Origin of the sequence: Thermocrinis jamiesonii, from assembly GCF_000702425.1 — a bacterium.
GTDB lineage: Bacteria > Aquificota > Aquificia > Aquificales > Aquificaceae > Thermocrinis > Thermocrinis jamiesonii.
In genome coordinates this window covers 1-96,312 of record NZ_JNIE01000006.1, presented here as the reverse complement: position 1 = coordinate 96,312, position 96,312 = coordinate 1, and the positions used below count along the sequence as shown (strand labels likewise).

Here is a 96,312-nt window from a genome sequence, read left to right as displayed (position 1 = left end):
TGGGAGCCTTAGCTTTGGCAGGCATTTTCCCCTTTTCAGGCTTTTGGAGCAAGGACCTAATAATAGGTAGTGCGTATGAGGTGTCTTTTGGTTTAGGAGTTTTTGTAAGCTTTGTGAGTTTTTTAACAGCGTATTACATATTTAGGGAAGGGTTTGTAATGTTTTATGGGGAGGAGAGGCACAGAGAGCACTTTGAGGAAGAGCCAAAAGAGAGTCCATCAATCATGCTAATTCCCATGGTCATACTGGCTATAGGTTCTTTGGTGGTAGGATTTTTTGAGGGGTGGTATGTAGGTGTATTGGGGGACAAGAAGGAGATCCATTTGGATATAGCCATAAGTTCTGTGGTTATAGCTTTAGCTGGTATAGGATTAGCTTATTTGGTGTTTGTGAAGAGAGTGTTAGATCCAGAAAAGCTCTATCAGTCTTTAAAGCCCATGCACACAACTTTTAAAGAACAGTTCTTCACAGAAAAACTCTACCACAAAATACTGGCAGGAGGATATATGCTTTATTCTAAGGTGCTTTACACCGTAGGAGAAAGACAGCTTATTGATGGGTTGGTAAATGGTTCTTACCTGATGGCTGGTTTTCTTGGTAGGGTTTTCCGCAATTTACAACAAGGTAGGGTAAATCTCTACCTTCTTTTCTTATCTGTAGGTTTGTCTGGACTTGTCCTATTAACCCTTTTGTGGAGGTGAAAGATGGGTGGTCTTCTTGCTTTTGCTATATTCCTGCCTCTTGTAGCAAGCTTGCTGGTTTTTGCCCTTAGGAACGACAAACTATCCAGGTTTATATCTTTATCCACTTCAGTGGTAGTTTTCCTAATCTCCCTTTATCTTCTTGCAAACTTTGATTGGAACAACCCAAACTTTCAGCATACTCTCAAGCTAAGCTGGATAGAGCCTTTGGGCATATCCTTCAGCATAGGACTTGATGGTATGGGTATTGCCCTTTTTGTGCTAACCGCCCTGATGTTCGTGGTTGCCTTTGTTTGGTCCGTCAAGATTGAAGATAAGCCTAACCTTTACCACGGACTGTTTTTGATGCTTGAAACCGCCTGTCTTGGTGTTTTTTCCGCCTTGGACCTTTTCCTTTTTTATCTCTTCTGGGAAGCCATGCTCATTCCAATGTACTTCATCATAGGCTTTTGGGGACACGACAGAAAGGTCTATGCGGCCAACAAGTTCTTTGTTTATACATTCTTTGGCAGTATTTTCTTACTTTTGGGTATTGCATCTGTGGTTATATACGGTTATGTAGTCTCCGGAAGTATAAGCTTTGACTACTTTTTCCTGAAGAACCTTAATTATGCATTTTGGTTTGAGGCTATAGTTTTTATGCTCTTTGGTCTTGGCTTTGCGGTAAAGGTGCCTATGTGGCCCTTTCACACATGGCTTCCCGATGCTCACGTAGAGGCACCAACTGCAGGTTCAGTGATCCTTGCCGCAGTTCTTCTTAAGATGGGGACTTACGGTTTTGTCAGATACTCTCTTCCTATGTTCCCGGAGGCAAGCAAATACTATGTGCCTTTGATATTCTTTTTAAGTGTGGTGGCGGTGATATACGCTGCCATGATGGCCATAGCTCAAACTCATATAAAGAGACTAATAGCTTACTCTTCTATAAGCCACATGGGGCTTGTGACCCTTGGCACCTTTGCCTCCGACATAAACGCCCTAAACGGAGCAATTTACATGATGGTTGCCCACGGACTTTCCTCTGCAGCTCTGTTTATGTCCGCAGGGTTTATCTACGACAGAATTCACTCCTATCACATGGATGACCTTGGAGGCCTTGCCAGATACATTCCAAACTTAGCCATTGTCTTCATGCTGAGTGGTTTGGTAGGTATAGGCTTTCCTGGCCTTGCGGGTTTTGTAGCGGAGTTTTTAATACTCCTTGGCACGTACAAAAGCTATCCTGTTTGGGCTTTTATAGCGGGCGTTGGTATGGTCTTGGGAGCAGCATACTTCCTCTACATGTATAAAAGAGTTATGCTGGAAGAGGAGACTATATCTGACTATAGGCGGGAAAAGTGGAGTCGTCTAAAAGACCTGGAGCCCCATCACTGGATAGCTTTTGTCTTAATAATTGTTTCTTCAGTCATTTTGGGCATCTATCCTTTACCTTTTGTCAAGATAATGGAGCATACCACAAAGATGGTGTTTGGAGGATAGAATGAACTGGAATGCCCTTCTTCCCGAAATTGTTCTTTCCTTTGGTATTCTTCTTCTCTTCTTTTTGGATCTTGTTTTGGAAAAAAAGCACTTTAAGTTTTTGAGCCTTCTTGGTAGTTTGACTGCCCTAACCGCCTTTTTTTCCATTTTCTTTGTGGAATATCCTGCCTATACCTTCTTTGATACCTTCTATGTAAGTCAGTTAGAACTTTTTGGAAAGGGCATACTTTACATACTCAGCGGGCTTTCAATATTAGCTCTTTACGACTATCTTCTAAAGAAGGACTCTGTCTATGGAGAAATGCCCTATCTTGTGCTTATTTCTACCTTAGGTCTTTCCTTTTTCTTATCGTCAAACAGTCTTATCACTCTGTTTGTGTCCTTAGAGCTTTCCTCTATAACCATATACATCCTCAGCGCTATGCTTAGAAAGGACTACAGCTCAAAGGAGGGGGCCTTTAAGTATCTTCTGATGGGGTCTGTGGGAACTGCCCTCTTTGGCATGGGCTCTTCCTTTTACTACGGTGCTACCGGAACCTTCTTTCTCACTCCCTACGCAGACAGCAATACTGTATTTTCTCTGTTTATCCTTTTCTTTCTGTCCGCCTTGGCTCTAAAGGTATCCGCAGTTCCGTTCCACTTTTGGACCCCAGACGCTTATGAAGGTGCGCCCACTCCTGTGGTTGGTTATTTAGCGACCGCTCCAAAGCTGGCTATCTACTTTTTGTTGGTTAAACTTTCTATGCTCTTTTCTCACCTAAGGCTTTGGCTTATTCTGATAGGTGTGCTTGCCTTGCTTTCCATGTTTTACGCCAACCTTACCGCCTACGCCCAAAGGTCCGTAAAAAGACTTTTGGCTTACTCTTCTATTGCCCATGCAGGATACTTTCTGCTTGGCATATCTACCTCTGACAATCTTTTGCAGTCTGGCTTAATCTTTTACGTAGTGGTTTACACCTTTGCAACCCTTGGGTCCTTTGTAGTTCTTTCGTCCATTGAAAAAAGCCAGGGATTTACCCATCACATCTTAGATTACAGAGGCTTGGGAAAGGAAAACCTTTTACTTGGCACTTCGTTTTCTCTCTTCCTTTTGGCTTTCATAGGTATTCCCCCTATGGCCCTTTTTGTGGGTAAGTTGAACCTATTTTTGGGCTTAGTGCATGCTAATTTATCCCTATTGGCCTTTGCCTTTGTGATAGCCAGCATTATCTCCGCAGGATATTACCTTAAGGTAGTAAGCTATATGTTCTTGGAGGAAGGGGAAAGGAAATACGAGAATGTTTCTGTTTCCGCAGGCGAATCGTTAGTTATCTTAGTTTGTTCAATTTTGGTAGTCCTCTTTGGCCTTTTCCCCCACCTTTTATTAAACTTTATCAAGCTGTAGATGTGGGTACTTGGACAGCACGACGAACCTTACAGGAGGATAAGAAACTCCATACTGAATCTTGTGGGCAACACGCCCATTGTTAGAATAAAAAAGGTCATCCCAAAAGACGTTTCCCCTAAGGTGGAGATCTACGCCAAATTGGAAAGCTTTAATCCGGGCGGTTCTGTAAAGGATAGGCCTGCCCTCTCTATGTTTTTGGATGCCATAAGCAAAGGCTTAATAAAGGAAGGTAAAACAGTAATAGATGCGACTTCTGGCAACACGGGTATAGCTTTGGCTATGGTAGGTGCTGCGTTGGGAGTTCCGGTGGAGCTGGCTATGCCCGCAAACGTCAGTGAAGAAAGAAAGAGAATAATAAAAGCTTACGGTGCAAAGGTTTATTTGACCGATCCTTTGGAAGGAACGGATGGAGCCATTCTTTTTGTGAGAGAGCTTGTCAGCAAAAATCCAGAAAAATACGTCTACTTGGACCAATACAACAACCCAGCCAACTGGAAGGCTCACTTTTACTCAACCGGCATAGAAATATGGCATCAGACAGGAGGCAGAATAACCCACCTTGTAGCGGGCATAGGAACAGGTGGGACCATAATGGGAACGGGCAGACGCCTAAGGGTCTTTAATCCGGACATTCAAATAGTAGGAGTGCAACCTGCTTACCCTTTTCACGGTATAGAAGGACTAAAGCACATAGAAAGTTCCATAAAACCCGGCATTTTTGACGAGAGTTTTCTGGACAGAACCATATTCGTGGAGACTGAACCCGCTTACGAAATGACAAAAAGGCTGGCTTTGGAGGAAGCCATCTTTGTAGGGCAATCTTCCGGCGCAGCGCTTTTTGCAGCAATACAGCTGGCTAAGGAGTTAGAAGAGGGGGTTATAGTGGTGGTGTTTCCCGACGGTGGTAGTAAGTATTTAACCACAGCTCCTTTTAACAATCCGTAGGAGGTATAAGATGAAGCTCACAGTTGTAGGTGCAGGATACGTAGGATTAACCACCGCAGTTTGTTTTGCCCACTTAGGACATGAGGTTATGGTGGTGGAAAAGCTTCCTAACAAGGTAGAGCTTTTGAAAGAAGGGAAGGTGCCCTTTTATGAGCCAGGGTTGGAGGAGCTACTTAAAGAGAACTTAAGCTTGGGAAGGTTGTCCTTTACCACAGAGCTAAAGCAAGGGCTGAATTTTTCCGAGGTGATCTTTATATGCGTGGGAACGCCCCAGAACCCCGACGGTTCAGCGGACCTCTCGCAGGTGGAGGAGGTAGCAAGGGAGACCGCCAAGATTATGGAAAGCTACAAGCTTTTTGTAGAAAAATCAACTGTCCCTGTCAATACCCACAAGCTCATAAAAAGGACCGTGGAGAGATACTTACAAAGGAGGGGAAAGCAAATAGAGTTTGATGTGGTATCAAACCCGGAGTTTCTAAGGGAAGGAAGTGCAATAAAGGACTTTTTGGAACCAGACAGGATAGTGGTGGGTGTGGAAAGTCAAAGGGCACGCCAAATAATGGAGGAACTCTACAGAGACTTTAAGTGTCCCATAATCTTTACGGACCCTGCCACTTCCGAGCTTATAAAACACGCCTCTAACTCCTTTTTGGCTATGAAGATCTCATACATAAACATGGTGGCGGACCTGTGCGAAAAGGTTGGTGCGGATGTTAGGCTTGTGGCAGAGGGAATGGGTTATGACAAAAGGATCGGTAGAGAGTTTCTCAGGGCAGGCATAGGTTGGGGTGGCAGTTGCTTTCCTAAGGACATAAAGGCTTTCATAAAGATGGCAAAGGATCACGGAGTGGACTTTTCCCTTTTGGAGGAGGTGGATAAGATCAATCAGAGGAGGGCTGTTCAGTTTGTGGAAAAGGTAAAAAATGTGCTGTGGAGTCTAAAGGGCAAAACCTTAGCGGTTTGGGGTTTGTCCTTCAAGCCAAACACCGATGACATTAGGGAAGCGCCCTCTCTCAGGATCATACCCTTGCTTTTAAAGGAAGGCGCCTTTTTAAAACTCTACGACCCTAAGGCTATGGAAAACTTTAAAGCTCTTTATCCTCCTGGGAAGGATCTAACCTATGAAAAGGATATTTATAAGACCGTAGAAGGTGCGAGCGCTCTTCTTATACTGACCGAGTGGGAAGAGTTTGAAAAAGCAGACCTTGAAAGGGTAAAAGAACTTATGGAGCTTCCTATAATTGTGGATGGAAGGAACATGTATGATCCCAAAAGGGTTAGAGAACTCGGTTTTGAATATTACGGCGTTGGTGTGCCTTAAAGCACTTCCAACTTAGCCTTTAGCGCACCCGCCGCTTTTATAGCCTGAAGTATGGATATGATTTCTCTGGGAGTAGCTCCTATTCTGTTTAGGCTCTCCACAAGCTGAGAAACAGTAGCGCCATTCAATCTTACCAATCTTCTTTCTTTCTCTTCTACTTTAATCTCCGTTCTTGGGACAACTACAGTCTCACCTGGAGATAGAGGTGGTGGCTGAACAACCTCGGGAGTTTCTTTTATAGTTACGGTGAGGGTGCCAATAGCCACAGACACAGGATTTATGGTTACCTCTCCCCCAAGCAGTACTGTCCCGGAACGGCTGTCTATAACCACCTTTGCGGTGGATGGCACGTCAAGCTCTATGTCCTCCACCCTCGCTAAAAAATCCACCATCCTAAGCCCTTTTGGAACTTTAAGTTTTATCGTTGAGCTATCCAAAGCCAAAGCTGTTTCCTCGCCAAACTCCGCATTTATTCTGTCTTGAACAAGCTTTGCCAAAGAAAAGCTCGGATTTTCAAGGTATAGGTGAATTTCTTCTGTTTCTGGATATTCAGGTAGAGGTCTCTCTATGATGGCTCCATTTGGGATTCTGCCTACGGTGGGAATATTTTGCACCTGCCTTGCCGCCTGCCCTCTAACCTCATAACCGCTGACTATCACCTGCCCCTGCGCCAAGGCGTAAATTTCCCCATCTGGACCCCTCAAAGGTGTTAGCAAAAGGGTACCTCCTTCTAAACTTTTTGCATCTCCAATGGATGCCACTTCCACATCCACGCTCATACCTGGCTTGGCATAAGGTGGAAGCTTTGCAGTTACAACAACCGCAGCGACGTTTTTGACCGTTATTCTCCTTGGATCCACCACAATACCCATACGGTTTAGCATATTGGCTATACTTCTTACGGTAAAGATCGTAGCTTTTCCATCTCCGGTACCTTTTAGACCTACCACAAGTCCATAGCCTATCAGATAATTGCTTCTCTGCCCTTCTATGGTAGCTATATCCCTTATTTTTGTTGCGTAAGATAGACTAAACAGTAAAATCAGAAGGGCAAGACCTTTGCCAATATACGTGCCAACCATCCCGGACTACCTCCATCCGCAAGAAAACCTTTACCATCTATGAAAACCTCCAAGTTGGCTATCTTATCGCTGGTTATGGTGTTAGATGAATCCACATCCTCGGGTCTTATTACGCCCCTTAAAAATACTTCCCTCTGTGCGTTGTTCATGTAAAAGGACTTTTTTGCTTCTATTAGCATAGTGCGATTAGGATAGACTTTTACCACTCTGCCCGCCAGTTTTGTGGTCAAAACACCTGTTTGTTGAACTTTACCTCCTGCTTGAGTATTAAACTGTCCTGAGCCTTGAGCGGACAACTCATCCAATGTGAATTTACTTATCCCAAATAAAGAGGCAACCGATTCTTTAAAACTGGCAGATCTTCCAGTTTGGCTTGCCACGCTCTCTATGGCGTTTATAGATTCCACTATTTGGACGTAGATCACATCTCCAACCTTTGAAGCTCTGTATTCTGAATACAGGTCGCTAAAACCTTCCCTTGGCATAAGGCTTCCTTTGGACGCATATTCTACGCTCTGCTCTTTGCCGGGATAAGGGTTTTGCCTTTCGTATTCTTCCAGCGTTGTAGGTTTTTTAGCACAAGAGAATAAAAGCAGTAAAACTAAAAATAACCAGCTCATTCCTTTTCCCATCTCTCTTTTATTGCAACCTCCACTTCTACGGGCACCTTTTTTAATATAATCCCACCTGCCCTTTTCATAGCCCTCTCTAAAAGCTCGGCTACCTTTATACCATCCTCTTCCTTGCATTCTACTACTATCTCATCATGGACTAAATTTACCACATTTGCCTTTATGTTTTCCCTTCTAAGCTCCGCATCAAAAACAAGAACAGACAGCTTCAGAAGATCTGCACCACTGCCCTGTATAGGATAATTTACCGCATCTGGGAACGTGTGGGCTACATACCTTCTGCCGAGCAGTGTGTATCCTCTTGATTCGCCCCTTTCCCTTAATTCCTTTTTAACCCTTTCGTGCCAGTCCTTAAAAGCCCTAAAGTGTTCAAAAAATCTCTTTCTTATTTCCTCGGCCTTTTCTACGGAAAGATTTACTCCGTAGGAAGAATACGCATATTCAGCCAAACCTTTGGCAGATATTCCGTAAATCAATCCAAAGTTTACTGCCTTTGCCAGTTGCCTCTCCTCTTTGGAAACTTCCTCTTCCTTTTTCCCCAAAAGAACACTTGCGGTGTATTTGTGCATATCCCTTCCTTCGTTAAAGACTTTTATCATACTTTCGTCCCCTACATACTCCGCAGCAATCCTGAGCTCTATTTGGGAAAAATCTGCTATCACAAACACGTTACCATCTTCTGCCTTAAAGATCCTCCTTAGATGCCTTGGTATGTTCTGCACGTTAGGGTTCATAGAAGACATCCTTCCGGTAACTGCCCCGATCTGTTTAAATTCAGGATATACTCTTTTTCCCTTCAAACCAGCCTTTATTTCTTCAAGCTTATCCAGGCTTTTCTTTACGTTCCTGATGTAAAGGATATCCCTTACTATCGGATGCTCTATGTATTCCGCTAAGGCTTTATCGTCAGTTGAGATGTTTCCCTTTTCTGTTTTTGGCAGATCAAGTCCATACTTTTTGACGAGAACCTCTCCCAACTGTTTGGGAGACATAGGATCCACTCTATACTTTATTAAAAACTCCATAGCCTTCTTCTGAAGGTCCTTTGTTAGATCCCTTAAGAGTTTTTCCAATTCTTCCACATCCACAGGAAGTCCATTAAGTTCTAACTTTGCCACTTCCTGAACAAAGGCCATCTCCACTATGGCTACTGGATTTTTCAGGCCAAACACCTTGGCAGTTTTGGTTTTTAGCAAGTTATCTTCAATTATTGGAGTCGCTTCATTTAGCTTTTTTAGAAGAATAGGAAATAGGTCTCTTACCACCTTTACGTCCAAAGCGGCGTATTCTAACTGCTCTCTTGAAAGCCTTAGGGAACCCCAATTGGAAAGTTGAAGGCTTTTATCCAAAACCTCTCCCAAATAATGAATGGCTAACTTTTGCAAAGAGTGTCTGTCTGAATCTCCAATAAGTTGGCTTGCGATCATTGTATCAAACACCGCATAAGGTTCTATTCCATAGCTTAGCATATACCTTAGATCAAACTTAAGGTTATGGCCCACAATACCCTTTTTAGATAGTAGGTCTTTTAAAAAGCTTACGCCTACCTCTCCCAATTCGTAGAGGTCCAACAGGAATATGTCTTCCTCCGAAGCGATTTGAACCAGTCTTATGGTTTTATCTCCAACTGTTTCTGTATCAACGTAAACGAAGGGAACATTTTTAACTTTTTCGTAAAGTTTGCCCAAGCTATGGACTGATGTTAAATACTCAAAGTGTATTTTCATATTCTTCCACCAAGCTTAGTTTTTCAACTTCCATCTGCATTGCTACTTCGTCGCAGGAAGGGAACTTTATGCAGTTTATACACTCACCCCAAACTTTGTGAGGAAGGCTTTCCTTCTGGATAGTATAAAAACCAAACCTTTCAAAGAAACCCACCGCATAAGTAAGGACAAAAACCCGCTTTACTCCAAGGTCTTTGGCCTCTTTTAAGCACGCCTGAACCAAACTTGTGCCCACACCTTTTCCCTTTAGGTCTTCCCTTACAGCCAAACTCTTTATCTCAGCCAAATCTTCCCAAACCACGTGCAAAGCACAGCAACCAACAATCTGTCCATCCTTCTCGTATACCCAAAAGTCCCTTATATTCTCATAAATGGAGTTAAGACTTCTTGGAAGCAAAATCCCTCCCTTGGCATAAGCGTTTATCAGTGAGTATATAAAGACTGCATCTCTTAAAGTAGCTTTTCTCAGGCCCATATTTTAATTTTAGTTATAATTTTGGAAAAAAGGAGGTAAATTATGGACTTTTTGGGAAAAGATCAATCACCGCTTACAGCAGAAGAGTGGGAAACCTTAGAGAAAGCAATAATAAATGTAGCGAAGAATAGCTTAGTATGCAGAAGGTTTATGCCCGTGGTTGGACCCATAGGTGCGGGACATCAGGTGATCTCATACGATGTTTTCCTTGGGGTAGAACCGGGTAGCTGTGAGGTAAGACCAGGAGAAGAGGCTCAAACATGTGAGCCTGTCAGAACTGGTCAGCGCAAACATATAGTATTACCCACCATTTATAAGCCCTTTTCCATAAGCTGGAGGGACCTTGAATACTGGAGGCAGTTTAATCTCCCAATTGATACATCCGCCGCTTCCACTGCATCCTTTGCGACCGCTGTGGCAGAAGACACGCTGATTATACACGGTAATAAGAAGTTGGGTATTGACGGATTGCTTACAGTGGAAGGAAGACAAACAATATCCATGAGTGACTGGGATGTTATGGGGAATGCTTTCAACGACGTTTCCTTGGGTATAGCAAAGCTAACAGAGAGCGGTTTCTTTGGTCCCTACCATCTTATCCTAAATCCAAAGGATTACTTTAAACTAAACCGCGTTTATCACAACACCGGTCTTCTTGAGATAGAACAGATAAAAAAGATCGTTAGCGAAGTTCATCATACCCCCATAGTGCCAGAAGGAAAAGCAATATTGGTATCCGCAGGACCTCAGAACATGGACTTAGTGATAGCTCTTGATATATCCCTTGCCTATGTAGAAACAAGCAACATGGTCCATCAATTCAGAGTTATGGAAATAGTCGCACCAAGAATAAAGCGTCCGGGAGCTATTTTGGTTATTGGGAAGTAAAACAGAGGGCTTTCCAAAGGACTGCTGCTAATTCCTCTTCCATGCCCTCCTCCCTTTTTATCACTCCACCATCCACCAAAAGAAAGGTCCTTTCTAAAGTGCCAACAAAAACAGCCAAAGCCAACTCTCTTCTTACCTTTATGATACCCTCCCTTATACCTTCATCTATAAGTTTTAGCACCGCATCCTTAGGCAGGTTTTGAAAGTTTCTCACCTCCTGAGCCCTTAGGTAGTGAAAGAGATTGATAAACTTGAATGCTTGGGGATTTTCAAAGCAAAAGTTTAAAAACGCCCGCACTAACTTAAAGAACCTATCTTTTATACTTTCTTCGCTTTCAACCACAGAAATAAGTTCACTGTAAAAGTTCTGAGAGTAAGTTGAGAAGATGGTATTTACCAGCTCATCCTTACTGGTAAAGTGTCTGTAGATGGCACCTTCGGTTATCCCCACCTCTTTGGCAATATCCTTTACGGTTGTTTCTTTTATACCCCTTTCCGAAAAGAGCTTTAAAGCCACTTCCAGAATTCTCTTTTTTGTATCCTGCAAACGCGGCATGACTTTATCATTATCTCATACTTTTTCTCGTTTTGCAAGTGGTTACTTACCTTGTCTTTTTGAGCTTACAAACCTCTTTATCTCTTCCAATGATATGGTGTTTAAGATATCTTCCTTTTTTGTCCAATTGATAAGCTTCTATCAAAGACTTTCAAGCTCTTCCATAGCTTCAGCGGCGTAAGAGTATCCTAAGTGAGGTTTTCTGACACCTTTTCTTGTGAAAAGGACAGTATCAATGTCAAGAACAAGATCAAAAGCTTAGCCCACAGCCACCGATAACCTTTCCAACCACTGCCTTTTGTATTGCTCAAACTTCCCCTCCTCTATAGCCCTTCTTGCCCCTTCCGTTAGTTTGTGGTAAAAGTAAAGGTTGTGGATTGTGCTAAGAATGTAAGCTGAAATCTCATCGGCGTTAAACAAGTGTCTAAGATAGGCTCTGGAGAAGTTCTTGCAAGTATAACAGTTGCATTCTGGGTCAGGCGTAGAGAAGTCTTTTTTATACTTTTCACTTCTTATGTTTATTTTACCCTGTGAGGTAAAAAGTGTGCCTGTGCGAGCCATTCTGGTGGGTGCTACGCAGTCAAACATATCCACCCCAACCCCTATCGCCATCAGAATATCCTCTGGCATACCTACTCCCATCAAATACCTTGGTCTATCAAAGGGCAAATATTCACAAACAAGATGAGCCATCTCCACCATAACTTCCTTTGGCTCACCCACCGAAAGTCCCCCTATGGCGTATCCAAAAAGGTCCCTTTCTACTGTCCTAAGGGCAGATTCCTTCCGTAGGTCTTCAAAAAAGGCACCTTGAACAATGCCAAAAAGCACCTGATCTTCTCTTCTTTTTGCCTTTATGGACCTGTCCAACCACTCTATGGTCCTCTCTAATGCTTCTTTTGCGTAAGCGTAGGTGGTAGGATACTCTACGCACTCGTCAAGGGGCATGATGATTTCTGAGCCAAAGATTTCTTGTATCTGCACCACCTTTTCTGGCGTAAAGAGATGATAATCTCCCGCCAGATGGTCTCTGAAGTATACCCCCTCTTGAGTGATCTTCACCTTGGATTTACCACCTTTCAGCCTATCTCTGGAAAGGGAAAAAACCTGAAAGCCCCCGCTGTCCGTAAGTATGGGACCTTTCCAACCTATAAAGGAGTGAAGCCCGCCTGCTTGTTGGATTACTTCTACCCCCGGCCTTAGGTAAAGATGGTAGGTGTTGCTTAGGATGATCTGGGTTCCTATTTCCTCTAAAAGTTTGTGGATCATTGCCTTTACTGTCCCCTGCGTGCCTACAGGCATAAAAACTGGAGTTTCTATTACACCTCTCGGAGTGTATAGCCTACCCCTCCTTGCCCTTCCGTCGCTTTTGATGACCTCAAACTTGAACATAACTTAGAACATACCGCCGTTTATGTGGATTATCTCCCCAGTTATGTAGTCCGCCATAGGTGAGCAAAGGAAGGCAACCATTCCCGCTATATCCTCAGGAGTGCCAAACCTTTGAAGGGGTATGTTTCTTAGGTATTCTTTCTTTATCTCTTCCGACAAAGAGGCGGTCATGTCTGTTTCTATAAAACCTGGAGCTATGGCATTTACGGTTATGTTCCTGCTTGCCAGTTCCTTTGCCAGACTTTTGGTAAAACCAATTAGAGCAGACTTTGTGGAAGAGTAATTTACCTGTCCCACGTTTCCAATAAAACCTACAACAGAGGATATGTTTATGATCCTTCCCCAGCGCTTTTTTAACATACCCTTTACAGCCAAAGAGGTTATAAGATAAGTCCCAGTTAAATTTACTCTTAGAACTTCTTCCCAATCCTCCAAGGTCATTCTCAAGAATAGCTTGTCCTTTGTAATGCCTGCATTGTTTACCAATATATCCACCGAACCAACCTCCTTTTCCACAGCCTCATATCCAGCGCGTATGGACTGGAGATCAGAAAGGTCCATGCCTATTCCTATTGCATTAGAAGATATAGACTTTGCAACCTCTTGAGCCCTTTTCTCATCCCTGCCAGTTATTACAACCTGCGCCCCAGCCTTTGCTAAAAATTCAGCGATAGCTCTTCCTATGCCCCTTGTGGAACCAGTAACAAGAGCTTTCTTTCCAGACAGGTCTATACAAAGCATGAAAATATTATAGTTCCTTTAGATCATCCTTTGTGATGTATTTTTGGATCCTTTGGATGCTTAAACACTTTCCAGAGCTTTCGTCAATATTCACCAAAATGGCGTTAAAAACCACATCCTCTTTCTCTTCCACTTCATACCTCTGAGGAATCCCTGTTAGAAACTTGTTGATAATTTGCTCAGGCTTCATCCCTATGACTGAATACCAACATCCAGACATACCCACATCACTAACAAAGCCTGTGCCATTCCTTAGGACAATCTGGTCTGCGGTAGGAACGTGAGTGTGTGTGCCAAAAACCACGCTTGCCCTTCCGTCCACATACATCCCAAAGGCGTATTTTTCGGAGGTTGCTTCTGCGTGAAAGTCTACCAGTATGATTGGAGTTTGTTTGCTTAATTCCTCGTATAGGCGGTCAAAGGTGTAGAAGGGATTTTCCAGGTGAGGATCCAAGAAAACCCTACCCATCAGGTTTATGACTGCAAACTTTATACCGTTCTTTTGATAAACTCCGTAACCTTTGCCGGGCACATTTGGAGGATAGTTTGCAGGTCTAAGAAGGTCCTCCACATCTATAAACTCCAACACTTCCTTTTTATCCCATATGTGATTGCCAGAAGTCATTACATCCACTCCCAAGGACTTTAGCTCCTCATAAACCTTCCTGTTTATGCCAAAACCTCCTGCGGAGTTTTCCACATTTACGATCAGCACATCAAAGCTGTTGGGGTGGGATATGGTGTAATGTTTGAGTGCTTTCCTTCCGGGTTTGCCTATGATATCACCAACTATTAAGAACCTCATGCTTAAACATTATAATGCGGGTGGAGGGACTTGAACCCTCACGGGCAAATGCCCACGGGATCCTGAGTCCCGCGCGTCTGCCAATTCCGCCACACCCGCTGGAGTTTGTATTATATTTTATACTTGAGGAGGTAGAAATGATACCTATGGAGAAAAACGAAAGCGTGCAAGATGAGTTTATTGAAGAGCTAAAAAGAAAGAATGCGACAGTTACGGTATTTTTAACCAGGGGAAACAGAATAACGGGCAAGATTTTAAACCACGACAAATACACCGTGCTTTTGGAAGTAGAGGGAGAGCCAAACCTTATATACAAGCATGCCATAAGCACCATAGTGCTTGGTGGATGAATGAAAGCAATTTTAGCGTGCGTCCTTTCTTCAGAAACAAAGCAGGAGTTTAGAGAATCCTTAGAGGAGTTAAAAGAACTCCTTAGGGCGGTAGGGGGCAAAAGCTTAGGGTATGTCTATCAAAAAAGACAGGCACCGGATCCGAGATATTACATAGGTGCTGGGAAAGCCCAAGAGTTGAAAGAGGTAGTTCAAGGTACTGGTGCGGACTGCGTAGTTTTTGACGCTTTTTTAAGTCCTTCTCAGGTTTCCAACTTGGAAGACCTGTTGGGGGTTAGTGTTTTAGATAGGGCAGACTTAGTGCTTGAAATATTTTCAAGAAGGGTAAGAAGTAAAACCGCCAAGCTTCAGGTAGAGCTTGCCAAGCTTACCCATCAACTGCCAAGACTGTATGGAAAAGGTAAGGAGCTTTCCCGTTTGGGCGGTGGAGTAGGCACAAGAGGTCCGGGAGAGCAAGAGCTAGAGATTAAGAGGCGTGCTATAAAGAAAAGGATACAACAGATAAAGGAGGAGCTTGAGGAGATAAAAAGACAAAGAAGACAGCAGAGAAAGAAGAGAGAGAGGGAATACGGGGATATAAAGGTGGTTAAGGTGGCGCTCGTTGGATACACAAACGTGGGCAAGTCCAGTCTGATGCAAGTCCTCACAGGTAGAGAAACCTTTGTGGAAGATATGCTTTTTGCTACGTTGGACACAAAAACTTCAGCCAAGTTCCTATTTCCAGACATAAAGATCCTTGTTACAGATACGGTGGGGTTCATAAGAAAACTTCCTCCGGAGCTGATAGAGTCTTTCAAGGCTACTTTGGAGGAGGTCCAAGAGGCAGACATTCTTCTTCATGTAATAGACATTTCAGACCCTAAGTGGCTGGAGAAGGTAAAAGTAGTTCAAGAAATACTCAAAGAGCTTAACGCAGATGAAAAGCCCACCATATACGTGTTTAACAAAGCGGACAAACTGGTAGAAAAGGAAGAGGATATAAAACTTTTGACAGAACCAGCCTTCTTAAAAGGCAGGTCTGTGGTAGTTTCCAGTAAATACAGGTGGGGGATAAGGGAACTTTTAAATGCCATAAGGGAAAAGGTTGAAGAACTTATGGAGGCAAAAATATGAACTTGGTAATCTTGGGTGCGCAGTGGGGTGACGAAGGCAAGGGGAAAATAGTGGATCTTTTGTCTTCTGAATACGAGGTGGTAGTGCGCTATCAAGGCGGTAGCAATGCGGGCCATACTGTCATGGTAAATGGACAAAAGTTTATCCTTCACCTTTTGCCCACGGGCATACTTCACAGCCACACCATTGGAGTGATAGCCCAGGGGATGGTGGTAGATTTAGAGCTCTTAGTGGAAGAGATAAAGCAGATAGAAGGCAAAGGTATAAGCGTTAGAGACAGGCTTTTGATAAGCGACAGAGCCCACTTGGTTCTTCCTTATCATAAAACCTTAGATGCCCTTTTGGAGAAAAAGGGCAAAATAGGCACCACCTTGAGGGGTATAGGTCCCGCCTATATGCTAAAGTATGCAAGGAAGGGCATAAGGGTTTGTGACCTTTGGGACAAAGACAGGTTCTACAGCTTAGTAAGGGACAATTTGGAGTTTGTGGAAGAGCTTTGCAAGAAGGTTTACTGTGAAGCCTTTGAGATGAAGGTAGATGAGGTGGTGGATAGGGCTTTGGAGAATTTTGAAGAGATAAAGCACTGCGTTACAGACACGTCAAGTTACCTTTTAAACACAAAAAAGAGCATACTCTTTGAAGGGGCCCAAGGAACCCTTTTGGACGTAGATATTGGCACATATCCTTACGTGACCTCTTCCAACTCTTCGGCCCTTGGGCTATCTGCAGGCACGGGCCTTCCACCAAAGTTTTTCTCGGGAGCAAAATTCCTCGGCGTTTCTAAGGCATACACTACAAGGGTAGGAGAGGGGCCCTTTCCCACAGAGCTAAAGGATGAGGTAGGCGATCTTATAAGAGAGAAGGGTAAAGAATACGGAGCAACCACAGGAAGACCAAGAAGGTGTGGATGGTTGGATTTGGTCGCTCTAAGGCACGCAGTAAAGTTAAACGGTTTGGACGGTATAGTTCTTACCAAATTGGACGTTTTGGACGGTTTTGAAGAAATAAAGGTATGCACCGCTTACAAAATAGGAAATGAGACTTTTGAAAACTTTCCTGCAAGCCTTTTCCTCTTAGAAAAGGCACAGCCAATATACAAAAGTTTTGAGGGTTGGAAGGAAAGCACCTACGGTATAACAAGCGCCGAAGACATACCAGAAAAAGCGATGAATTACATAAACTTCATAGAAAGGTTCGTAGGCGTGCCTGTTGTTATGCTCTCCACAAGCCCAGAAAGGGACAAATATATTTGGCTTTCTGAGGTATTTCATGGAAAAAGGGTGGGAAGTTCAAATATTTGTTAATGGTCGGGAGGTAAAGCTTAAGGATTTTCCTAAGAGGGTTATCTACAGCATCTTACTTGGATTTGCTAAAAGTCTAAAGCTCGACGAAAACCCAAAGGAGATAGAGATAAGGGTAAAGGTTGGAGAAGAGGAGAATACAGGAAGTAGTTGAGTTTGAAGTAAAAGAGCCTGCACGCTTGGATAAGTTTTTAACAAAAGCATACCCAGAATTTTCAAGGTCTTACTTTCAAAAGCTAATAGAAGAAGGCTATGTGCTTATAGATGATGAGTTGGTACTCAAACCCTCCAAAAAGCTAAAAGAAGGCCAAAGGGTCGTTCTGCTTATACCAGAGCCCGAAAAGTTGGAGGTCCTTCCAGAAAACATACCCTTAGACATCATCTACGAAGACGAAAGTTTGCTGGTTATTGTAAAGCCTTGCGGTATGGTGGTTCATCCTTCACCGGGGCACACATCAGGCACTTTGGTGAATGCCCTTTTGTATCACATAAAGGACCTTTCCTCCGTAGGTGGTGTAGAAAGGCCGGGTATAGTTCATAGGTTGGACAAAGATACCATGGGGCTTATGGTGGTCGCAAAAAGGGACGATGTGCACAAAAGCTTGTCTGAACAGTTCAAAGAAAGAAGAGTGCTAAAGCTCTACAGAGCTATAGTGCAAGGTGTGGTAAGTTGGAACTACAAACTGGTAGAAACAAACTTAGGAAGACATCCTATAGACAGAAAAAGATTCACCGTAGTTGAAGAGGGAGGCAAGTATGCCAAAAGTGAGTTTTTTGTAAAAGAAAGGTTTCCAAGACACAACGCCACGTTACTGGAGGTAAAGATCCACACAGGAAGAACCCATCAGATAAGAGTGCATGCAAGCAGTTTAGGGCATCCAATTTTAGGAGACAAAACCTACGGCTTTAAAAGTCAAAGCTTTCCAAAAAAACTCGTTGAAATGTTAAAAAACTGTCACATGCTTTTGAGCTACAAACTCGGCTTTGTGCATCCAAGAAAGGGAAAATGGCTTGAGTTTGAAGTGCAAAACGTAGAGCCCTTTACAAGCGTGCTTAACTACCTAAGAGAATCTCCCTAAGCTTAGCCCTTAGTCTTTCTATACTCCCCTCGCCACCTAATCTTTCTCTGAGCCTCAAGAAAGCTCTTTTTTGCGCTTCAAAGTCCATGTTCATAAATGCTTCCACAAGGTCCTGCCACGGTCTTTGCACTACCTCTGGAATGACACTTTCTTCCAATATTAAATTAGTGAGGGCTATGTTCTTTACCTTTACGAGCCTCTTGCCTATGCAGTAGGTTATGGGATTTACTCTGTAAAAGACAACGTGGGGCACACCCAAAAGACTCAGCTCCAGCTCTGCGGTTCCACTTGCTACTAATCCAAACTTTGCGTAGGCGGACAGATTGTAGTTTGGTTGTTCCAAATCCAAGGCGGTAAAGACCCTAACCGGAAGGTCTTCAAACATGTCCTCCAGTTTTCTTCTGAAGCTTTCAAAGGTGGGAATAACCGCAGGAAGCTTGGTTTTTTCGTATATGGCTTGATATGCCCTTCTTAGATATCTGGCGTGGTTTTTTATCTCACTCCACCTGCTTCCGGGAAGGATCACAATGTATTCGTCCCAATCTATAAGACTCTTGACCTTTTCCTCAGGTAAGGTGGGTTTAGCCAGATCTACCAAGGGATGTCCAACAAATATGGCTTCTTTTCCATACCTTTTGTAAAACTCTACCTCAAAGGGAAGGATAACTATGAGGTAGTCTGCAAGCTTGGATATAAGCTTGGCCCTTTCCTCTTTCCAAGCCCACACCTGAGGAGAGATAAAGTAGATAATCTTTTTTGCCTTTTCCCTTATCCTCTTTAGCAGTAGTAGGTTGAAAGCGGGAGCATCGCACAAGATTACCGCATCCATCTCGCCAGCCAACTTCTCTATGCGCCTGAGTAGTTTTATCACCGTAGGTATTTTTGGTATAGCTTCCCAAAGACCAACCACCGACAGTTCATCAAGCCTTCCCACACTCTTAAACCCTATGCTTTCCAAATTTTCATCCGTTATTCCCCAAAATTCTACAGAATTAAAGTCCTTCATTATGATGTATATGTAGTTGCTGGAAGACCTATCCACCACCGACACAAAAACTTTCATTTAGCTTTAACAAACACTTTAAAACTACCGTCTGGTTCTTTCTCCATTCTTACAATCGTTTCTTTTGTTTCCAAGAAAAAGGCATGGGATATTTCTATCCTGCCAGAGCTTCTTATGCTGATGTATCTTTCTGCGGTGTATGGACCTTTTGAGTTTTTGAAAGTAGCCTTCAAATAGGCACCGTCGTGATGTTCCATTACTTCCATAAAGCTAACTTCCATATAGTTGTTGTTTTCTATGCAATCTTGCCACAGTTTGAAAAGCTCCCCGTCCTGCAAACTAAGGCTCAAACCAAACTCTAAGTCTTCTTGATCCAACTGGGATAACTTATCCTTTAGCTTCTCCTCCGCTAACTTTCCAAAATCTTCCAATTTGCCAAGCGCTAAGTTTCTATAACTATCTTCTATAGGCATTGATCATATTTTAAAGGAGGAGGGCTCCAAAGGAGCCCAAATTTTTAGACCGTAACCTTCTTTGGTGGTGGTGGCAAGAAAGGTTCAAGCCCCTGTTCCTGAGCCCACCTTTGAGCCATCTCGTAAGCAGCCTTTGCGGTATCTAAGTTTTTCTGGATTAGCTCCAACTTCTTTTTGAACTTTCTTTCCAAAGCTGAGTCCAAAGATGCGGTTCCTCCAGATGCTACAAACTTTTTGAGGAACCTGGACTTTATACCTTCCTCTATGGCTTCTATGCTTACCCTGCCTATGATTCCAAAGAGAGCACCGATCATTGCCATGTTTGTGGAAAGCTCTGTGCCCGCTATGTCTATGGCAAACTTGGTGGCGTTGAAGTTAAAAACCTTTACTTCCAAGCTTTCCAAGTATTCTTTGTCTTCCTCCGTAAGAAGGTCTTCTTCTGAGTTTATTATAATCAGTCCTTGCCTTTTTATTCCTGAGTAAAAGGGCATGGTGTAAGATTTGCCCATGGTTATAACCTGTGGATGGAAGACCATTATAACGTCCGGATAGACAACCTCTCCCCTATCAAAGATGGGTTCTATGCCAATACGAGCGTAGCTCTCTGCAGGTGCCATCCTCTTTTCTGCACCAAAGAAAGGATTTGAAATTGCATAGTATCCTTCGTAGTCCGCTGCGGTTGCTATTATGTGGGCGGCGGTAACCGCACCCTGTCCGCCGAGCGCCGGCATTCTTATATTAACTCTTCTTCTTGTCATATCAAACCCTCCTCTTTCTTACGGTTTATCACCTCTTCCGCTTGAGGTGTAGCATACTCAAAGAAGGCAAACCTTTCTTTGTCCCTTGCCCTCATCTCTTCCAATCCATCGTCTGAGTTTAGTCCTATCTCAAGTATGCATGGAGTGTAAAGATGCACGTAGGTTGGTCCCACTTCCCTTGCTACGTATATGGCTTTCTTTATCACCTGTTCCACCCTTTTGGGAGAGGAAACCGTTAGCCTTGCTACATAATGACACCCCGAATCTATCGCTAACTGCCACATGGGAACTTTTTCCCACTGCTTGCCCTTTGGTGCCATCTTAAAGACGTGTCCCTTTACTGTAGAACCGCTTTCCTGACCTCCGGTGTTTGCATACACTTCGTTGTCAAAGCATATGGTGGTTATCTTTTCCTGTCTGAAGAAGGATTGAAGGGTGCAATCCAATCCTATGTCTATGGTAGCCCCATCCCCTGCAATGACCACCACATCTTTGACCTTGTCTGGAAACCTCCACTCAAGCACCCTTTTTATGCCAGAAGCTACTGCGTTTTGATTACCGAAGAGAGAATGAACAGTATGAAGGGCTATGTGAGGAAAGACCAAAGAAGTGCATCCAGTGGAATTTACTATTATGGTATCCTCTGGGTTTGGCAAGGATGCCAGGATGTATCTGAGGGCCATAGATTCTGGACATCCCGCACACAGCGAGTGCTCCTCTATGAGTTCCTTTGCGTAAGGCAGGTCCATTACGCCCCTTTTTGGATTGCCCCATGTAGCCCTCTCTTCAAGGTCTATTATCTCCTTGGGCATAAACTCCTTTAACTCTTCGTTAATATCGTATATCTTATATGACATACTTAACCTCCTTTCCAAGAGTTTTTAAAACTTCTTTTACTATTACCTCTGGTGGCATGGTCATACCACCAGCAACCCTTGGAGTGCCTATGATATCTGCCTCAGATTGTTTGTATAAGTATCTTCTTACTTCCCTCTCCAACCAGCCTACAACGTTGAACTCTGGAACAAAGATAATTTTTGCGTTTTTTGTTGCGTCTATTAGCTCTTGTATTGGGAAAGGTCTTATGGTCTTTAGTTTTACCACCTTTGCCTTTATTCCTTCGTCTTCGAGGAGCCTAACTGCCTCTTTTGACTGTGCCGCAGCTGTTCCACAGGCAACAAAGACAATCTCCGCTTCTGGATCCCCAAACTCTTCAATCAGCCCCCTTAGGTAATGCTTAGCATAAGGTCTTGACCTTTCTATAGCGGCTCTTACTTCCCACTGCCAGCTGGCGTGGGTTGCATAAGAAATGTAGTTGGACTTCATCACAAATGGGTCCCTCAAAAACCTTCCCGGTGGAACTTCTGCGTCTATCACTGGCATGGGAGCCTTGTATGGGTTGTAAGGTGGCAAGGCTATATCATCTGGAGGAAGCATTATGGCTTCTCTGGTGTGGGACACAAAAAAGCCATCCACCACAGTTACTACAGGCACATGAACATCCGGCTGTTCTGCAACCACAAAACCTGCCAGTATCATGTCAAAGAGGTCTTGGGCATTTTCCGCATACCATATCATACATCCCGTATCTAAAAGAAACGAAACTTCTAAGTTATCAGGCTGTATAGAAAGGGGCGAATTTATTCCTCTTGCCATAAGAACAAGCTGGACAGGTATCCTTGTTCCAGCCCACATGGGGAAGTTCTCCATAGCCCTGAGCGTTCCAGGACCAGAGGTGGTGGTTATGCATCTTGCTCCAGCCATTGCACATCCTGCCAACGCAGACATGACGCCAAACTCAGACTCTCCTCTAAAGTAGACACCAACATAGCCCTCAACCCAAAGCTCACCTATGAGGTGTGCTGCCTCCGATTGGGGAGTGATGGGATAGGATACGGATGCATCTACCGATGCCCTTTTAACAGCTTCTTTCACCGCCTCAGAACCTGTCATAAAATGCTTGGTTCTTGGGGCTTCAAAAAGCAGATAATCGGGTGAAACCACCCTCTGGCCTGCTCTGTTGTATATGACTTTCTCTGTAGATGTTTGAATCATCTTACACCTCCTTTGATAGAAATTTAAGTTAAATGTATTGAAAAAGCAAATCTATATTATGATTTTACTCAGTTAATCTATGAGTTGGGTAAGAAAATGGCTATAAGCGTATTTTCTTCCTCCAATTGCTCCTGGGTAGCCTCCAATAAGTCCAAGCAGTCTAAGACCTCCTGTCCTTTTGGACTGCCCACAGAAATCAAAAAGCCATCTTTCAACTCGGTTATAGCCAGGTCAAAGCCTTTTGCACTAAAAGGAGAGCCTCCTACAGACGTGCAAAAGCAGGTGTCCGAAGGTTTAACACAGTTTGCCACAATGAATAGATTGCCCTCCCTCAACTTGTTGTAAAAGACATCATCCTTAAAAACTCTGTCCAACACCTTGACCGCATTAAGGTCGCAGTTTCTTATGCCAAAGAAGGCAAACCCACCTTTAAGCTCTGGAAGTTCCTGCTCAAGGTCCTTTGAAATTCTGAGAAAGGTGAGATTTTTAGGATGCAAAAACTCCTTAGGTGAATTCATACCGTGGGTCCATCCATTGAAGATACCCTCCTCCTCCGAGTGGATTCTATAAAAACCCGGCGATTGATATTCCTTTACATTCTCAGGGAAAGTCAGTTCCTCGCCCTTCCACTCCACATAAGTTATTACACCATCTTTCAGCGTCGGGTATATTAATCTGTAAGTTTTTCCTATTCTTTAGAAAAACTTTCTCATTCTCTCCAAAAGTTTATCAAAGGCATGCGCCAATCCGATCCAAAGGCTCTTTTTGATATTTTAGTTCCGATGGGTGCCTGTTTTCTCTTGTATTCTGCCTTTCTCAGCATTTCAAGAACCTTTCTTACGAGTTCTTTATCAAAGCCTTCTCTGACGATCTCCTCAAAGGTATAACCTTCTTCTATATAAAGCTCCAAGATCTTGTCAAGCACCTCATAGGGTGGTAAGGTGTCTTGATCTGTTTGGTTTGGTCTTAGCTCAGCGGTGGGTGGTCTGGTAAATAGTCCTTCTGGAATGTCCGGCTTTATTGAGTTTCTATACTTTGCCAGTTTATAAACCAAAGTTTTATACACGTCCTTTATAGGAGCAAACCCACCCGCCATGTCCCCGTATATGGTAGTGTATCCCACTGCAGATTCGCTTTTGTTGGAAGTAGATAGCACAAGCCAGCCATGTTTGTTGGAAAGGTAAAAAAGTATGTTTGCCCTTATGCGTGCCTGAAGGTTTTCTTCTGCCACCGTTAGCTCTTTACTTCCAAGGCTATCTTTGTAAGATTCAAAGATGTGATCTATCGGATAAGTAAGAAGGTCTATACCTAAGTTTTTTGAAAGCTCCAAAACGTATCTTTTGCTTTCCTCCGAAGTGTATTGAGAAGGCATAAACACACCCGCCACCTTCTCCTTGCCAAGAGCATCTACTGCAAGGCAAGCAGTAAGGGCAGAGTCTATTCCACCAGATAGTCCAAGAACCACCTTTTTAAAACTGTTCTTATAAAAGTAATCCCTAAGACCTAAAAGGAGTGCTTTGTATATCTCTTCTTCTCCCTGTGGGTTTGGTTCCAAAACAGCTTGAAAATACTCCAACTTTCTTTGGTCTAAAACGTTTTCAACAGAAGGACATTCGGTTAGCCTCTCCCTTAGCCTAAGGTCCATCAGTCTTTTTGCTCTTACCTTTGAAAGGGGCAAACTAACAGTTTCTGCGCTCTCTTCAAAGGCTTTAGCCCTGTATATTACTTTCCCCTCTGGGTCTATTATCAAACTCCTTCCGTCAAAAACCAGCTCATCTTGAGCGCCCACTAAATTTACATAAACTATGTAAGCTAAATTGTCCTGGGCCCTTGCCTTCAGAAAGTTTTCTTTAAAACTGTATTTGTTTGCGTAGTATGGAGAAGCGTTTATGTTTATCAGAACTTCTGCACCGCATAGGGCGTAGTATCTTTCCCAACCATCTGGATGCCACACGTCCTCGCATATAGAAAAACCAAGTTTTACCCCGTTTATGGATAACATAAGTGGTTTGTTGCCACTCCTAAAATACCTCTTTTCGTCAAAAACAGAGTAGTTTGGCAAAAAGGTTTTGTGGTATATCCCAAAGACCTTTCCCCTTCCCACAAGAACTAAGGAGTTAAAAAGGTCCTCCTCATAATAGGGCATTCCTACAACTGCTATGGAGCTTAGAGACTTAGAAAATTCCACAATCCTTTCCAACTGCCTTTGGCATTCTTTTAAAAATTCCCTGTTAAAAAGAAGATCCTGAGGGGGATAACCGCTTATAGAAAGCTCTGGAAAAACCACAAGGTGTGCTTCTTTGTCTTTGGAACTCCAAACTTCAAGGATCTTGTCGGTGTTTCCCTTTACATCTCCCACCTTAAGGTTAAGCTGGGCTATACAAACGTTTATAAACTCCATGGATTTAATTTAGCTCCTTTGGATAGGGTTCAAAGATTGTTTGAGTTTGTAGGTATCCCTCTTCAAACCTAAAAGCCCAACTTTTTAGAAGTTCAAAGATGGTCTTTTCATTTACTAAACCTTTTTTGAAGTCCTCCAGCAGTGTAAAAAAGTGGTCCTTTTCCTTTTGGTTTAACCTTCTGGAGAGATGGCCGTACATGTGGGTAAAGGTGTTTATGTACTGACCCTTAGAAGGAGACCTTTTAAATGCCAGTTTGAAAAGCCTTGAGTATTCCTTAATTGTTTGAGCAAAGTCCTTTGAGGATGCTACAAGCTGTCCCATCTGTTTCAGTTTTGTTTGAGAGTGAAGCATAAGAAGGTATTTGTTTATTTTGTGAAACTCCATAAGCTGGCTTATACTTTGCGCTCTGCTTATAAACTCCCTAAGCCTTGCGATGGAAAATATCCTAACTAAAAAGTGTTTTCTTATATTCTCATCCTTTAACCTTTTTTCATCTTCCACGGGTAGCTCTTCAAACCTTTCTAAGACTTTTTTTGCAAACAGTCCCTTTGTGCGATGGGAGAAAATTCTTCCCTCTGGGTCTTTGTAAGAAATGGTGCTGTTGGACACTCCACAAGAAGGAGATTTGCCCTTTAGCAAAAAGCCATCTACTTCTTCCAATCCACTTAAAAAACTTTCTGCAAAGCTGAGCATATCTTCGGTTAGGTCTTTTCCAGAAGAAGGTTGAACAAGCCTTAGTTCCTTTTCCCTCCAGTAAAGGATAACTTTGTTTCTTGGCACACCCAATCCTATGGATACTTCTGGACAAACTGGTATAACCTGACAGTAGCTTAGAAGTTTTTCCACAAAAGTATCTTTTACAGTCCCTCCGTCGTATCTTACAAACTCTCCTGCCAAACACGCGCTTACCACAAGCTTGGGAGTTGGATGTTTCATAGTTTTAAATCTCTTGCAAGAGTTTTTCCACGTGTCCTTTTGCCTTTACGTTATAGTAAGCTTTTTTAATAGTTCCATCCGGATTTATGACGAAGGTGCTTCTGATTATACCCTTCGTTTCTTTTCCATACATCTTTTTTACCCCATAAGCGCCATAAAGCTCTGCGATCTTACAGTCTGGGTCGCTCAGCAGAGGAAAAGGAAGATTGTACTTTTCCTTAAATTTTTTGTGGGAAGAGACAGAATCTGGGCTAACTCCAACTACCTTATAACCTTTGGCAAGGATTTGGCTTATGTTATCCCTAAAGTCGCAGGCTTCTTGGGTGCATCCGGGTGTGTTATCCTTTGGGTAGAAGTAAAGGATAAGAGGTCTGTCTAAAAGGTCTTTAAGGCAGAGCTTTATTTCTCTTCCTTCTTCGTCTATGCCCTCCAAACAAAAATCTGGAGCTTTGTCTCCTTCTTTAAGCATAGAATTAATTATAATGCCTTCTTTTTATACTTCGGGTGAGAAATTAATAAAAAGGCAAGTTTTCTTGTTAGAAAGCCCTTTGGAGGGCAGGGACTTGTAATATCCTTTTCAATTACATCACCAGGTGGAGGAAAGGTATAACGCTTTTGGCTTACCTTTATGGGTATGCCATTGGCTATAGCTTCTTCAGAAAAAGCTATGTGCTTGGTTAATTTCTCACCCGAACGATTTATAGATATCATGGGGAACCTCCTTTGGAGAAGTTCTCTGAAGGAGGTTTTAAGTATAAGCCTGCCGAAAAAGAAGCTCCTCTCATAATAGACCTTGTAGTATCCTCCGTGCTTATATCCATAGGTATTCTCATGATTCCGCCCCAGATCATATCCTTACCCTTTAAGCTCATGCTTTTTGTCCTGGCCAATGGTTGGGAACTTGTTATACTTTCTCTAGTAAGGAGCTACCAATTAGCCCTGAGCTTATTCTGTCTATGGCACAAAGAATGTTAGAAATGGCTTTTATGCTGGCTGCTGCCCAAATACAGAAGATGACCCTTAGTTATATTCCAAAGCTAGTAGCAGCTTACGTTACAATTTTTGTTTTTGGTGCATGGATGTTGAATAAGCTTTTAGCTTTTACCAAGGAGCTTATTATAAACATCTCCGTTTGGCTGAAATGATAATCTTTGATCTGAATAGCCTTTTAACTCTTTTTTTGCTACATGTAAGGATCCTATCTTTCCTTTTAGTCGTCCCTTTTTTTGGCAAAGAATTCCTTCCCAATACGTTCAAAGTTTTTTTAGCCACAGCCCTTTCCCTAACGCTTTTTATGTATGCGGATATAAAACCTCTAGATTTTCCAACTATAGGACATTTTTATTTTTCTGTGTTGAAGGAGTTTCTGTTTGGATTTTTCAGTGGCCTCTTCCTCAGGTTCGTTTTTGACGCAGTAATGATAGCAGGGGAGGTAATAAGCGCAAACATGGGTATAGCTATAGCCACACTTTTTTTACCACAACAGCCTCAAACCTCTGTTATGTCTGTCTTTTTCATGCTGCTCTTTACTTCCCTTTTTCTTGCCATTGGTGGTCCAGAGATGGTGTTTTTAGCTTTGGCCAACAGTCTAAAAAAGGTGCCCTTAGGTGGGTTTGACCTTTACTCTTTGGATTTGGCAGCTTTTTTAATCTTGTTTTACGAAAGCTTTAACTTAGGAGTGTTGTTGTCCATTCCTATAGTTTTAAGCATGCTTTTGCTTAATCTGGTCCTTGCGGTAGTCAACAGGTTTATACCTCAAGTGAATGTATTCATAGTGGGCTTGCCACTACAGGTCTTTTTGGGCTTTTTATTACTTGTAGTTCTTTTCCCTCTCTTATCCTACCTCTTGTCCAGCCATCTAAAGGAGTATATGATAGAGTTTATTAGGGTGGTGGGAGGCTAACTATGCCGGAAGAGAATAAGACGGAAAGAGCAACGCCGTATCGAAGAAAGAAGTTAAGAGAAGAGGGTAATGTAGCCAAGAGTATAGAAATAGCTACCGCAAGCACTATCTTATTGGGAACTATAATCATTTTCTTTTTAGGTTACACTCTTTTTGAAAGAATCTTGCGGTTGTTCTGGAACGTATCCCTCAACCCATTTGTGGATGCTTCCACAGTATTTGCTCAATTTAGGGATTCCCTTCTCCCTCTTATATTACCCTTTTTTGTCTTAACTATCTTAGTAGTTATTCTAACCTATATAGCCCAATTTGGCTTTATTTTTACCCTAAAACCTATCCAACCAAAGCTTGAAAGACTAAATCCTTTTGAAGGTTTTAAAAGAATCTTTTCTCTCACTACACTTTTTGAACTTTTGAAAAACAGCTTAAAGGTCTTTCTACTAATCGTAGTTGCTTACCTTTTCCTTAGGTCAGAGTTGGGCGAACTCACGGAAATCTATTCAAGCAGTTTGTACCTCAGCGTAAAGAATTTTCTTATCTTTACTTTTAAATTAATAATTTTTATAGGTATGATTGCTCTTCTTATAGCCTTCTTGGACTATGCATATAAGCGTTGGGATTACGAGAGAAAGATCAGAATGAGTAAGGAAGAGGTCAAAGAAGAGTATAAACAGCATGAGGGTAATCCTATAATAAAAAGTGCTATAAGGAAGAGAATGAGGCAACTATCCAAAGGTAGAATGTTGCAGGAGGTGCCAAAGGCAAGTGTGGTGATAACAAACCCAACGCACACAGCTGTAGCTCTGCGTTATGATCCAGGAAGAGGAGACAAAGCACCCGTAGTAGTTGCCAAAGGCAAAGGAAGGGTAGCGGAAAAAATAATAGAAGTTGCTATAATAAACGGTGTAGCTGTGGTAAGAAGGGAAGCCTTAGCAAGAGCTCTTTACACTGCTGTGGATGTTGGTGAAGAAATTCCGCCTAAGTTCTACAGAGCTGTAGCGGAAATAATAGCTTTCGTTATGGCTCGTAGAAAAAGAATAGTGGCATGATGGATGTGGGAAAGCTCTTTATTTTGTTGGGAACATTGTTGATAATCTTTGGACTGATTTTCATCCTATTTGAAAAGGCACCCTTTGGCTTTGGAAAGCTACCGGGAGATATAGTGTTTAAGAAGGATGGCTTTACATTTTACTTTCCTATCATTACATCACTGTTGATAAGTCTTATTCTTACCCTTATCCTCAACCTTGTGTTTTGGTTGTTTAGAAAGTAAGTGGCGGAGCCGACGGGACTTGAACCCGCGACCTCCGGCTTGACAGGCCGGCGTTCTGACCTGGCTGAACTACGGCTCCTCAAGTTTATATTATAACACAGATGGAAGTGTTTGACCAATACGCTAAGAACTACGATCTTTGGTATGAAAAACCCTTCGGAAGCAGTGCCTTTAAGCTTGAGCTATCTTGTATTGAAAGAGTTTTAGATCCTTTTTCCTCATCCCTTGAGGTGGGGGTAGGAAGTGGTAGGTTTGCCAAGGCCCTTGGAGTTCCCTATGGCTTGGACCCTTCAATAGAGCTTCTGAGGTTGGCAAAGCGGAGAGGCATTGTTGGGATTCTCGGAAGGGCAGAGGCTTTGCCCTTCAAAAGCTTAAGCTTTGACTTGGTTCTCATGGTAGTTTCTGTATGCTTTTTTCAAAAGCCTTTGCGTGCCTTTGAAGAAGCTTGGAGGGTTTTAAAAAGGGATGGAAGCTTGGTGCTTGGGCTTGTTCTTTCAGAAAGCCCTTGGGCGAACTTTTACAGAGAAAAGGCAAAGAAAGGGCATCCCATTTACTCCCACGCAAGGTTTTACTCCTTTGGAGAACTCTCCTACATGCTAAACCAAACCCACTTCAGAATTGAAAAAATATACACCACCCTCTTTGAGGAACCCCAAGACCAAGAGCCATTAAAAAATAAAGAAATCAGAGAAGGTTTTTGGAAAGAGGGAGGCTTTTTTTGCATAAAAGCTAGAAAGTTAAGCTTATAAGCTTTTCAATCAAGTTTGCAAGTTTAAAGTCCTTTTCTGTGATAGCATCCGCCTCGTGGGTCTTTAGCTTTATTTTTAACCTTTTAAAGCCAAGTTCCACATCAGGGTGGTGCCACAAACTTTCCGCAAGATAGGCTATAGCGTTGAAAAGCATTACAGTTTCCTTCCAGTTTTTGGTGTTTATCTCTCTAACAATGTAACCATCTTTATATGACCATTGTGGAAGTTCTTCTTTTATTCTTTCAAGGACCTCTTCAGGGCTAAAGCTTTTCAATCCTTCTTCTGACATGAAGGACACACTCCGTAAATGTAAAGTGAATGGGAATGCACTTTAAAACCTTCTACCTCTTTGGGCACTTTGCAACCTGCGTCTATTTTCATGTCTGTTATAGACCCACATATAATACAAACAAGGTGATCATGTTCCTGAATGTTTGCATCGTATCTTATCGAATTTCCCCAGTAGGCTACTTTCCTTATAAAGCCCATCTCTTCCAAAGTTTCTACCGTCCTATAAACCGTAGCCAAAGAAACAAAAGGGTAAATTTCTTTAACTTCTTCGTATATCTCTTCCACCGTAGGATGGTCTTTCCTCCTTAGGAGGATCTCATAAACCGCCAACCTTTGGGGAGTTATCTTTAAACCTTTTTCCTTACAAGCTCTAACAAAATCTTCCAACCTTTCTTTATAATCCAACATCATAGTAAGCTAATAATATAAAGCATTTAAGAATAATTCGCAACTATTTTTGGTTTATAATATCCCGATAGGCGAGGTGCCGGAGTGGCCGAACGGGGCGGTCTCGAAAATCGCTGTGGGTTTACAGCCCACCGGGGGTTCGAATCCCTCCCTCGCCGTAAAAGGTTCAATCATGAGCTATTTAACAAGGGAACTAAAACCTTACTTTGAAAAGGGGCTTGCACCACTTATAGACACAATAGCAAAGCTTAAGGTCCATCCCAACCTATTAACCGTTTTAGGTTTAGTCTTTGTATGCGTTGGCTCTTACCTGCTGTTTTTGAAAAGTTACCTTCTAAGTTTTTTTTTCTTATTGATTGGTGCTCTTTGCGATGCTTTGGATGGTGCGGTAGCAAGGAAAGGGAAATACGATAGTTCCTTTGGTGCCTTTATTGATTCTTTGACGGATAGATTTTCTGACGCCATGCCTTTTGTCGCCATAGCCCTTTCTTCGCAGGATAGAATTTTGACCTTTCTTTCAATTATGGCAATAGTTCTTTCTTTTGGGGTGAGCTATGCAAGGGCAAGGGCTGAGGGTTTGGGTTACGAGCTGAAAGTAGGACTCTTTGAGAGAACTGAGAGGTGGATAGTCCTTCTGATTGGTATCCTTTTTGAGGAGATTTTTTTAGCCATAGTGTTGCTCGTTATAGGTTCTTCAATAACTTTACTTCAAAGGGTTTATACTTTTATGAAAATTTCAAGGAGGTAGAAGGATGATACCGAAGGAATTAATAGATACTATGAAAAACCTTGGAGTTTTTCCAGTAGTGCTTGGTACCGTAGATAGAGATGGAAACATCCACCTTGCGTTTATTACATGGGTCCATCCTGTAGATGAAAGAACTTTAAGATTTGCCCTAAGTTCAAATGCAAAAAGTGCAAAGAATATAGCGGAAACCGGAAAGGCATCTTTGATGGTATTTAACACAAACACAGCCCTTGCCTTATATGGAAGGGCAAAAATGGTATTGGAAAGGATAGAAGAGGTGAAGTTTCCTGTTTCAGTTTTTGAACTATCCTTGGAAAAGGTAGAAAACACCCTATTTCCCGGGGGAACAGTATTGGGACCCATACCCTTTGCCCATACGGGTAATTTAGTAGAAGCTTCGGAGTTGGACGAGTTGGTTTTATCTGCCCTAAGAAGATAGCCTCAGAAGAAAAAGCCTAAGACGAAGTGAATTCTGCTTTTGGATGTGTCCCCGGGTACCCTCTTTGTTTTAAAAGCCCAATCAAGTTTAATCGGAGCAAAAGGAGTTATGAATCTTATACCTATGCCGTATCCTCCCCTTAAGTTTTCCGCCTTTAGTTCCTTTAACTCATTAAATCCAAGACCCGTATCGTAAAACACAGAACCGTAGAGTATGGTTTTATACAAGGGATAGTTTGCTTCTACGGACAGTATAAACTGTTTCTTTGATCCTATGGGTTCCAGTATGTTTGGGTCCAAAGGGCCAGCGTATCCGTATTTGTAACCCCTGATTGTAAAGTCTCCGCCCACAAAGAACCTCTCATCCAAGGGTATGGTTTTTCCTCCGTAAGGTTCAACCACACCTAAGGAACTTCTGAAGTTGAAGACGAAACCTGTATCAAAGAGAGTGTCTTGGAAGAATGTTTGATGGGATAGGGTTATCTTGTTAAATCTTTCTGTGCCTCCCGCAAAGGGTAAGGCAACTGTGTATCCAATCTCTGTTAGTGAGCCTTTTGTTGGGAAAAGATAATTATCCCTTGTATCCCTTGAAATGCCAAAGATTAGCTTTCGGGATTGCCTTGTGCCCTCCTCCTGACGTATTATGGGTGACGCATCCGGAGAAATATCAGAATATTTCACAACCTGTGCGCTAATTCCCCCGCTTATCTTCCAATATTCGCTTAGCTCCCTTGAAAGTATCAGGTCTATACCTGTCCTTGAAACGGTGTATGTGGTGTATTCCAATCTTCTGTCGTATAGAAAACCGCTTAGGTCCAATGGTTGGTTTAAAAACCACTTTTTGGTGTAGGAAAGGGAATTGTCCTTTATTTTGCTCCCAAAGGACATAGAAAATCCCGCAATATCACCCGTGCCTAAGAAGTTGCCCTTTCTGATGGATAGAAACCCAGACACCCCGCTTACCTGATTGTATCCAAGCCCTACGGAAAACTGTCCAGTAAATCTTTCCCTTATTTTTGTTTCTATGTCCCACTTATTCTTTTCGGACGGAGACAGGTTTATTTCCACGTCCTGATAGTATCCTAAGTTGAATATTCTCGTCCTTGACCTTTCTAACTCTCTTTGGTTTATAAGGTCACCCTCTTGGATTTTTAGCTCCCTTCTTATCACATAATCCCTTGTTTCGTAGTTACCCTTTACCTCTATTCTTCCCGCATACACAGGTTCTCCTTCGTAAATCCTTATAAGTACAAATACTTCCCCCTTTTCTCTATCCACCTGTTCCTGTTTATCAAAGCTAACATTCAAAAAGCCTATTTGTGAGTATTTAGTCTTTATGTTTCTTAGCACACTCTCTACCACAGCACTTTTGTAAAAACCGCCCCTATTTTTCTTCAAAGCATTGCCTAAAAGTTCCCTCTCGGAAAAATAGGTATTCCCTTCTATTTTTACACCCCTTAGCTTGTACCTTTTCCCTTCCGTTATTTGTATTACCACCTTGTATTTGTTGTTTTCCTTTTTTACATCGTAAGAAGTTTGCACTTCCAAAAACCCTTCCGACCTGTAAAATTCTTCTATTTTTTTGAGGTCTTCTTTCAAAACCTCTTCGCTGAACGGAGGTCTGAGCCTAAGGGCTAAAAGACTTGGTGGTTTTGTCTGCATAAAACCTAAAAGCTTACTTCTTTTAAAGCTTTTGTTCCCCTTTATTTCAATATCGCTTACATATTCTGGCTCTCCTTCCACTATCTTATAAACCAGCTTTGACGCACCTTTTTTGGGCACAAGCTCATAAGAGACCTGCACGTTTGTATAGCCTTCCTTCTGATAAGCTTGGATTATTCTACTCTTTATGACCTCCATCTCTTCCCTGCTTAATACTCTCCCGAGCTTTAACCTCCTTTGCACTTCAACCTTTTCTTCTATGGCAGGTGAAGAAGTGTAGTCTCTTGTTATCTCTTCTATGTCTATCTTTCCCACTTCAGTCTCTATTCCTATCCTTTTTTCCAACTCGTCCGCTTTTATCTTTCTGTTGCCCACAAACTCTATCTTGTATATCACTGGCAGGTCCTTTACCTTATAAATGAGGACAACCTTGTCTCCAACCCTTTCTTCTTCTACTTCTATGCGGTCAAAGAAACCAGTTCTGTAAAGGCGCCTTATATCCTCCCTTATAGCTGATGGATCGTAAGAAAAACCTTCTTTTGCTCTTAGCAATCCCCTTATGATCTCTTCTGGCACATACTGAGCACCTTCTATCTCTATCCTTTCTATCGTCTGTGCATAAAGCAAACCAAAGCTAAGCAAAAGTGCCGACGTTAGCTTACGCAATTTCTACACTCCTTTCTCCGGATTTCACAAAACCAAAGATAAAAGCATCGGGTATTTCAGATAGAACCTTTTCAGCATTTGTCTGATCAGTGATAAGAACAAAACCAACTCCCATGTTAAACACCCTAAACATTTCTTGTTTTTCTATATTACCAAGCTTTTGAATCCAATGGAAGATGGGATTCATTGGGATGCTTTTTTCTTCTACAACCGCCTTTGTTCCCTCCGGAAGGATCCTAACCACATTGCCCGGTATTCCACCACCAGTTATGTGAGCCATCCCCTTTACTTGAATGCCTTTCTCAAGCAAAGCTTTAACTTCCTTCCAGTATATACGCGTTGGCTCAAGGAGGATCTCTCCCACCGTTTTGTTAAACTCTTCTAAATACGTCTCATAATCAATCCTTTTTAGCTCCAAAACCTTTCTCAAAAGGGAATATCCATTACTGTGAAAGCCAGAAGAAGGTAGTCCAATTAAGACATCCCCCGGTTTTATATTCTTTCCTGTTATCAGTTCATCCTCTTCGCATACCCCTACACAAAAGCCCGCAAGGTCATAAACCCCCTCTGGATAAAAATCAGGCATCTCTGCGGTCTCTCCTCCCACAAGAGGCATTTCAGAAAGCTTACAACCTTCTATTATACCTTCCATAACTTTTTTGAGCACATCCAGATTTAACTTTCCTGTCGCTATGTAGTCCATAAATCCTAATGGCTTTGCGCCGGAGGTTATAAGATCGTTTACATTCATCGCCACAAGGTCTATACCTACCGTATGATGGACGTTCATCTGTTGGGCAACCTTTAGCTTTGTGCCTACACCATCAGCAGTCATCATAATCACGGGCTTTTTGTATCCTTCCAGCAAAACTCCGCTGGCAAAACTGCCAAACAGAATGGCTTGGGTTTTAAGCTCCTTAGTTTTATCCTTTATAAATTCTACAAAACTCTCCGCTTTTTCTATATCCACACCCGCCTGTTTGTAAGTTAGCCTATCCATTGAGATAAAACTCCTCCAAAACAGAGTATATGGGTCCTACGGAAGTTAAGGAACTCCTTATAATGGATATCCTATCCACAGTATCTTCGCCAAAGTTTGTGTTTTCGTATTTTTTCAAAAAAGTTTTCAGCTTTTTTCTATCGTATTCTTTTATTCTGCAGATGGTTACATGAGGATAGAAGGGTTTGCTGTCGCTTTTTATACTTAGCTTTCTGTTGGTATGGTAAATATCCTTTGCTAAGGCTTTTAGTTTATTCCCGCCTTCTTCAATTCCGATCCAAAGCACCCTTGCTCTATCTAAATTCGGAAACACACCCAAGGACCTATACTTTACCTTTATTGCCTTGTGTCTCTGCGACACCTCTTGAACAGCCTTTGCTATATCCATAATCTTTTCCTCTGGCACTTCCCCTATAAAGTAAAAAGTCATGTGATAATTCTGAGGTTCTACCCATTTGCCCTTTATAAAGTCATCCGCTTGCTCCTTTATTTTCTCCACATGCTCTTGAATACTCTTAGTGGTAAAAAAACCTATAAAAATTCTAAGCACAGCTGATCTATTATTATACCTTTACTCCAAAAGCTCCACAACGCCTAAGTCTATTATTTTCCCCCTCACGATCTTTCCGCTTTGGGTTTTAACCCTCACCGTTTTACCCACCTCTCCACCATCTAATGCGGTGCAGTAGGTTGTTATCTCTAAATTCCCACTGCGAAGTACAAGCTTTACCACATCCCCTCTTTTTACCGCAGGCAAAGGCTTAATTATAGACCTTCTGAGAATGGAACCTTTTGGTATGTGAATGCTTGCCTGATACCTTTCCAACTCTTCCTCGTTTAACCTAAAATCGTTGGGAATACTTCTTAGCCATCTTTCCTCTTCCGCAAAAAGCTTTTCAGATAATACTGTTCCTTTTGGTATATCTTGCTTTGCTACAAAAAACTTTGCCTTCCAATAAACCTCTAATATGGCACTCAACCTTTTCTGTCCAAAATCAATGTAAGCCAAAGCTCTTGCTCTTCCGTACTCCATATCCAGCTCTACCTTTGGAGTCCCATCCAGACTACCTTTCCAATCAAGAATCTTTATTCTTTCAACCCTTACGCTATCCCCAAACCTTTCCTTTACCGTATTCTCCACAAGATCCTTAAGCTCTTCTTCTGTCCAAGAAAAGCAAAGGGATAACGCCAAGAATATGCTAAGCACTATCCACATCCATAAGCATTAGCTTTCTTATAAGAGTTGCGGGTTCCACTTCCTTTGGACAAACGTTGTTGCACTTATTACAGGAAAGGCAGTGATAAAGCCTTCCAGAAAGTGCTTGAAGCTTCCTAAGTTGTTTTTTACCTTCTCTTGGATCCACAGAAAATCTATAAAGCTTAGCAAAGAACAAAGGACCTGCGTAATCTTCTTCCAAAATTTGAGGGCAGTAAGAGTGACATGCACCACAGAGGATGCAATCAGCGGAACTTTCTATGTATTTGCTAACCTCTGGGTCTATGTTTATATTCTCCTTGTTTTCTGAAATCCAAAGGGAGAGCTCTTTCATCTTCTTTGGGATAACTTCATGATCCACCACCAGGTCCTTGATTACCCTAAGGTTCTTTAAAGGCTCAATCGTAATTTCCTCTCCGTCCAAAAGGTAAGGTAAAACCTGCTCTTTGCACGCAAGTTTGGGAAAGCCATTTATGTATATGGCGCAGGTTCCACATATACCAGCCCTACAAAAATGTCTAAAAGTAAGCGTCTCATCTTGAGTTTCCTTTATCTTTTGCAAAGCGGACAGAAAGGTCATACCTTCTTCGTAAGGCACAGAAAAGCTGTCATACCACGATTTACCCTCTTTATGCCTTCTTATTCTAAGTTTTAACTGCATAGAAAAATAAAATAGGCTATTGTCAGAGATTTGGCTATGGGATATATTTAAATATATATCCTTTAAGGGGGCGAATGGTTTCGACGGGGATAGCAGGCTTAGGGAAGCAGGCAGGGTGGCAACCTTAACAGCCGATCAAAACACTTCCCGAAGCTGAACTGGCCCTCGCTGCCTAAGAAAAGGCAGCGGCTCGCCGGTTGGTGTGCCTCTGGCTGACCGGTTGGGTTCATAGACAGGGGTGTAGGAAGGAAGGGTTGGCAGGGCTCTCCTTCCGAAACTTACCTGCCTTGTGGCTGTTTTGCCTGCCAGTGGGCGAACAGCCATTAAAGACAAACACTGGCTAAGCCTGTAGAAGCCCTAATAGCCGGGCTATCCTCGGACGAGGGTTCGATTCCCTCCGCCTCCACCATAAACAACCATGCAAGTAAAAGCTTTTAGGTGGGATGGTCAAAAACTTTGGTTATTGGATCAGAGGAAACTGCCTGATTTGGAGGAGTGGATAGCCTTAGAGGACCATCTCCAAACTGCACAAGCTATAAAGGACATGGTAGTGAGGGGGGCTCCAGCTATAGGTTGTGTTTCTGCTTACGGCTTTGTTCTCGGAGTCAAAAAGGGAGAAGATCCAAAGATTGTTTATGAAGTCCTAAGAAACACAAGACCTACAGCTTACAATCTGTTTTATGCCTTAGATAGGATGATGGATGCTTACAAAAGGGGAGAAGACTTAGAGGCCACTGCAAAGGCTATAGAGGAAGAGGACTATCAGGCTAACGTAAAAATGGCACAAATAGGCAATGAGCTTATACCTAAGAACGCAAGGATCTTGACCCATTGCAATACAGGAGCCTTAGCTACCGCAGGCTTTGGGACTGCCTTAGGAGTAATCCGACAAGCTCATTACTCAGGAAAGTCCATCTTTGTGTGGGTAGATGAAACAAGGCCTTACCTTCAAGGCTCTCGCCTGACCGCTTGGGAACTTCTAAAGGAAGGCATACCTCACAAAATAATCACCGATTCCACAGCTGGCTTTTTGATGAAAAAAGGGTTGGTGGATTGCGTTATAGTGGGTGCAGATAGGATTACGAAAAGGGGTGATGTAGCAAACAAGATAGGGACCTATGCCCTTTCTGTTTTGGCAAAAACCCACCGCATACCGTTTTACGTAGTAGCCCCAAGCTCCACCATAGACTACAGCATAGAAAGCGGAGAAGAGATACTTATAGAAGAACGCTCAGAAGAAGAAGTAAAAAGGTTCAAAAACTGCCTGTTTGCACCAGAAGGTTCTCCTGCCCTCCACTTAGCCTTTGATATCACCCCTGCAGAGAACATAACTGCAATAATTACAGAAAAAGGTATTTGGAAGCCCACATGAACCTTTTAGAGTACCAAAAAAACCTAAGCTTAGAAAAGATGAAACCCATAAATCTGGTGCAGGTAGAGGAGGAATACATAGTTTCCGCTTTTATGGATAAGCTTTCCACAGTGGCACCCGTTAAAGTTTTGTGGGGAAACGAGATAAACCTTCAGGACTTTATAAACGCCCTTGGAGAGAGTGAATTGTTTGAGAAAAAAAGACAAAAAGAGTTTTTGTTCATCAAAAAAGGAGAACAGTTTATAAAGAAGCTAAAGGACCCAAAGCTTATCAAAAGCCTCGCCAACAGAATAAAGACCAAAGCGGTTTTTATTCTCTTAGAAGGAAAGCTTGACAAAAGTAGCCTTCAGAAGGAACCGTTTAAAACCCTTTTAGAACTGGGCGATTTTTTAGAAGCAAAAAAGCTGGACAGAAATAAGATAAGAGATCTGATAAGAAAGAAAGTAGAAAGAGAAGGGAAAAAGATTGACGAGCAAGCCATTGACTATCTTTTAGAAATAACCTCTTACGACCTTACCTTTTTGAGAGGAGAGGTAGAAAAGCTACTTTTGTATGCAGATAAGCAAATAACATTGGAAGATGTCAAAAAAGTCTGTTTGGCTCAGACCTACGGTAATGTGTTTGACTTTATAGAAGCCTTCTTTACAAAAAACCTTGAAAAGACCCTTTCGCTTCTCTCCGCTTTATACAGAATGGGCGTTCCAGCACTGCAGATCCAATGGCTTTTGGTAAGCTATACTTTAAAGCTATTTGTTTTGAAAAAGAGTAATAAAGATCCAGAAACTTTACTGCAAGATCTGGGCGTAAAACACCCCTTTATGATCCACAACTTTAAAAGGTATGCAAAAAACTTTACGGAAAAAGAATTAGAGCTTCTTATAAAGAGACTTTATTGGCTTGATTTTGCAGAAAAAGTAGCATTCGTGCCTCCCGAAAAAGCATTAAGAAACATGATAGTGGATTACTTTAAACAATTAACTCAATCAGCTTGAGGTATTTTTCTAAGATGTCAACGATGTTTCCTTCAAAGCGGTTTATTAGCTTGAAGCGTCCTCTAAGGTAAGGAAAATACGATAGTAGAAAGTCCAATGCTAACCATAATAGACGATGGTTTGTTAGAAAACGGTTTAGGATCCTTCGCTTGACTTTCCACCGATCTAGTAGAACCCACTATGCCGAGTTTAATCATTCCACAAAGTTTTAAATTACAAGCCTTCCATTAGAAATCGTATTTAATCTACTTCCCTTTCTGTGTGAATTTTGTGTTAATATTATTATATTATTGTGTTAAAGGAGGTTAAACATGAAGAGTAGGAAATTTCTCAAGTTAGCACTGCTGGGTGCTATCTTTAGTCAAGCTTATGCCCAAGAACTTTTGCTGAAGGAGATTGAAGTAAAGGGTAAGAAAGAAAGCTTTGAGGACAGTTTGGAAGTTAGGGAAGTAAGAGAAAGCTCTGCTAAAGATGTGGGAGAAGCGCTGACCAAAATAAGCGGGCTTTCCAAATTCCGCAAAGGTGGAATAGCAAACGATGTCTTGATAAGAGCCTTTCAGAGAGATAACATCAATGTCTTGATTGACGATACTGAAGTTCATGGAGCTTGTCCCAACAGGATGGACCCTCCAGCCTTTCACGTAGATTTTTCGGAAGTGGAAAAGATAGAAATTATCAAGGGTCCCTTTGATGTAAGACATCAAGGTTCTATGGGCGGTCTTGTGAATATAATCACAAAAAAACCAGATAAGGGCTTTAGGCTAAACCTGAATGCATCCGTAGGTTCTTTTAACTTTATAAACCTCTCTCCCGTAGTTTCTTACGCAGACAACAGATTTTATGGATTAGCTGGATACTCATACAGATACTCAAAACCATACGAAGATGGAGACGGTAAAAAGATAACAGAAGTTTATCCTTCAGGCAGTTCCAACAGATACAAACCAGAGTTTATAAACTCAAAAGCCTTTGAAATCAACACCTATTGGGCAAAGTTTGGCCTTAAGCCTTTGGAAAACCACGAGTTAGAGCTTGCATACACAAGGCAATCTGCAAAGCACGTGCTATATCCTGCTCTTATGATGGATGCGGATTATGATGATACAGATAGGTTTAGCTTTAGCTACAAGGTTGGAAAAGTCTCAGAGCTGATAAAGTCTTTAAACTTTCACCTCTATTACACAAAGGTGGAGCACTGGATGGATGATAGGCTTAGGGCAAGTTCGGTCAGAGGCTATACAAAACCTAACCCTTGGGGTATGGCAACCTACGCAGAAACTAAAACCTTAGGTGGGAGAATGGAAGGAGAGGTCGGGAATTTCTTGGTTGGTTTTGAAGCCTATAAAAGAAACTGGGATGCGACAAACTATATGTGGCCCCAGACGCCACTGGATTCCGCTCCAAATAGGCAATTTATCATTCCAGATGTGGATGTTACCAACCTTGGAGTTTTTGGAGAGTATAAAACAAAGCTATCTGACAAACTAAGGCTTAGTGTGGGCTTGAGAGTAGATACCACAAAGTCAGAAGCTAATTCTTCAAAAGCAAACACCGACCTTTACTTTGCTTATAAAAACACCAGAAGCACTTCAAAAACGGATACGTATCCATCAGGTAATGTGCAGGTCTTCTACTCCTTTACTCCAGAGCTTGAGTTCTTTGGTGGTTTAGGATACGGAGTTAGAGTGCCAGATCCTCAGGAAAGGTATTTTGCTTTAGGAAGGAATTGTACATCTGCAATGCCCTTCTGCGCTTGGGTAGGAAACCCAGAATTAAAGCCTTCCAAAAACACCGAATTTGACTTGGGATTGAAGTATTCCTCTAAAAAGCTAATGGCAAAGGGAACAGTTTTCTATAGCTTAGTAAAGGATTATATAACTATACACAAGCAGAGAAGGCAGAATGGCGCTGATTTAGTGACAGGAGACAGTGCTATGTCTTATGCCAATGTGGATGCGGTCTTTTATGGTTTTGAAGCGGATATAAGGGCTAACTTGTTTGGAAATCTCTTTCTATTTGGTGGGACATCTTACGTTCAAGGAAGAAAGGACAGAAAGCCACACCTTAACATAAACGACAAAGACGTGGCAGAAGTGCCTCCTCTAAAGGCAAGATTGGGACTCAGATACGATACAGGTCTTTGGTTTACGGAAGGGGAAGTGGTGGCAACCGCCACGCAGGACAAAGTAGATTCAGACCTAAAAGAGCAAAAGACCTCCGGTTATGGAGTGCTGAACCTAAAGGCTGGTGTAAATTGGAAGGGTCTTTCTTTAACAGCGGGTGTGGATAACGTCCTTGATAAGAAGTATTACGAGCATACCTCTTTCTTGAGACATCCCTTTATGGCTGGAGTTAAAGTGCCAGAACCTGGAAGGACTTTCTTCTTAAACGCTTCTTATAAATTCTAACTTATGCACCCCGGGCGTGCCTCATGCGCTACCCTTCCCGGGTTTTTTACTCTACTTGCATACTTTTAGAAGCTCTTGAGTTTTGTAGTCTATTAGGAGTATATATAGTAGTGAGCAGAGCTGAATGTCAGACACTTTAGTGGGGTCTTCCTACACATGGAAAGGTTAAATTTGTGTGAATTTAGGACAAACTATTTAAAATACAAATCTATGGTGTTTATGATTGTTCTGTTGGCAATAAACTTAAGCTTTGCATCTTTAGAGCTATGCAATCCAAAGCTTAGCGTAGAAGATGCAAGCAGGCAAGCATCCCAACTCGTTGGAAAGGTCTATAGTGTAAATCTTTCAAGAAACAAAAAGGGAGAATGCTACTACAGAGTTAGAGGCTCAGAGGGGACCGCTCTGATAGACGCAAACAGCGGAAAGCTGATTAGGTTCTACAGAAAAGTAGAATAAGGCTCAAGAGCTTTCCAATTGCTTTTCCGCCACTCTGAAGACCAAAAGCATCCAAGGTAGCATAGCATCCCAAAACATAGTGAACACGCTACCTATCAGCATGGTAGATAAAAAAGAAAGGGAAGGAACAAGAAGAATATCATCCTCTTTTTTTAACTTGAGCTTTAGCAGGTAAGAATAGTAAGCCCACCACAGCCATAAGATGCCCAAAAGTCCCAAAATACCCTTTTCTATGAACTCAGAAAGCAAAAAGACAGACTCGTAAGTTCCACCTACTGGAGACTTTGGCTCAAGGTAGTATCCTGAGTTTAGACCGTGTCCAATAAGCAGTGGAAGGTAGTTTCCCTCCTTAAGGTCCTTCTTTACCACCTCCAAGCCTGCCTTGAAGATGGTCCATCTTATGCTTGAAATCACGTCTAAGGTTTCTTCGTTCAAGGTTTTCTTCCCAAGCAATACCTCGGCCATAGTAGAAAACCGCAGATCTTTCTGAACAAGAACGCTAAAAGTTATCACCGTGCTAAAACCTATGAAAGTCAAAGTTGCAATCACAAATTTCTTAGAAACTATTTTTCGCATCAAGTAGATGATCAAAAGTAGAGTAAAGATCAATTCCATTATGGCAGACCTTCTCATGCTAGCAAATACAAAGCCTATAAAAATCAGAAAAAGGACAAAATAAATCTTTCTTTTGGTAAATAAGAACATAGACAGGGCGCTTATGGAGAAAAAAGAATAAAGAAATCCTACCTCAAACACTCCGCCCCACAAAGGCGCAGGCACGCCATCTTTGTAGAAGTTGTAAAGCACCACAGGTATTAGCAGAACACCGACAAAGATCAAAAGCTGGTTAAACCTTTTAAAAAACTCATAACCTAACTTTTCTTTACCACCTAAGGGGTATATAAGAAGAAAGATTGACCTCTCTATGGCCTTTCCTGTTTGGGAAGGTGTGTAAAGAAGGGTTGAAAGGATGGTGGGAATAGCGTGAAGCAAGAGAGGGCTCAGGAGCCTTCCGTAGGGCTTTAGCTCTCCTCTGGCTATTAAGTAGAAAGTATAAGCCATAAGAACAATCACAAACCCTTCAAGCGCTGATATGGAAAGAAGCATAAAGACCGTGGCAAGATAAATTATCTTTTTCATGATTTAACTTATCTGCTCTATAGGTTTTCCTTTTGTCTCTTTGCCTTTTATTGAGTAGATTAAAAAGCTTATAAAACCAACTAGCCAAAAGCTGGCAATAGTAAAAATACCTAATCTGTAGTCTTGGCTTGCTATGGAGACCACTACCGCTGGAGCAAAGGCACCGGACAACCGGCCAATTACAGAAAGCACACCTATGGTGTATGCTCTTATGTAGGAAGGATATATCTCGGTGGCTATCACGTAAGCCACGGACGCAAAGGAAAATGCAATAAAGGAATACACAAAGTATAACACTCTTGGATCTACGCCTTTTAACAGAAAAAGAAAAACAGCAAGCATGGACAAAAAGCTTATGGCTGTTCCTAAGGGCTTCCTTCCCAGCTTATCGTTTAAAAAGGCTACCGTTAAACCACCTATTAAACCACCTACACTTCCAAAAAACAGCACGCTGGAAATTTCCAGAGAGGAAAGATTATAAACCTTTGAAAGAACCAGCGGCAAGAAGGTTATAATACCGTAGTAAGTAGTCAAAATAGTAAAGCTCATAGATGCGCTAAATATAAACTGCCATCTATACTTTGTAAGGATTATCTTTGTGGCGTCAAAAATGCTACCTTCAAATACCGGTATATCACAGCTTTCTACCTTTGGAGAAAAGCCAGCTTTCTTTTCCACCTTTCTGACTATTTCTTCCGCTTCTTTTATTCTGTTTTTAGCTATTAGCCACCTTGGAGATTCTGGAACGTAGAGCCTTATGAAGACTATCAGCAAGGCAAGAATTCCCCCTAAAAAGTATGCCACCCTCCAGGCAAAGGATTCGTCAAAAGTTTTAAGAAGATAGAGGGCAGACAAGGAAGCTATTATGCTACCTAAGTTCCAGAGAGCAGTTATGGTTCCATCTACCTTTCCTCTGTGGCGTGCAGGCACAAACTCATCTATGGCTGACTGAATAGCTGCAAACTCTCCACCTAAGCCAGCACCAGCGAGTATTCTGCATAACATAGCAAACTCAAAGCTATCTGCAAAGCCTGTCAGAAAAGTTCCACCAGAGTATAGAAGAAGAGTTATGATAAAAAGGCTCTTTCTGCCGAACTTGTCTGCAAGGTATCCAAACAGCAAAGAACCTATTATGGCACCTATGAGAAAGCCACTCACTAAAAGGGATGCCTGTTGGGCAGAAAGTTCTAACTGTTTTGCCATAGGTTTGAGAACTGCGCTCACTATGACCACCTCAAAGGCATCCAAAACCCAAGTAATACCCAAAGCGACCACAAACCTTGTATGAAAACCCGTCCAGGGCAACGCATCCAACCTACAGGTTAGATCAGTTTTTATAAACCTCATAGAACTCCTCCACAAGAGCCCTAAACCTATCCCCTCTCTCTTTGTAATCTCTAAACATGTCAAAGGATGCACAGGCTGGAGAGAAAAGGATTACATCACCCCCTTTGGCAATGCATAAAGCTTTTTCCACCGCCTCTTCCAAGCTGTTGAAAAGATAAATATCCGTCGCTTTGTTCCAAGCTTTGGCAATCTTTTCTTTTGCTTCTCCTATCAATAGGCAGGCTTTTACCTTTTTGCTAACCAAAGTATGCAGATCTTCAAAGTTCATGCCTTTGTCCTTTCCGCCTGCTATGAGTATAACTTTATGGTCTGGCATGCTCTCAAGGGCAGACCTAAGTGCGTTGGGTGTTGTAGATTTAGAATCGTTGTATATTCTAACACCGTTGAACTCTCCCAAATACTCCAACCTGTAAGGAAGTCCTCGGAAGTTATACGCTACCTCTTGTATAACCTCTTCCGGAACGCCGAGTGTGTAAGCTATAACAGAAGCAGTTAAAACATTCATTGCGTTGTGCATACCTACAATCTTTAACCTTTCTAAGCTAAAAACTTCTTTACCAAAAACATAGCCCTTTCCGTCCTTTATGTGGGCTTCCTTTTCACCAATTAGGATCTTTCTTGCCTTAGTGGGCGTGTTTTTTGTTTCTTCTTGAAAAGCATTTACAGCCAAAAAGTCCTCCTCCTTTTGTCTTGAAAATATGTTGTATTTGCTTTGAAGATAGTCCTCTAAATTGGGGTGCCAGTCCAAGTGGTCCGTAGAAAAATTTAAAAAAGCACCTCCTATGGGGCGAAAGCTTTTTAAGGTCTTCCCTTGAAAGGAAGAAACCTCTAAAACCGCCAAACACTCTGGATTTTTTAAAACTATCTCCGAAAAAGGAATTCCTATATTACCACCTTCCTCTACGTCTTTGAAGAACTTACTCAGCATCAAATAAGTTAGCCTTGTGGTGGTCGATTTACCATCCGTGCCAGTTATAGCTATAGCCTTCCCTCTGAAGAACTCCCACGCAAGCTCCAGCTCACCTATAACGTCCAACCCAAGCCTTAAAGCTTCTTTCCAAAGGGGATGCTTAGGAGGGATGCCCGGAGATAGCACTACTCTATCTACCAAAGGCAGAAATTCTCTAAAGTCCTTTCCTTCTTTGTCGTCCCCTTCATAAACTTCATACCCTTTACTTCTTAGAAGCTTTACCGCAGAGCGCCCACTTACCCCCAAGCCCCACACCAAGAACTTAGACATGGTATCATTTTAATATGAGACTCTGGCTTTTATTTTTTGCTTTAATTTCCGTTGTTTTCTCTCAAGACCTATACAGTGAGTTCATCAAAGAACAGGTAAGACAAATACCTTTAAGCAAAGCCATAGTGTTTGGAAAAGGAAAGGTAGAACTTATTACATTTATGAACCCAGACTGTATGCACTGCAGGAAAGAGTGGCAGGAGCTAAAAAAGTATCCGGACAGGCTAAAAGTCTATGTATTTCTCCTTCCCTTTCCCAGCTTTCCGGAGAGCCGGGCAAAATCTGACTATATAGCGTGCTCAAAGAACAAGATAAAGGCTTTGGATGAAGTGCTTTCTGGAAAGATGGATGGAAAACCTTTAAACGTCCCCAAATGTCCTCTCGTAGATGAGCACTTAGAGATAGCAAAAGCATTGAACATAAATGCTACTCCTTACAACATAATCCTAAAAGACTACAAAATCATAGAAGGCTACAATCCAAGAATGCTTGAAATAATGGGTATAAAGAGGTGATGTTGTTAGTATTAGTTGGACTGTCTGGAAGCGGAAAGTCCTTTGTAGCAAACATTCTGCATAAGGAATTTGGATTTGAGTGGATAAGGAGTGACCAAATAAGAAAAGAAATGGCTGGTTTGGAGCCCACTAAAAAGGTAAAAGTAGGTTTTTCGGAAGGTATTTATGCGGAGGATTGGACAAAGAAGGTCTATGAGCGCATGCTGGAGATTGCTGAAGAAAAATTAATGCAGGGTAAAAGCGTGGTTTTGGATGCTACCTTTCTTAAAAAATGGCAAAGGGACATGGTATTAAAAAAGTTTCCCAAGGCGGTGTTTGTTTGGATAACCGCCGACGAAGAAGAAATAATAAAAAGACTGAACTCAAGGGAAGACATATCTGATGCGGATGTTGAAATATACCTAAGACAGAAAGAAGTTTTTGAACCACCAGAGGAAGCCTTCATACTGGATACTACGAAAAACTCCGGCTATATTAGGGAGAGGCTGAAAGAGATTCTGGAGCGATCACACTCTTAAAACAATCCAACGCCTTTTCTAAATTACCTTTTTCTGCTCTACAGTCTGGTTCCAAGCCCTTTTCTCCTACCACAAAACTACCATCTGGAAGTTTCATTGCAAAGGTGATTAACCTCAAAACTAAACCACAGTTGTTCAAGAAATACATGTTGCTTCCAACATATTTTCCAACTGTTGGTTCTCCTGCAACTATTGCGCCTGCGTATCTTTTCAGCAAACTTGCCAAAAGCTCAGCAGCTGAAGCTGTGTTTTTGTTTACTATAACAAAAATAGGTTTATCAAGCATTTTTTCTTTTTTAAACTCATAAACACTTATACCGTTTCCCGAACCTTCCAAGTAGAACATTACGCCTTCCCCACTTATGAGCATGTCCGCTATAGCCTTTGCTACCGATATAAGCCCTCCACTGTTGTTGCTTAGGTTAATTATCAGGGCATCAATGCCTTCTTCTTGAAAATACCACAAGGCATCTGCAAAACCCTTTACCGCAGGATTGGTAAAATTCACAAGATGGACATAACCTAACTTTTTGTTTCCCAGCATTATTATTCGTCTTTCTTCAATGGGGTTTACAGTAAAGTAGTCTTTAAAAATTTCCACCTCCACAAACATGCCGTTTTTGATTATTACCAACCTAATGGGAATATCTGCAGGTGTGTTTCTAATGATAATACTCCATTTACTTTTATCAGTTTCTCCGTTTATTGAGTAGATTATGTCTCCTGGTTTTAGTCCAATCCTTTGGGCTGGAGAATTTTCAAACACCTTAACTATGGTGCCATCCTCATCCCACCTGATGCCTATGCCAAACATTTTTGCCTCAGAATACCAATTTCTGTCGTCTTCCAACTTAGTTATAGTAGTCCATCTATCCCCCTTTGATCGCAGGAAGGCTATAGCTTCTGATTCGTCTTTCCACTCCGGGAGTTCCCCTATTTTGTGCTTCCATAGATAGTAGCGAGCGATATAATCCTTGAGCTTAGCAAGAGTCTCCTCCTTTGGGCAGTACTCCTGGGCGTAAGAAGAGAAGACCAGGAGTATTAACAGCAAAAGAGGTAGGCTCATGAACTAAAGAAATTATAAACTTTGTGCAGTTTTACCAGTGGTTTGGTTGTTTTTAAAATAGATATTGCTATGAAAGTGCTTAGTGGTATGAGACCCACAGGCAAACTTCACTTGGGTCATTACTTTGGGGTTATCAAAAACTGGGTGGAACTTCAGGAAAAACATGAAACCTTTTACATGATAGCAGACTGGCACGCGCTGACCACAGCTTACAAAAACACGGAGCAGATAAAGGAAAACATAGAACAGGTAATGATAGATTGGATAGCACTTGGTTTGGACCCAAACAAAAGCACACTCTTTATACAATCTGAAGTAAAAGAAGAGTTAGAACTTTTTCTCATCTTTTCTATGATCACGCCAAAAAGCTGGCTTGAGTGGAACCCAACATACAAAGATATGAAGCTAAACCTTCTGAGGATTTCAGACTTAGAGCTTAGTTTTAAAGGGGGATTGAGAGACTTAGTTAAAGAGTTTCTTGCCAAGGTTCCTTACAAGATAGTTGATTTTGAAGCTTTTGAAGAGGTAATCTTGGATACCTTATCCGATAGCTTCATAAGGGCAGTCTTTGAGGGCTTGTTGGAGCCTGAAATATTAAACAGGTTAAATGTTTCAAAGAGAGACTTTTATGACACAGACACTTATGGCTTTTTGGGTTATCCAGTTTTGCAGGCGGTGGATATTCTGATATACAAGGCTGAGGCTGTGCCGGTGGGAGAGGATCAGCTTCCGCACATAGAGCTAAGTAGAGAAATTGCCCGAAGGTTCAATCAACTTTACGGAGAAGTTTTTCCAGAACCAAAAGCATTACTAACAGAAACTCCAAGGCTTTTGGGAACAGACGGAAGAAAGATGAGTAAGTCTTACAACAACGCCATATTTTTTGCAGATGGAAAAGAAGAGGTCAGGCAGAAGGTTATGAAGTTTTTCACAGATCCCCAAAAGCTCAGAAAAGGAGATCCCGGAAGACCCCACATATGCCCAGTTTTCTTTTACCATCGCCTATTTACCAACAGTGAAAAAACCCAACAGATAGAGGTTGATTGCATGAGCGGAACCTTAGGCTGTGTAGATTGTAAAAAGATCATGTTTGAAAGTTTGGAAAGTTTTTTGGAACCCATAAGAGAGAAAAGACTGGAGGTGGAAAAATCCATTAAAGATATTAAGGAAGTGTTTATGGAAGGTTCCCAAAGAGCTAGGCAGATCGCAAGACAAACCTTAGAGGAAGTTAAAGAAAAGATGAAGCTGTGATAGAGTTTGTTCTTTTACTTATCCTTGTCTCTGTGCTTTACATTCTGGCAGTTTTTCTTTTTCCTTTTAGATGGATAAAGGCTAAACATGTAAATGACCTGCCTGATAAAATTCCCAACCTTTTTGTGTATTCCTACCAAGCTCACATTCACACCCAGTTTTCCTACGATTCTTTGGGAAAACCGGAAGATGTTTTTTCTGCCATGGAAAAGGAAAATATAGACTTTGCCCTTATAACAGATCATGACAATGACAACTTCAAACATTTTTGCAACAACAAAACCGTTGCTGGAGTGGAGAGAAAAATAAACAGTAAAGATGGCATATTGGGAGATCTCTTAGAAATTGATAAGCTCAGAATCATAGCCCATCCCTTTAAGGAAAAATACAGGTGGAAACTTAACAAAGAAGGTTATTTTTTGGAAATAATAGACCTAAAAGACGCCCTTCTTGAAGACAAAAAGAAGCTGTTTTTCTTCCTGCCTGCGGTGATGCTTCTGTATCCCTTTATCAAAGAGAAGTCCCTTGAACTTTTAAAGAAGGTTATAAATGTAGAAAGCTATGCTGTAAGATACATCCAAGAAGGCTGGAACAATCCCATCTTGGGAGGACTGGACCACCACACCAAGATCTACATAAGGGAAGTAGGCAAAAGAATTCTTTTCCCCTCTTATTCTCAGTCTTTTTATCTTATGAGAAATTTCTTGATAACCAATAAGCCTGTAAATTCAGCCACTGAACTTTTGGACGCCATTACATCTGGTTTAAATCTGATTTCTTTTCACCGAAAGGTATTCTTAACTTACAAAGATAGAGCCAATGTCAGGGTTCTCTCTCCTTACGAAAACTTTTTGGTCCTACACATTACAGATAAGTCAAAAAGTTACTACCAAGGGTGCAATCTACAATTACCGATTGAAGAGGGTAGGAATATATACGTAGGTTTTCTTTATTCTTTCAAGCTCAAAAACTTTTACTTTGGAATAAAACCAGCTTTGCTTTTTGTTTTATCTTCCCCACCTGAGCTTTTCCCTGAGAATGTGGAAAAAGCTTCTTCTGGGATGGGTGTATAGAACGCAATAGTAGGGTGATTTTTTAACCGTTATTTTCTTTTTTGGTTCTATTTCCATCCCCTCCTGTCCATCAAGGGTCAAAAAGGTAGGAGAGCTGGAAACAAGGCTTATTTCTGAAGTGGGTGGGATTAACACGGGTCTGTTGGACAGAGTGTGAGGACATATGGGAACAAAGAGTATTGTTTCCAAAGAGGGATGGACTATGGGACCCCCTGCGGACAGTGCGTAGGCTGTGGAGCCCGTTGGTGTGGAAAGCAAAATACCATCTCCGTAAACCCTTACCATAAATTCACCATCTACAAAGGCAGACACCTCCACCATTCTTGCCAAACTGAGCTTAGAAAGGACCACATCGTTAAGATAGTGCCCTATTAACTTATCTTCTACAAAGGCGGAGATCATCATCCTTTTTTGAGGTTTTAGCTTTCCTTCCAAAATTTCCTGAATAATACTAAAGCATTCGTCCCTATCAACCTCTGTCAGAAAACCGAACTTACCTTCATTGATGCCCAAAATTGGTATGCCTTTGACTGCAGAAAACCTTGCTCCAGCCAAAAAGGTACCATCCCCTCCTATCACTATGGTTAGCTTGTAGTCTCCTTCTTCTGGAACTTTCCCCGGCTCGTTGATGAAGATCTTTACTCCAATACCTTTGTCTTCTAAAAACTTCTGAACACTTTCCGCCGTATCTAAGGCATTGGGAGAGTTTTTTACAAACAAAAGCACTTTCATAAAAGATGCTCTATTATTTCACAAAGTACGTGTCCAATGGTTATGTGGCACTCCTGTATTCTTGCGGTATCGTAAGATGGGACTATAAAAGAGTAATGGGCAATATCCACTACCTTTCCCCCGTCTCTTCCAGTTAGAGCTATGGTGGTTGCACCAAGGTCGTGGGCTTTTTTTAATCCTCTTATGACATTCTCTGAGTTGCCGGAGGTGGTTATGCCTATGGCTATGTCTCCGGGCATGCAGAGGGCTTCTATTTGTCTTTCAAAGATCGTTTCAAAGCCGTAATCGTTTCCAACTGCAGTAAGTATAGAAGTATCGGTTGTTAGGGCAATGGCTGGCAATGCCTTTCTCTCTTTCTTGAACCTTCCCACGATCTCTGCTGCTATGTGTTGGGCATCTGCTGCACTTCCACCGTTTCCAAAAAGTAGGACCTTGTTTCCATCTTTTAGTGCATTGGCTATTATTTTCCCCACCTCCAAAAGCCTTTCTGCGTAAGTTTCCACAAAGGCAAGCTTTACATCCGCGCTTTCCCTAAAGGAATTTATCACCAAATCAATCATCTTTGCTCTTTCTCAGATCTCCCACCGTGAGTTTTCTCATCTTCTTAAAAAGTTCCATCAGCATATGTCTGTGATACTCTTCTTGATGCTCTATAAATTCAAAAAGTCTTTTTATTTCTGGGTCTGCTAAGCTTTTTATGTCCTTCTCATACTCACCCATGGCTTGCTGTTCAAAAGCTATATCTTCTTTCAAACTTTCTTGCATACCTTTGTATTTTATAGGTGAAAGGTCCGTCTTTATATTGGGCATACCACCAAGCTCTCCTATCTTTTCTCCTATCTTTCCCATATGCACCATGCTCTCTATGGCTATGTCAAGCATAACATCCCTGTGGTTTATGTCCTTTGAGTGGAAGAACTGGTAAAGGTATTTTATTATGCTTGCATACTCCTCCTGTAGGAACTTGTTGAGCACCTCTAAGGTTTTTTGATCTACTTTTTGTCTTTCTTCTTGGTAACAAATCATCCCCTCTTTAACCTTGTCTCTTAACTCACTAAACTCAAATTTATGGGTGTTTTCGTCCTTTATGACCCTTTCTAAGAGCCTCTTTACCGAGTCATCTTTTACAACATCCAACTGCTTTGTGTAGATCTCTATAGCCATCTCTTCCGCAAGCACATCCTTTGAAAGCATGTCCGCCCAATCTGGACCACCCACCATTATCATGTCCTCTAACCTGTCAAGGACTACCTCCCCTCCAAGCTGAACCACCTTTTGGGCAAACCACTTCAGATGACGCATCTCTTGCCGGGCTATTTCCTCTATTTCGGAGGTTATGTTGGCATCGGTTATCAGAAATATGTGATAAAGATACTGAACTATGGCAGAGTGTTCTAAGGCAACGTCATAAAGTAGTAAGCTTATAAGCTCTTTTTTGCTCATGATCTTACCTCAAACCAATTTGATAAATTTTACCTAAGTATTCGTAAGCCATTCTGTAAGTATTAAAGTAAGCTCCTATGGTTGCAATGCTGTTTTTCATCATTCTGACCCATTCGTCCTTTCTGCTGTAGAACATAGGCAATATTATATGGGCTAATTTTCCGTAGATGTCCTCTAAGTCTTCTTTATCGTTGGACTCAGAAAGATCATCCCACTTTGGCTTTGGACCAATACCCCAGCCGTTTATACCTTCAATGCCTCCCTCCAACCACCAACCGTCCCAGGTGCTAAAATTCAGCACCCCGTTCATTCCAGCTTTCATCCCGCTTGTTCCACACGCCTCGTATGGCCTCCTTGGATTATTCAGCCACACGTCACACCCCGCAACCAAAAGTTTTGCCATTTCAATGCTGTAATTTTCCAAAAAGGCTACCTTTACGCTTCTTGTTATCTCTTTGAGCTTCTTAGACTTGTTGATTATGTCCGCTATCATTTCCTTTCCAAAGGTGTCCTTTGGATGTGCCTTGCCAGCAAAGATAATCTGCATATATCCGTTGTGCTCCGCTATATATTTTAGCCTTTCTATATCAGAAAGTATTAGATTGTTCCTTTTGTAAGCGGTCATCCTTCTTGCTACGCATATAGTGAAAACATCATCCGAAAAGCTGGAATCTGTCAGTTTATTTACCAAATTTACCAGATCACTCTTTACCCTCATGTGGGCTTTTAGGAGTAGCTCGGAAGGAATGTAGTATGCTTGGCCAAGAAGGATGGGATTTTCGTCCCAACCTGGTATGTACTCGTTAAACAGTTCCTGAATTTCCCGATGGATCCACCTTTTGTGATAAACGCCGTTGGTCACATAATACATCTTACAGTGACCTTCTGAAAAAACAGAGCATTCAGGGAAAATATTTGAGGACACAAACATGTGTTTGTAAGAAACTGCATTTACTTTTCCGCTGTAGTTTAAGGCAAGCTTAGAGAGGTTTATAAAGCCTTCTTCAGCCTCCTTATCCCAATCTATATGATCGTAGGACTTTAGCTCTTGCTTTACCATATCTACCGGAAACTTGTCGTGTCCTACGGGCACGGGCGTGTGTGTGGTAAAAACGCACCTTTTACGAACCTCCTCTTTACTTCCAAACTCCCTTAGAAGTTCAACTATTAAAAAGGCAGAATGGCTTTCGTTTATGTGATAAACACTTATGTTGTATCCAAGGGCCTTCAAAAGTCTGTATCCACCTATTCCTAAGAGTATCTCTTGGCGCAGTCTAAGTATGCCATCGTCGTAATACAGTCTGTCGTTTAGTTTTCTTATCTCCGGGTCGTTCTTTGGCAAGCTTGCATCAAGAAAAAAAACCTTAACCTCTTCCCTGCCGATTATTGAGTATTCCCAAGCGGTGAATTCTTGGACTAAGTCCCCAAAGCTTATTTGCAATTGCAGATTAGTAGGTTTTAGAATCTTTTTGTAGTCCCATGGCGTATCAAAGTCTAACTGCATACCGCTTGGGGTTATTCTTTGAGAAACGTATCCTTTTTTGTAAAGAAGGGTTATACCTACCGCAGGTATTCCAATATCTGCGTATGCGTAAAGCGTGTCCCCAGCAAGCGTTCCCAACCCTCCACTGTAAGTGGGTATCCTATCTTCCAATCCTATTTCCATTGCAAAGTAAGCTATCATAGCAAAGTTATTATAAAACCCTCATACTAATATCCAACCATCTTGCGGAGTGGGTGATTGACCCACTGGATATATAATCCACACCTTCTATAGCGTAGTCTTTTATGTTATCAAGGGTTATATTTCCAGAAACTTCAACCTCAGCCCTTCCCCCTATTAGCTTTATCGCCTCCCTTACCATCTGCGGACTAAAGTTATCAAGCAAAACAATATCTACCTTCCAGCTTAAGGCTTCTTCTAATTCCTCCAAACTCTCTACTTCCACCTCTATTTTATAAGCAGGTCCTATTCTTTCTTTTACCCTTCTTATAGCTTCCCCTATACCTCCCGCTATGCGCTTGTGGTTGTCTTTTATGAGCACCATATCGTATAAAGCAAACCGATGGTTCGTTCCTCCTCCCATCCTTACCGCATACTTTTCAAAGTATCTGAGTCCTGGTGTAGTTTTTCTTGTGTCCAAAAGTCTTGTTTTTGTTCCCTGAAGCCTTTTGACAAACTCCCTCGTCAGAAAAGCAATACCGCTTAGTCTCTGAAGTAGATTTAAGGCGGTCCTTTCTCCCTTCAAAAGCACCTCCGCGCTTGCTTCAATTTCCAAAAGCACATCCCCCTTTTTGAACTCCTTTCCTTCCTCCCAAGCTCTTATTACCTTTACATCTCCAAGCAGTTGAAAAATTCTTATAGAAAAATCAAGTCCTGCGCACACACCCTTTTCTTTGGCTAAAAATACCGCTTTAGCCCTTTCTCCTCTGCATATGCTTTCTGTAGTTATGTCTCCAAATCCTACGTCTTCCTCCAAAAAGTTAAGTAGGATCCTATCAATCTTCCAAAACTCCATCCTTTAACCTCAAAATCCTGTCAAAGTAGTTTTTCATCTCCTGATTGTGGGTAGCTATTATAAAGGTTATGCCTCTTTGTCTTCTGAGCTCTAAGAAAAGCTCAAAGATCTTTTTACCTTCTTCTAAGTCCAAGTTTCCCGTTGGTTCGTCTGCAAGTATGATCTTGGGCTCTAACATGAGCGCTCTTCCAATGGCAGTTCTCTGTTGCTCCCCTCCCGATAGCTGGTAAGGTTTGTGATTCTTTCTGTGGGATAGCCTTAAAAACTCCAATATTTCTAAAGCTTTCTTTTTTGGATCCTTTTGGCCTACCAGCTCTCCCACAATTGTTAGATTTTCCAAAACGCTAAAGTCTTCCAAAAGGTAGTAAAACTGAAATATAAAGGCAATGTTATTTTTTCTAAAATCAGAAAGTTGATCCTCGTCCATAGCGGTTATTTCTATCCCTTCTACAAAAACCCTTCCAGTGGTGGGTTTTTCTAAACCCGCTATTAGATGAAGTAGCGTGCTTTTGCCTGAGCCAGAGGGTCCCATTAGACCCAAAAACTCACCTTTAGCTACACTAAAGCTGACCCCCTTTAAAGCCTTGGTGCCGTCTGGATATACCTTGAACAAGTTTTCAACAAAGATCACAGACTTATATTTTACATAGTGAGGAGGTTGAAGAAATGTTTGAGATGGTAGTACATGGTGTAACCTTAGACCCAGTATCCCAAATGCCCATAGTGGTTCTAAAGTCTAAGGAAGAAGACGATGTAATACTTCCCATATGGATAGGCATTTTTGAAGCGGATAGTATCCTTCGAGAACTTCAAAAGGTAGAGCCCCCAAGACCGATGACCTACGAGCTTATGAAGAACCTTATATTGCAAATGGGAGGAGTGGTAGATAAAGTGGTGATAAGTGATCTAAGAGATAGTACTTACTACGCAGAGATTCACATAATTCAAGGGAACAACCTTCTTGTAATTGATTCAAGACCCAGCGACGCTATAAACTTAGCTTTAAGGTTTTCAGCTCCGATATTTGTAGAAGAGTCTGTGATAGAAAAGTCAAGGGTGCCAAAGCCAGAGGAGGACGAAGAAAAAGAAAAGTTGAGAGAGTGGCTGGAAAACATAAAACCAGAGGACTTTGAAAAAGGTTTAAGCTGATGCAAGCTTTAAGCACTCAAGCATAAGCTCCAAAGGAGGCGTGCCCACATCCACCACCGGTTCTATTCTTTCGTATTCTCCCTTGGACTTTAATGTGTCCAATATCAAAAGAAAAACCTTCGTCAGTCCTTCTTTAAAACTTACTCCTTCTTTGAATATGTATAGGTCCATATCCTCTCTGTAGCCCAACAGAGAATACCTGTCAAGGTTTTCTATTTTCTCGTCCGTGCCTATTGCGTAAGCATGGGCAACCTCTATAACTGTTTGGATGGGAAGATAAGAGGTCGCATAACATTCTAAATCCACCTTCTTTAGCAGTTCTGGGTCTGGCGGGAGGGAAACAACATACAAAGCAGATTCTTCTGTTAAGCCTTCCTTAGAATAAGCCCTAACTTGAATCAGATAACTCCAAGACCTCATAATCCCAAGAACACCCCATATAAGAATATCACAATGGGAGCGATGATCCTTTGTAAAATGCCTGTAAAGAGAAGGAGCATAATGATAAGAAAACCGTACATTTCAAATCTGTAAAAAAGCTCCCAATGTTTTAAGGAAAAGAAGCTCATGATCGCCCTACTACCATCCAATGGAGGGATTGGTATTATGTTAAAAACCGCCAACACGGTGTTTATCATCACCGACTTAACAAAGAAGATCACAAGGGGCTGGACCACCGCTGGAGTTAGAAAGTCCAAATAGCCTGCTTCTGCGATCCTATATAAAAGTCCAAAGGTGGATGCTAAGGCTAAATTCATACACACGCCCGCTATAGATACAAAGAAGGTTCCCTTTCTTAGGTCCCTGAACCTAAAAGGGTTTATAGGAACTGGTTTTGCCCAACCAAAGAGTATGTTTGAGCCGATCAACAGGAGTATGGCTGGGAAAACTAAGGTTCCCAAAAGGTCAATGTGTGGGATTGGGTTTAGGGTTAGCCTTCCTTCCTCCTTTGCGGTTGGATCTCCCATTTTATACGCAACCCATCCGTGGGCATATTCATGAAGTATAACTGCAACCATTATAGCTGGTATGGCTATCACAAGATCCTGAACATTCATGGCTTCTAAATTTTAACCTTAATCTTCATCAATCAGAACTGTCCCGTCTATGTGATAGTATGGTCTTTCGTAAGAAGAGTAGTAATAGGGCGTGTAGGCAAAAAATTCCCCTGCGCAAGTATCCACCCCTTTAAATGCTGGGAAAAGACCATAAGAGCTTCTCAGAGTTCTTACCTCTTCTTCTGACATGCCCTTTATTCTTGCGATCTCTCTGTCTGAAAAGCCCATTTCCTTTGCTTGCCTGAGCGTTTCTTCATCCAACTGTCTTTCAAAGAGAACTTTTTCAAAATCCACTATCTGCTTTATGTTGTATAAAAACCATCTGTCTATGTAAGAAAGCTCGTAGATCTCATCTATGCTAAAGCCTCTTCTAAAGCCCTCCGCTATGTGCCATAACCTATCTGGGTTTGGTGTTCTGATGGCATTTCTTAGCTCTTCGTCCGAGAGTTTGGCTATTGAAGGTATGTATAAACCGTATCTGTCCATTTCTAAGCTTTTTATAGCTTTCATCAGAGCTTCTTTGAAAGTCCTCCCAATAGCCATAACTTCTCCCACGGACTTCATCATAGTGGTTAAGGTTCTGTCTGCCTCTGGAAACTTGGCAAAATCAAAGCGTGGGATTTTAACAACCACGTAATCTATGGATGGCTCAAAGCTGGCAGGAGTGTGCTTTGTTATTTCGTTCTTTAGCTCATCTAAGGTATATCCCACCGCTAACTTTGCTGCCACCTTTGCTATGGGAAAGCCTGTTGCTTTTGAAGCAAGAGCTGAAGACCTTGAAACTCTCGGGTTCATCTCAATAACGTAAAAGTCTCCATTTTCCGGATTAACCGCAAACTGTATGTTAGATCCTCCCGTATCCACTCCTATCTCTCTCATAATCTCTATGCATGCATCCCTTAGGATCTGATACTCTTTGTCAGTAAGCGTTTGAGCTGGAGCTACTGTTATAGAATCGCCCGTATGCACACCCATTGGGTCAAAGTTTTCTATGGAACATACTATGATCACATTGTCCTTTTTGTCTCTTATTACCTCAAATTCATACTCCTTCCAACCTATCAGCGATTTGTCCAAAAGCACCTGATGTATAGGAGATGTCTTAAGGGCTATTTCCAATTTTTCTTTGAACTCTTCCACATTGTAGGCTATGGAACCACCTGTGCCTCCAAGGGTAAAAGCAGGTCTTAGAATTACCGGAAAACCTATCTCCTTTACAGCCTTTAAACCTTCCTCCAATGATGATACTACTGCACTTTCTGGCACCTTTAGTCCTATCTTTCTCATAGCCTGTCTAAAAAGCTCTCTATCTTCTCCTTTCTTTATAGCTTCGTAGTTAGCACCTATAAGTCTAACTCCATACTTTTCCAAAATTCCTTCTTCGTGAAGCTTTACCGCTAAGTTAAGAGCAGTCTGCCCCCCAAGGGTGGGAAGAAGTGCATCGGGTTTTTCCTTTCTTATAATCTCTTCTACCACTTCAACGGTAAGAGGTTCTATGTAGGTTCTGTCCGCCATGTGTGGGTCTGTCATGATGGTTGCAGGGTTAGAGTTGATAAGCACCACTTCGTATCCTTCTTGCTTTAGAGCCTTACAGGCTTGAGTGCCGGAATAATCAAACTCTGCAGCTTGACCTATGACTATTGGACCCGATCCGATTATTAAAATTCTCCTTATGGATGTGTCCTTAGGCATTAAAAGTGTAATTTTATCACAGCTTAGCAGTATGCTTTTAATATCTTCTCAATGATCTTGCTAGTAGAGATCTCAAAGGAAAATTCTATCCTTTCGACCTTTCCACCGTAAGACAGCACAAAGTCTGCACCAACTATCTTATCCACATCCCAATCTGCACCCTTTACCAAAACGTCCGGCTTTATGGCTTTTATGAGCTCCAAAGGTGTGTCCTCTTCGAAAATAACCACGTAATCCACCGGTTTTAGACTGTCCAAAAGAAAAGCTCTCAGCTCTTGCGGTATTATAGGCCTTTTTTCGCCTTTTATTCTTCTTATGGACTCGTCAGAGTTTATGCCTACAACAAGTATGTCTCCCAAAGATTTAGCCTTTTTTAGATAATCTGCGTGCCCTGCGTGGAGTATGTCAAAACATCCGTTGGTAAAAACGATCTTTTTCTTCCCCCTTAGGTCCTTTAGCAAACTGAGAAGTTCGTTCAGTTCAATGATCATAGAGCCTTAGCATCCTTGCGGTAGAATAGACAGATTCATACTCCCTTGCGCTTTTTTCCCAAGAAAAATCCTGTTTCATACATCTCTTTACAATATCCGACCATACCCTGTGTGAGTTGCAAAACTCCATATCGTAAAAGACCCTTGCCCTTAGCAGAGAGTTCATCATATCCTTTGGGTCATAGTTTTCAAAGCTAAAGCCTGTGCCGTTTTTTGGATCTTCCAGCACATCCTTTACCGTATCTTTCAAACCACCTGTGCGCCTAACTATTGGCACAGTCCCATAGCGCATAGCGATCATCTGGGATATACCGCACGGTTCAAAAAGGGATGGCATAAGAAACATATCCGCGCCCGCGTATATTTTATGGGCTAACTCTTCAGAATATTCAATACGTACCTTAAAATTTAGGAACTTCCTGCTTAGTTCCATTAGCATCTCCTTATACCTATCCTCTCCCGAGCCAAGTATTATCATATCAAACTCTTCTTTTATTATCTCTTCCACCGCCAAAGCCAAAAGGTCAAAACCTTTTTGAGCGGTAAGCCTTGCTACAATGCCTATTAATGGCCTATAATCTTCAGTTTTTAAACCAAATATTTCTTTAATATGAGCCTTATTTTTTAGCTTACCCTTCTTAAAGTTTTTTACACTATAGTTTGAAATTATTAGCTGGTCACTCTCTGGATTCCAAACATCGTAGTCTATGCCGTTTAATATGCCAAAAAAGTATTTTTTCTCTCTAAAGACTCCTTCCAGTCCGTAGCAAGACTGCTTTAACTCTTCTGCATAAGAAGGGCTTACGGTAGTCAAAACATCGCAGAAGAGCACTCCAGCTTTCATAAAGTTTATCTTTCCGTAAAACTCTATCCCACCGTAAGGACGGAACAGTTCCCATGGCAAGTTTAAGGAAGGCAAAAATTGAGCGTCAAATATGCCCTGATGCATACCATTATGCACAGTAAAAACAACGGGCACTTTTTCTAAATCATGGTAATAAAGACCCTTATATAGTGGTAAAAGTCCCGTATGCCAATCGTGTATGTGGATAATATCAGGATTTAGTTTTAGCTCTCTTATAGCCTGAAGGCTAGCTAAGCAAAGAAAACCAAACCTAAGCGCATTATCGTGGTAATCCCCCTTAGGTGGTGCGTAAGGATATTCTCTGTTGTAATAGTCTTTGTAGTCTATAAAAAAGTATCTCACATGGTCCAGTATGTCTTCGTAGATGTCAAAGGTAAGCCATTTGTGATCAAAGTATAAGCTCACTCCTTCTTTTGCTTTTCTTGATAGATCCCTTCTTAACTTTGCATACTTGGGCATTATTACATAGACCGTATGTCCCAGTTTAATGAGGGCCTTGGAAAGGGAATGGACAACGTCTCCCAACCCTCCAGTCTTTATGTATGGTGCGCTTTCAGTAGCAACCATAACTATTTTCATGACTCAACTTCTATTTTAATACCGCTCGAAGCTTTTCTATGGTTATGTTTTTTATGTCCTCAAAAACCTCTTCCTCTGACCTATCCGCGTCTATCAGAAATATATCCCTTTCTTTTTCGGAATAAAAAATCTGTAGGTATCCATCCCTTACCCTTTTTAAATATTTTGGGTCTTCAAACCTGCTTTTTTTACCACCTAACCTTTGCAAAGCTCGTTCTAAGGAAACGTTCAACAAAAAAGTGAGATTGGGCTTTATTCCCCTGCAGGCTATGTGATTTAAAATATTTACTGTCCCCAAGTTTATCTCTTTGCCATATCCTTGGTAAGCGGTAGTTGAATCTATAAACCTGTCCAGTATGATTATCTTACCTTCTTTTAGGTCTGGAAGGATCTTTTCCCACACAAGACTTGACCTTGCACTTTCAAACATAAGAAGCTCTGTTATAGGGTCTAAGTTAGATTCTAACACCATTTCTCTTAGCCTTTCTGCCAACAAAGTTGAACCTGGGTCTCTGTATAGGGAGACACTCCAGCCGAGCTGTTTTAGAAATTGGTAAAGTTTTTTTGCCTGTGTGCTTTTTCCTGCACCGTCTATTCCCTCAAAGCTTATGATAAAACCTTTCACTACTGCTCAGTTTCTCCTTCTTTTTTTTCTTTTATGTGCTGGTGTTTTACCATTTCCCCTTCGGACCAATATATTGCCATCTCCGCTATATTTTCTGCATGATCTGCCATCCTCTCAAAGTGCCTTGCTACAAAAGATAGACTTAAGACCCTTTTTATGTTTCTTGGGTCCTCCATCACGTAGGTTATAAGTTCTCTCTCCAACTGATGATAAAGTTCATCTACCATATCATCCCTTTCTATAACTTTTTTTGCAAGATCTGTATCTCTGTGGAAGAAACTTATAACCGCGTCTTCTATCATAGTCTTTACAGTGTTTGCCATAAAGGTTAGGTTTATGTAGGGTTTTAACGGAGGTTCTTGGGATAACAGGATGGACCTCTCCGCTATATTCTCCGCTTCATCCCCTATTCTTTCTAAGTCAGATACCACTTTATACATACCCATAATGAGCCTAAGATCCACAGCTTCAGGTTGATACAGAGCTATCATTCTTATACAGCGCCTCTCTATTTCAACCTCTAACTGATCTATAAAATCATCCCCCTTTATTATTTCTTCCGCAAGGGCGCTGTCCTGTTTGTTAAGTGATTCTATAGCCTTTTCCACTGCGGTTTTTACCGCATCAGCCATCTTTAGAACAAGCTGTTTGGTTTCTTCAAGCTCAGCGTGCAGTTTCATAAAGATTAAGTATAACACCTACTGTTAATTTTTTGTTAAAAAAGAAGGTATAGATATTACGAACCTACTTCCCTTTTCCAGCTCACTGTAAACCTTTATATCACCTCCGTGAGCCAAAACTATGTGTTTTACTATTGAAAGTCCCAAACCTGTTCCTCCCAACTCTCTGGACCTTCCTTTATCCACCCTATAAAATCTCTCAAAGATAAAAGGCAAATGCTCTTTTGGAATGCCTATACCCGTGTCCCCCACCTCTACTAAATATCTTTTTTCATCCTTTTTTGAAGATACCCAAACTTTCCCACTTTTTTTGTTATACTTTACGCCGTTGTCTATTAGGTTCTTAAGAAGAAGATAAAACATCTGTCTGTCTGCTACAATAAGAAAAGAGGGGTCTACAAGATTTTCAAAAGCAACTTCCCTTTTTATAAACTCCTCCTTTAAATCCTCATATACTTCATCTACTAAGTCCTTAAGTTTAAACTCAGAAAGGTTTAACTTTTCCTTACCAGACTCAAGCTTGGCAAGAATTAAAAGGTCTTCCACCAAGTTCTGCATTTGATCTATTCTGTTCAAAGCTTTCTCCAAAAGCCTTTTTTTTCTTTCGTTGGTTTCTTCTTCAAAGAGGGTTTCCAATATACCCCTTATTACAGATATGGGCGTCCTTAGTTCGTGAGAAGCGTTATCCACAAATTCTTTCTTTGACAGCTCGTATTTCCTTAAAGAGGTTATGTCCGATATGTCAAACAGCGATAAGTTACCTATGCTTTTGAACTTAACTTTGTAGAACTTCCCAATGTGTTGGAATTCTTCGGAAAAGGCTTTTTGGCCACTTAAAGCCTTGCTTATTATGGATATGAGGGATAGATTTCTTAAAGCTTCATAATAATTTTTATCCTGCCAATCTTCCCTGATAATTTGATTTTCTACCAAAAAATTGTTGGCAAAGACTACCTTAGTGTCCTTGATTATTAGAATTCCTTCCTCAAGGAGGTTTATTATGTCTTCTAAATTCACAGATATTTAAGATAATCCTTTATACCGTCCTCCAAACTAAACTCTGGTTCGTATCCAAGCAATTCCTTAGCCTTTGAAATGTCAGCTTGGGTGTAGTTTTGATAAAAGTCATAGGGACAATCAAAATAGTCTGGTTCTAAGCAGGTTCCTAAGGCTTGGTTGAGGATGGATACTATTTCGTTAAAACTGCGAGCCTGTCCTGTGGCTATGTTGAATATTCCTGAAACATTTTTTTCCAGAGCCAGTATGTTTGCCTTTACAACATCCTTTATATAAACGAAATCCCTTTTTTGCTCTCCCCACTTAAACAGCCTTGGTCTCTTTCCTTCTTTCATCTGTCTGTATAGCTGATAGATCATACTTGCAGATTTTCCTTTAAAACTTTCTCCGGGCCCATAAACGTTGAAGTATCTTAGCCCTACTACCTGGATGTGTGGATTTTCTGCCATAAAGTTCTTAGCTATTCTGTCCATCATGAGCTTTGAAAAGCCGTAGGGATTTTCGGGCACCTCTCCCTCTCCTTCTTTCATAGGAGAAGGACTATTACCATAAACTCCTGCGGAAGAGGCGTATATTAGCTTTGCCTGCCAGTGCAATACACAGTCCAAAATAAACCTTAAGCTATCTGCATTAACCCTTAGCATCCTTGCCTGGTCCATTACAGTAGTATCCGTTATGGCACCCTGATGAAACACCACGTCAAACTTGTATCTTTCTTTCAAGTATTCCCAAAGGGACTGGTCCGAAAGGTCTGCGGTTATTACTTCTCCTTTAAAGCCTATTAGATTTTTAAAGTGTCCGGAAGAGAAGTCATCCAACACCCAGATCTTAGCTTTTGGATAAAGCTTTTCCAACTCCTTAGCCAAGTTTGAGCCTATAAAACCCGCACCACCGGTTATGAGTATTCTCATTTTTTCTTACCTTTAGTGTGTTTGGTTTGTGGTTTTGTAGTTAGCTTTTTGATTATATAGCTTTGGGCTAAACTTATGATGTTGTTGAAGGTCCAATAGAGCACAAGTCCGGAAGGGAAATTGGCAAAGAGAAAGGTAAATATTACTGCGGATATATACATTATCAGATTTTGGGATTTTTCTGGTGAAGGACTGATGAACTGCTGGGCTATCATGGTCAAGCCCATAAGTATAGGTAGCACGTAAAATGGGTCCTTTTCTGCCAAACTTGGGATCCACAAAAGCCCTTCCAACTGCAGGTCTACGGTGATGGTTAAAACCTTATACAGGGCAAAGAAAACAGGAATTTGCAAAAGCATGGGCAAACACCCAGAGGCTGGGTTAAAACCCACTTCCGAGTATAGCTTTATCATCTCCTCTTGAAACTTAACCGGATCGTTTTTGTATTTCTCTTTTAGCTGTTGCATCTTTGGTGCAAGCTCAGAAAGTTTCATCATGGAAACGGTGCTTTTGTAGGTTAGTGGAAACATCAGGATCCTTACCAAAAGAGTTAGAGCAAGGATGGAGAAAACCCAAGAGTGAAGATATTGGTATATCCAATACATGAAGATAAAAAGGGGCTTTACTACAAGCCTTAGAGTTCCATAATCTATTACATCGGAAAGTTCTAAGGGTTTTAGCTTGGCATACTCCTTAGCTCCCATGTATAGGTTTAGTTCTCCTGACACTTTAACTAAGAGAAAAGTGGTGTTATCTTCCAATTTGTATATTCCAACCGCCGGTATGTTTCCAGAGAATCCCTTAAAGTAATACCTACTTTCCATACCTGCAAACTTTACATCTCCGGTTATAAACTCCTTAGCCTGTATGTCTTTTATATCCAGTCTGAGAACTTTATCCCCCAGCTTAACCACAGGACCAGAATGGGTGTAAAATTCATCCTCTTTAACTTGGGTGCCCACGGACACAAAAACATCCGGAAGGTTGTTAGTTTTTATATTGACCTTAAAGTAAGTTCCCTTGTCCTCCAAGACTTTAATTAAACTCCAGTCTTCCCTGGCTAAACTCAGAGTTATCTTGTTTTTCTCTATTTTTATCTGATATCTTTCGGAGTTCAACACGCTATCTATCTGCGGGTCTCCAGTGAAAACTTCCAAAGGATAAAAGTTCAGCTTCTTTTCTTCCTCAGTTATCAATTCTTTGTTATACTTCAGATCTTTAAAACTTACTATTCTTCCGCCCTCTTCGGAAAGGACCAACTCAAAATGCTCGGACCTATAATTTACAAAATTGGACGGTTTTAGCTTTTCCCTAAGAGTTCCGAGCATAAGCTGAGGTAGAGTTTCTGAAGCTTTCTTCTCTTGTGAGACTTGGGTTTGTTGGGAATTTTGAGAAGCAAAGAGGATGAGATAAGCCTGATAGGCAAATATAAAAAGTGTCGCTAAAACCACTATGAGGAATAATTTCTTAGGATCGATTTCCTGTTTTTGCATCAGGGATAATCCACTCCTCCTTTGAAAAAGGAATTGCACCTCAGGATCCGTATCATCGCTTTAAAGCTTCCCTTTAAAAGCCCATACTTTTCAATAGCCATTATAGCGTAATTTGAGCACGTTGGATAATACCTGCAGGATGGTGGATACAAAGGAGATATAAACCTTTGCCAGAGTTTTATCAGATAAATAGCTAACTTTTTCAACGTGGCGCTAAAACTTTCCTACCTTTTTTCCTTCTTCTTGCTATTATCTTCCTTCCGCTTTTTGAGGACATACGTGCCAAAAACCCGCTTTTACGCCTTCTTTTTCTATTGGACAGATGGGTTATGTTCCTCTTGGACGCCATCTCCTTTACCTCCGGGGGACAAAGCCCCCTTAAAAGTTATTTTACAAACAGCAGTATTATAGCGACAAGTAGGGCATACAAAGCAAGGGTTTCTATAAACGCCAAACCTATGAACATTATTGTTTGAAGCCTACCACCTGCGGTAGGATTTCTTGCTATACCTTCTTGAGTGCCTCTAACAGCGTGTCCCATGCCTACACCTGTGCCCAAGGCTGCTAAACCTATTGCAAGCCCAGCTCCTAAATACATAAGCCCTTGCTTGAGCGTCTCCCCTTGGCCAGCCTCCGCAGCCAACGCCAACATAGGAACTAGTAAGCTCAGAAGAAGCATCTTCCTCATTTTATAACCTCCTATCTGTTAGTTTTTTAATGTTCTTCATGCGCTACCGCACCAGCCAAATAAACTACGGAAAGTATCATAAATATGTAAGCTTGTATGAAAACCGCCAGAAACTTTATTGCTATTATAAACAACAAAGCTATTGGTGAAAGAGCCATGATGAAGTAATTCTGCACCACAAGTCCTACCAAAACTACCAAAAGCATAGCACCGCCTTTCATGTTTGCAAAAAGCCTCAAGGTTAGGGTTATGGGTCTTGCTAAGTGGGATATAACCTCTATGAGAAAGAAAACTGGTGCCAGATAGGGATTGGGACCCATAAAGTGCTTTAAATAACCAAGCCCATGCAATCTAAAACCTTCTATGTTGTAAAATAGGAAAACAATCAGGGCAAGAGCTAAGTTTGTATTGACGTTGGCTGTGGGAGCTTCAAGCCCTGGAACCATACCTAAAAGATTGGAGAAAAACACAAAGAGCCCTATGGAAGAGATAAGGGGAAGATACCTTAGCCCTTCCTTCCCTATATTCTCCAAAATCATATTACGCACAAACCTTACGTATCCTTCCCAGAGGGCTTGAAACTTTGTAGGCTTTAAAGAAGGCTTACCTGCCAAAAGGATTAAGGCTATTGAAATAAGCATAGACACTATGCCAAGATATACGTGGTTTAAACTTATTCCATCCATGTTGGATAAATATTATATCACAAGTTTCGGGCTCACTGTGTAGGATGTTATAATTGTTTGCAGTAACAAAGGCTGACGGTTTCAAAACCGCTATGCATATTTTGTTGATTGGACTTGGGAATATGGGAAGGAAATATCTCTTAAAGTTGGAAGAGCTTGGTAAATTGCCTGTGTTGTGCGATAAGGATCCAAACAAGGCGTTGGACAATTATCCCTTTTACTGCCATCTTGAAGATGTAGAAGAAGATATAAAAGCGGTAATAATAGCGGTGGATCCTAAGGATCATGTAAAACTTGCTAAAGTTTTTTTGGATCAAGGTATTCCTGTTTTACTTGAAAAGCCTCCTGCCCTAACTCGCTTGGACTTCATGGAAATATACCACTATCCCAACCTTTACATCTCTGAAGTAGAAAGTTTCTCCACATGCCTGAGTTATTTTCCAAAGAATGTAAAAACTTTAAGCATTGAAAGGTTTGGTAGAGGGAGGGGATATGTTTCTCCCCTTTGGGACCTTGCTTGGCACGACCTTTATTTGCTTCAGAGATTCTTTAAAGAAATAAAGATTGAAGACCTAAGGTTAGGTGATGTTTGGGAGCTAAGGGGAAAGGCAGATGATGTTGATTTAACCATAAAGACTGCTTGGGAACATCCAAACCAAAGCAGAAGGTGGATAATAGACGATGGTGCTTTTGTGCTTGACTTTGCAAAAGAAGAAGTTTGGAAGGATGGGAGCCTAATACACAGAGGCAAAACGGATAAACTTGGTGCTATGGTAAAAGCCTTTCTATCAGGTGAGCTTGATGGTAAAAGTAGAGAAAGGGCGTTAAGAAACATTGAACTTTTGGAGTATATAGATCATGCCTTGGCTTTTGAGAATAAAAAGGAAGTTTAACGCTGCGCACTTTTTGACAAATTACTACGGCAAACCAGAACCTTTGCACGGACACACCTGGACTGTGGAGGTGTATATTAGAGCGGATAGTCTGGACGAAGGGGGAATGGGAAAGGACTTTGTGGAGATTGATAACTTCCTAAAGGAAATCCTACCGGACTATAAGCTTTTGAACGAGGTTTTTAGCTTTTCTCCAAGCGCAGAAAACGTCGCAAGATGGCTTTATCAAAAAGTAAAAGAGAAATATCCTTCCGTGGAAAAGGTCGTGGTTTGGGAAACAGAAAACTGTGGTGCAGAATACTTTGAAGTATAATTTAAAAACCATGAGACTTGTTATAGGTTCCGCCATTCTATTTACCTACTTAGTGATGATATGGGGAGGGATGGTAAGGACCACAGATTCAGGTCTTGCATGTCCAAGCTGGCCCCTGTGTTATGGAGACTTTAGCCTTCCAAAGGAAACTTCCGCAAAGCTGGAGATGGGACACAGGACAATAAGCAGTCTGGCTGGCCTTTTTGTTTTTCTAACCTTCATATACGTATGGAGACGCTTTAAAGGACTTCCCAAGATAACCTCTGCGATAGCTCTTATTTTTACCATAAGCGCAGCCCTAACTGGTATGAAGATGATAACTTCAGAAGCTCCCAACTTAGAGCATGTAAGCCACATGCTCTTGGAATCTTTTCATATATATGAGTCTATGATAATATTGGGAGCACTTGTTCTTACCTATAGGTTTATACAGTTTCAAGATCCAGTCAAAGAGGGTATTCCCGTATGGGCTTACCTTTTTGCTGTTGCCACTATGATAACAGGTGTGCTTGTTAGATACACAGGTTCTGGTGAAGCCTGCGGACATGAGTGGCCCACTTGTGCGGGGGCATTAATTCCCGACCTTTCCAACTGGCAAATAGCCCTCCAGTTTATCCACCGAAACCTTGCCTACCTGACCTGGTTAGCCTTTCTATTTTATTTCATCTTCAGCAAAAGCAGATTAGCTTTATACACCTTCATTCTCATAAACGTTCAGTTTGTCTTTGCGGTATCCATGGTATTAACAGGGTTCTTTTTACCCCTTGTTTTCCTTGATACTGCCTCTGGTTTTTTCCTCTTCGCATGGCTAACTTATCATCTAAACCTTAGAATCCAACAACCTGTTTTGAGAGAGGCATGGCAGTAAGGGCTTTGGTAAAAATGGTTACATTAAGTGGAGTTATCAAGGATTATCTATTGCTTACAAAACCCGGCATAGTCCTTTTAGTTTTGATAACCACCCTTACCGGGATGTATATAGCTCAGAAAGGATTTCCTCCTACGGAGTTGGCATTTTGGACCCTTTTGGGCACAGGTTTGGCCTCTGCTGGTTCCGCAGTTCTCAATCAATACTTTGATAAAGACTTGGACATACTTATGGAGCGCACAAAAACAAGACCAATACCCTCAGGTAACGTTTCTCCATCCAGTGCTTTTTGGTTTGGTGTTATTCTGTTGTCTTCTTCCCTTTTAATTATGTTCTTTTTTACCAACCCAATAGCCACCTTTTTTACAGCTCTTGCTTCTTTTTTTTATATCTCTGTTTATACTCTTACCTTAAAGAGGAAAAGTCCCTTAGCTACGGAAATAGGTGGGATCTCAGGAGCGCTACCGCCTGTTATAGGATATACAGCCATAACCGGTAGCTTAGGATTTGAACCACTGGTGCTTTTTTTGATCATGTTTATCTGGCAACCACCGCACTTTTGGGTCTTAGCCATAAAGTATGCCCAAGATTACGAAAAGGCTGGCATCCCTACATTACCCGTGGTGAAAGGTATAAAGCACACAAAACTTAGAACTTTACTTTACACCTCTGCCCTTTTACCTATGAGCATCCTTCCTTACTTTTATCAAATGGCGGGAGAGATTTACCTTTTATCCGCCTCTGTGCTAAGCATTCTCTATCTTCTTCTGACCTTGAAGTTTGTATTTTCAAAAAAACCAAACGGCAGTTTCCTTTTCTTTTACTCTGTAATATACCTTGCTTTACTCTTTACCATAATGGTGCTTGACTTGAGGAGGTGAAGGTGGAAAAAAGGTTTTTCTTTCTGGCTTTGATTTCCTTAGGCTTAGGTGGATTTTTTGCCTTTCTTGTAGCCTTGGCTCGCACACCCGGAATTTATAAGCTTTTTCCTCCCGCATACTTCTACCACGCACTGGTGGGACACGTGGATCTTGCAATAGTGATCTTTTTGCTCTCCTTTACCATGCTTTTGTGGAACAAATTTTTAGCCAAACAAGATAGTATAAGCTTTTACCTTGCATTTTTGGGTTTTCTGGGTATTGCTATAGCATCTTTCTCTGGCAAAGGTGTTGCGGTTTCCAACAATTACCTTCCTACCATAGTTCATCCCGTATTCTTTGCTGGGGTAGTTCTTTTCTTTTCTGGACTGTGGTTTGCCAGCATTGTAAGGCTAAAAACAGCTATAAAAAACATCTTTTCAAAGGATCCGCTTATTAACAGTCTTAGTATGAGCATAGTTTTAGCCTTTATGATGCTTTTGTCCACCATAACATCTGCTTTTAAGACTGGAAGCCACAGTGAATTGTATCTTTTTTATGAAAGACTTTATTGGGCACCCGGGCACATACACCAATTTCTAAACGGCACTGTTTTGCTGTTTTCTTGGTATTTCCTTTCTAAGCTCTTAGGTGTAAAACACGAGCTTGGTATTCTTAGATTTACAAATCTGGCATTTTTGACGTTCGGTGTTTTGTTAGTTCTCGTTCCCGTGATTTTTGAGGACCCTGTTTCAAGAAACGCAAAAATATTTACCGAATTGTCCTATGCCATAGGCTTGGGCATTCCCATCTTTTTACACATGTTTAACATTCTCAAAAGACCCGTTTTTAATACGTCTTCTTATTCCATAGCTTTATGGCTTTCTATATTGCTTTACCTTTTGGGAGTTGTTATAGCCTACGCAGGTTTGAAGGCGGACTTGAGGGTGCCAGCCCACTATCACGGAGCGGTTACGAGCTTGACCCTCACTCTTATGGCTATTTCCTATTATCTTCTCAAGGAGTACGGATGGATAAAGGACCTTCCAAAAATAGCAAAACCCCAGCTGTTTCTTTATGGCTTTGGAATGATACTCTTTGTGCTTGGCCTTTACTTTGCGGGTTTTAAAGGAGCACCAAGAAAAACTTACGGCACAGGCTTTACGGAGGACCCTTTTGTGCTATTTTCTTTAGGGTTTATGATGGTGGGGACTGTCCTTGCGGTTATAAGCGGGGTGATGTTTGTGGTTTATACTTTAAGGGCTGGGCTAAAAGCAAGGCATGCCAACCTTTTTGCTAACTAACGACGACGGATACTTTTCTGAAGGTTTAAAGGCCCTTAGGGAGGAGCTAAGCACGCTCGGGAGGGTCATAACTGTTGCACCGGACAGGAACCTAAGCGGTGTGGGACATTCTTTAACCTTTAGCATGCCCCTGAGGATGAGAAGGATAGAGCGGGACTTTTGGACAGTAATTGGTGGCACACCGGCCGACTGCATCCACTTGGGTTATTATGTCATACTGGAAGGACAAAAGCCAGATTTGGTTTGCTCTGGCATAAACGAAGGTCCAAACTTAGGAGAAGACATCACCTATTCCGGCACTGTTTCTGGTGCTATGGAGGGAAGGATACTTGGCATACCTTCCATTGCCTTCTCCGCCTTTGGTGGAGAGGTAAAGAACTTTAAAGAGATTGCAAAAATAGCAAAGGTTGTTGTTCAGGAGGTGCTTGAAAAGGGCATGCCAGAAGATACCTATCTGAATGTAAATATTCCAGATCTGCCCATAGACCAGATCAAGGGCTTTTTACTCACAAGGCAGGGCAAAAGGGCATACAAAGAAAAGGTGCTAAAGCTATTGGATCCTGCAAAAAAGCCCCTTTATTGGATAACAGCTACCGAATTTGGCTGGCATCTAGAAGAAGGCACAGACTATTGGGCAGTTTATCATGGGTATGTTTCTATAACACCTTTACAACTGGACTTGACCAATTACAAAGCGATAGAAACATTAAAAAACCGTTTAAAATTCTCTTCAGGGGTAGAGCGATGAGTGACACTGTTGGAAGGAATGAAATATCAGCTATAAAAGCGCCTATATTCAGGGAAGTAAAGAAGGGAGAGACAAGAAGGCACGTAATATCGGTCCTTGTGCGCAACGAGCTAGGAGTTTTGGCGAGGATAGCTACGCTCATAGCGGGAAAAGGTTACAACATAGAAGGTCTTTCGGTGGGAGAGACTCACGAAAAGGGCCTTTCTCTGATGACTATTGAGGTGATCGGAGATGACGTAGTTATAGAGCAGGTAGTAAAACAGCTCAGGAAACTGATAGACACGATAAAAGTAAGAGACCTAACGGATAGCCCACACGTAGAAAGGGAGTTAGCCCTTATAAAGGTCTATACCACTACACCAAAGGCAAGGGACGAAGTGCTTAGATTAACCGAAATCTTTAGAGGAAAGATCGTAGATGTATCTCCTGATACTTACACCGTGGAAATAACCGGGGATGAAGATAAGATAAGTGCCTTTGTGGAACTGGTCAGACCCTTTGGCATAAAGGAGATGGCAAGGACGGGTAAAGTAGCTTTGGAAAGGGAGGGAAAGCGAACTAACCCATAATCTCCCTTTCTTTATTCTCCGTTAATCTGTTTATTTCCTCTATGTATTTGTCGGTGAGTTTTTGAAGTCTTTCCAAGGCTCTTTTTACTTCGTCTTCCGATATACCCTCCTGATCCTCTATGAGCTCCTTTGCATCCCTTCTGATGTTCCTGACCGCAACCCTGGCCTCTTCTGCCATCTTGTGAAGCATGCGAACTAATTCCTTTCTTCTCTCCTGAGTTAGGGGCGGAAGAGTTATCCTCAGAACATCTCCATGCCTTTGAGGTGTTAGGTTTAGGTTTTCCATTATGGCCTTTTCCACCAACTCTACCGCATTTTTGTCCCACACCTGAAGCACGATCTGGTTTGGCTCTGGCACACTTACCGAAGCCAACTGCTTTATAGGGATCTTTGAACCGTAATAATCCACTTTTATCTCCTCCACAAGGGCTGTGCTTGCCCTACCTGTCCTCAAACCAGCTATTTCGTTCTTGAAGTATTGCACCGCTTTTTTCATATCCTCCTCTGCGGTTTTAAATACTTCGTCCATCATGTCCATCCTCCTAAAGTTGTAGTTTAACTATAGCTTCCACATGATAGGTTTGGGGGAAGTTATCCACAAGCTTTATAGTTTCAATTTTATAACCTCCGGAAACTAAAACCTTTAGATCCCTTGCTAAGGTGGTTGGATTACAGGAGACGTAGATTATTCTTTTTGGTTTGTTCTGAACTATGAGCTTGGCTTCGCCTTCCGACAAACCTTCCCTCGGCGGATCAAGAAGCAATACGTCTATTACCTCTCCTGCATGGTTTTTCAACGTCTCAAAAGCACTTTCGTGAGCAAAAGAAACATTAAAGACCTGATTTAACTTTGCGTTATACAGCGCATCTTTTACAGCGAATTGGTTTGCATCAGAGCCAAAAAGATACTCACAGTTTTGGGCCATCCAAAAGCTAAAAAATCCAACCCCGCAGTGAAGCTCTAAAACCCTCTTTGCCCTTTCTCCATCAACCACCATCTTAGGAAAATCCTCATAGAGGGTGTAATTGACCTGGAAAAAAGAATCGTTGCTTACCCTTAGTCTAAATGCTCCAGACTTGAAAAAGGAAAATTCCCTACCAACCATAGACCTTTTTATAAGCTTTCCCCTTAAGTTTGTGTAATTTCCCAAGCAGATTACTTCCTTTGGTAACGTATGTTCTTTAAGCTTTCTTAACTTTTCTGTTTCCATGGGGCTAACAGTGATCAGCTTTAGCATAAACTCGTCTTCATCTGGCGAATAAGTTACATGAACTTCTTGCAGTTCTTTCACCGCTTTTACAAGCTCCCTTAGGGCAGGTATTAGTTGGTTTATCTTAGGGTGGAGCAAAAGACACTCATCTATTGGAACAAGCTCGTTGCTTCCCCAAGAAAAAAAACCCAAACTTCCATCTCTTACCTTGAACTGGACCTTTACCCTGTATCCAAACTCTTCTTTGGACCTCAGGACTCCACCTAATGATTTAACCTTTATCTTTCCTATCCTTTCCAGAGATTCCAATAGTATGTCTTCTTTAACTTTCAGTTGTCCTTCGTAATCCAAGTGTTGTATTTGACATCCTCCACAATAGGAGTAGTATTTGCAGGGAGCAGTCCTTCTCCAAACTGAGCCAATCTTTACGTTTTTTACCGTCGCCTCCACGTAGTCCTTTTTTTCCTTAAGTATTTCTACCTCAACCAATTCCTTTGGTGCTGCATACCTTACTAAAAACTTTTTACCCCTGTCCTCTCCCAAACCATAACCACCATATACCACTTTTTTAATGAATATGTCTAAACCCATTCTATTTCAGCTGGGAAATCTTCTTGAAGTCCTCCTCCGATAGGATGTCTATATACCATCCCGTTATTTTGTTAGCCAACTTTACGTTTATCCCCCTCTTCCCTATGGCTAAAGATAGCTTATCCTTTGGCACTGCTACCTCCACCCTTTTAAGCTTTGGGTCTACTCTTACATCGGTTACTGGTGCAGGTGCCAAGCTTCTTCTAACAAGCTCTTCTATATTGTCTGTATCTTTTATAACGTCTATCCTTTCTCCTGAAAGCTCTTTACTAATAGGTGCTATATTGGATCCTCTTAGACCAACCACTACTGCCACCGGATCCATACGCGTATCCTTTGACCTCACCAAAACCTTAGCCCTTTCTCCAGGCTCCCTTGCTATATTCAAAATCTCCACCTCACCTTCCTTTATTTCTGGAACCTCTGCTTCTAAAAGCTTGCGCAAAAAATTCGGATGTGTTCTTGAAAGAATTATTTCATAACCACCTCTTTTTCTCACAACCCGAAGAAGCAGTGCCTTTAATCTGTCTCCAACTTTATACACCTCTTTGGGTATTTGCTCTCGTTTGGGCAATACCGCCATAACCTTCCCAAGGTCCACTATAAGGTCCTCATTTTCTGCCACTTTTCGCACTATACCTAACACTATCTCACCTTCAAGTTCTATAAACTCTAAGTATCTTCTTTCTTCGTCAGCTTTTTCTAATTCTCTTAGAAACTCCTCTTTTGCCGCATAAGCGGCGATTCTATCTAGCTCTTCGGGAACTATGTCTAGTGGAAACTTTTCTCCTTTGCGTAGGATATAGACCTTTACCTCATCGTCCGTCAGCTCCACCTCTACACGATCTTTTATTTTTCTGTCCTTTTTTGTAGCAAGGGCTATGGAATTTTTCAATGCCTTTTCTACCAACCATTCTGGTATGCCTTTTTCCTTTGCTACCTGCTCAATAAGCTTTCTTAGACTTTTTACCATTTTTCTATCTCCAAATGGGCCTTGGCTATGGCTGATATGGGTATGTGAAGTATGCTTCCATCCTCCTTGCTTTTTATGATTACTAGATTTTCCTTAGCTTCTTGGATATAGCCGAGAATTTCCCTTTTGTTCTCTATGGGTTCTTTTAGTATGATTTTGACCAATCTGCCTGTGAAAAAATCAAAATGTTCGCTTTTCGTCAGTTCCCTGGTAAGACCTGGAGAGGAAACTTCAAGCATGTAAGAAACTGGGATAATATCCTCCACGTCCAAAAGGGAGGATATTCTTTTGCTTATCTCTTCGCAATCTCCTACGGTTATTCCACCTTCCTTATCTACTATTATCCTCAGGACCCATCCCCTTTCAGGCTTAAACTCCACATCAAAGAGTCTATAGCCCATCTTTTTTATCACAGGAGCTATTACTTCCTTTACCTTGCTGACTATAGCTTTATCGTCTATTTGCATGAAGATTATTATCGTACAACTACACGGAAAAATCAACAGTGTGTTAAAATAAATATCAGTGAGGATTACCATATCTATTGACTTAGCGCCCTTTCTCCACTGGTTTAAGGACTACGATAGAAGTAAACTGACGAGAGATCTAATAGCGGGTCTTACTGTAGCTGCAGTCTTGGTCCCTCAATCTATGGCTTATGCGCTTTTGGCCGGTATGCCTCCCATACATGGGCTTTATGCGTCCTTTTTACCTACCATAGTTGCTGCTCTTTTTGGAAGTTCAAGGTTTTTAGCTACTGGTCCAGTGGCAATGACTGCCCTTCTTTCTGCCTCTGTCATTTATGGCATGGCCGAACCTGGTTCTGAGCAGTGGATCGGTTTGATGGGCCTATTGGCTCTCATGGTTGGATTCATAAGGCTTACTATAGGACTCTTAAAGCTTGGTTTCGTAGTGGAGCTTATATCAACAAGTGTGATAACTGGTTTCGTCAGTGCGGGTGCTCTTGTTATAGCTCTAAGTCAAGCAGGACACTTATTAGGTTTTAAAATAGTCCAGAGCACGCTAATATACGATGTAGTAAAAGATATTATCTCCCACATAGAAAACACTAATCCGTATACTGTGGCCATAGGCGCATTGTCCTATGCTATTATATGGATTTCCAGAAAGATTCATCCCATTTTGCCAGGAGCCCTTATTGCTGTCTTTGTAACATCCCTCATATCTTACTTTTACCAGCTTGAAAGGTTTGGTGTGGCTATAGTAGGAAATGTACCTCAGGGTATTCCTAAATTTTCAGTTCCTGAAGTGGACTTTTCCACTACCGCTACCCTTTGGGGTGGTGCAATGGTAGTTGCATTTTTTGGACTAGTAGAAGCTGTTGCTATAGCAAAGCGACTTGCAGTTCAGGCTGGAGACAAATGGGATCCTAACCAAGAGCTTATAGGTCAGGGTATGGCAAACATAGTCGCTGGGCTTTTTAAAGGATTTCCTGTAGGTGGTTCCTTTTCAAGGTCTGCATTAAACTTCCAGCTTCAGGCTAAGACTATCCTTGCCAGTGTGATAACTGGTGCTACTGTGGGAATTACCTTAATCTCTTTAGCTCCTGCCTTTTACTATCTTCCTAAGGCTACTCTTTCAGCTATAGTCCTCTCTGCAGTTATAAATCTAATAAAGCCGCAGGAAATAATCAAACTATACAAGTTGAATAAAACTGACGGGATAATTGCCGGGATAACTTTTTTCAGCGTATTTTTTATGGAGCTCTGGGTAGCACTTACCCTTGGTACTATAGTAGCCTTTGGCACTTTTGTATACAAGACTATGTATCCAAGGTTAGTGGTGCTTACAAGAAACCCACAGTCTAATACCTTTGTCAATGCAGAGAGAGAAAATCTTCCCGAGTGTCCCCAAATACTTTACATAAGACCAAATATGCCCATATACTTTGCAAACGCTGAATATGTCTATGAATACATACTTAATAAGATTGAAGAAAGAAAAACCAATAGAGCGCTAAAATTTTTGCTGATTGATATGGAAGCGGTAAATTACATAGATGCGGCAGGTGTATCTACCCTTATGAGGTTGTTTGAAGAGATAAATAAGCAAGGTATTATACCTGCTATGGCAAATATAGCCTGCGATGTTTATCCTATACTTGAAAGGGCAAATTTTGAAAAATATGTTGATACCGACTTTGTCTTTGATTCAAAGGGACAGTCTATAGTGGAGCTTTTCAAAAGGTTGGATCACAAGTATTGTGCGGAAAGATGTCCCTATGCGGTATTCAAAGAATGCTATACAGTAAAACCTTCGGACTTTAAACCTATTGTAAGGTTACAGTTATGAAGAAGGCGTGGATAGTATCCGCTACGCTTGGTGCGATTTTGGTTTTTCTTTTAGTTTATACCGCCTTTCAGGAAAAGTCAGGAGTAAACATAGGGATGAATAACTTGCCCCCTGATCTGACCTTTATTAGCGCTGACGGAAAGGAGATAAAGCTTTCGGATTACAGAGGAAAGGTTTTGCTTTTGAACTTTTGGGCGGTTTGGTGTCCCCCGTGCAAAGAAGAGTTGCCGATCTTTGAGAAGGTTTATAGTAAGTATAGATCGCTTGGTTTTGAGGTGGTTGCGGTAAATATGGACACCTCAGAGGACACTTTCCGAGAATTTCTAAGGAACAATCCGTATAGCTTTACCATGGTTAGGCCAAAGGGTGATTTGGAAAACAGGCTAAAACTCTTTGGATTTCCAACCTCTTACCTCATAGACAAAGAGGGGAACGTGGTAAAGGTAAAGATGGGCATTTACAGAGAACTGGAGGAGGACGTTGCAAAACTACTTAAATGAGAGTTTGGTTGTTTACTCATAGGGGAAATGTAAGGATAAGAAACGAAGATGCGCTGTTGGTGGGCAGAAAAGTCATAAGGATGGAGGTTATGGAAAAACCTTTGGTTGTAGAAACAGAAGAAAAACTTTTTGCGGTAGCAGACGGTTTGGGTGGGCATGCAAAGGGGGATGTAGCATCTTATGAGGTTTTGAATGTATTAGCTCAAGAACAACCAAAGGACGAAAAAAGCCTAAGGGATGCGCTATGGAATGCTAAGGTTCGTCTCTTGGATTATGTAAAAAAACACCCTTCTGCCTTTGGACTGGGTACAGCCGTCGCAGGTGTGATTGTCGGAAAGGAAGAGATTTTGGTTTTTAACGTAGGGGACTGCAGGGTTTATATAAAGGACAAAGATGGATTTGTTAAAGTTTCAAGGGACCATACCTTGGTGGAAGATTTGGTACTATCTGGCAAACTGGATGAGGAAACCGCAAGACTTCATCCTAAAAGGCACATACTTACATCTGCTATACTCGGAGATGCGTCAGAATTTGAAATATACACCAAAAGGATTCCCAATTTAGGTAAGCCCATTCTTGTGTGTTCGGATGGTTTTTGGGAAGAGTTTAGTAAGGAAGAGATGAGGCTTTTTGCTATGTCTCAGGAACCCGTTGAACTTTTTCTTAAATCCTTAGAGAACAAAGAGCAAAGTGACAACATCAGCTTTCTGTTCATAAAATTTTAGGTTTCTAAGCTTACCTCTACCGAGAACGGTTTTAACAAATCAAACAACTCCTTGCTTGGTTCTATTCTGTACCTTGGATCTGCCTGCATTAAAACCCTGTAGTCACCTGCCCTGCACTCTATTAAAATCTCAGCGCCCTTTTCAGAAAAACGCCTACTCAATAAGCTGTATAACTTTTCCAATTCTTGGCTTGAAAGTTCCCTCCGCATAATCAAACGGACAAACCTTATCTTTTCCAAAAGATATTCTTGTATCCTAAAAACTTCCCTCAGTATTACCCTCACAGTTTCACTTTCTTGATCCTTTGATAGCTCACCTTTTATGACGACTAACTCGTCCTCTTTTAGCTTTTCTTTGTTTTCTTCGTATGCTTCAGACCACGCAACCACCTCCACAACACCAGTCTTGTCTATGAGGTTAAACACTGCGTAAGGGCTACCCTTTGAATTCTTTTTGATCTTAAGCTCAGAAATGACGCCCGCAAAGGTATATTCACCCTCCTCCAAATCTTCTACATCCTCAACGTAGGATATTTGCCCTTTAAGAAGGTCCTCGTATGGATCCAAAGGATGCTGTGAAAGGTAAAAACCTATAACTTCTCTCTCATACTTTGCCTTGTCTTCTTCCTTTACCTGCTTTTTCCCAAATAGGCTGTTGCTCACATAAATGCCATCCTTAGTTTCCAATTTGGAAAGGAGGGAACTCCTCGGTTCGTTGGTAAAATCAAAGGCTCCCGCTTTGATTAGTGCTTCCAGCACCTTTTTGTTTATCTTTCTGCTATCCATACTGCGAACAAAATCAGACAGGCTTTTCCATTCACCTTTCCTTTTACTTACTATTAGCTGAGCGGTTTCTTCCCCAACCCCTTTTATCCTTGCCAGACCAAACCTTATCCTCCTTTCACCCTCTATTACAAAATCCGCTCCGCTTTTGTTTATGTCCGGAGGAAGTATATGTATGCCAAAGTGCATCTTAGCGTCCCTAAGGAGATTTATAAACTTTGTATCAGATTTTTCCATAGATAGTTTGACTGCAAAAAACTCCTCCGGATAATGTGCCTTCATGTAAGCGGTCCAGTAAGATAGGTATCCGTAAGCTACAGAGTGGGACTTGTTGAAAGAATAACTGGCAAACTTCTCTATGTCTTCCCACAGTCTTTCCACACGATCCCTTGGATAGCCCTTCTCTACCGCTCCATTTATAAACTTTTCCTTCATCTCCTCCATAACTTCCTTCTTCTTTTTACCTATTGCCTTTCTGAGCGTGTCCGCCTCGCCGGGAGTAAAACCCGCCAAAATTTGACTTGCCTTCATTATCTGCTCTTGATAAACCCAAACACCGTAGGTTTCTTTAAGCACTTCCTCCAGTTCTGGAAAGGGATATACTATCTGCTCCTTTCCGTGCTTTCTGTTTATGTAGCTATCCACAAGACCACTTTTCAAAGGTCCTGGTCTGTACAAGGCTAAAACTGCCACTACATCATCGAAGCTATCCGGTTGTAACCTTCTTAGCAGGTTCTTCATACCACTGCTTTCCAATTGAAACACACCGGAAGTAAGACCTTTCCTGAGAAGCTCAAACACTTTCTGATCGTCCAAAGGAAGTTTCAGAAAGTTTATTTCTATCCCATGTCTTTCTTTGACCAACAGCCTCATTTTTTCCAGTTCTGTCAGCGTTTTAAGTCCAAGAAAGTCCATCTTAACCAAACCTAATTCCTCAAGCTTTGACATGTCAAACTGAGTAGCAACCTGCCCATCGTCGTAATAAAGCGGTACGAGTTCTTCTAAGGGAACGGGAGATATAACCACACCTGCAGCGTGTAGGGAGGTGTGTCTGGTGAGCCCTTCCAACCTAAGAGCTATCTCTATTAACATCCTTATTTCTGCGTTCTCCTGAGCCATTTTGCGCAACTTTTTTGCATTCTCTTCTATATCGTTTCTGTGCCTTCCGTATTTCTCAAGAAGTTCCTCTATGGGAGTTAAATACATTTCTTCCAAAGATAGCCACGTGCCTTGCACATCACCCTGTGGTATTAGTTTTGCCAATTTATCCGCTTCCGAATAGGGCAGTCCAAGTGCCCTTGCGGTATCCCTTATAGCCTGCTTTGCCTTCATAACGTTGTATGTGATTATCTGAGCTGTGTTTTCTGCACCGTATTTATTTCTCACATACTCCAAGACACTATCCCTGTTTTCCATACAAAAATCCACGTCTATGTCTGGCATGGAAACACGCTCTGGATTTAAAAATCTCTCAAAGAGTAAGCCGTGCTTTATGGGATCAACGTCCGTGATACCCAGAGAAAAAGCCAGCAAAGACCCCGCTGCAGAACCCCTACCTGGACCTACCGGAATACCCTTGGACTTTGCCCAGTTTATAAAGTCCTGAACTATAATAAAGTATCCAGAAAAGCCCATTTTCTTTACTACGTCCAACTCGTATTCAAGCCTATCCCAATATTCTTTTGAATCTTTTGCAAGCCCCTGCTCTATTCTTTGCTTTAGTCCCTTTATAGCAAGTTCCCTCAAAAGCTCCTCTTCTGCCACTTCTTGGGAAAACTTGGGAAGCAAATAGTTTTTATTCTCAAGGGACTCAAACCTATCATCGCACTTGTCAGCTACCTCCAAAGTATTCAGCAGTGCCTGTTCCCAACCGTCAAACTTTCCTTTAAACCTTTCCCACATTTCCTCCTTACTGGCAAAGTGCAAGTAGTCGTTAATACACTTAAAGTCTCCTTTTTGGAGTTCCATAAGCGTTTTTTTCATTTGAACAGCCATAAGCACTTGATGAGCTATCCTATCCTCTGGCAAAAGATAGTGAGCATCCGCTGTCGCTACCAACTTAACCCCAAGCTTTTTGCCTATCTCTATCAGATGTCTGTTAGCGGTTTCTTGCTCGGGTAGAGAGTTAGCCTGAAGCTCCAAATAAAGGTCGTCTCCAAACAGGTCTTTGAACTTTTTTACCCACTCCTGTGCCTTATTTACATCTCCTATACTTGCATAATAGGTAGGCACACCCTTTAGACAAGCAGTTATGGCTATAAGCCCCTCGTGGTATTTAGACAAAAGCTCGTAATCTATTCTTGGTTTGTAATAAAAACCTTCCTTAAAGGCTAAGGAAGAGAGTTTGTATAAATTTTTTAGCCCTACGTCGTTCTTTGCTATTAGTATCAGATGATGGTTGTATCTGTCGGTTATGTTATCTTCAGAGCCTTTACCTTTTCTATCAAACCTGGAGCCGGTGGTAAAGTATGCTTCCATACCAAGCAGGGGCTTTATACCTACTTCTTTTAAACTTTTGTAAAAGTCAAGTATGCCAAACAGGTTTCCGTGGTCTGTTATGGCAACAGCAGAGTATCCAAACTCCAAAGCCCTTTTGGTAAGGTCTTTTATCTTTATAGCTCCATCAAGAAGTGAATACTGAGTATGTAAATGTAAATGAACAAAATCCACCATGGAACTACAACCGAAGGAGTATTGTAATATAACACAGTGGAGGACGAAAGGCAAGGGAGTGTAGAGGCTGTTCGAAAAAATCCTTCAGGCAGTGCTGAGTAGTTATAATAAAAGCCTAAGATGTATGTAAGCTTGCAGTTTAAACTTCAACTGAATGGTCCTGACAGAAAAAAACTTTTGGAATTAATGCGTAAGCAATCATCCGCCATAAGGTCTGCTTATAAACTACTGAAAACCAAAAACTCCCATAGCCAAATATACCAAAAGCTAAGACAACTGTTTCCTGACCTACCTACCAAATACATAGACTCTGCTATCTACAAAGCAAAACAGTATCCAACAGACAAAAAAGTGGTGTTTGGCGGTAAAGCCCTTTTTGAAAGGCTCTGTAAAAATAGAGACAAGAAGAGCAGGGAAAAGTTAAAAAGAAAGTGGAAAGAACAAAGACAAGGAACTTTAATAAGCGTAGGTTCTAAAGCGGATAAAGGAAACAGACTCATAAGGTTTGAAAGCATAAACGGAGAACTTCACTTAAGACTTACAACAGGGAATAGGGAATTTATCTATGCAAAGGTGCTGAGAAAACCAAGCAACGAAAAAGACAAGTGGAATACTTTTTTAGCTATGCTTTGGGAAAGTTGGGAAGGTAAAGCTTATTTCCCTTACACTGTAGAGCTGAAACTAAGGGATGGAGAGATTTATGGGATTGTTTCTTTTGAAGTTCCCACACCTGAGATTTGGCTAACCAAAGAGTATGGAGTAATAGCCATAGACACAAACGCAAGTCCATTGCATTTAGCCTTAGCAGAAGTCAGCTCTGATGGAAATCTTTTAAGCTATCAAAGTATTAGCTTACACGAGTTTATCAGCTTTCCAAAAAACAGAAGAGACTACGAAGAGTGGCTTTTGGCACACAGAATAGTAGAAATAGCAAAAGAGAAAGGAAAAGCTATAGCTATAGAAAACTTAAAGAAAATCAATAAAGGCTTTAGAGGAGATGGAAAAGCAAAACTAAGAAAGAGACTACACCATTGGAACTTTAAGAGCTTGCTCTCAAAGATTGAAAGAAGTGCAAAGTTGAATGGATTAGAAGTTATCAAGGTAAATCCCGCTTTCACTTCTGTTATAGGAGCACTAAAATATGCACCACAGCTTGGGATAGACAAAGACATAGCGGGCGCATACGTGATAGGAAGAAGGGCTTTAGGCTTTAAGGAAGAAATCCCAGAGAACTATCTAAAACTTCTTTCGGACAAGGAATACTTGGAGTATGCAATCTGCACTTACGAAGAGAAGGAAAAAGAGCTAAAGGAAAAGCTTAAGAAAGAGACAAACCAATACAAAAGAAATGCCATAAACTCTGAGCTAAAGCAAGTTCAGAAGGCAAAGGACTTGCTTTTAGAAAAACTTAAAAGCCTTCAGGACGAGCCAAGCTCCTGTGAGGGAGCCGATGGAAGGAATCCCAAGCAGGGAGAGACTAAGAAAGTCTCTCAAAGTGCTTGGCAAGTTCTGAAGGTAGCCCTCCTCTTCCCTGTTCTTGGAAAGATTTTGTCAAGGGACCTTTCTCCTCTGAAGCCTTTATTGGTGGAAGGGGCGTGGGACAGGGTGAGGAGAAGGTTAGTCCCCTTAGAGGTTGGGGGGACGTCCCAATGAGGGATTTTCGAACAGCCTCAGGGAGTGTAGTTATAATAAAAACCTGATGTATGTAAGCGTGCAGTGTTTCTATGAAGCACCGATGGAAGGAAAGGCCAAAAAAATCTCTCAAAATGGTTTGCAGGTTTTGTTGTTTGTATTTATAGCTGTCCTTCTTAGCTCTTGTGCTGTGCCAAAGATTGTTATACTAAACGATCCTCTTAGTGTGGAAGAACATGTGAATTTGGGATACATTTATGAAAAAAAAGGAAATCTTGATTTGGCAGAAGAAGAATACAAAAAAGCTATAAAAAAAGACAAAGAAAATTACATAGCTTACTTTAATTTAGGGAACGTGTATGCTAAAAAGGGTGATTACAAAAAGGCAGAAAAGTATTACAAAAGAGCTATCAAATTGAAAGAAGATCCGGATGTTATGAACAACTTGGCTTATGTGCTTCACAAACAGGGGAAAAATGAAGAAGCTTTGAAATACATAAAAAGAGCTTTGGAATTAAAAGAAGATCCTTCATACAGGGACACCTTGGAAAGCATATTAAAAGAATGATAGAGTGTTATGTGCTTGCTGGCGGACAAAGTAGGCGCTTTGGTGAAGACAAAACCCTTTTTCACATAGATGGTGTGCCATGCATTCAAAGGGTAACTCAAGAGGCGAGGAAAGTTTGCGATAAGGTCTTCGTAGTTTCAAAGGACACAAACAAGTATGGATTTTTGCAGGGAGTGGAGCTGATAAAAGATGTTTCAGAAAGACAGTTACCTTTGGTTGGTCTTTACACAGCTCTTAGCCATACTAAACAGGATAGGATAGTAATTTTGAGCGCAGATATGCCTTTAATTAAAGCGGACCTAATCCTGTATATTTGGCAAAAATATGATGGGAAGATAACCCTTTATCAAGTTAGAGGGAAAACTTACACTTTTTTTGGGGTCTATCCAAAGGAAATACTAAAACCCTTAGAGGACTTCCTTGAAGCTGGAGGGGTTAGGGCATTGGATTTTGTGTGCTCAGTGGGATACACTCCCGTGCAAGAAGAAGAAGTAATCAATATGGGTATTTCTCCGGAGGTTTTTATGAACATGAACACAAAAGAGGATGCAAGGATTATATTAGAGATATATGAGAGAGATAAACTTAAAGATTTTGGGAATGACCTGTGAGCATTGTGTCAAAACGGTGAAAAACGCGCTCTACAGTGTGGAAGGAGTTTCTGAGGTAGATGTTTCTCTACAGGAGCAAATAGCAAGGGTTAAGGTGGAAGATAACGTATCTTTTGAGACGCTAAAAAGCGCAGTGGAAAATTGGGGATATAAAGTTGTAGGTGAGGTTTGAGGATATTAAAGACAAGATAGAGGGGCTAACATACATCGGTAAAGGTTGGCGAGGGATTATTTACAAAGGATTCTTTGAAGGAAAAGAGGTTGCGGTAAAGGTTGCAAGAAGTGAAGAGAAAGAGTATGCCATCAGAAAGGAAGCAAAAATATTGGAAAGGTTAAAAGGTTATCCATACTTTCCAAAGATCTTGCTAAGTGGAGAGGATTTTTTTATGTATGAGTTTATTAACGGAGTGCCTATTGATGAGCTTGAGCTGAGCCAAGAAGAGAAGCTGAAAATATATTCCCAAGTTCTTGATATTGCCTTTCTCCTTGACAGTCTGAAGATTAACAGGGATGAGTTTTCAAGATTGGACAAGAACTTGCTGATAGGACAGGATGGCACGGTTTATTTGCTTGACTTTGACAGAGGGTCCTTGGATGTAAAAAAGACCCACAATTTTACCCAATTTTTACAGTTTTTGAAAAAGGAGGGGATAATATCAGATGAGCAGGCGATAAGCTTTGGAAAACTCTATAAGTCCAATCCAGAGGAAGCTTACAAAAATGTTAAGAGTGTCCTTGATTCAGCTATACAAACTTCTACTTGAAGCCTACGGATATCAAAACTGGTGGCCCGTAGACGAAGACTATCACAAACTTAGGGGAACAGATCCAAGGGAAGAGATAATAATAGGAGCCATTCTGACACAAAATACTGCGTGGAAGAACGTGGAAAAGAGCCTTGAAAATCTTAAAAAGGAAGGAGAGCTATCCCTAAGGTTTATAAGAAAGGCCAAGATTGAAGAGATTTACAGACTAATAAGACCTTCGGGGTTTTACAGACTGAAGGCAGAGAGACTAAAGCATGTGGCGGAGTTTTTCAACCCAGTGGATGTTATACAAAGTGTTAGCAGACAAGAGTTGTTAAAAGTAAAGGGAATAGGAAAAGAAACTGCAGATGCTATCCTCCTTTATGCGGGTAACCGATTAAGTTTTGTCGTAGATGCATACACCCTAAGGCTTTTTAAAAGGATATACCGCTTAGAAGGAAGCTATGACTCTATAAAAGCTTACATAGAGAATAACATACCAAAGGACCTAATCATCTACAAAGAATTCCACGCCCTTATTGATGTTCATGCAAAAACATACTGTAGAAGCACTCCCAGATGTGGAGAGTGCTTCCTTAAAAGCTACTGTCTTAGTGCAATCCCATTTTCTTAAGGAGTCTATCTCTCCACAACCAGATCAGAATTCCCATAATCACAAAGTAGCCTATGGTTACAATGCCCATTAGAGTTCTCTTGGTCTTTTCCTCTGGAGGAGGCTCAGAGACAGATTTTAAGTAAGCTATTATCTTTGCGGTTTCTTCAGGTCTTCCCTCCATAACCGCCGGCATTGTGGTTCCGGGTAGTATTTCCTGAGGCTTTAGTATAAAGTTGTAAAGGTATTCTGGCCCCTTTACTAAGTATATGGTGGAAAGGTCAGGGGGAACCTTACCGAAGGTTTCCTTGAGTGCATTAAGCTCGTTTATAAAAACCGCTTGATAGACATCCTTAGGTATAAATTTGCCGTACTTTTCTTGTAGTGAAGCAAGCATTGGATTTGCCTGAATAGACAAAAGATAAACCCCGTCATACCTTAAGGAGTGGCACGCTGCACAGTTTTGAATGAATAGTTCCTTTCCTTCTTTTGCATACTTGACATCCATAGCAATCTTTTTGTATTCCTGTGGCATCTCGTATTTTTCATGGGGCGCAAAGATGTTGTTTATCCAAATGATGTAAAAGAAAACTACAGTAAGAACAGTAAAGAATATAGCCTTTATCATTGCTTGTCACCTCCTTTTGCTTTATACCAACCCCACTCCAAGATGGATATTATTGGCAATGACAGGAAGAAGGAGAGAAAGCCTATGGTGAATATTAATCCAAGCATGGCATTAGTAGGTGTGGGTGGCATTGTGCCAAGTATGGTAAGTGCTATTGAGGATATTACAAGAACTATGAACATCACAAAGAAGAGTGGCCTGTTTCTTGCACTTCTGAGAGGCGAGAAGTCTAAGAATGGCAGGATTAAAAGAAGTATGAGGGCTAAGTTAAATACCACAAAGCCTAAGAATTTGTCGGGAATGGACCTAAACATTGTATAGAAGGCTAAAAGATACCATTCAGGGGCTATATGGGCGGGAGTTTTAAACGGATCTGCTGGGTCAAAGTTGTCCGCTGGTAAAAAGTGCTTCATGTAGAAAAACACAAAAAAGAAGAAAATCGCAAGGTATCCCATCAAATAAGCACCTTCCTTTAGAGTAATGTATGGATGGAAAGGAACGCCTTCCTTCTTCTTGTCTATTTCTTTACCATCCGGTGAGCTTATGCCATGTGCCCTGATAAGGTAAAAGTGAAAACCCACCAAACCTGCGAGTATTAGGGGCAGAAGCCATATGTGAAGACCGAAGAACCTTCCAAGTGTTATCTGCCCAAGTTCGTAACCACCCTTCATCCATATAGATATGGTTTCTCCTATTTTTAGCTTACCAATTATGGGAGCACTGTCTATGGAGGTAGGAATCTCTGTAGTTACCACCATACCCCAGTAAGATAGCTGTCCCCAAGGAAGGAGGTATCCAGATAGGGCAGTCATTAGAAGAACAAAGTATATAAAGAAGCCTACTATCCAGGTTAGCTCCCTTGGTTTTTTGTAAGCGTTGTAGTATATGCCAGTGAATATGTGAAGATAAACCACCGCAAGGAAGAAGTTAGCGCCTGCTGCGTGCACATTACGAATCAACCATAAAAAGGGCACTTCTTTCATTATGGTGTAATTGACGCTGTCAAAGGCTGTATAAACGTTGGGTTGGTAATACATAACCAAGAAGATTCCTGAGATTATCTGGATTAAAAAGGCTACAAGTGCCATTACACCAAAGGCGTAAGGAAAGGTTAAGTTCTTAGGCACCTTGTATTCCACCATTTGAGACTGCCAAAGTTCAGAAAGTTTCCCCCTATCGTTAAGCCATTTTCCTATTCTTCCCAACATTTCATCACCTCCTTCTTAAGTAAGTTCCTTTATAAAGCCTTCTTCTCCTATGACAAGCTTGTTGCCGTCTATCTTTTGAGGAGGTATGAAAAGCGATCTTGGTGGGGGACCTGTTATGACGTCTCCCCAAGGAGAGTAAAATCCACCATGACAGGGACAGTGGAATATGGGATAGTTAAATTCTCCCTCTCCATTAGGCTTCCAAATTGGCACACATCCAAGGTGGGTGCACACCGCTATTAACGCGTAAGCATTATGACCCTCAAGCAATTTGACATTTTTAACATCTCTCACCTTACCATCCCACTGAAAGCCCTCCGGTAGTTTGACCACAAAAACAGGCTTACCCTTCCACGAGACTACCCTAACCTGAAGATCCGATATTTGGGAAATATCAACCTCCACCTTGGCACCTGCCAAAGAAGCCTGACTTGGAGAGAGAGTCTTCACCAGTGGATAGAGCACACCAACAACTCCAAGGGCACCTAAACCGCCTACTGCCAAACCTAAAAGGTCCCTTCTTGAAGTCTCCATTGCACAACCTCCTTCAAACAAAGCCAAAGTATAGCTATTATTATATCATCATATTCATATTTTTAAAATTTCATTTAGAATTATTACTTTGTCATCTCAGTGCAATATTTTGGACTTGAAATTGTCAAAAGGTGCAGTCCTGTCGGAAGCAAGCAGGATAAAAGAAGAAACATACGAGGATAAAGGTGGGCGACTGAATTGAATTTATGGGTTCAAGAAGAAGAGTGTTAGAAGTAAAGGAGGATAAACTGCATGCATCCTTTGGTGTCGCTTATTTAGAAAAAACCTGTGTAATCCAAATCATAGGTTTTTGAACTATCCAGCCAGCTCCACCGCCTTTTTGGCTCCATCCCACATGTCCTCTGCGGTTATAAAGTTAAGTCCAGATTCTGCTAAGATCCTTTTGCCTTCTTCTACGTTTGTGCCCTCCATACGCACTACCACAGGCACCTTTATCTCCACCATCTTTGCCGCTTCTATGAGCCCATTTGCTAACCTGTCGCACCTGAGGATCCCACCAAAGATGTTTATAAACACCGCCTTTACGTTCTTGTCAGCCATCAAGATCCTAAAGGCGTTTGCTATTTGTTCTACGTTTGCTCCACCGCCTACGTCCAGAAAGTTTGCAGGCTTACCTCCAGCCAGTTTGATTATATCCATGGTCGTCATGGCAAGACCTGCCCCATTGACCATACAGCCTATGTTTCCGTCAAGCTTTATGTAGTTGAGGTTGTAAGTCTTTGCTTCCACCTCCAATGGATCTAACTGGCTTAGGTCTTCCATTTGTTCCAAATCTTTGTGTCTTAGAAGTGCATTGTCATCTATCTCCACCTTTGCGTCCAAAAGGACCAGCTTTCCATCCTTTGTCAGCACCAAAGGATTTATCTCCACCAAAGAGGCGTCAAGCTCTTCGTAGGCTCTGTATATACCAAGAGCGATCTTAACAAAATCATTGACAGGTAATCCAAGCCTGAAAGCAATCTTCCTTGCCTGAGAGGGCATTAGGCCAAGAAATGGGTCTATGTGTAGCATATGAATAGCCTCTGGTTTTTCTTTGGCTACTTCCTCAATCTCCATTCCACCCTCTGCAGAAGCCATAAGCACGGGCTTAGATACAGACCTATCTAAGGTTATAGAAAGATAATATTCTTTTTCTATTGGCGTAGCCTTTTCTATCCAAACCCTATTTACGGGTTTTCCGTCTGGACACTGAAAAGTTTTTAGAACCTTTCCCAACATACCATTTACCGCAGATTCAAGCTCTTCCATGTTTTTTACGAGCTTAACTCCACCAGCCTTCCCTCTGCCACCGCAGTGCACCTGGGCTTTCACCACAAGAGGGAACTCCCCAAGCTCTTCTGCCACCTGCCTTGCTTCTTCTAAGCTAAAGGCAACCTTCCCTTCTGGCACTGGCAGGCCGTATCTTTTGAGTATCTCCTTAGCCTGATGCTCGTGTAGTTTCATCTGTTAGCCCCCTTGAAAAATTTAAAATAAATTTTAAACCATGCTGGCAAAAGTCTTCTCATCTCAGAGGCGTTCCTTAGTGTTAGCCATGGAAGAAATAAAAGAGAGGGTAGAAAACAGCATAAGAGATTATGATTTTGTCCTTTTTGCGGTGCATCCTGACTATAATTACGAGGACATAAACCACCTGATGAAAAAGATTTTCAAAACGGAAAATTATGCAGGTTTTCATAGTCTCAGTTCTTTTGAGAACGAAAAAGTGGTGAGCGGTTTGGTAATGTGTTTTTAAAGTTTGAAAGGAAGGGAAAGGCTTCTGTATTTGCGATAGAAGACATAGAAGAAGAAAAAGCACTTGAAAAGACTGCAGAATATTTGAACCAAAATCACGATAAACTTCACATATTCGTGGGTGGGTTATGCGAACATAGGTTAGGGTTTTTCATAGAAGACTTAGCCCATTTTTTGAAATAAAGTCCTGTCAACAACTTAGTGGGTGAGCTATCTTCTGGATACAAAAAAGGCGAAGAGGTCCTGACGTATCAGTTTGTGGAAGACAAGGTTATAAAGAACGGCTTTTTTATTCTTACTTTTGATAATATAGGCTTTGACATTCGGATTGCTCTTGGGTTTAAACCTTATGGTATAACTTACCGTGTGCAGAAAGCAAAAGGATACAGGATATACACTGTAGATGACAATCAACCCCTGTCTTACACGATCAAGTCCCTTATGAGCAAAATACAAAGTAACGACATACAGCATCTTTGGTTCTGTCCTATAACCATACTGGATGATCAAGAGGGTTATGTGGCTACCATGAGAACTTTCAAAGACGTAAAGGACGATTACGTAGAGTTTTTTGGTCCTGTAAAAGAAGGACAGCATTTTAAGCTTTCCTTTGCAACAGAAAAAGAGCTTTTAGAAGAAAGTGAAAAGGTTGCCATGGAAGCAAAAGAGGTTATGAAACATCCAGACCTTGTCTTTGACTTTTCCTGCTTGGCAAGGCAGTATGTTTTGGGAGAGTTGCAACAAAAAGAACCAGAGATCTACACTGCCATACTGGATGCTCCCCTCTTTGGCTTTTTCACTTACGGAGAGGTAGGTCCTGATAAGTTTTACAAAAAGCTCAAATTTTACAACGAAACTTCTGTTTTACTGAGTATAAAGGAGCTATGAATAAGGATATACAGATAAAACTTTTGCAAGCTCTCCTTGACGAAATAACAAAAAGGTATGACTACTTTATACAATCCCAAAATGAAACCATAAGAAAAACCTACGAAATTGCAGTAAAAGACCACTTAACTAAGCTTTATAACAGGATGTATCTTGAAGATTATCTAAGGCGTCTTATAAAAATGAGCAAAAGAGATAAGGCGGTATTTCAGATCCTTTTTATAGACCTTGATAATTTTAAGCCGATAAACGACATTTATGGGCACGAAAAAGGAGATCAAATCCTTAAAGAAGTAGCAGATTTTTTGAGACAAAAATTCCGAGATTACGACATAATAGCACGTTTGGGAGGGGATGAGTTCTGTGTAGTTTTGGAAGAAGAAATAGACCAAGATAGAATAGAGAAAATCAGAGAGGAGTTTGAAAAAACATTTAGCCAGTATAACCTGTCTTTTAGCTATGGGATTGCAAATTCCAAAGAGCTGGACTACAGCAAGGATGAGGATAATATAATAAAAGATATACTTAAACTTGCGGACGAGAGGATGTATAAACAGAAAATGCAGAGAAAAGGATGGAGCTTCTTTCACCAGCCAAACTGAATTTAGGGTTGTGGCTTTTGAAAAAGCGCAAAGACGGATACCACGAGATCTTTACCATATTTCAAGCTATAAGCTTGTTTGATCGTATTTGGATAAAGGAAGGACCGCTAAGGGTAGAAACTTCCAACGGTATTCCCCAAGAGGAGAATTTAGTTTATAAAGCTCTTCGGCTTATGGAACACTTCTTAGGAAAGGAGTTGGAAGTTCAAGTTTTCATAGAGAAGAACATTCCCGTAGGAAGCGGGCTTGGTGGAGGATCATCCAACGTGGCAACAGTTTTAAAAGCGGTCAATGAGATGCTTGGAAATCCCCTAAGCTTTGAACAGCTTTTAGAAATAGCTTCCAAAGTTTCTTCTGATGCTCCCTTTTTTTTATACGGTGGTTCAGCTGTGGGTAAAGGAAGGGGTGATGAAATATATCCAATAGAACTTCCACCTTTTAAATTTGTTGTGATCTATCCGCAGGTGCAGGTATCCACCAAAATGGTTTATTCTCTCGTAAGCCCAAAGGAATTGACACCGGACTTAGACGATGATAAAATAATAAACTGCCTTAGAAGAGGAGAGTTTGAGGTTTTGAGTAACGAACTTGGTAAGCTGTGTGCTGAAGTGGTACCTCAGGTAGGCGAGGTGCTAAGGTTTTTGGAAAGCCTGGGCCACAAAGCCTTGGTGAGTGGCAGTGGCTCGGCAGTTTTCTTTGTAGGAGAGCTTGAGGATAGGCTTAAAAAGGCCTGTCAGCTAAGAGGTTGGCGGGTTTATCAGGTGGAGAGCTTGGGGTGTAGCTCAACTGGCAGAGCACCGGACTTTGGATCCGGGGGCTCCTGGTTCGAGTCCAGGCACCCCAGCTTTTCCACCAAAAAATAGGAGTGCAGAAAAATGATAGGTTCTATAAAGCTTCTTACTGGCACGAGCAACTTAGAACTGGCCAAAGAGGTATCCCAATATTTGAACATACCCCTGTCTGATGCCCTTGTGTCTCGTTTTAGCGACGGAGAGGTAAGGGTTCAGATAAACGAGTCTATGAGAGGGGAGGACGTTTTTGTTATACAGTCCCTTTGTCCGCCGATAAATGAAAACATTATGGAACTTCTGCTTATCTTGGATGCTCTCAAAAGGGCTTCTGCAGGAAGGATAACCGCAGTTATTCCCTACTATGCATACGCAAGGCAAGACAGAAAAGACAAACCAAGAGTTCCAATAAGCGCAAGACTGCTTGCGGACCTCATCACCGTAGCAGGAGCCCAAAGGGTGGTTATCGTGGACCTTCACTCTCCACAAATTCAGGGTTTTTTCAACATACCTGTGGATAATCTGCATGCGTTGCGTGTGCTATATGAATACCTTAAGGACAGGTTGGATGGCGATACAGTAATTGTATCTCCGGATGCGGGTGGTGTAGAAAGGGCTAGACTCCTTGCCAACAAAATCGGATGCCCTATAGCTATAATATACAAAAGAAGGCCTGAGCCAAACGTAGCGGAAGTTTTGGACATAATAGGGGATGTGAGAGGGAAAAGGGCTATCATCGTAGACGACATCATAGACACTGCAGGCACAGTTTGTGCAGCAAGTGAGCTACTTCTTTCAAAAGGTGCCTTGAGTGTGGATGTGGTTGCTACTCACGGTTTGCTATCTGGTCCCGCTGTGGAAAGGCTAAGAAGATCTCAAATAAGAGAAGTTATAGTCACCAATACCATTCCGTGTAAAGATAAAGGTTTGGAAAAGCTAAGAGTAGTATCCATAGCCCCGCTTATAGGAGAAGCTATAAGAAGGATCCACGAAGGTGAATCAGTTAGTATGCTATTTGTATAAAGGAGGCGGTCATGAAAAGGGTTGAGTTGAAACTTCTTTTAAGAAATCCCAATGAAAAGAAAAGTGAGAAAAAACGGAAAAGAAGGGAAGGATACATCCCGGTGGAGATATACGGAAAAGGAGTGGAAAATCTGCATGCATACATGAGTTTAAAAGACTTCTATGCCTTGCCCCACGGAGAAACATTCTTAATAGTAGCAGAGGTGAATGGAGAAAAGAGGGTATGCTTTTTGAAAGAAGTTCAGTACGGTTGGCTTGGAGATAATCCAATTCACGTAGACCTATACGACATATCCAAAGTGAAAGAGATAGATATAGAGGTGCCTTTGGAATTTGTGGGTACTCCAGTGGGTGTATCCCTTGGTGGCACCTTTGAGATCGTACTTAGCACGCTAACTGTTCGGGCAAGCGTAGAAAGCATACCTGATAAAATAACCGTAGATGTTAGCAATCTTGGGCTTGGTGATTCACTACACGTGAGAGATATACAACCACCACCTAATTGCATAATACTTGACAATCCAGAAGAGGTTGTAGCGGTAGTCTTAGAGCCAGAAGCTGAAGCCGGAGCCGAAGAAACACCCACTGAATGATAAGACTTGTTGTAGGCCTTGGCAATCCAGGTAAAAAATACGAAAGGACAAGGCACAATGCAGGGTTTATGGTGGTTGATGAACTGCTGAAAAAGCTCAGGGTAAAAGAATACACAGAGGAATGTCTGTCTCATGTCTACAGAGTTAGAGTGTTAAATAGAGAAGTGTTGGTAGCCAAACCACAAACTTACATGAACAACTCTGGGCTTGCGGTTCTTAACCTTTTGGAGGAATACGAGATAACTCCAGAAAATATGATGGTGATTTACGATGATCTGGACCTTCCCCTCGGAAGGATAAGGTTAAGGTTGGAAGGTAGCAGTGGGGGACATCACGGTATAGAATCCATAATAAGGGAAATTAAAACAAGCAATTTTGTAAGGCTTAGGATAGGCATAGGAAGACCTAAGGACAGAAACAAAGTGGTGGATTATGTGCTCTCACCCTTTGATCCAGAAGAGGAAAGCGTTCTTTATACCGTATTGGATAGAGCTTCTGAGTGTGTTTTAAGATGCTTAGAAACCTCTCCGGAGGAGTCTATGAATTTTTGCAATGCGCCGATAGGAGGATAAATATGGAAACAGTGAGCACAAAGGACATTAATAAGGTGGTGAAGGTTTTGGAAGAAGGTGGCATAGTGTGTGCTCCTACGGATACTATCTACGGGCTTTTGGCAGATGCTACCAACAGAAAAGCGGTGGAGAGACTCTACGAGATCAGAAGGCCCTCCAACAGGCCTTTTATAGTACTGTTGCCAGAGATAAAGCAAGCCTTTGAGTTTGACATTATGATTACCAAACTTGGTATAACCCTTTTAAGTTTAGGAGTTACCGTAATTTTCCCAAAAAGGACCACCATTCCTACATACCTAACCAGATGGAGAAAAAGTATAGCCTTCAGAGTGCCAAAAAGTGGCATATTCATACAGAAACTTCTTAAAAAGTTTGGCAAACCCCTTGTAGCTCCAAGTGCCAACCCAGAAGGGCTAAAGCCTGCGGTGGATATAAAGGAAGCTATGGAATATTTTGGAGATAAGATAGACCTTTATGTAAAGGGAGCACCGCTTACAGGCAAGCCCTCCACAATAGTGAAGGTTATAAGTCCAAAAGCTATAAAGATAATAAGGGAAGGGAATGTGCCTAAGGAGGATATAATAAAACTTGTAAGTAATAATTTTGATACGCTGGAGTTATTGCAAAATCTTGCAGACCTTATAGACAGATCTGACAGATAGTGTTATGATATAATTATTAGCTGGCGTAGCTCAGTGGGCAGAGCGCGGGATTTGTAATCCCGCGGTCGTGGGTTCAAGTCCCACCGCCAGCTTTAGGAGGGGTGGCCGAGTGGTCAAAGGCAGGGGACTGTAAATCCCCCGGGCTCCGCCCTGCGCAGGTTCGAATCCTGCCCCCTCCACTTTAGCGGGCGTAGCTCAGTGGTAGAGCAGCTGCCTTCCAAGCAGCAGGTCGCGGGTTCGAGTCCCGTCGCCCGCTTTAAAAACATAGCCCAGGTAGCTCAGTGGGCAGAGCACACCCTTGGTAAGGGTGAGGTCGCCGGTTCAAGTCCGGTCCTGGGCTTAATACAAGGAGGTAAAGAATATGGCAAAGGAGAAGTTTGTAAGAGATAAGGAGCACGTCAACGTAGGAACCATAGGACACGTAGACCACGGCAAATCTACCCTTACCTCTGCCATAACATGCGCATTGGCTGCGGGTGTTATGCCCGGCGGTAAAGCAAGGTGTATTAAATACGAAGAAATAGACAAAGCTCCAGAAGAAAGAGAAAGGGGTATAACGATAAACATAACACACGTAGAATACGAAACTCCAAAAAGACACTATGCACACATAGACTGTCCAGGGCACGCAGACTACATAAAGAACATGATAACAGGGGCAGCTCAGATGGATGGAGCCATTCTTGTGGTTTCTGCAGCAGATGGACCAATGCCCCAAACAAGGGAACACGTGCTTTTGGCAAGGCAGGTCAATGTTCCTTACATAGTGGTGTTTATGAACAAATGTGACATGGTGGATGATCCGGAGCTTTTGGACCTTGTGGAGCTTGAGGTGAGGGAGCTTCTTAACAAGTATGAATTTCCTGGGGATGAGGTGCCGGTTATAAGGGGATCAGCCTTAGGGACATTGCAGGAGTTAGAAGCGGGCAAGCCGGACAAGTGGTGCAATG

The 96,312-nt window shown here is 41.6% G+C and carries 109 protein-coding genes, 8 tRNA genes, 1 other RNA gene and 3 pseudogenes; 61 read left to right on the top strand and 60 right to left on the bottom strand.

From position 1 onward, the window contains the following. The 5 genes and pseudogenes from K217_RS0106755 to K217_RS0106735 form a co-directional block, all read left to right on the top strand. Positions 1 to 701 (top strand): annotated as a pseudogene (locus K217_RS0106755) (NADH-quinone oxidoreductase subunit L); the annotation flags it as partial. A gap of 3 nt (positions 702 to 704) precedes the next feature. Further along, entirely contained in the window at positions 705 to 2,180 is a 1,476-nt protein-coding gene (locus tag K217_RS0106750; protein WP_029552359.1) for a complex I subunit 4 family protein, read from the top strand. A gap of 1 nt (position 2,181) precedes the next feature. Further along, entirely contained in the window at positions 2,182 to 3,564 is a 1,383-nt protein-coding gene (locus K217_RS07785) for an NADH-quinone oxidoreductase subunit N (RefSeq protein WP_029552358.1), read from the top strand. Then, a complete protein-coding gene (cysM, locus tag K217_RS07780) occupies positions 3,565 to 4,512 on the top strand; it encodes a cysteine synthase B (protein WP_029552357.1) in 948 nt (315 codons plus the stop codon). It begins immediately after the preceding gene. 10 nt (positions 4,513 to 4,522) lie between these two features. Next, positions 4,523 to 5,833: a UDP-glucose dehydrogenase family protein gene (locus K217_RS0106735; RefSeq protein WP_029552356.1), complete on the top strand. Its 1,311-nt coding sequence runs from the start codon at positions 4,523 to 4,525 to the stop codon at positions 5,831 to 5,833. Here the strand turns inward: K217_RS0106735 and K217_RS0106730 are convergent. Genes K217_RS0106730 through K217_RS0106715 form a run of 4 tightly spaced genes read right to left on the bottom strand, consistent with a single transcriptional unit; the run spans position 5,830 to position 9,749 of the window. Further along, entirely contained in the window at positions 5,830 to 6,915 is a 1,086-nt protein-coding gene (locus K217_RS0106730) for a flagellar basal body P-ring protein FlgI (RefSeq protein ID WP_029552355.1), read from the bottom strand. The two genes, K217_RS0106735 and K217_RS0106730, sit on opposite strands and share 4 nt — an antisense overlap. Further along, positions 6,876 to 7,535, bottom strand: a complete 660-nt coding sequence (locus K217_RS0106725) for a flagellar basal body L-ring protein FlgH (RefSeq protein WP_029552354.1) — start codon at positions 7,533 to 7,535, stop codon at positions 6,876 to 6,878. Before K217_RS0106725 ends, K217_RS0106730 begins: the two co-directional genes overlap by 40 nt. Next, complete coding sequence (locus K217_RS0106720) at positions 7,532 to 9,274, bottom strand: bifunctional 3'-5' exonuclease/DNA polymerase (RefSeq protein ID WP_231477008.1); 1,743 nt, start codon at positions 9,272 to 9,274, stop codon at positions 7,532 to 7,534. The genes K217_RS0106725 and K217_RS0106720 overlap by 4 nt, the downstream gene beginning before the upstream one ends. Then, positions 9,258 to 9,749 (bottom strand): N-acetyltransferase, encoded by a 492-nt coding sequence (locus tag K217_RS0106715; RefSeq protein ID WP_029552352.1) that lies wholly within the window; start codon positions 9,747 to 9,749, stop codon positions 9,258 to 9,260. The genes K217_RS0106720 and K217_RS0106715 overlap by 17 nt, the downstream gene beginning before the upstream one ends. Before the next feature lie 42 nt (positions 9,750 to 9,791). Here K217_RS0106715 and K217_RS0106710 point away from each other — a divergent pair, with 42 nt between their 5' ends. Next, positions 9,792 to 10,637, top strand: coding sequence for a family 1 encapsulin nanocompartment shell protein (locus K217_RS0106710; RefSeq protein ID WP_029552351.1), 846 nt, complete (start codon positions 9,792 to 9,794; stop codon positions 10,635 to 10,637). On the opposite strand, the gene K217_RS0106705 is transcribed toward K217_RS0106710, so the two are convergent. The 5 genes from K217_RS0106705 to K217_RS0106680 form a co-directional block, all read right to left on the bottom strand. After that, positions 10,624 to 11,193: a TetR/AcrR family transcriptional regulator gene (locus K217_RS0106705; RefSeq protein ID WP_029552350.1), complete on the bottom strand. Its 570-nt coding sequence runs from the start codon at positions 11,191 to 11,193 to the stop codon at positions 10,624 to 10,626. The two genes, K217_RS0106710 and K217_RS0106705, sit on opposite strands and share 14 nt — an antisense overlap. 258 nt (positions 11,194 to 11,451) lie before the next feature. Then, complete coding sequence (gene tgt / locus K217_RS0106695; protein ID WP_029552349.1) at positions 11,452 to 12,585, bottom strand: tRNA guanosine(34) transglycosylase Tgt; 1,134 nt, start codon at positions 12,583 to 12,585, stop codon at positions 11,452 to 11,454. 3 nt (positions 12,586 to 12,588) lie between these two features. Next, positions 12,589 to 13,326, bottom strand: a complete 738-nt coding sequence (gene fabG / locus K217_RS0106690; RefSeq protein ID WP_029552348.1) for a 3-oxoacyl-[acyl-carrier-protein] reductase — start codon at positions 13,324 to 13,326, stop codon at positions 12,589 to 12,591. A 7-nt stretch (positions 13,327 to 13,333) separates the two neighbouring features. Further along, positions 13,334 to 14,131, bottom strand: coding sequence for a TIGR00282 family metallophosphoesterase (locus tag K217_RS0106685; RefSeq protein ID WP_029552347.1), 798 nt, complete (start codon positions 14,129 to 14,131; stop codon positions 13,334 to 13,336). 15 nt (positions 14,132 to 14,146) lie between these two features. Next, positions 14,147 to 14,230: transfer RNA gene (locus tag K217_RS0106680), tRNA-Leu, on the bottom strand. A gap of 38 nt (positions 14,231 to 14,268) precedes the next feature. On the opposite strand from K217_RS0106680, the gene hfq reads away from it, so the two are divergent. From hfq to K217_RS0106655, 5 genes are read left to right on the top strand one after another with little or no spacing between them, the layout of a single operon-like run. Further along, positions 14,269 to 14,481, top strand: a complete 213-nt coding sequence (hfq, locus tag K217_RS0106675) for an RNA chaperone Hfq (RefSeq protein ID WP_038028149.1) — start codon at positions 14,269 to 14,271, stop codon at positions 14,479 to 14,481. After that, positions 14,482 to 15,594, top strand: coding sequence for a GTPase HflX (gene hflX, locus K217_RS0106670; RefSeq protein WP_029552345.1), 1,113 nt, complete (start codon positions 14,482 to 14,484; stop codon positions 15,592 to 15,594). Further along, positions 15,591 to 16,898 (top strand): adenylosuccinate synthase, encoded by a 1,308-nt coding sequence (locus tag K217_RS0106665; RefSeq protein ID WP_029552344.1) that lies wholly within the window; start codon positions 15,591 to 15,593, stop codon positions 16,896 to 16,898. Before hflX ends, K217_RS0106665 begins: the two co-directional genes overlap by 4 nt. Further along, positions 16,864 to 17,049 (top strand): hypothetical protein, encoded by a 186-nt coding sequence (locus tag K217_RS0106660; protein WP_029552343.1) that lies wholly within the window; start codon positions 16,864 to 16,866, stop codon positions 17,047 to 17,049. Before K217_RS0106665 ends, K217_RS0106660 begins: the two co-directional genes overlap by 35 nt. Then, the gene (locus tag K217_RS0106655; protein WP_231477007.1) at positions 17,018 to 17,974 is read left to right on the top strand and encodes an RluA family pseudouridine synthase; all 957 of its coding nucleotides are present in this window, start codon (positions 17,018 to 17,020) and stop codon (positions 17,972 to 17,974) included. The genes K217_RS0106660 and K217_RS0106655 overlap by 32 nt, the downstream gene beginning before the upstream one ends. Here K217_RS0106655 and lpxB read toward each other — a convergent pair. The 10 genes from lpxB to K217_RS0106605 all read right to left on the bottom strand — a co-directional run bounded on the left by lpxB (position 17,949) and on the right by K217_RS0106605 (position 26,312). Next, positions 17,949 to 19,037 (bottom strand): lipid-A-disaccharide synthase, encoded by a 1,089-nt coding sequence (gene lpxB / locus K217_RS0106650; RefSeq protein ID WP_029552341.1) that lies wholly within the window; start codon positions 19,035 to 19,037, stop codon positions 17,949 to 17,951. The genes K217_RS0106655 and lpxB overlap by 26 nt on opposite strands. Then, entirely contained in the window at positions 19,034 to 19,450 is a 417-nt protein-coding gene (locus K217_RS0106645) for a hypothetical protein (protein WP_029552340.1), read from the bottom strand. The genes lpxB and K217_RS0106645 overlap by 4 nt, the downstream gene beginning before the upstream one ends. Positions 19,451 to 19,494: 44 nt before the next feature. Beyond that, the gene (locus K217_RS0106640; RefSeq protein WP_029552339.1) at positions 19,495 to 20,208 is read right to left on the bottom strand and encodes a 2-oxoacid:ferredoxin oxidoreductase subunit gamma family protein; all 714 of its coding nucleotides are present in this window, start codon (positions 20,206 to 20,208) and stop codon (positions 19,495 to 19,497) included. Continuing rightward, on the bottom strand, positions 20,205 to 21,065 hold the full coding sequence (locus K217_RS0106635) for a thiamine pyrophosphate-dependent enzyme (RefSeq protein WP_029552338.1): 861 nt from the start codon (positions 21,063 to 21,065) through the stop codon (positions 20,205 to 20,207). The genes K217_RS0106640 and K217_RS0106635 overlap by 4 nt, the downstream gene beginning before the upstream one ends. After that, complete coding sequence (locus K217_RS0106630; RefSeq protein WP_029552337.1) at positions 21,055 to 22,263, bottom strand: transketolase C-terminal domain-containing protein; 1,209 nt, start codon at positions 22,261 to 22,263, stop codon at positions 21,055 to 21,057. The genes K217_RS0106635 and K217_RS0106630 overlap by 11 nt, the downstream gene beginning before the upstream one ends. A 77-nt stretch (positions 22,264 to 22,340) precedes the next feature. Then, positions 22,341 to 22,898: a hypothetical protein gene (locus tag K217_RS07530; protein ID WP_155991130.1), complete on the bottom strand. Its 558-nt coding sequence runs from the start codon at positions 22,896 to 22,898 to the stop codon at positions 22,341 to 22,343. 74 nt (positions 22,899 to 22,972) lie between these two features. Next, positions 22,973 to 24,664, bottom strand: coding sequence for an NAD+ synthase (locus tag K217_RS0106620; protein WP_029552335.1), 1,692 nt, complete (start codon positions 24,662 to 24,664; stop codon positions 22,973 to 22,975). 4 nt (positions 24,665 to 24,668) lie between these two features. After that, positions 24,669 to 25,601, bottom strand: a complete 933-nt coding sequence (locus K217_RS0106615; RefSeq protein ID WP_029552334.1) for a YbgA family protein — start codon at positions 25,599 to 25,601, stop codon at positions 24,669 to 24,671. Positions 25,602 to 25,605: 4 nt separating this feature from the next. After that, positions 25,606 to 26,070, bottom strand: a complete 465-nt coding sequence (locus K217_RS0106610) for a peroxiredoxin (RefSeq protein WP_029552333.1) — start codon at positions 26,068 to 26,070, stop codon at positions 25,606 to 25,608. An 8-nt stretch (positions 26,071 to 26,078) separates the two neighbouring features. After that, the gene (locus K217_RS0106605) at positions 26,079 to 26,312 is read right to left on the bottom strand and encodes a hypothetical protein (protein WP_029552332.1); all 234 of its coding nucleotides are present in this window, start codon (positions 26,310 to 26,312) and stop codon (positions 26,079 to 26,081) included. Between the two features lie 69 nt (positions 26,313 to 26,381). On the opposite strand from K217_RS0106605, the pseudogene K217_RS07665 reads away from it, so the two are divergent. The 5 genes and pseudogenes from K217_RS07665 to K217_RS0106580 all read left to right on the top strand — a co-directional run. After that, positions 26,382 to 26,576: pseudogene (locus tag K217_RS07665) on the top strand (hypothetical protein); the annotation flags it as partial. A gap of 2 nt (positions 26,577 to 26,578) precedes the next feature. Continuing rightward, entirely contained in the window at positions 26,579 to 26,746 is a 168-nt protein-coding gene (locus tag K217_RS0106595; RefSeq protein WP_231477006.1) for a flagellar biosynthetic protein FliQ, read from the top strand. Beyond that, complete coding sequence (gene fliR, locus K217_RS0106590) at positions 26,743 to 27,504, top strand: flagellar biosynthetic protein FliR (protein WP_029552329.1); 762 nt, start codon at positions 26,743 to 26,745, stop codon at positions 27,502 to 27,504. The genes K217_RS0106595 and fliR overlap by 4 nt, the downstream gene beginning before the upstream one ends. 2 nt (positions 27,505 to 27,506) lie before the next feature. Next, complete coding sequence (gene flhB / locus K217_RS0106585) at positions 27,507 to 28,553, top strand: flagellar biosynthesis protein FlhB (protein ID WP_029552328.1); 1,047 nt, start codon at positions 27,507 to 27,509, stop codon at positions 28,551 to 28,553. Next, positions 28,550 to 28,777: a DUF2905 domain-containing protein gene (locus K217_RS0106580; protein WP_029552327.1), complete on the top strand. Its 228-nt coding sequence runs from the start codon at positions 28,550 to 28,552 to the stop codon at positions 28,775 to 28,777. Before flhB ends, K217_RS0106580 begins: the two co-directional genes overlap by 4 nt. A gap of 1 nt (position 28,778) precedes the next feature. Here the strand turns inward: K217_RS0106580 and K217_RS0106575 are convergent. Further along, a tRNA-Asp gene (locus tag K217_RS0106575) sits at positions 28,779 to 28,856 on the bottom strand. 22 nt (positions 28,857 to 28,878) lie between these two features. Here K217_RS0106575 and K217_RS0106570 point away from each other — a divergent pair. After that, positions 28,879 to 29,526 (top strand): class I SAM-dependent methyltransferase, encoded by a 648-nt coding sequence (locus K217_RS0106570; RefSeq protein WP_029552326.1) that lies wholly within the window; start codon positions 28,879 to 28,881, stop codon positions 29,524 to 29,526. On the opposite strand, the gene K217_RS0106565 is transcribed toward K217_RS0106570, so the two are convergent. Together K217_RS0106565 and K217_RS0106560 are read right to left on the bottom strand one after the other, a co-directional pair. Next, entirely contained in the window at positions 29,507 to 29,815 is a 309-nt protein-coding gene (locus tag K217_RS0106565; protein ID WP_029552325.1) for a 4a-hydroxytetrahydrobiopterin dehydratase, read from the bottom strand. The two genes, K217_RS0106570 and K217_RS0106565, sit on opposite strands and share 20 nt — an antisense overlap. Continuing rightward, a complete protein-coding gene (locus K217_RS0106560) occupies positions 29,797 to 30,228 on the bottom strand; it encodes a Fur family transcriptional regulator (protein WP_038028139.1) in 432 nt (143 codons plus the stop codon). The genes K217_RS0106565 and K217_RS0106560 overlap by 19 nt, the downstream gene beginning before the upstream one ends. A 67-nt stretch (positions 30,229 to 30,295) precedes the next feature. Between K217_RS0106560 and K217_RS0106555 the strand changes: the two genes are divergently transcribed. The 3 genes from K217_RS0106555 to K217_RS0106545 all read left to right on the top strand — a co-directional run bounded on the left by K217_RS0106555 (position 30,296) and on the right by K217_RS0106545 (position 31,412). Next, positions 30,296 to 30,383, top strand: a tRNA-Ser gene (locus tag K217_RS0106555). A gap of 14 nt (positions 30,384 to 30,397) precedes the next feature. Then, positions 30,398 to 30,973: a CDP-alcohol phosphatidyltransferase family protein gene (locus K217_RS0106550; protein WP_029552323.1), complete on the top strand. Its 576-nt coding sequence runs from the start codon at positions 30,398 to 30,400 to the stop codon at positions 30,971 to 30,973. A 4-nt stretch (positions 30,974 to 30,977) separates the two neighbouring features. Beyond that, positions 30,978 to 31,412 carry a pyridoxamine 5'-phosphate oxidase family protein gene (locus K217_RS0106545; RefSeq protein WP_029552322.1) on the top strand — a complete coding sequence of 145 codons (435 nt, stop codon included), beginning with the start codon at positions 30,978 to 30,980 and terminating at the stop codon, positions 31,410 to 31,412. A gap of 2 nt (positions 31,413 to 31,414) precedes the next feature. Here the strand turns inward: K217_RS0106545 and bamA are convergent, their stop codons facing one another. From bamA to K217_RS0106520, 5 genes are read right to left on the bottom strand one after another with little or no spacing between them, the layout of a single operon-like run. Then, entirely contained in the window at positions 31,415 to 33,739 is a 2,325-nt protein-coding gene (gene bamA, locus K217_RS0106540) for an outer membrane protein assembly factor BamA (protein WP_029552321.1), read from the bottom strand. Next, the gene (purM, locus tag K217_RS0106535; RefSeq protein WP_029552320.1) at positions 33,732 to 34,739 is read right to left on the bottom strand and encodes a phosphoribosylformylglycinamidine cyclo-ligase; all 1,008 of its coding nucleotides are present in this window, start codon (positions 34,737 to 34,739) and stop codon (positions 33,732 to 33,734) included. Before purM ends, bamA begins: the two co-directional genes overlap by 8 nt. Next, complete coding sequence (gene thpR, locus K217_RS0106530) at positions 34,732 to 35,289, bottom strand: RNA 2',3'-cyclic phosphodiesterase (RefSeq protein WP_029552319.1); 558 nt, start codon at positions 35,287 to 35,289, stop codon at positions 34,732 to 34,734. Before thpR ends, purM begins: the two co-directional genes overlap by 8 nt. A 21-nt stretch (positions 35,290 to 35,310) precedes the next feature. Beyond that, positions 35,311 to 35,955 (bottom strand): flagellar basal body P-ring formation chaperone FlgA, encoded by a 645-nt coding sequence (flgA, locus tag K217_RS0106525; RefSeq protein WP_029552318.1) that lies wholly within the window; start codon positions 35,953 to 35,955, stop codon positions 35,311 to 35,313. Next, positions 35,939 to 36,616, bottom strand: a complete 678-nt coding sequence (locus K217_RS0106520) for a succinate dehydrogenase/fumarate reductase iron-sulfur subunit (RefSeq protein WP_029552317.1) — start codon at positions 36,614 to 36,616, stop codon at positions 35,939 to 35,941. Before K217_RS0106520 ends, flgA begins: the two co-directional genes overlap by 17 nt. A 66-nt stretch (positions 36,617 to 36,682) precedes the next feature. On the opposite strand from K217_RS0106520, the gene ssrA reads away from it, so the two are divergent. From ssrA to K217_RS0106500, 5 genes are all read left to right on the top strand, one after another. Next, positions 36,683 to 37,025, top strand: a transfer-messenger RNA (tmRNA) gene (gene ssrA / locus K217_RS07660). A gap of 9 nt (positions 37,026 to 37,034) precedes the next feature. Next, positions 37,035 to 37,988, top strand: a complete 954-nt coding sequence (gene mtnA, locus K217_RS0106515) for an S-methyl-5-thioribose-1-phosphate isomerase (RefSeq protein ID WP_029552316.1) — start codon at positions 37,035 to 37,037, stop codon at positions 37,986 to 37,988. Next, a complete protein-coding gene (gene holA / locus K217_RS0106510; RefSeq protein ID WP_029552315.1) occupies positions 37,985 to 38,980 on the top strand; it encodes a DNA polymerase III subunit delta in 996 nt (331 codons plus the stop codon). The genes mtnA and holA overlap by 4 nt, the downstream gene beginning before the upstream one ends. Before the next feature lie 311 nt (positions 38,981 to 39,291). Continuing rightward, positions 39,292 to 41,388: a TonB-dependent receptor gene (locus K217_RS0106505; protein ID WP_029552314.1), complete on the top strand. Its 2,097-nt coding sequence runs from the start codon at positions 39,292 to 39,294 to the stop codon at positions 41,386 to 41,388. Between the two features lie 156 nt (positions 41,389 to 41,544). Continuing rightward, a complete protein-coding gene (locus K217_RS0106500) occupies positions 41,545 to 41,844 on the top strand; it encodes a curli assembly protein CsgG (RefSeq protein WP_231477005.1) in 300 nt (99 codons plus the stop codon). A 3-nt stretch (positions 41,845 to 41,847) separates the two neighbouring features. On the opposite strand, the gene K217_RS0106495 is transcribed toward K217_RS0106500, so the two are convergent. The 3 genes from K217_RS0106495 to murD are packed head-to-tail and all read right to left on the bottom strand — an operon-like array spanning position 41,848 to position 45,571. Continuing rightward, a complete protein-coding gene (locus K217_RS0106495; protein ID WP_029552312.1) occupies positions 41,848 to 42,984 on the bottom strand; it encodes a hypothetical protein in 1,137 nt (378 codons plus the stop codon). A 3-nt stretch (positions 42,985 to 42,987) separates the two neighbouring features. Next, complete coding sequence (locus K217_RS0106490; RefSeq protein WP_029552311.1) at positions 42,988 to 44,331, bottom strand: MFS transporter; 1,344 nt, start codon at positions 44,329 to 44,331, stop codon at positions 42,988 to 42,990. After that, positions 44,312 to 45,571 (bottom strand): UDP-N-acetylmuramoyl-L-alanine--D-glutamate ligase, encoded by a 1,260-nt coding sequence (murD, locus tag K217_RS0106485; protein WP_029552310.1) that lies wholly within the window; start codon positions 45,569 to 45,571, stop codon positions 44,312 to 44,314. Before murD ends, K217_RS0106490 begins: the two co-directional genes overlap by 20 nt. A 14-nt stretch (positions 45,572 to 45,585) precedes the next feature. Between murD and K217_RS0106480 the strand changes: the two genes are divergently transcribed. Together K217_RS0106480 and K217_RS0106475 are read left to right on the top strand one after the other, a co-directional pair. After that, positions 45,586 to 46,086, top strand: a complete 501-nt coding sequence (locus K217_RS0106480) for a DsbC family protein (protein WP_029552309.1) — start codon at positions 45,586 to 45,588, stop codon at positions 46,084 to 46,086. Next, on the top strand, positions 46,086 to 46,604 hold the full coding sequence (locus tag K217_RS0106475; protein ID WP_029552308.1) for a P-loop nucleotide/nucleoside kinase family protein: 519 nt from the start codon (positions 46,086 to 46,088) through the stop codon (positions 46,602 to 46,604). Before K217_RS0106480 ends, K217_RS0106475 begins: the two co-directional genes overlap by 1 nt. On the opposite strand, the gene K217_RS0106470 is transcribed toward K217_RS0106475, so the two are convergent. Continuing rightward, positions 46,561 to 47,670: a S41 family peptidase gene (locus K217_RS0106470; RefSeq protein WP_029552307.1), complete on the bottom strand. Its 1,110-nt coding sequence runs from the start codon at positions 47,668 to 47,670 to the stop codon at positions 46,561 to 46,563. The two genes, K217_RS0106475 and K217_RS0106470, sit on opposite strands and share 44 nt — an antisense overlap. A gap of 69 nt (positions 47,671 to 47,739) precedes the next feature. Between K217_RS0106470 and trpS the strand changes: the two genes are divergently transcribed. Together trpS and K217_RS07525 are read left to right on the top strand one after the other, a co-directional pair. Further along, positions 47,740 to 48,921, top strand: coding sequence for a tryptophan--tRNA ligase (trpS, locus tag K217_RS0106465; protein ID WP_029552306.1), 1,182 nt, complete (start codon positions 47,740 to 47,742; stop codon positions 48,919 to 48,921). Then, positions 48,918 to 49,994, top strand: a complete 1,077-nt coding sequence (locus tag K217_RS07525; protein WP_052178120.1) for a PHP domain-containing protein — start codon at positions 48,918 to 48,920, stop codon at positions 49,992 to 49,994. Before trpS ends, K217_RS07525 begins: the two co-directional genes overlap by 4 nt. Here K217_RS07525 and K217_RS0106455 read toward each other — a convergent pair. From K217_RS0106455 to K217_RS0106430, 6 genes are read right to left on the bottom strand one after another with little or no spacing between them, the layout of a single operon-like run. Next, positions 49,929 to 50,726 carry an NAD(+)/NADH kinase gene (locus K217_RS0106455; RefSeq protein ID WP_029552304.1) on the bottom strand — a complete coding sequence of 266 codons (798 nt, stop codon included), beginning with the start codon at positions 50,724 to 50,726 and terminating at the stop codon, positions 49,929 to 49,931. The genes K217_RS07525 and K217_RS0106455 overlap by 66 nt on opposite strands. Further along, positions 50,723 to 51,286: a D-sedoheptulose 7-phosphate isomerase gene (locus K217_RS0106450; protein WP_029552303.1), complete on the bottom strand. Its 564-nt coding sequence runs from the start codon at positions 51,284 to 51,286 to the stop codon at positions 50,723 to 50,725. The genes K217_RS0106455 and K217_RS0106450 overlap by 4 nt, the downstream gene beginning before the upstream one ends. Continuing rightward, on the bottom strand, positions 51,279 to 52,169 hold the full coding sequence (locus tag K217_RS0106445) for a ferritin-like domain-containing protein (protein ID WP_029552302.1): 891 nt from the start codon (positions 52,167 to 52,169) through the stop codon (positions 51,279 to 51,281). Before K217_RS0106445 ends, K217_RS0106450 begins: the two co-directional genes overlap by 8 nt. A gap of 4 nt (positions 52,170 to 52,173) precedes the next feature. After that, on the bottom strand, positions 52,174 to 53,853 hold the full coding sequence (gene glgP / locus K217_RS0106440) for an alpha-glucan family phosphorylase (RefSeq protein ID WP_029552301.1): 1,680 nt from the start codon (positions 53,851 to 53,853) through the stop codon (positions 52,174 to 52,176). A 10-nt stretch (positions 53,854 to 53,863) separates the two neighbouring features. Then, entirely contained in the window at positions 53,864 to 54,688 is an 825-nt protein-coding gene (nadC, locus tag K217_RS0106435; protein ID WP_029552300.1) for a carboxylating nicotinate-nucleotide diphosphorylase, read from the bottom strand. Then, positions 54,669 to 55,319, bottom strand: coding sequence for an ABC transporter ATP-binding protein (locus tag K217_RS0106430; protein WP_029552299.1), 651 nt, complete (start codon positions 55,317 to 55,319; stop codon positions 54,669 to 54,671). Before K217_RS0106430 ends, nadC begins: the two co-directional genes overlap by 20 nt. Positions 55,320 to 55,354: 35 nt before the next feature. Between K217_RS0106430 and K217_RS0106425 the strand changes: the two genes are divergently transcribed. Further along, positions 55,355 to 55,837, top strand: a complete 483-nt coding sequence (locus tag K217_RS0106425; protein WP_029552298.1) for a bifunctional nuclease family protein — start codon at positions 55,355 to 55,357, stop codon at positions 55,835 to 55,837. On the opposite strand, the gene K217_RS0106420 is transcribed toward K217_RS0106425, so the two are convergent. From K217_RS0106420 to atpB, 14 genes are read right to left on the bottom strand one after another with little or no spacing between them, the layout of a single operon-like run. After that, complete coding sequence (locus K217_RS0106420; RefSeq protein WP_029552297.1) at positions 55,829 to 56,257, bottom strand: hypothetical protein; 429 nt, start codon at positions 56,255 to 56,257, stop codon at positions 55,829 to 55,831. The genes K217_RS0106425 and K217_RS0106420 overlap by 9 nt on opposite strands. Next, positions 56,254 to 56,895, bottom strand: a complete 642-nt coding sequence (locus K217_RS0106415; RefSeq protein ID WP_029552296.1) for a site-2 protease family protein — start codon at positions 56,893 to 56,895, stop codon at positions 56,254 to 56,256. Before K217_RS0106415 ends, K217_RS0106420 begins: the two co-directional genes overlap by 4 nt. A gap of 18 nt (positions 56,896 to 56,913) precedes the next feature. Continuing rightward, complete coding sequence (gene carB, locus K217_RS0106410) at positions 56,914 to 58,587, bottom strand: carbamoyl-phosphate synthase large subunit (RefSeq protein WP_029552295.1); 1,674 nt, start codon at positions 58,585 to 58,587, stop codon at positions 56,914 to 56,916. Positions 58,588 to 58,610: 23 nt separating this feature from the next. Then, the gene (gene rfaE2, locus K217_RS0106405) at positions 58,611 to 59,078 is read right to left on the bottom strand and encodes a D-glycero-beta-D-manno-heptose 1-phosphate adenylyltransferase (RefSeq protein WP_029552294.1); all 468 of its coding nucleotides are present in this window, start codon (positions 59,076 to 59,078) and stop codon (positions 58,611 to 58,613) included. Further along, the gene (locus K217_RS0106400; RefSeq protein ID WP_029552293.1) at positions 59,068 to 60,522 is read right to left on the bottom strand and encodes a glycogen synthase; all 1,455 of its coding nucleotides are present in this window, start codon (positions 60,520 to 60,522) and stop codon (positions 59,068 to 59,070) included. The genes rfaE2 and K217_RS0106400 overlap by 11 nt, the downstream gene beginning before the upstream one ends. Before the next feature lie 10 nt (positions 60,523 to 60,532). Further along, positions 60,533 to 61,147, bottom strand: a complete 615-nt coding sequence (tmk, locus tag K217_RS0106395; RefSeq protein WP_038028138.1) for a dTMP kinase — start codon at positions 61,145 to 61,147, stop codon at positions 60,533 to 60,535. Next, entirely contained in the window at positions 61,147 to 61,827 is a 681-nt protein-coding gene (gene phoU / locus K217_RS0106390) for a phosphate signaling complex protein PhoU (RefSeq protein WP_029552291.1), read from the bottom strand. Before phoU ends, tmk begins: the two co-directional genes overlap by 1 nt. 24 nt (positions 61,828 to 61,851) lie before the next feature. Next, a complete protein-coding gene (locus tag K217_RS0106385; RefSeq protein WP_052178118.1) occupies positions 61,852 to 62,844 on the bottom strand; it encodes a sensor histidine kinase in 993 nt (330 codons plus the stop codon). Continuing rightward, a complete protein-coding gene (gene rfaD / locus K217_RS0106380; RefSeq protein WP_029552289.1) occupies positions 62,841 to 63,755 on the bottom strand; it encodes an ADP-glyceromanno-heptose 6-epimerase in 915 nt (304 codons plus the stop codon). The genes K217_RS0106385 and rfaD overlap by 4 nt, the downstream gene beginning before the upstream one ends. Then, positions 63,752 to 65,248, bottom strand: a complete 1,497-nt coding sequence (gene yidC / locus K217_RS0106375) for a membrane protein insertase YidC (protein ID WP_029552288.1) — start codon at positions 65,246 to 65,248, stop codon at positions 63,752 to 63,754. Before yidC ends, rfaD begins: the two co-directional genes overlap by 4 nt. Continuing rightward, on the bottom strand, positions 65,248 to 65,454 hold the full coding sequence (gene yidD, locus K217_RS0106370) for a membrane protein insertion efficiency factor YidD (RefSeq protein ID WP_029552287.1): 207 nt from the start codon (positions 65,452 to 65,454) through the stop codon (positions 65,248 to 65,250). Before yidD ends, yidC begins: the two co-directional genes overlap by 1 nt. After that, on the bottom strand, positions 65,451 to 65,597 hold the full coding sequence (gene rpmH, locus K217_RS0106365) for a 50S ribosomal protein L34 (RefSeq protein ID WP_029552286.1): 147 nt from the start codon (positions 65,595 to 65,597) through the stop codon (positions 65,451 to 65,453). Before rpmH ends, yidD begins: the two co-directional genes overlap by 4 nt. 36 nt (positions 65,598 to 65,633) lie before the next feature. After that, on the bottom strand, positions 65,634 to 65,936 hold the full coding sequence (atpE, locus tag K217_RS0106360; protein WP_029552285.1) for an ATP synthase F0 subunit C: 303 nt from the start codon (positions 65,934 to 65,936) through the stop codon (positions 65,634 to 65,636). 26 nt (positions 65,937 to 65,962) lie between these two features. After that, positions 65,963 to 66,622 carry a F0F1 ATP synthase subunit A gene (atpB, locus tag K217_RS0106355; protein WP_029552284.1) on the bottom strand — a complete coding sequence of 220 codons (660 nt, stop codon included), beginning with the start codon at positions 66,620 to 66,622 and terminating at the stop codon, positions 65,963 to 65,965. Positions 66,623 to 66,675: 53 nt separating this feature from the next. On the opposite strand from atpB, the gene K217_RS0106350 reads away from it, so the two are divergent. The 7 genes from K217_RS0106350 to ilvN are packed head-to-tail and all read left to right on the top strand — an operon-like array spanning position 66,676 to position 72,174. Further along, positions 66,676 to 67,515 (top strand): Gfo/Idh/MocA family oxidoreductase, encoded by an 840-nt coding sequence (locus K217_RS0106350; protein WP_231477004.1) that lies wholly within the window; start codon positions 66,676 to 66,678, stop codon positions 67,513 to 67,515. Next, positions 67,481 to 67,828: a 6-pyruvoyl trahydropterin synthase family protein gene (locus K217_RS0106345; RefSeq protein ID WP_029552282.1), complete on the top strand. Its 348-nt coding sequence runs from the start codon at positions 67,481 to 67,483 to the stop codon at positions 67,826 to 67,828. The genes K217_RS0106350 and K217_RS0106345 overlap by 35 nt, the downstream gene beginning before the upstream one ends. 10 nt (positions 67,829 to 67,838) lie before the next feature. Beyond that, positions 67,839 to 68,696, top strand: coding sequence for a COX15/CtaA family protein (locus tag K217_RS0106340; protein ID WP_029552281.1), 858 nt, complete (start codon positions 67,839 to 67,841; stop codon positions 68,694 to 68,696). After that, positions 68,687 to 69,577: a heme o synthase gene (gene cyoE, locus K217_RS0106335; protein WP_029552280.1), complete on the top strand. Its 891-nt coding sequence runs from the start codon at positions 68,687 to 68,689 to the stop codon at positions 69,575 to 69,577. Before K217_RS0106340 ends, cyoE begins: the two co-directional genes overlap by 10 nt. 2 nt (positions 69,578 to 69,579) lie before the next feature. After that, positions 69,580 to 70,857: a heme-copper oxidase family protein gene (locus tag K217_RS0106330; RefSeq protein ID WP_029552279.1), complete on the top strand. Its 1,278-nt coding sequence runs from the start codon at positions 69,580 to 69,582 to the stop codon at positions 70,855 to 70,857. Continuing rightward, the gene (gene surE, locus K217_RS0106325) at positions 70,835 to 71,605 is read left to right on the top strand and encodes a 5'/3'-nucleotidase SurE (RefSeq protein WP_029552278.1); all 771 of its coding nucleotides are present in this window, start codon (positions 70,835 to 70,837) and stop codon (positions 71,603 to 71,605) included. Before K217_RS0106330 ends, surE begins: the two co-directional genes overlap by 23 nt. Then, a complete protein-coding gene (ilvN, locus tag K217_RS0106320; protein ID WP_029552277.1) occupies positions 71,602 to 72,174 on the top strand; it encodes an acetolactate synthase small subunit in 573 nt (190 codons plus the stop codon). The genes surE and ilvN overlap by 4 nt, the downstream gene beginning before the upstream one ends. On the opposite strand, the gene frr is transcribed toward ilvN, so the two are convergent. From frr to K217_RS0106300, 4 genes are read right to left on the bottom strand one after another with little or no spacing between them, the layout of a single operon-like run. Then, positions 72,164 to 72,706: a ribosome recycling factor gene (gene frr, locus K217_RS0106315; protein WP_029552276.1), complete on the bottom strand. Its 543-nt coding sequence runs from the start codon at positions 72,704 to 72,706 to the stop codon at positions 72,164 to 72,166. The genes ilvN and frr overlap by 11 nt on opposite strands. A 10-nt stretch (positions 72,707 to 72,716) precedes the next feature. After that, complete coding sequence (rlmD, locus tag K217_RS0106310; RefSeq protein ID WP_029552275.1) at positions 72,717 to 73,976, bottom strand: 23S rRNA (uracil(1939)-C(5))-methyltransferase RlmD; 1,260 nt, start codon at positions 73,974 to 73,976, stop codon at positions 72,717 to 72,719. Between the two features lies 1 nt (position 73,977). After that, a complete protein-coding gene (gene nusA / locus K217_RS0106305) occupies positions 73,978 to 74,949 on the bottom strand; it encodes a transcription termination factor NusA (RefSeq protein ID WP_029552274.1) in 972 nt (323 codons plus the stop codon). Beyond that, on the bottom strand, positions 74,943 to 75,416 hold the full coding sequence (locus K217_RS0106300; RefSeq protein WP_029552273.1) for a ribosome maturation factor RimP: 474 nt from the start codon (positions 75,414 to 75,416) through the stop codon (positions 74,943 to 74,945). The genes nusA and K217_RS0106300 overlap by 7 nt, the downstream gene beginning before the upstream one ends. Before the next feature lie 58 nt (positions 75,417 to 75,474). Between K217_RS0106300 and K217_RS0106295 the strand changes: the two genes are divergently transcribed. The 3 genes from K217_RS0106295 to K217_RS0106285 are packed head-to-tail and all read left to right on the top strand — an operon-like array spanning position 75,475 to position 78,487. Beyond that, positions 75,475 to 77,262 carry a SulP family inorganic anion transporter gene (locus K217_RS0106295; protein WP_029552272.1) on the top strand — a complete coding sequence of 596 codons (1,788 nt, stop codon included), beginning with the start codon at positions 75,475 to 75,477 and terminating at the stop codon, positions 77,260 to 77,262. Next, positions 77,259 to 77,762, top strand: coding sequence for a TlpA family protein disulfide reductase (locus K217_RS0106290; protein ID WP_029552271.1), 504 nt, complete (start codon positions 77,259 to 77,261; stop codon positions 77,760 to 77,762). Before K217_RS0106295 ends, K217_RS0106290 begins: the two co-directional genes overlap by 4 nt. Next, a complete protein-coding gene (locus tag K217_RS0106285; protein WP_029552270.1) occupies positions 77,759 to 78,487 on the top strand; it encodes a PP2C family protein-serine/threonine phosphatase in 729 nt (242 codons plus the stop codon). The genes K217_RS0106290 and K217_RS0106285 overlap by 4 nt, the downstream gene beginning before the upstream one ends. On the opposite strand, the gene dnaE is transcribed toward K217_RS0106285, so the two are convergent. Beyond that, a complete protein-coding gene (dnaE, locus tag K217_RS0106280; protein ID WP_029552269.1) occupies positions 78,484 to 81,942 on the bottom strand; it encodes a DNA polymerase III subunit alpha in 3,459 nt (1,152 codons plus the stop codon). The two genes, K217_RS0106285 and dnaE, sit on opposite strands and share 4 nt — an antisense overlap. 120 nt (positions 81,943 to 82,062) lie before the next feature. Between dnaE and K217_RS0106275 the strand changes: the two genes are divergently transcribed. From K217_RS0106275 to K217_RS0106250, 6 genes are read left to right on the top strand one after another with little or no spacing between them, the layout of a single operon-like run. Next, positions 82,063 to 83,595, top strand: a complete 1,533-nt coding sequence (locus K217_RS0106275) for an IS200/IS605 family accessory protein TnpB-related protein (RefSeq protein ID WP_029552268.1) — start codon at positions 82,063 to 82,065, stop codon at positions 83,593 to 83,595. A 46-nt stretch (positions 83,596 to 83,641) separates the two neighbouring features. After that, complete coding sequence (locus K217_RS0106270) at positions 83,642 to 84,142, top strand: tetratricopeptide repeat protein (RefSeq protein ID WP_231477003.1); 501 nt, start codon at positions 83,642 to 83,644, stop codon at positions 84,140 to 84,142. Next, complete coding sequence (gene mobA, locus K217_RS0106265) at positions 84,139 to 84,753, top strand: molybdenum cofactor guanylyltransferase (protein WP_029552266.1); 615 nt, start codon at positions 84,139 to 84,141, stop codon at positions 84,751 to 84,753. Before K217_RS0106270 ends, mobA begins: the two co-directional genes overlap by 4 nt. A gap of 16 nt (positions 84,754 to 84,769) precedes the next feature. Next, the gene (locus tag K217_RS0106260) at positions 84,770 to 84,925 is read left to right on the top strand and encodes a heavy-metal-associated domain-containing protein (protein WP_231477002.1); all 156 of its coding nucleotides are present in this window, start codon (positions 84,770 to 84,772) and stop codon (positions 84,923 to 84,925) included. Next, a complete protein-coding gene (locus K217_RS0106255; protein ID WP_029552264.1) occupies positions 84,915 to 85,517 on the top strand; it encodes a hypothetical protein in 603 nt (200 codons plus the stop codon). The genes K217_RS0106260 and K217_RS0106255 overlap by 11 nt, the downstream gene beginning before the upstream one ends. Next, the gene (locus tag K217_RS0106250) at positions 85,474 to 86,133 is read left to right on the top strand and encodes an endonuclease III domain-containing protein (protein ID WP_029552263.1); all 660 of its coding nucleotides are present in this window, start codon (positions 85,474 to 85,476) and stop codon (positions 86,131 to 86,133) included. Before K217_RS0106255 ends, K217_RS0106250 begins: the two co-directional genes overlap by 44 nt. On the opposite strand, the gene K217_RS0106245 is transcribed toward K217_RS0106250, so the two are convergent. The 4 genes from K217_RS0106245 to sucC form a co-directional block, all read right to left on the bottom strand. Continuing rightward, on the bottom strand, positions 86,111 to 86,740 hold the full coding sequence (locus K217_RS0106245) for a cytochrome c1 (RefSeq protein WP_029552262.1): 630 nt from the start codon (positions 86,738 to 86,740) through the stop codon (positions 86,111 to 86,113). The two genes, K217_RS0106250 and K217_RS0106245, sit on opposite strands and share 23 nt — an antisense overlap. Beyond that, entirely contained in the window at positions 86,737 to 87,948 is a 1,212-nt protein-coding gene (locus K217_RS0106240; RefSeq protein WP_029552261.1) for a cytochrome b, read from the bottom strand. Before K217_RS0106240 ends, K217_RS0106245 begins: the two co-directional genes overlap by 4 nt. Before the next feature lie 15 nt (positions 87,949 to 87,963). Further along, positions 87,964 to 88,482, bottom strand: coding sequence for a ubiquinol-cytochrome c reductase iron-sulfur subunit (gene petA / locus K217_RS0106235; RefSeq protein ID WP_029552260.1), 519 nt, complete (start codon positions 88,480 to 88,482; stop codon positions 87,964 to 87,966). 315 nt (positions 88,483 to 88,797) lie between these two features. Beyond that, on the bottom strand, positions 88,798 to 89,946 hold the full coding sequence (gene sucC / locus K217_RS0106225) for an ADP-forming succinate--CoA ligase subunit beta (RefSeq protein WP_029552259.1): 1,149 nt from the start codon (positions 89,944 to 89,946) through the stop codon (positions 88,798 to 88,800). Between the two features lie 88 nt (positions 89,947 to 90,034). Between sucC and K217_RS0106220 the strand changes: the two genes are divergently transcribed. The 15 genes and pseudogenes from K217_RS0106220 to K217_RS0106155 form a co-directional block, all read left to right on the top strand. Then, positions 90,035 to 90,235: a hypothetical protein gene (locus K217_RS0106220; protein ID WP_029552258.1), complete on the top strand. Its 201-nt coding sequence runs from the start codon at positions 90,035 to 90,037 to the stop codon at positions 90,233 to 90,235. Beyond that, positions 90,226 to 90,417 carry a hypothetical protein gene (locus K217_RS0106215; protein WP_029552257.1) on the top strand — a complete coding sequence of 64 codons (192 nt, stop codon included), beginning with the start codon at positions 90,226 to 90,228 and terminating at the stop codon, positions 90,415 to 90,417. The genes K217_RS0106220 and K217_RS0106215 overlap by 10 nt, the downstream gene beginning before the upstream one ends. A gap of 18 nt (positions 90,418 to 90,435) precedes the next feature. Beyond that, positions 90,436 to 91,122 (top strand): FIST C-terminal domain-containing protein, encoded by a 687-nt coding sequence (locus K217_RS0106210; protein WP_029552256.1) that lies wholly within the window; start codon positions 90,436 to 90,438, stop codon positions 91,120 to 91,122. Further along, positions 91,119 to 91,724 (top strand): GGDEF domain-containing protein, encoded by a 606-nt coding sequence (locus K217_RS07520; RefSeq protein ID WP_029552255.1) that lies wholly within the window; start codon positions 91,119 to 91,121, stop codon positions 91,722 to 91,724. The genes K217_RS0106210 and K217_RS07520 overlap by 4 nt, the downstream gene beginning before the upstream one ends. After that, positions 91,697 to 92,443, top strand: a pseudogene (gene ispE / locus K217_RS07890) (4-(cytidine 5'-diphospho)-2-C-methyl-D-erythritol kinase); the annotation flags it as partial. The gene K217_RS07520 and the pseudogene ispE, both read left to right, overlap by 28 nt. A 52-nt stretch (positions 92,444 to 92,495) precedes the next feature. Beyond that, positions 92,496 to 92,568 (top strand) — tRNA-Gln (locus tag K217_RS0106200). Positions 92,569 to 92,599: 31 nt separating this feature from the next. Then, positions 92,600 to 93,535, top strand: coding sequence for a ribose-phosphate diphosphokinase (locus K217_RS0106195; protein ID WP_029552254.1), 936 nt, complete (start codon positions 92,600 to 92,602; stop codon positions 93,533 to 93,535). An 11-nt stretch (positions 93,536 to 93,546) separates the two neighbouring features. Then, positions 93,547 to 94,128 carry a 50S ribosomal protein L25/general stress protein Ctc gene (locus tag K217_RS0106190; protein WP_029552253.1) on the top strand — a complete coding sequence of 194 codons (582 nt, stop codon included), beginning with the start codon at positions 93,547 to 93,549 and terminating at the stop codon, positions 94,126 to 94,128. Beyond that, positions 94,125 to 94,700, top strand: a complete 576-nt coding sequence (gene pth, locus K217_RS0106185; protein WP_029552252.1) for an aminoacyl-tRNA hydrolase — start codon at positions 94,125 to 94,127, stop codon at positions 94,698 to 94,700. Before K217_RS0106190 ends, pth begins: the two co-directional genes overlap by 4 nt. Positions 94,701 to 94,702: 2 nt before the next feature. Further along, a complete protein-coding gene (locus tag K217_RS0106180) occupies positions 94,703 to 95,362 on the top strand; it encodes an L-threonylcarbamoyladenylate synthase (protein WP_081820042.1) in 660 nt (219 codons plus the stop codon). Positions 95,363 to 95,381: 19 nt separating this feature from the next. Then, positions 95,382 to 95,454, top strand: a tRNA-Thr gene (locus tag K217_RS0106175). Positions 95,455 to 95,457: 3 nt separating this feature from the next. Beyond that, positions 95,458 to 95,541, top strand: a tRNA-Tyr gene (locus tag K217_RS0106170). A gap of 5 nt (positions 95,542 to 95,546) precedes the next feature. Continuing rightward, positions 95,547 to 95,618 (top strand) — tRNA-Gly (locus tag K217_RS0106165). 11 nt (positions 95,619 to 95,629) lie between these two features. Continuing rightward, positions 95,630 to 95,702, top strand: a tRNA-Thr gene (locus tag K217_RS0106160). Positions 95,703 to 95,723: 21 nt separating this feature from the next. Next, positions 95,724 to 96,312: GTP-binding protein (locus K217_RS0106155; RefSeq protein ID WP_029552250.1), on the top strand; the 589-nt coding region annotated here is incomplete at its 3' end.

Bases quoted from the DNA above. Each gene is read 5' to 3' on its own strand.
- K217_RS0106715 (WP_029552352.1), bottom strand. From the start codon at position 9,749: ATGGGCCTGAGAAAAGCTACTTTAAGAGATGCAGTCTTTATATACTCA.
- mobA (WP_029552266.1), top strand. From the start codon at position 84,139: ATGATAGAGTGTTATGTGCTTGCTGGCGGACAAAGTAGGCGCTTTGGT.
- K217_RS0106480 (WP_029552309.1), top strand. From the start codon at position 45,586: ATGAGACTCTGGCTTTTATTTTTTGCTTTAATTTCCGTTGTTTTCTCT.
- K217_RS0106180 (WP_081820042.1), top strand. From the start codon at position 94,703: ATGGAAACAGTGAGCACAAAGGACATTAATAAGGTGGTGAAGGTTTTG.
- K217_RS0106520 (WP_029552317.1), bottom strand. From the start codon at position 36,616: ATGCAGTTAAAACTTAGAATAAGAAGGCATAAAGAGGGTAAATCGTGG.
- frr (WP_029552276.1), bottom strand. From the start codon at position 72,706: ATGATGGACGAAGTATTTAAAACCGCAGAGGAGGATATGAAAAAAGCG.
- atpE (WP_029552285.1), bottom strand. From the start codon at position 65,936: ATGAGGAAGATGCTTCTTCTGAGCTTACTAGTTCCTATGTTGGCGTTG.
- nadC (WP_029552300.1), bottom strand. From the start codon at position 54,688: ATGGAGTTTTGGAAGATTGATAGGATCCTACTTAACTTTTTGGAGGAA.
- cysM (WP_029552357.1), top strand. From the start codon at position 3,565: ATGTGGGTACTTGGACAGCACGACGAACCTTACAGGAGGATAAGAAAC.
- K217_RS0106445 (WP_029552302.1), bottom strand. From the start codon at position 52,169: ATGAGCAAAAAAGAGCTTATAAGCTTACTACTTTATGACGTTGCCTTA.
- K217_RS0106630 (WP_029552337.1), bottom strand. From the start codon at position 22,263: ATGATTCAAACATCTACAGAGAAAGTCATATACAACAGAGCAGGCCAG.
- hflX (WP_029552345.1), top strand. From the start codon at position 14,482: ATGAAAGCAATTTTAGCGTGCGTCCTTTCTTCAGAAACAAAGCAGGAG.
- fliR (WP_029552329.1), top strand. From the start codon at position 26,743: ATGATAATCTTTGATCTGAATAGCCTTTTAACTCTTTTTTTGCTACAT.
- K217_RS0106545 (WP_029552322.1), top strand. From the start codon at position 30,978: ATGATACCGAAGGAATTAATAGATACTATGAAAAACCTTGGAGTTTTT.
- K217_RS0106400 (WP_029552293.1), bottom strand. From the start codon at position 60,522: ATGAAAATAGTTATGGTTGCTACTGAAAGCGCACCATACATAAAGACT.
- K217_RS0106660 (WP_029552343.1), top strand. From the start codon at position 16,864: ATGGAAAAAGGGTGGGAAGTTCAAATATTTGTTAATGGTCGGGAGGTA.
- phoU (WP_029552291.1), bottom strand. From the start codon at position 61,827: ATGAAACTGCACGCTGAGCTTGAAGAAACCAAACAGCTTGTTCTAAAG.
- K217_RS0106495 (WP_029552312.1), bottom strand. From the start codon at position 42,984: ATGAAAAAGATAATTTATCTTGCCACGGTCTTTATGCTTCTTTCCATA.
- nusA (WP_029552274.1), bottom strand. From the start codon at position 74,949: ATGGTAAAAAGTCTAAGAAAGCTTATTGAGCAGGTAGCAAAGGAAAAA.
- K217_RS0106250 (WP_029552263.1), top strand. From the start codon at position 85,474: ATGTTAAGAGTGTCCTTGATTCAGCTATACAAACTTCTACTTGAAGCC.
- K217_RS0106245 (WP_029552262.1), bottom strand. From the start codon at position 86,740: ATGATAAAGGCTATATTCTTTACTGTTCTTACTGTAGTTTTCTTTTAC.
- K217_RS0106285 (WP_029552270.1), top strand. From the start codon at position 77,759: ATGAGAGTTTGGTTGTTTACTCATAGGGGAAATGTAAGGATAAGAAAC.
- purM (WP_029552320.1), bottom strand. From the start codon at position 34,739: ATGGATAGGCTAACTTACAAACAGGCGGGTGTGGATATAGAAAAAGCG.
- holA (WP_029552315.1), top strand. From the start codon at position 37,985: ATGAACCTTTTAGAGTACCAAAAAAACCTAAGCTTAGAAAAGATGAAA.
- K217_RS0106665 (WP_029552344.1), top strand. From the start codon at position 15,591: ATGAACTTGGTAATCTTGGGTGCGCAGTGGGGTGACGAAGGCAAGGGG.
- K217_RS0106645 (WP_029552340.1), bottom strand. From the start codon at position 19,450: ATGCCTATAGAAGATAGTTATAGAAACTTAGCGCTTGGCAAATTGGAA.
- K217_RS0106450 (WP_029552303.1), bottom strand. From the start codon at position 51,286: ATGATTGATTTGGTGATAAATTCCTTTAGGGAAAGCGCGGATGTAAAG.
- trpS (WP_029552306.1), top strand. From the start codon at position 47,740: ATGAAAGTGCTTAGTGGTATGAGACCCACAGGCAAACTTCACTTGGGT.
- rfaD (WP_029552289.1), bottom strand. From the start codon at position 63,755: ATGAGAATACTCATAACCGGTGGTGCGGGTTTTATAGGCTCAAACTTG.
- K217_RS0106685 (WP_029552347.1), bottom strand. From the start codon at position 14,131: ATGAGGTTCTTAATAGTTGGTGATATCATAGGCAAACCCGGAAGGAAA.
- K217_RS0106580 (WP_029552327.1), top strand. From the start codon at position 28,550: ATGATGGATGTGGGAAAGCTCTTTATTTTGTTGGGAACATTGTTGATA.
- K217_RS0106290 (WP_029552271.1), top strand. From the start codon at position 77,259: ATGAAGAAGGCGTGGATAGTATCCGCTACGCTTGGTGCGATTTTGGTT.
- K217_RS0106500 (WP_231477005.1), top strand. From the start codon at position 41,545: ATGGAAAGGTTAAATTTGTGTGAATTTAGGACAAACTATTTAAAATAC.
- K217_RS0106195 (WP_029552254.1), top strand. From the start codon at position 92,600: ATGATAGGTTCTATAAAGCTTCTTACTGGCACGAGCAACTTAGAACTG.
- K217_RS0106240 (WP_029552261.1), bottom strand. From the start codon at position 87,948: ATGTTGGGAAGAATAGGAAAATGGCTTAACGATAGGGGGAAACTTTCT.
- rlmD (WP_029552275.1), bottom strand. From the start codon at position 73,976: ATGGGTTTAGACATATTCATTAAAAAAGTGGTATATGGTGGTTATGGT.
- lpxB (WP_029552341.1), bottom strand. From the start codon at position 19,037: ATGAAAGTTTTTGTGTCGGTGGTGGATAGGTCTTCCAGCAACTACATA.
- K217_RS0106720 (WP_231477008.1), bottom strand. From the start codon at position 9,274: ATGAAAATACACTTTGAGTATTTAACATCAGTCCATAGCTTGGGCAAA.
- yidC (WP_029552288.1), bottom strand. From the start codon at position 65,248: ATGCAAAAACAGGAAATCGATCCTAAGAAATTATTCCTCATAGTGGTT.
- tgt (WP_029552349.1), bottom strand. From the start codon at position 12,585: ATGTTCAAGTTTGAGGTCATCAAAAGCGACGGAAGGGCAAGGAGGGGT.
- glgP (WP_029552301.1), bottom strand. From the start codon at position 53,853: ATGATAGCTTACTTTGCAATGGAAATAGGATTGGAAGATAGGATACCC.
- pth (WP_029552252.1), top strand. From the start codon at position 94,125: ATGATAAGACTTGTTGTAGGCCTTGGCAATCCAGGTAAAAAATACGAA.
- K217_RS0106490 (WP_029552311.1), bottom strand. From the start codon at position 44,331: ATGAGGTTTATAAAAACTGATCTAACCTGTAGGTTGGATGCGTTGCCC.
- K217_RS0106300 (WP_029552273.1), bottom strand. From the start codon at position 75,416: ATGCAAATAGACGATAAAGCTATAGTCAGCAAGGTAAAGGAAGTAATA.
- surE (WP_029552278.1), top strand. From the start codon at position 70,835: ATGCCAACCTTTTTGCTAACTAACGACGACGGATACTTTTCTGAAGGT.
- fabG (WP_029552348.1), bottom strand. From the start codon at position 13,326: ATGCTTTGTATAGACCTGTCTGGAAAGAAAGCTCTTGTTACTGGTTCC.
- K217_RS0106420 (WP_029552297.1), bottom strand. From the start codon at position 56,257: ATGAGGTCTTGGAGTTATCTGATTCAAGTTAGGGCTTATTCTAAGGAA.
- K217_RS0106425 (WP_029552298.1), top strand. From the start codon at position 55,355: ATGTTTGAGATGGTAGTACATGGTGTAACCTTAGACCCAGTATCCCAA.
- K217_RS0106610 (WP_029552333.1), bottom strand. From the start codon at position 26,070: ATGCTTAAAGAAGGAGACAAAGCTCCAGATTTTTGTTTGGAGGGCATA.
- K217_RS0106475 (WP_029552308.1), top strand. From the start codon at position 46,086: ATGTTGTTAGTATTAGTTGGACTGTCTGGAAGCGGAAAGTCCTTTGTA.
- dnaE (WP_029552269.1), bottom strand. From the start codon at position 81,942: ATGGTGGATTTTGTTCATTTACATTTACATACTCAGTATTCACTTCTT.
- K217_RS0106220 (WP_029552258.1), top strand. From the start codon at position 90,035: ATGGAAGAAATAAAAGAGAGGGTAGAAAACAGCATAAGAGATTATGAT.
- flhB (WP_029552328.1), top strand. From the start codon at position 27,507: ATGCCGGAAGAGAATAAGACGGAAAGAGCAACGCCGTATCGAAGAAAG.
- hfq (WP_038028149.1), top strand. From the start codon at position 14,269: ATGATACCTATGGAGAAAAACGAAAGCGTGCAAGATGAGTTTATTGAA.
- cyoE (WP_029552280.1), top strand. From the start codon at position 68,687: ATGGCAGTAAGGGCTTTGGTAAAAATGGTTACATTAAGTGGAGTTATC.
- K217_RS0106595 (WP_231477006.1), top strand. From the start codon at position 26,579: ATGGCTTTTATGCTGGCTGCTGCCCAAATACAGAAGATGACCCTTAGT.
- K217_RS0106270 (WP_231477003.1), top strand. From the start codon at position 83,642: ATGTATGTAAGCGTGCAGTGTTTCTATGAAGCACCGATGGAAGGAAAG.
- atpB (WP_029552284.1), bottom strand. From the start codon at position 66,622: ATGGATGGAATAAGTTTAAACCACGTATATCTTGGCATAGTGTCTATG.
- K217_RS0106725 (WP_029552354.1), bottom strand. From the start codon at position 7,535: ATGAGCTGGTTATTTTTAGTTTTACTGCTTTTATTCTCTTGTGCTAAA.
- K217_RS0106340 (WP_029552281.1), top strand. From the start codon at position 67,839: ATGAGACTTGTTATAGGTTCCGCCATTCTATTTACCTACTTAGTGATG.
- K217_RS0106190 (WP_029552253.1), top strand. From the start codon at position 93,547: ATGAAAAGGGTTGAGTTGAAACTTCTTTTAAGAAATCCCAATGAAAAG.
- K217_RS0106615 (WP_029552334.1), bottom strand. From the start codon at position 25,601: ATGAAACATCCAACTCCCAAGCTTGTGGTAAGCGCGTGTTTGGCAGGA.
- K217_RS0106275 (WP_029552268.1), top strand. From the start codon at position 82,063: ATGTATGTAAGCTTGCAGTTTAAACTTCAACTGAATGGTCCTGACAGA.
- carB (WP_029552295.1), bottom strand. From the start codon at position 58,587: ATGCCTAAGGACACATCCATAAGGAGAATTTTAATAATCGGATCGGGT.
- K217_RS0106605 (WP_029552332.1), bottom strand. From the start codon at position 26,312: ATGATATCTATAAATCGTTCGGGTGAGAAATTAACCAAGCACATAGCT.
- K217_RS0106345 (WP_029552282.1), top strand. From the start codon at position 67,481: ATGCCTTGGCTTTTGAGAATAAAAAGGAAGTTTAACGCTGCGCACTTT.
- K217_RS0106560 (WP_038028139.1), bottom strand. From the start codon at position 30,228: ATGATGTTGGATTATAAAGAAAGGTTGGAAGATTTTGTTAGAGCTTGT.
- K217_RS0106470 (WP_029552307.1), bottom strand. From the start codon at position 47,670: ATGAGCCTACCTCTTTTGCTGTTAATACTCCTGGTCTTCTCTTCTTAC.
- murD (WP_029552310.1), bottom strand. From the start codon at position 45,571: ATGTCTAAGTTCTTGGTGTGGGGCTTGGGGGTAAGTGGGCGCTCTGCG.
- K217_RS07785 (WP_029552358.1), top strand. From the start codon at position 2,182: ATGAACTGGAATGCCCTTCTTCCCGAAATTGTTCTTTCCTTTGGTATT.
- rpmH (WP_029552286.1), bottom strand. From the start codon at position 65,597: ATGGCGTCCAAGAGGAACATAACCCATCTGTCCAATAGAAAAAGAAGG.
- K217_RS0106710 (WP_029552351.1), top strand. From the start codon at position 9,792: ATGGACTTTTTGGGAAAAGATCAATCACCGCTTACAGCAGAAGAGTGG.
- K217_RS0106570 (WP_029552326.1), top strand. From the start codon at position 28,879: ATGGAAGTGTTTGACCAATACGCTAAGAACTACGATCTTTGGTATGAA.
- K217_RS0106635 (WP_029552338.1), bottom strand. From the start codon at position 21,065: ATGTCATATAAGATATACGATATTAACGAAGAGTTAAAGGAGTTTATG.
- petA (WP_029552260.1), bottom strand. From the start codon at position 88,482: ATGGAGACTTCAAGAAGGGACCTTTTAGGTTTGGCAGTAGGCGGTTTA.
- sucC (WP_029552259.1), bottom strand. From the start codon at position 89,946: ATGAAACTACACGAGCATCAGGCTAAGGAGATACTCAAAAGATACGGC.
- mtnA (WP_029552316.1), top strand. From the start codon at position 37,035: ATGCAAGTAAAAGCTTTTAGGTGGGATGGTCAAAAACTTTGGTTATTG.
- K217_RS0106455 (WP_029552304.1), bottom strand. From the start codon at position 50,726: ATGAAAGTGCTTTTGTTTGTAAAAAACTCTCCCAATGCCTTAGATACG.
- K217_RS0106505 (WP_029552314.1), top strand. From the start codon at position 39,292: ATGAAGAGTAGGAAATTTCTCAAGTTAGCACTGCTGGGTGCTATCTTT.
- K217_RS0106750 (WP_029552359.1), top strand. From the start codon at position 705: ATGGGTGGTCTTCTTGCTTTTGCTATATTCCTGCCTCTTGTAGCAAGC.
- K217_RS07520 (WP_029552255.1), top strand. From the start codon at position 91,119: ATGAATAAGGATATACAGATAAAACTTTTGCAAGCTCTCCTTGACGAA.
- K217_RS0106620 (WP_029552335.1), bottom strand. From the start codon at position 24,664: ATGGAGTTTATAAACGTTTGTATAGCCCAGCTTAACCTTAAGGTGGGA.
- K217_RS0106565 (WP_029552325.1), bottom strand. From the start codon at position 29,815: ATGTCAGAAGAAGGATTGAAAAGCTTTAGCCCTGAAGAGGTCCTTGAA.
- K217_RS0106550 (WP_029552323.1), top strand. From the start codon at position 30,398: ATGAGCTATTTAACAAGGGAACTAAAACCTTACTTTGAAAAGGGGCTT.
- K217_RS0106640 (WP_029552339.1), bottom strand. From the start codon at position 20,208: ATGACAAGAAGAAGAGTTAATATAAGAATGCCGGCGCTCGGCGGACAG.
- K217_RS0106705 (WP_029552350.1), bottom strand. From the start codon at position 11,193: ATGCCGCGTTTGCAGGATACAAAAAAGAGAATTCTGGAAGTGGCTTTA.
- K217_RS0106735 (WP_029552356.1), top strand. From the start codon at position 4,523: ATGAAGCTCACAGTTGTAGGTGCAGGATACGTAGGATTAACCACCGCA.
- flgA (WP_029552318.1), bottom strand. From the start codon at position 35,955: ATGTGGATAGTGCTTAGCATATTCTTGGCGTTATCCCTTTGCTTTTCT.
- rfaE2 (WP_029552294.1), bottom strand. From the start codon at position 59,078: ATGATCATTGAACTGAACGAACTTCTCAGTTTGCTAAAGGACCTAAGG.
- ilvN (WP_029552277.1), top strand. From the start codon at position 71,602: ATGAGTGACACTGTTGGAAGGAATGAAATATCAGCTATAAAAGCGCCT.
- K217_RS0106730 (WP_029552355.1), bottom strand. From the start codon at position 6,915: ATGGTTGGCACGTATATTGGCAAAGGTCTTGCCCTTCTGATTTTACTG.
- K217_RS0106415 (WP_029552296.1), bottom strand. From the start codon at position 56,895: ATGAATGTTCAGGATCTTGTGATAGCCATACCAGCTATAATGGTTGCA.